89 protein-coding genes and 1 tRNA gene (2 of these 90 cut by a window edge) are annotated in these 115343 nt (G+C 40.7%); 31 read left to right on the top strand and 59 right to left on the bottom strand.

Going from position 1 to position 115343, the window contains the following annotated elements; genetic code table 11:
- The 25 genes from sufD to BP74_RS11135 all read right to left on the bottom strand — a co-directional run.
- Nucleotides 1-699, bottom strand: partial view of a Fe-S cluster assembly protein SufD gene (gene sufD, locus BP74_RS11015; protein ID WP_496374021.1) — the 5' portion only. 597 nt of this gene lie to the left of the window's left edge; 699 of the gene's 1296 nt are visible here — the first part of the coding sequence; it begins with the start codon at nucleotides 697-699; its stop codon lies beyond the left edge, outside the window.
- A gap of 8 nt (nucleotides 700-707) precedes the next feature.
- On the bottom strand, nucleotides 708-1475 hold the full coding sequence (gene sufC / locus BP74_RS11020) for a Fe-S cluster assembly ATPase SufC (RefSeq protein WP_496374023.1): 768 nt from the start codon (nucleotides 1473-1475) through the stop codon (nucleotides 708-710).
- 27 nt (nucleotides 1476-1502) lie between these two features.
- On the bottom strand, nucleotides 1503-2957 hold the full coding sequence (gene sufB, locus BP74_RS11025; protein WP_496374025.1) for a Fe-S cluster assembly protein SufB: 1455 nt from the start codon (nucleotides 2955-2957) through the stop codon (nucleotides 1503-1505).
- A 769-nt stretch (nucleotides 2958-3726) separates the two neighbouring features.
- Nucleotides 3727-4329 (bottom strand): hypothetical protein, encoded by a 603-nt coding sequence (locus BP74_RS11030; RefSeq protein ID WP_496374027.1) that lies wholly within the window; start codon nucleotides 4327-4329, stop codon nucleotides 3727-3729.
- A gap of 537 nt (nucleotides 4330-4866) precedes the next feature.
- The gene (locus tag BP74_RS11035) at nucleotides 4867-5592 is read right to left on the bottom strand and encodes an ion transporter (RefSeq protein ID WP_496374029.1); all 726 of its coding nucleotides are present in this window, start codon (nucleotides 5590-5592) and stop codon (nucleotides 4867-4869) included.
- 44 nt (nucleotides 5593-5636) lie between these two features.
- Nucleotides 5637-6095: a Crp/Fnr family transcriptional regulator gene (locus BP74_RS11040; protein ID WP_496374031.1), complete on the bottom strand. Its 459-nt coding sequence runs from the start codon at nucleotides 6093-6095 to the stop codon at nucleotides 5637-5639.
- A 20-nt stretch (nucleotides 6096-6115) separates the two neighbouring features.
- On the bottom strand, nucleotides 6116-8854 hold the full coding sequence (locus BP74_RS11045; RefSeq protein ID WP_496374033.1) for a HEAT repeat domain-containing protein: 2739 nt from the start codon (nucleotides 8852-8854) through the stop codon (nucleotides 6116-6118).
- 2 nt (nucleotides 8855-8856) lie between these two features.
- Nucleotides 8857-9462: an HD domain-containing protein gene (locus BP74_RS11050; RefSeq protein WP_496374035.1), complete on the bottom strand. Its 606-nt coding sequence runs from the start codon at nucleotides 9460-9462 to the stop codon at nucleotides 8857-8859.
- 162 nt (nucleotides 9463-9624) lie between these two features.
- On the bottom strand, nucleotides 9625-11643 hold the full coding sequence (locus BP74_RS11055; protein ID WP_496374037.1) for an adenylate/guanylate cyclase domain-containing protein: 2019 nt from the start codon (nucleotides 11641-11643) through the stop codon (nucleotides 9625-9627).
- 53 nt (nucleotides 11644-11696) lie between these two features.
- Nucleotides 11697-17582 (bottom strand): MBG domain-containing protein, encoded by a 5886-nt coding sequence (locus BP74_RS11060; RefSeq protein ID WP_496374039.1) that lies wholly within the window; start codon nucleotides 17580-17582, stop codon nucleotides 11697-11699.
- Nucleotides 17583-17932: 350 nt separating this feature from the next.
- Complete coding sequence (locus tag BP74_RS11065) at nucleotides 17933-18913, bottom strand: phosphatase PAP2 family protein (RefSeq protein WP_496374041.1); 981 nt, start codon at nucleotides 18911-18913, stop codon at nucleotides 17933-17935.
- A gap of 84 nt (nucleotides 18914-18997) precedes the next feature.
- Nucleotides 18998-19714, bottom strand: coding sequence for a CDP-alcohol phosphatidyltransferase family protein (locus tag BP74_RS11070; RefSeq protein ID WP_496374043.1), 717 nt, complete (start codon nucleotides 19712-19714; stop codon nucleotides 18998-19000).
- Between the two features lie 79 nt (nucleotides 19715-19793).
- Nucleotides 19794-20165, bottom strand: a complete 372-nt coding sequence (locus BP74_RS11075; RefSeq protein WP_496374045.1) for a GtrA family protein — start codon at nucleotides 20163-20165, stop codon at nucleotides 19794-19796.
- 5 nt (nucleotides 20166-20170) lie between these two features.
- Nucleotides 20171-20620: a phosphatidylglycerophosphatase A family protein gene (locus BP74_RS11080; protein WP_496374047.1), complete on the bottom strand. Its 450-nt coding sequence runs from the start codon at nucleotides 20618-20620 to the stop codon at nucleotides 20171-20173.
- Nucleotides 20617-21945: an inositol-3-phosphate synthase gene (locus tag BP74_RS11085; RefSeq protein WP_496374048.1), complete on the bottom strand. Its 1329-nt coding sequence runs from the start codon at nucleotides 21943-21945 to the stop codon at nucleotides 20617-20619. The genes BP74_RS11080 and BP74_RS11085 overlap by 4 nt, the downstream gene beginning before the upstream one ends.
- A gap of 212 nt (nucleotides 21946-22157) precedes the next feature.
- Entirely contained in the window at nucleotides 22158-22661 is a 504-nt protein-coding gene (locus BP74_RS11090; protein WP_496374050.1) for a hypothetical protein, read from the bottom strand.
- 46 nt (nucleotides 22662-22707) lie between these two features.
- Nucleotides 22708-24621, bottom strand: coding sequence for a serine/threonine-protein kinase (locus BP74_RS11095; RefSeq protein WP_496374052.1), 1914 nt, complete (start codon nucleotides 24619-24621; stop codon nucleotides 22708-22710).
- A 2-nt stretch (nucleotides 24622-24623) separates the two neighbouring features.
- The gene (locus BP74_RS11100; protein WP_496374053.1) at nucleotides 24624-25421 is read right to left on the bottom strand and encodes an FHA domain-containing protein; all 798 of its coding nucleotides are present in this window, start codon (nucleotides 25419-25421) and stop codon (nucleotides 24624-24626) included.
- An 81-nt stretch (nucleotides 25422-25502) separates the two neighbouring features.
- Entirely contained in the window at nucleotides 25503-29561 is a 4059-nt protein-coding gene (locus tag BP74_RS11105; protein ID WP_496374055.1) for an FtsW/RodA/SpoVE family cell cycle protein, read from the bottom strand.
- A 1-nt stretch (nucleotide 29562) separates the two neighbouring features.
- Complete coding sequence (locus BP74_RS11110) at nucleotides 29563-31005, bottom strand: PP2C family protein-serine/threonine phosphatase (protein ID WP_496374057.1); 1443 nt, start codon at nucleotides 31003-31005, stop codon at nucleotides 29563-29565.
- 99 nt (nucleotides 31006-31104) lie between these two features.
- Entirely contained in the window at nucleotides 31105-32046 is a 942-nt protein-coding gene (locus tag BP74_RS11115) for a hypothetical protein (RefSeq protein ID WP_496374059.1), read from the bottom strand.
- A 273-nt stretch (nucleotides 32047-32319) separates the two neighbouring features.
- Entirely contained in the window at nucleotides 32320-32532 is a 213-nt protein-coding gene (locus BP74_RS11120) for a hypothetical protein (protein WP_496374061.1), read from the bottom strand.
- 147 nt (nucleotides 32533-32679) lie between these two features.
- Complete coding sequence (locus BP74_RS11125) at nucleotides 32680-37257, bottom strand: chemotaxis protein CheB (protein ID WP_496374063.1); 4578 nt, start codon at nucleotides 37255-37257, stop codon at nucleotides 32680-32682.
- Between the two features lie 51 nt (nucleotides 37258-37308).
- Nucleotides 37309-38823 carry a GAF domain-containing protein gene (locus tag BP74_RS11130; RefSeq protein WP_496374065.1) on the bottom strand — a complete coding sequence of 505 codons (1515 nt, stop codon included), beginning with the start codon at nucleotides 38821-38823 and terminating at the stop codon, nucleotides 37309-37311.
- Nucleotides 38823-39398, bottom strand: coding sequence for a biliverdin-producing heme oxygenase (locus BP74_RS11135; RefSeq protein ID WP_496374067.1), 576 nt, complete (start codon nucleotides 39396-39398; stop codon nucleotides 38823-38825). The genes BP74_RS11130 and BP74_RS11135 overlap by 1 nt, the downstream gene beginning before the upstream one ends.
- Nucleotides 39399-39481: 83 nt before the next feature.
- On the opposite strand from BP74_RS11135, the gene BP74_RS11140 reads away from it, so the two are divergent.
- Nucleotides 39482-41113 (top strand): acyl-CoA carboxylase subunit beta, encoded by a 1632-nt coding sequence (locus tag BP74_RS11140; RefSeq protein WP_496374069.1) that lies wholly within the window; start codon nucleotides 39482-39484, stop codon nucleotides 41111-41113.
- Between the two features lie 90 nt (nucleotides 41114-41203).
- Nucleotides 41204-41680, top strand: coding sequence for a ribonuclease HI (rnhA, locus tag BP74_RS11145; RefSeq protein WP_496374071.1), 477 nt, complete (start codon nucleotides 41204-41206; stop codon nucleotides 41678-41680).
- Nucleotides 41681-41711: 31 nt separating this feature from the next.
- Here rnhA and BP74_RS11150 read toward each other — a convergent pair whose 3' ends face one another.
- Nucleotides 41712-42308, bottom strand: coding sequence for a DUF6580 family putative transport protein (locus BP74_RS11150; protein ID WP_496374073.1), 597 nt, complete (start codon nucleotides 42306-42308; stop codon nucleotides 41712-41714).
- 51 nt (nucleotides 42309-42359) lie between these two features.
- On the bottom strand, nucleotides 42360-43562 hold the full coding sequence (gene manA, locus BP74_RS11155) for a mannose-6-phosphate isomerase, class I (protein WP_496374075.1): 1203 nt from the start codon (nucleotides 43560-43562) through the stop codon (nucleotides 42360-42362).
- A gap of 28 nt (nucleotides 43563-43590) precedes the next feature.
- Between manA and BP74_RS11160 the strand changes: the two genes are divergently transcribed.
- From BP74_RS11160 to BP74_RS11185, 6 genes are all read left to right on the top strand, one after another.
- Nucleotides 43591-43947, top strand: a complete 357-nt coding sequence (locus BP74_RS11160; protein WP_496374077.1) for a YraN family protein — start codon at nucleotides 43591-43593, stop codon at nucleotides 43945-43947.
- Nucleotides 43948-44053: 106 nt separating this feature from the next.
- A complete protein-coding gene (locus tag BP74_RS11165; RefSeq protein WP_496374079.1) occupies nucleotides 44054-44698 on the top strand; it encodes a hypothetical protein in 645 nt (214 codons plus the stop codon).
- 40 nt (nucleotides 44699-44738) lie between these two features.
- The gene (xerD, locus tag BP74_RS11170; RefSeq protein WP_496374081.1) at nucleotides 44739-45638 is read left to right on the top strand and encodes a site-specific tyrosine recombinase XerD; all 900 of its coding nucleotides are present in this window, start codon (nucleotides 44739-44741) and stop codon (nucleotides 45636-45638) included.
- Between the two features lie 78 nt (nucleotides 45639-45716).
- Nucleotides 45717-46304: an RNA polymerase sigma factor gene (locus tag BP74_RS11175; RefSeq protein WP_496374083.1), complete on the top strand. Its 588-nt coding sequence runs from the start codon at nucleotides 45717-45719 to the stop codon at nucleotides 46302-46304.
- Complete coding sequence (locus BP74_RS11180; RefSeq protein WP_496374085.1) at nucleotides 46301-47419, top strand: energy transducer TonB; 1119 nt, start codon at nucleotides 46301-46303, stop codon at nucleotides 47417-47419. Before BP74_RS11175 ends, BP74_RS11180 begins: the two co-directional genes overlap by 4 nt.
- A 61-nt stretch (nucleotides 47420-47480) precedes the next feature.
- Nucleotides 47481-48317, top strand: coding sequence for a DUF2911 domain-containing protein (locus tag BP74_RS11185; RefSeq protein WP_496374087.1), 837 nt, complete (start codon nucleotides 47481-47483; stop codon nucleotides 48315-48317).
- Nucleotides 48318-48416: 99 nt separating this feature from the next.
- On the opposite strand, the gene BP74_RS11190 is transcribed toward BP74_RS11185, so the two are convergent.
- Nucleotides 48417-49079 carry a Tim44 domain-containing protein gene (locus BP74_RS11190; protein WP_496374089.1) on the bottom strand — a complete coding sequence of 221 codons (663 nt, stop codon included), beginning with the start codon at nucleotides 49077-49079 and terminating at the stop codon, nucleotides 48417-48419.
- Between the two features lie 176 nt (nucleotides 49080-49255).
- Complete coding sequence (locus tag BP74_RS11195) at nucleotides 49256-49990, bottom strand: hypothetical protein (protein ID WP_496374091.1); 735 nt, start codon at nucleotides 49988-49990, stop codon at nucleotides 49256-49258.
- 298 nt (nucleotides 49991-50288) lie between these two features.
- Here BP74_RS11195 and BP74_RS11200 point away from each other — a divergent pair, with 298 nt between their 5' ends.
- The gene (locus BP74_RS11200) at nucleotides 50289-50492 is read left to right on the top strand and encodes a hypothetical protein (RefSeq protein ID WP_496374093.1); all 204 of its coding nucleotides are present in this window, start codon (nucleotides 50289-50291) and stop codon (nucleotides 50490-50492) included.
- Nucleotides 50493-50554: 62 nt separating this feature from the next.
- Here the strand turns inward: BP74_RS11200 and BP74_RS11205 are convergent, their stop codons facing one another.
- The 6 genes from BP74_RS11205 to BP74_RS11230 all read right to left on the bottom strand — a co-directional run bounded on the left by BP74_RS11205 (nucleotide 50555) and on the right by BP74_RS11230 (nucleotide 60615).
- Nucleotides 50555-52303, bottom strand: a complete 1749-nt coding sequence (locus tag BP74_RS11205; protein ID WP_496374095.1) for a sodium:solute symporter family protein — start codon at nucleotides 52301-52303, stop codon at nucleotides 50555-50557.
- Nucleotides 52300-52422: a hypothetical protein gene (locus BP74_RS11210; protein ID WP_496374097.1), complete on the bottom strand. Its 123-nt coding sequence runs from the start codon at nucleotides 52420-52422 to the stop codon at nucleotides 52300-52302. Before BP74_RS11210 ends, BP74_RS11205 begins: the two co-directional genes overlap by 4 nt.
- A gap of 63 nt (nucleotides 52423-52485) precedes the next feature.
- Nucleotides 52486-52647, bottom strand: a complete 162-nt coding sequence (locus tag BP74_RS11215) for a hypothetical protein (RefSeq protein ID WP_496374099.1) — start codon at nucleotides 52645-52647, stop codon at nucleotides 52486-52488.
- The gene (locus tag BP74_RS11220; RefSeq protein ID WP_496374101.1) at nucleotides 52647-55139 is read right to left on the bottom strand and encodes a PIG-L family deacetylase; all 2493 of its coding nucleotides are present in this window, start codon (nucleotides 55137-55139) and stop codon (nucleotides 52647-52649) included. The genes BP74_RS11215 and BP74_RS11220 overlap by 1 nt, the downstream gene beginning before the upstream one ends.
- A gap of 78 nt (nucleotides 55140-55217) precedes the next feature.
- Nucleotides 55218-57719 carry a M14 family metallopeptidase gene (locus BP74_RS11225; RefSeq protein WP_496374103.1) on the bottom strand — a complete coding sequence of 834 codons (2502 nt, stop codon included), beginning with the start codon at nucleotides 57717-57719 and terminating at the stop codon, nucleotides 55218-55220.
- Nucleotides 57720-57807: 88 nt separating this feature from the next.
- The gene (locus BP74_RS11230) at nucleotides 57808-60615 is read right to left on the bottom strand and encodes a TonB-dependent receptor (protein ID WP_496374105.1); all 2808 of its coding nucleotides are present in this window, start codon (nucleotides 60613-60615) and stop codon (nucleotides 57808-57810) included.
- A 177-nt stretch (nucleotides 60616-60792) separates the two neighbouring features.
- Between BP74_RS11230 and ggt the strand changes: the two genes are divergently transcribed.
- Both ggt and BP74_RS11240 read left to right on the top strand, forming a co-directional pair.
- Nucleotides 60793-62508: a gamma-glutamyltransferase gene (ggt, locus tag BP74_RS11235; RefSeq protein WP_496374107.1), complete on the top strand. Its 1716-nt coding sequence runs from the start codon at nucleotides 60793-60795 to the stop codon at nucleotides 62506-62508.
- Between the two features lie 23 nt (nucleotides 62509-62531).
- Complete coding sequence (locus BP74_RS11240; RefSeq protein ID WP_496374109.1) at nucleotides 62532-63035, top strand: DUF1572 family protein; 504 nt, start codon at nucleotides 62532-62534, stop codon at nucleotides 63033-63035.
- 18 nt (nucleotides 63036-63053) lie between these two features.
- Here the strand turns inward: BP74_RS11240 and BP74_RS11245 are convergent, their stop codons facing one another.
- The 4 genes from BP74_RS11245 to BP74_RS11260 form a co-directional block, all read right to left on the bottom strand.
- Nucleotides 63054-63542: a hypothetical protein gene (locus BP74_RS11245; RefSeq protein ID WP_496374111.1), complete on the bottom strand. Its 489-nt coding sequence runs from the start codon at nucleotides 63540-63542 to the stop codon at nucleotides 63054-63056.
- Between the two features lie 123 nt (nucleotides 63543-63665).
- Nucleotides 63666-64346, bottom strand: coding sequence for a ribose-5-phosphate isomerase RpiA (gene rpiA / locus BP74_RS11250; RefSeq protein WP_496374113.1), 681 nt, complete (start codon nucleotides 64344-64346; stop codon nucleotides 63666-63668).
- A gap of 40 nt (nucleotides 64347-64386) precedes the next feature.
- A complete protein-coding gene (locus tag BP74_RS11255) occupies nucleotides 64387-65001 on the bottom strand; it encodes an HAD family hydrolase (protein ID WP_496374115.1) in 615 nt (204 codons plus the stop codon).
- Between the two features lie 78 nt (nucleotides 65002-65079).
- The gene (locus BP74_RS11260; RefSeq protein WP_496374117.1) at nucleotides 65080-65811 is read right to left on the bottom strand and encodes a LexA family transcriptional regulator; all 732 of its coding nucleotides are present in this window, start codon (nucleotides 65809-65811) and stop codon (nucleotides 65080-65082) included.
- Nucleotides 65812-65916: 105 nt separating this feature from the next.
- Between BP74_RS11260 and BP74_RS11265 the strand changes: the two genes are divergently transcribed.
- From BP74_RS11265 to BP74_RS11315, 11 genes are all read left to right on the top strand, one after another.
- Nucleotides 65917-66219 (top strand): hypothetical protein, encoded by a 303-nt coding sequence (locus tag BP74_RS11265; RefSeq protein ID WP_496374119.1) that lies wholly within the window; start codon nucleotides 65917-65919, stop codon nucleotides 66217-66219.
- A 36-nt stretch (nucleotides 66220-66255) separates the two neighbouring features.
- The gene (locus BP74_RS11270; protein WP_496374120.1) at nucleotides 66256-67116 is read left to right on the top strand and encodes an AAA family ATPase; all 861 of its coding nucleotides are present in this window, start codon (nucleotides 66256-66258) and stop codon (nucleotides 67114-67116) included.
- On the top strand, nucleotides 67091-67576 hold the full coding sequence (locus BP74_RS11275) for a hypothetical protein (RefSeq protein WP_496374122.1): 486 nt from the start codon (nucleotides 67091-67093) through the stop codon (nucleotides 67574-67576). The genes BP74_RS11270 and BP74_RS11275 overlap by 26 nt, the downstream gene beginning before the upstream one ends.
- Nucleotides 67577-67606: 30 nt before the next feature.
- On the top strand, nucleotides 67607-67888 hold the full coding sequence (locus BP74_RS11280) for a hypothetical protein (protein WP_496374124.1): 282 nt from the start codon (nucleotides 67607-67609) through the stop codon (nucleotides 67886-67888).
- A 53-nt stretch (nucleotides 67889-67941) separates the two neighbouring features.
- Nucleotides 67942-68577 carry a hypothetical protein gene (locus tag BP74_RS11285; RefSeq protein WP_496374126.1) on the top strand — a complete coding sequence of 212 codons (636 nt, stop codon included), beginning with the start codon at nucleotides 67942-67944 and terminating at the stop codon, nucleotides 68575-68577.
- Between the two features lie 88 nt (nucleotides 68578-68665).
- Nucleotides 68666-68739: transfer RNA gene (locus tag BP74_RS11290), tRNA-Asp, on the top strand.
- Between the two features lie 254 nt (nucleotides 68740-68993).
- Nucleotides 68994-70241, top strand: coding sequence for a site-specific integrase (locus tag BP74_RS11295; protein ID WP_496374128.1), 1248 nt, complete (start codon nucleotides 68994-68996; stop codon nucleotides 70239-70241).
- 241 nt (nucleotides 70242-70482) lie between these two features.
- Complete coding sequence (locus BP74_RS11300) at nucleotides 70483-71664, top strand: hypothetical protein (protein ID WP_496374130.1); 1182 nt, start codon at nucleotides 70483-70485, stop codon at nucleotides 71662-71664.
- Nucleotides 71665-71798: 134 nt separating this feature from the next.
- Entirely contained in the window at nucleotides 71799-72110 is a 312-nt protein-coding gene (locus BP74_RS11305) for a helix-turn-helix domain-containing protein (RefSeq protein ID WP_496374132.1), read from the top strand.
- Nucleotides 72111-72166: 56 nt separating this feature from the next.
- Nucleotides 72167-73318: a hypothetical protein gene (locus BP74_RS11310; RefSeq protein WP_496374134.1), complete on the top strand. Its 1152-nt coding sequence runs from the start codon at nucleotides 72167-72169 to the stop codon at nucleotides 73316-73318.
- Between the two features lie 63 nt (nucleotides 73319-73381).
- Complete coding sequence (locus tag BP74_RS11315) at nucleotides 73382-73702, top strand: ArsR/SmtB family transcription factor (protein WP_496374136.1); 321 nt, start codon at nucleotides 73382-73384, stop codon at nucleotides 73700-73702.
- 174 nt (nucleotides 73703-73876) lie between these two features.
- Here BP74_RS11315 and BP74_RS11320 read toward each other — a convergent pair whose 3' ends face one another.
- The 12 genes from BP74_RS11320 to BP74_RS11375 form a co-directional block, all read right to left on the bottom strand.
- Nucleotides 73877-75064 carry a glycoside hydrolase family 76 protein gene (locus BP74_RS11320; protein WP_496374138.1) on the bottom strand — a complete coding sequence of 396 codons (1188 nt, stop codon included), beginning with the start codon at nucleotides 75062-75064 and terminating at the stop codon, nucleotides 73877-73879.
- Between the two features lie 48 nt (nucleotides 75065-75112).
- Nucleotides 75113-76333 (bottom strand): glycoside hydrolase family 76 protein, encoded by a 1221-nt coding sequence (locus tag BP74_RS11325; RefSeq protein ID WP_496374140.1) that lies wholly within the window; start codon nucleotides 76331-76333, stop codon nucleotides 75113-75115.
- The gene (locus BP74_RS11330; protein WP_496374142.1) at nucleotides 76333-77502 is read right to left on the bottom strand and encodes a SusE domain-containing protein; all 1170 of its coding nucleotides are present in this window, start codon (nucleotides 77500-77502) and stop codon (nucleotides 76333-76335) included. Before BP74_RS11330 ends, BP74_RS11325 begins: the two co-directional genes overlap by 1 nt.
- A 30-nt stretch (nucleotides 77503-77532) precedes the next feature.
- Complete coding sequence (locus BP74_RS11335) at nucleotides 77533-79125, bottom strand: RagB/SusD family nutrient uptake outer membrane protein (protein WP_496374143.1); 1593 nt, start codon at nucleotides 79123-79125, stop codon at nucleotides 77533-77535.
- A gap of 20 nt (nucleotides 79126-79145) precedes the next feature.
- Nucleotides 79146-82223: a SusC/RagA family TonB-linked outer membrane protein gene (locus BP74_RS11340; protein WP_496374145.1), complete on the bottom strand. Its 3078-nt coding sequence runs from the start codon at nucleotides 82221-82223 to the stop codon at nucleotides 79146-79148.
- Nucleotides 82224-82249: 26 nt separating this feature from the next.
- Entirely contained in the window at nucleotides 82250-84574 is a 2325-nt protein-coding gene (locus BP74_RS11345; protein ID WP_496374147.1) for a GH92 family glycosyl hydrolase, read from the bottom strand.
- A 26-nt stretch (nucleotides 84575-84600) separates the two neighbouring features.
- Nucleotides 84601-86001, bottom strand: a complete 1401-nt coding sequence (locus BP74_RS11350; RefSeq protein ID WP_496374149.1) for a sugar porter family MFS transporter — start codon at nucleotides 85999-86001, stop codon at nucleotides 84601-84603.
- Between the two features lie 34 nt (nucleotides 86002-86035).
- Nucleotides 86036-88723, bottom strand: a complete 2688-nt coding sequence (locus tag BP74_RS11355) for an ROK family protein (RefSeq protein ID WP_496374151.1) — start codon at nucleotides 88721-88723, stop codon at nucleotides 86036-86038.
- 30 nt (nucleotides 88724-88753) lie between these two features.
- On the bottom strand, nucleotides 88754-89488 hold the full coding sequence (locus BP74_RS11360; RefSeq protein WP_496374153.1) for a GntR family transcriptional regulator: 735 nt from the start codon (nucleotides 89486-89488) through the stop codon (nucleotides 88754-88756).
- A gap of 675 nt (nucleotides 89489-90163) precedes the next feature.
- Nucleotides 90164-93379: an ELWxxDGT repeat protein gene (locus tag BP74_RS11365; protein WP_496374155.1), complete on the bottom strand. Its 3216-nt coding sequence runs from the start codon at nucleotides 93377-93379 to the stop codon at nucleotides 90164-90166.
- 699 nt (nucleotides 93380-94078) lie between these two features.
- On the bottom strand, nucleotides 94079-94624 hold the full coding sequence (locus tag BP74_RS11370) for a hypothetical protein (RefSeq protein ID WP_496374157.1): 546 nt from the start codon (nucleotides 94622-94624) through the stop codon (nucleotides 94079-94081).
- 509 nt (nucleotides 94625-95133) lie between these two features.
- The gene (locus tag BP74_RS11375; protein ID WP_496374159.1) at nucleotides 95134-95301 is read right to left on the bottom strand and encodes a DUF3943 domain-containing protein; all 168 of its coding nucleotides are present in this window, start codon (nucleotides 95299-95301) and stop codon (nucleotides 95134-95136) included.
- Between the two features lie 194 nt (nucleotides 95302-95495).
- Between BP74_RS11375 and BP74_RS11380 the strand changes: the two genes are divergently transcribed.
- The 4 genes from BP74_RS11380 (at nucleotide 95496) to nhaA (ending at nucleotide 98021) form a co-directional block, all read left to right on the top strand.
- Entirely contained in the window at nucleotides 95496-95801 is a 306-nt protein-coding gene (locus BP74_RS11380) for an ArsR/SmtB family transcription factor (RefSeq protein ID WP_496374161.1), read from the top strand.
- A 95-nt stretch (nucleotides 95802-95896) separates the two neighbouring features.
- On the top strand, nucleotides 95897-96229 hold the full coding sequence (locus tag BP74_RS11385; RefSeq protein ID WP_496374163.1) for a four-helix bundle copper-binding protein: 333 nt from the start codon (nucleotides 95897-95899) through the stop codon (nucleotides 96227-96229).
- A gap of 53 nt (nucleotides 96230-96282) precedes the next feature.
- Nucleotides 96283-96762: a DUF305 domain-containing protein gene (locus BP74_RS11390; RefSeq protein WP_496374165.1), complete on the top strand. Its 480-nt coding sequence runs from the start codon at nucleotides 96283-96285 to the stop codon at nucleotides 96760-96762.
- Between the two features lie 89 nt (nucleotides 96763-96851).
- Nucleotides 96852-98021 carry a Na+/H+ antiporter NhaA gene (gene nhaA, locus BP74_RS11395; protein ID WP_496374167.1) on the top strand — a complete coding sequence of 390 codons (1170 nt, stop codon included), beginning with the start codon at nucleotides 96852-96854 and terminating at the stop codon, nucleotides 98019-98021.
- Nucleotides 98022-98108: 87 nt separating this feature from the next.
- On the opposite strand, the gene BP74_RS11400 is transcribed toward nhaA, so the two are convergent.
- Both BP74_RS11400 and BP74_RS11405 read right to left on the bottom strand, forming a co-directional pair.
- Nucleotides 98109-100340, bottom strand: a complete 2232-nt coding sequence (locus tag BP74_RS11400; RefSeq protein ID WP_496374169.1) for a bifunctional alpha,alpha-trehalose-phosphate synthase (UDP-forming)/trehalose-phosphatase — start codon at nucleotides 100338-100340, stop codon at nucleotides 98109-98111.
- A 196-nt stretch (nucleotides 100341-100536) separates the two neighbouring features.
- Nucleotides 100537-101832, bottom strand: a complete 1296-nt coding sequence (locus BP74_RS11405; RefSeq protein WP_496374171.1) for a TIGR00341 family protein — start codon at nucleotides 101830-101832, stop codon at nucleotides 100537-100539.
- A gap of 146 nt (nucleotides 101833-101978) precedes the next feature.
- Here BP74_RS11405 and BP74_RS11410 point away from each other — a divergent pair, with 146 nt between their 5' ends.
- Together BP74_RS11410 and BP74_RS11415 are read left to right on the top strand one after the other, a co-directional pair.
- On the top strand, nucleotides 101979-103139 hold the full coding sequence (locus tag BP74_RS11410; RefSeq protein ID WP_496374173.1) for a mechanosensitive ion channel family protein: 1161 nt from the start codon (nucleotides 101979-101981) through the stop codon (nucleotides 103137-103139).
- A gap of 29 nt (nucleotides 103140-103168) precedes the next feature.
- Nucleotides 103169-104542 (top strand): chloride channel protein, encoded by a 1374-nt coding sequence (locus tag BP74_RS11415; RefSeq protein WP_496374175.1) that lies wholly within the window; start codon nucleotides 103169-103171, stop codon nucleotides 104540-104542.
- A gap of 48 nt (nucleotides 104543-104590) precedes the next feature.
- Here the strand turns inward: BP74_RS11415 and BP74_RS11420 are convergent, their stop codons facing one another.
- Entirely contained in the window at nucleotides 104591-104884 is a 294-nt protein-coding gene (locus tag BP74_RS11420; protein WP_496374177.1) for a hypothetical protein, read from the bottom strand.
- Nucleotides 104885-105189: 305 nt separating this feature from the next.
- Here BP74_RS11420 and BP74_RS11425 point away from each other — a divergent pair, with 305 nt between their 5' ends.
- From BP74_RS11425 to BP74_RS11435, 3 genes are all read left to right on the top strand, one after another.
- The gene (locus BP74_RS11425; RefSeq protein WP_496374179.1) at nucleotides 105190-105744 is read left to right on the top strand and encodes a hypothetical protein; all 555 of its coding nucleotides are present in this window, start codon (nucleotides 105190-105192) and stop codon (nucleotides 105742-105744) included.
- Between the two features lie 87 nt (nucleotides 105745-105831).
- Complete coding sequence (locus BP74_RS11430) at nucleotides 105832-107169, top strand: vanadium-dependent haloperoxidase (protein WP_496374181.1); 1338 nt, start codon at nucleotides 105832-105834, stop codon at nucleotides 107167-107169.
- A 184-nt stretch (nucleotides 107170-107353) separates the two neighbouring features.
- On the top strand, nucleotides 107354-107995 hold the full coding sequence (locus BP74_RS11435) for a hypothetical protein (protein ID WP_496374183.1): 642 nt from the start codon (nucleotides 107354-107356) through the stop codon (nucleotides 107993-107995).
- A 376-nt stretch (nucleotides 107996-108371) separates the two neighbouring features.
- On the opposite strand, the gene BP74_RS11440 is transcribed toward BP74_RS11435, so the two are convergent.
- From BP74_RS11440 to BP74_RS11460, 5 genes are all read right to left on the bottom strand, one after another.
- The gene (locus tag BP74_RS11440) at nucleotides 108372-109043 is read right to left on the bottom strand and encodes a HupE/UreJ family protein (protein WP_496374185.1); all 672 of its coding nucleotides are present in this window, start codon (nucleotides 109041-109043) and stop codon (nucleotides 108372-108374) included.
- A gap of 146 nt (nucleotides 109044-109189) precedes the next feature.
- Entirely contained in the window at nucleotides 109190-110530 is a 1341-nt protein-coding gene (locus tag BP74_RS11445) for a tetratricopeptide repeat protein (RefSeq protein ID WP_496374187.1), read from the bottom strand.
- A gap of 114 nt (nucleotides 110531-110644) precedes the next feature.
- Nucleotides 110645-112705 carry a DUF4331 family protein gene (locus BP74_RS11450; protein WP_496374189.1) on the bottom strand — a complete coding sequence of 687 codons (2061 nt, stop codon included), beginning with the start codon at nucleotides 112703-112705 and terminating at the stop codon, nucleotides 110645-110647.
- Between the two features lie 21 nt (nucleotides 112706-112726).
- A complete protein-coding gene (locus BP74_RS11455) occupies nucleotides 112727-114508 on the bottom strand; it encodes a DUF4331 domain-containing protein (protein ID WP_496374191.1) in 1782 nt (593 codons plus the stop codon).
- Nucleotides 114509-114717: 209 nt separating this feature from the next.
- Nucleotides 114718-115343: the 3' portion of a carboxylesterase family protein gene (locus BP74_RS11460; protein WP_496374193.1), read on the bottom strand. The gene runs 193 nt beyond the window's last position; 626 of the gene's 819 nt are visible here — the last part of the coding sequence; its start codon lies beyond the right edge, outside the window — the gene reads right to left on this strand; its stop codon occupies nucleotides 114718-114720.

The following is a 115343-nucleotide window of genomic DNA, read 5'->3' on the forward strand; positions in this document are numbered from 1 at the left end:
GGCATCGTTTTGAATTTTATAATGCTCCAGCATCGCATCCTGCTCTACCACTATCTCCATGACACCATTGGTAAAGCTTTCACCGGTTCCCAATGTAGAAAACGTTTCTACTATCTGTGCCGTTGCATTTTGAGAGAGGTAAACAAGACTACGTGGTTGAGAGAATATATTGGCAGTCCTGGCATCTGTAATATTATACAGGTAGATTGGGTGTTCAAGTGTTTTCCCTTTATTCACATAAATAAAAACACCTCCATGAACAAAAGCTGTATTCAGCGCATTGATCCCGTCTTTCAGGTAATCGCTGCTATGCCCAAGGTGATCAGAAACGATCTTGCTAAATTCTCCAAGCGCTGCGATTTCCAGTGGTTGCACTTTCAATGCTTCCGACCGAATGGTAGATAACCCCTCGGAATACAGTCCGTTTACAAATACCAGCTCGTTTGCTTTTTCATATCCGGGCAGGCGCACTTGTTTAAGGTCCTGATCTGAAATAGAAGAAAGCTGAAGAGGAAAAGTATATTGTTTATTGAAAAGATTGCTGATGCGGGTATATTTCCATTCTTCATTTCGACCTAAAGGAATTCCTTTTTCATTGAAAGAATGAAACGCCTTTTGACGAACTGTCTGCAGGTTACCATTACCTGCCAAAGACTGAAGTTTATTATAGTGTTCTGTAAAAAAGTTATTGGTATCCATTCCTTTAATTAATTAAGTTCTTCCAGGGCAGGAAATTCACTTTTAATAAAATCATATCCTCTTTCTTCCAGCTCATAAGCCAGTTCTTTAGGTCCTGATTTTACTATTTGTCCATTATACAACACATGAACAAAGTCTGGAACGATGTAATCCAATAAACGCTGGTAGTGCGTTACCAGGAGTACAGCATTGTCCTTTGACCGCAAAGCATTCACACCATTGGAAACTATGCGGATGGCATCGATATCAAGGCCGGAGTCCGTTTCGTCAAGAATTGCGAGGCGCGGCTCCAGCATGGCCATCTGGAAGATCTCGTTACGCTTCTTTTCTCCACCTGAAAAACCTTCATTCAGCGAGCGGCTTAATAAAGTCTTTTCAATATTCACCAGTGCCATTTTTTCTTTCATCATCTTTAAAAAAGAAACAGCATCCAGTGGTTCCTGGCCACGGTATTTACGTACTTCATTTACTGAAGTTTTGATAAAATTGGTAGTGCTCAATCCTGGTATCTCAATTGGATATTGAAACGCCAGGAACAAACCTTCACCAGCTCTTTTTTCGGGAGCTAATTCCAAAAGGTCCTTACCTAAAAATTCCACTTTACCTTCCGTCACTTCATACTCCGGGCGCCCTGCCAATACAGAAGCCAAAGTGCTTTTGCCGGAACCATTTGGTCCCATTATAGCATGAACTTCTCCCGGTTTAATTTGCAGGTTAATGCCTTTTAATATCTTTTTACCTTCTATACCTGCGTGCAAATTTTCAATGCTTAACATGTCTGTATTTTTAAATATCGATTCTGATTAACCTACACTGCCTTCAAGGCTAATCGCCAATAATTTTTGTGCTTCTACTGCAAACTCCATGGGCAACTGGTTCATAACTTCCTTGGCAAAACCATTTACGATCAGCGCCACTGCTGTTTCGGTATCAATACCACGCTGGTTGCAGTAAAAGATCTGGTCCTCTCCTATTTTGGAAGTTGTGGCTTCGTGCTCCACAACGGATGATTTATTTTTTACTTCTATATAAGGAAAAGTATGTGCTCCGCATTTATCGCCTAATAACAGCGAATCGCATTGGGAAAAATTTCTTGCATTCTCTGCATTTTTACCAACATGCACCAGGCCCCTGTAACTATTGTTACTAACACCTGCTGAAATACCCTTTGACACAATGCGGCTCTTGGTGTTCTTTCCAAGGTGCTGCATCTTGGTACCTGTATCAGCCTGCTGGTGATTGTTGGTTACAGCTATGGAATAGAATTCTCCGGTAGAATTATCTCCTTTCAATATTACACTGGGGTACTTCCACGTAATGGCTGATCCTGTCTCTACCTGTGTCCAGGAGATCTTGGAATTATCTCCTTTGCAAATTCCCCTCTTGGTTACAAAATTGTAAATGCCACCATTGCCTTCCTTATCACCAGGGTACCAGTTCTGTACAGTGGAATATTTGATCTCTGCATTTTCCATAGCAACGAGTTCTACCACAGCAGCATGCAGTTGATTCTCATCGCGCATGGGTGCCGTGCAGCCTTCCAGGTAACTAACATAACTGCCTGCTTCTGCTACTATAAGAGTTCTTTCAAACTGGCCAGTGTTTTCAGCATTGATCCTGAAATAAGTGGATAATTCCATGGGGCAACGAACGCCTTTTGGAATATAACAAAAAGACCCATCACTGAAAACCGCGGAGTTCAGGGCCGAGAAATAATTGTCTGTAATAGGAACTACAGTGCTTAAATATTTTTTAACCAGTTCAGGATGTTCCTGGATGGCTTCGCTCATGGAACAGAAGATGATGCCCAACTCACCCAACTGCTCTTTGAATGAAGTGCCAATAGATACACTATCTATAACAGCATCTACCGCTACACCACTTAAACGCTTTTGCTCATCTAAAGAAATACCCAGTTTTTCAAAGGTTCTTCTCAATTCAGGATCTATCTCATCGAGACTCTTTGGATTGATCTTTTGCTTAGGGGCTGAATAATAAATGATATCCTGGTAATCAATGGGTGGGTATTTAATATTTGCCCAGGAAGGCTCCTTCATTTTTAGCCACTGGCTGAAGGCTTTTAAGCGCCAGTCAAGCATCCATTGAGGTTCGTTCTTTTTGGCCGAAATAAAGCGCACGATGTCCTCACTCAGGCCTTTAGGAGCTTCATCAGCCTCAAGATCACTTACAAATCCATATTTATATTCAGAGAGAACGGTCTTCTCCAGGATAGAAAGCTCATCATTCATATCTTTCATGTATTCTGATCCGTTTATTTAAAAAGCAAAGTTAGGACTATTTGTACTAAAAAGTATAAACAAGTCGGCGAGATTAAAGATTATTGAGGAATTTTTAAATAAGGGAGATAAGACCAGAAAGCCAGGGAATATTGCAAATTTTCATAAAGCGATCTAAGCAGGCGCAATTTAGGTCAGGATGCTTATGAATTGGATGATAATCGTCATCCTTAACTAAAATTTTTTTTCCAAATAATCTATCCCTGCATTAAATATCTTACAAGAAGGCTAATAATGGTAATAAAAAACCAACCCAGGAAAAACCAGGAGAAAAACCATTTAGGTGAAATAGCCCAACAATCATTCTTGAGTTCCTGGCGTTCTAAGAGCTCCTGCTCTTCTGTCTCAGTTTCATTCAAAATGCGGTAATATTTCATAACAAGCCAATTCTTGCCTCAAGGTACCACCAGTGTTTATTTTTCTAAAGTCACTCATGTATTTTAACAAGGTGATAGGAGTATTTCTGGATTTTGCAGGTTGAGTAGGACAAAAGGAAGGGTTGAAAAGTTAACAAGTTAAAAGGTTGACGAGAGAAAGGGTTAACAGGTTAACAAGTTGAAAGTTGATAAGGAGGAATCTACAACCCTGAACATTTTGTTTTGAATGTAAAGACTGCAATTAATAACACTCTGCAACTCATGCCAATTGTTTGACCTAAAGAAATAACTGCCAATAATAGTTCCGTTCAGACCTAACGAACCAGAAACAAAAAACCAGAAACCAGAAACGCTTAAGCAGCATGCTTAAGCAAAAACAGTGGTACCTGGTAATCAGCTGGAAAGTCTCCCTGAAACCTGATGGTCCAGTCATAATCATCCATGTACAATTGTAAGTACTCGGTGTCTTCTGCACTCAGGGGTGCTTTCACTGTTATCTCCAGCTTGTTCTTCATCTTCTTTTCCTTCTCCCGCTTTGGCTCCTTCAGCCTTCCTGCCAGTTCCTGTTCAAAGGAAGAGAGAAGAAAGGTAAACTGCTCATTGGTTAAGGAAGTACGCTTTTGCTCAGTAAGGAAGGTATGCAGGGCTGTGAATACCCCTGGTTTATCCATTCCCTGCTTTAAACAAACAATGGCTATGGTCCTTACCTGTTTAAACAACTGCCTGTACCTTCTTTTAACCGGTACAAAGCGGTAGAGGATCGAAGACATGATATTGCCCATACCAAACCTCTCAGCGCTTCTGCGGCTTCCTTCAAAGGCAGGATCCTTCCAGAAGCGCTTACTGCTTACGCCCGGAAGCATCCTTACCAAAAATCCCCATTCCACATCCTTATAAAAGTTGATGTCACCATCCACGGTGCCTGTTGCTGTAACGTATCCTACTTGCCTAGCCATAACTGGTATTAGATTTTATAGCTGCAAGTTTTTGAAAATCCCTCTCAGTTCAAAACCCCTATGTCCGTTTTGGCCGTTTTTGACCGATTTGACCGGTAATGACCGCTTTTGACCGTATTGGCCGGTTTTGTCCGTTTACCTCTCTAACCAATTGATCCTTACTTCTTTTCCCCTCTTTGAACATTGAACATTGAGCATTGCTAATTGATCATTATTCCCCCTTCAACCCAAGAAAAGACCGCTATAAACCATGCTTCTTCGACCTAACCCCACTTCACCATTCGAAATTCCTTGTTCATCTGTTCGATATTCCCCTCCTTCTTCCTATCTGCAGTATACCAGCGCCCTACCTGCAGTATAGCTACGGTATAGATACTGCGTGATCACCACGCAGTATCTATACCGTAGGTAGGGAGTAGATAGGGGGCAGCTATACTCCAGGTAGGAAGTAGATATGCTGTTAGTAGGGAAATGACCGTTAGAAGCCCGGGAGGATCTATTGACCTGGTATTATGAAGGTTTCTTTTGAGAAAGAGGTCAACTGAGCGTATTTTTTTCACTGGTATGCATATCCGTATGGTGTTTCCGTTCTTTCTCAAGGTCATCCTCTTCTCTTTTTTCTACAAACCAGGAAGCTACATAGGCAGTAAAGGTTCCGAAAAGGCCCATGCCCACGGTGATCAGGGCAACGGCGATAATGCGTCCTTCAGTGGTTACAGGAAATTTATCGCCATAACCAACGGTGGTAATGGTTACATAGGCCCACCAAAGTGCATCTTCCGCTGTTTTGATATTACTATGGGGCGCATCCTTTTCCACGTTCAATATCCCAATGGCGGAGAAAATGACCATTAATATGGCAATGATGCCAATGGAAGTGAATGCACCTTTTACCTTATTGCTGAAATAATATTTCAACACCATGCGCATAGACCTGAAGGCCCTTAACACTCTTAATAACTGCACTACGCGGAAAAGACGGGCTGCAACAAATACATCAAAGACCGGGATACTGGAGATGAGGTCTATCCATCCCCATTTCATATACTCCATCTTATGTTTAGCCGAAGTGAACCTGACGATGAAGTCTATGAGAAAGAAGACACATATGGCATGATCAATATCCCGAAGCAGCTTGGATGTTTCCGGCGCCAGGTGTGCAAACGTATTGACCAGCAATGCAATGATCACATACACAGACAATACCAATATGAGAATATTGAACGGATGCAGGGCCTGCCTTTGCTGGATGGTGATACGCATGATAAGCAGTTCTTATTGTGACTTAGGAAAAACAAACCAATGCATTACTGCATTTTTTGTTTGTCAAATTTCTCATTCAGGATGCGGAGGCGCTTGCACAACATTCTTAGAAACCCTTTGGCGATCTCCGGCCGGGAATCCAGTAACTCGAAAAAAGGTTCCTGGTCGATCTTAAAAAGATAGCAATCCGTGTGAGCACGCACCGATGCACTCCGGCTTTCAGAATCGATAAGAGACAACTCTCCAAACACTTCCTTTTCCTTTAATATGGCAAGCGTGGTATTGGATTTATAGATTTCCACTTCGCCCTGGTAAATTATATACATGCTGTCTCCAAAGTCACCCTCTTTAAAAATTTCAGCGTCTTCAGCCAGTTCCATATCCTGCATCAGGGGCGCCAGGTCTGCCAGGACATTTTCGGGTGTATCTGAGAAAATGTTGAGGGATTTCAACAGGAGTACTTTTTCAATGAGCAGCAGGCGTTCTGTTTTTGAAATAGACATAGTGCGAATTTTTAATTATCCTATACAGCATACTGAGCCAATTCACTGAGTAAAGGATGTTCGGCTCCAAGGTAACGGCTGATAAGATTATGATTGATAGAATGATGCTGTTTCTTTGAAGTGTAAATGGAACAGGCCTTTGTCCAGTTATTATACTTGAATTCATCCGTTCCTAAAATAGAGCTGAGAATGTTTTCTATTGTAGTAAAGAAGCTGGATGGATACAATTTTCGAAGCGCATAAGTCTTATGGACAATCTCAGTAGTTTCAAAAATGAGGTTGAAATGATAGGCGATGTCTTTTTTTACTGTCATTTCAATAATTTCCATAGCATTGGCTACGGCTTCCTTTTGTTCTGACTTAAAGGCAGAACGAACATCTTTAATTTTCTCACGGTCATAGGAGATGGCAAAAATATAAAGCAGGGTATCTCTTAGTCCTGCCAACTCCAGTTCAAGTGAATGAGAAAGCAAATGGTATTTATGCTGGTAAGGTGACAGCAATTGCTGCATATACAATATCCGGGCACAATTGCTCAGGCAGATACGTGACTGGGTTTCAAAAAATGACAGTTGCTCATCTTGTGCCTTATAATTGGACAGGTATAGGGTTTTGATAATGATGTGAAGAAATCCTGGTAACCTGCTGGTGAGGTCGAGTAATGCTTTATGTGAACGTTTACCTCCTATCCTGCCTATCAGGCGTATCAGTTTTTCTGTTTGACGGAAGGTACCTTTCCTGTTGATAATAAAATCTTCGAGAACAGGTAGCGCATTTTCACCTGAAACATTCAAACTATTCATGACCATCTTTTCGTTAGAGCTAAACCGGCTCAATACCAACCTCAAAAGATCATCATCTGCCATGAGGCCGGCTGCAAGAAAAGCTTCCTGCCGAACCTTTTCATCCGGGTCATCCATTAACCTGTGTATCTCTTCTTTATAAGCCGCTTCTTTAAGATCCTGCAGGATCACTGCTCCCCTGCGCCTTGCTTCAGGGTCGCCGGAATGCAACAGGCTTAGCAAAAAGTTCCGCGCATCCGATTTATTCTGACGATTACCATAGGTTATAATTCCTACGATAGCTGCCCGCTGAATTGTGCTGTCTTCATTTGCCATATATGGCAGTATTTCTTCTTCCCTGATATTTACCCGGCTGAGGGCTTTTATGATCTCAGCTTTTAAAACAGGGTCAGAAGCAACGAGCAGCATATCACGCAATTTATCATTCAACCTTGAAATATTCTTTGGCTGAATCAGTCTTATTGCTTCCGTCCGGATCCTTTCCGAAGGGTTTTCCATTGCCGCCACTACAATTTCATTATGGAACATATTGGGATGGGAAGCCAAAAGTTTCAACACATTGGCAGCTTCAGATTCAGAACCCTCGCTCAGCTTTTCTTTCATCCAGCTAACTGTTGACGAATCATTTACAGAAAACTCAGTGTTGTAGAAAAAGCGGTTACCAATTGTTTTTAAAAGTGTTTTCAGATATTGCTGGTGTATGCGATAAATACCAATGATCCAGGCAATGCCCAGCGCCAGTAATACATAATTCAAACTTTCCAGGTGCTTACCCGGATCGAATCGAAGTATCACCATCAGCAATATCCCTGTCAGCAATGAGGCAAATGGATCCATGATGCCTTTGGTGATGGTATGAGCCCTAAGCCGCTCGTGTGTGCCTAATGGTTGCATCAGCGTCAGGAATACTGGTGTATTGATAGAACTTCTTAGGATATCGACGAAGATAGCCATGGCACCAAAGAGATAGATAGATAATGAGCGGGGTTGAATGATCCTGTCCGAGATGAGCACAACTGATACCAGCAGGATCAATAAAACAGGCGTAATGAGCAGGGATTGAATTATACCCAGCCTATTGATCAATCGCCCGGTGAAGATCATTTTTATGATTAGAGCAAGTATGCGAACGGTGGCAAAGAAAAATGCAATGAACTGAGCCAAAGCCACATCACTATGCAATGCGCCTTTTACTTTGGCATAAAAGGCAAAATTGACTATGATGAATGTTGCAGAGGCAATAATTGTCATGATAGCAATCCTACGTATAAGAACATTGGCAGAAAAGTTTTTCACCAAATGTGTGATGGGATAAGCAGCCTGTTTTACATCGTGCTTATGCTCATGCTTACTTAACAATCCCAGTCTTTCGATGATAATAAGGCAGGGCAACGAAGCCAGCATACAGAAAAATCCGACCCATAGCAAATTGGCCGTGCCTATATAGCTTACCAGTAAGAGGGCCATAGTGTAACCAACAAACTTGGCCGGAATATCGCCAGCGCTGATAAGGCCAAACAAGCGTTTACTTTGACGCACATCAAATAGCAGGGATGTGATACCCCAGAATTCAAGGTTGTTGAGCAGGTATAACATATTGAACCAGGCGATCATCAGAAAAAGAAACCCGGGAGGCATGGCAGCTAAGGCAAACCGAAAGACCAGAAAGCTTAAAGCCATGAAAATGGTAACCCCCTTAGCCAGGGTGGTAATGGTAAGCCTGGCTTCCAGCTTTGAATAAATAAATCCGGCAACCCATAAAAGAAAGGCAGAGTAAATAAAAACTTTGGGAAACTCTGAAATATCAAACTTATCCAGGAAAAGGGCAAATGCTGACGTGAAGAAAAATGCAATAGCTGCCCCCTGGAAAAATTCCATTAGAAAAAGCACCTTAACCAATTTCCATTCATTAGTCCGCACATTTAAGATGCGTAATAATAAGCTGGTAGGTTTCATAATTATTTATTAGTCGTGAATTCTTCGTTTTTTGCTTTCAGGTTTTCAAGGTGTTTCAATTTCTTTGGATTGCGATTTCTTTGGGAGGATTTGGTAAAATAGTGGTGCGATTCAATAAAGTTTATTTGTACGGACATCCATTCTGCTTCTGAGGAAACTATTCCCTGCTGAAAATATTCATGCATCAGCTTATTGCTCAGGCAATCAAAATCATCCCGTCCTAAATAATCGAGGTCCGCATCGCAAATGATCTGTTCAAGGTGGTTCTTAGGATTTTGAGGAACACGGGTAGCCATAATGATGGAGCAGATGGTATCCAGTTCTTCCTTTGAAAATATATCATTTGCCAGGTCATGCCTTGCCATTTGGCAACTCACTTCCTCATGCCCTTTATAAATAACTAAAAACCCCATATCGTGATACAGGGCTGCGATTTTTAATAAGAGTAAACCTCTGCCGTCGGAGATACCCTCTTCCTTAGCAATGCGTTCAGCATTGGCCAGGACTTCTTCTGTATGGTGTACATTATGATAAGTAAATCCCGGTCCTATTCGGGTGGCCAGTATATGAAGGACTTTATCTTTAATTATTTGAAAATCCGAGGCCATTGGTAACAGGAAGTCTGGTTTATTTAAAAATAACTCTTTTCTAAAAAATTTCCCGGATTGTTTTTTGTCACGCTATAACCTATTTAACAGGGTAATAATGAAGAATCATACCTATGATTTTCACCTCCCGATTATTTATTTGATTACAGGGATACCTGTTACTTATCCATAAAGTGTGTCCAGGTCAAACTTTTCCGGCTCTTTGTCAGAAACGGAAACATTCATTTCTTTTGAAGGTGCTTCAGTGAGGACTTGTGTTGATGATTCTACTAATCCATCTATGAAGTACATATCAACCTCCCCAACATTTTTCGCATATATCTTGCCCCTGTATTTGCAACGGAACCTGTCTTTTACCAATTCGTAGGTGGCAGAAGAAATATTTACCAGGCCGGGTTCTCCATTACTTTCCATACGACTGGCAATATTCACTGTGCTGCCCCAGATATCATAAGCATATTTTTTCTTGCCTACCACGCCCGCAACCAATGGACCCACGTGTATACCCACCCTTATATCCCATGGAGGCAGGCCTTTTTCAAAACGACGAAGGTTATTTTGAAGAACATATTGCTGTATTTCCAATCCTGCGTTTACTATATTATAAGGATGTTCCTCATCAGGAGTAGGAATTCCGCCGGCACACATGTAAGAGTCACCAATGGTCTTGATCTTTTCCAGCTTGTTTTTTTCGATAATATCATCAAATGCCATAAAACAATGATTCAATTCATCAACCAGTTCTCCCGGCGACATCTTATCAGCTATAGTGGTAAAGTTTTTAAAGTCTGTGAAGAGTACAGACACTTTTTCATAATCTCTTGGAGTGGCCTGGCCGCTTTCCTGGAGTTCTTTAGCCACTTCCTGCGGTAATATATTCAGCAGAAGCTGCTCGATCTGCATTTTCTGATGATCCAGTATCTTATTGATCCGAACCTTAACCTTGTAGTTACGGAATATGATAAATGCAATAATGAAAATGAGGATCAAGCCAACCATGAATGCATTTTTGGCGAAGGTTTGCCGCTTCAGCTCCACTTCCTGCAATTGTTTATCCTTCGTTAGCAGGTCAACTTCGCCCTGCTTTTTCTGCAGATCAAAGTCCATTTGGAGCAAGCCTATCTTTTTCCCTGTTTCCTCATTATAAATAGTATCCTTAACGTCTGAATATTTGCTTTGATAGGCAAATGCTTTTCCATAATTGCCCAACATGGAATATGCATTGGCTATTTCTTTATAAAGGTCAACGAGGATGCTATTGGCCTTGATCTCTACCGCAGGTGCCTCTGCTTTATTAAAATAAGTGAGCGCAGTATTGTAATCACCCAGTTTGACGTTGGTATTTCCCAGCCCCCTGTAAGCCTGTACAATATTGAATGTCACATTGAATTTCTGTGCAACGGCAAGGGCCTGTAAATGACTTTTCAATGCAAGGTCATATTTACCCTGCTTTAATCTTAGTTCCCCAATTTCATTATAAACATCTGAGCTACCTTCAGTCTTTCCGTATGCCTTCAATGATTTGGTATAAAATCCCAATGCCTTATCCAATACTCCTTTTTTAGCATACAGTTTTCCAATATTAACATATAGTGACCCCAGCGAATTGGTGTTACCCAACTGCTCACATATTGGCAATGCTTTTTCGTAATAGAAAAGAGCTTTATCAAAACTGGCTTCTTTCAAGCTGTAGATATTGCCAATATTATTCAGCGTCATCATGGTCTTTTCCTTGTTGCCACTATGTTCTGCTATTTTCAGTGACTTCAGGTAATATTCCAGGGCTTTCACATTATCTCCCTGGTTAAAATATATGGCACCAAGATTATTCAGCAGGTTAGCGATACCATCTTCGTCCTTGATGGCTTCATACACACCCAATGATTGCTTCCAGTAATTGAGCGTTTCAACATATTTGCCCTGGAAATAATAGGCAAGACCTATGTTCTTTAAAGCAAGGGCTTCCCCTTTGGGGTACTCCACTTTAGCCGCAAGAGCTTTTGCTTCATTGGCCAGGTTTATGGCACCTGCAGGATCTATATTGAAAAGCTCTTTGCTTTTCTGAATGAGTGTGTTGATCCTTGTTGTATCGCGGGTGAAATCCGCACCTGTGGTTTCCTGTGCACAGGCAAGCCTGGCGCATAAAAAAGCTACAACAATGAATAAACTTTTTAAATGCATAACATTGGTTTGATTAAGGTTAACATGTTTTCATAGATGGATCTGTGAGCCTGTTAAAAAGCTCTTGCCGAAATGACCAGCTTTTTATTGATCACTGTTCCTTTCTCCTGGTATTGAACAATATAAATTCCCGGGGAAAGGTTGACCGTCGACACTTCTTTTTTGATCAATTTACCTGGCTCAGTAAACCCATTGGAAATAGTTTTTACAAGCTCTCCCTGTATAGTATAGATCCTGATCATTGAGTTTCCTGCAACAGCAGGCCTGAAAGCAATGGTAAAGCCGGCTACTGCGGGGTTAGGAAATAGTTCCAGGAATTGTTTCTTATTTTGATCAACCATTGGTGTAGTACCTGGTATTATCCTTAAGGTTGCATTGGAAACAATAGAAGGATCCAGTAACAGGCAGGCTGTAAACTTATCAAAGGAACTGGAACTGCCGGTATAATTATTACCTCCGCCACCACTACCACCATTGACCAGGAAATTCAATAACGGAACCGGTGTTCCGGCCCTGTAAGTTCCATTAATGGAAGTCACCTTACCTGAATCTGCCAGTACAGGATAATCAAACTGGGGTTGATACGCTGCTATACCATAAGTCCATTGGTCAGTAAACGCTTTATCGGAATAAAACATTCCCTTCACTACAGAATTAGCACCATTCTTTTTGGTATAGCCATTAGTTGAATTAATGATCACCCCGGAAATGAATATATCTGATGTACTGCTAAATCCAACGGGTACCCTTGTGATCCAGATCTTTTTTACTATATCATATGTGGTATAAGGAACCGATGCATGCCTGTCTGCAATGATCTTGCCCCTTGGCATAGAAAGATTATTAACCGGGGTTGAGGAAGTAATGTTGTTGAAAGTAACAGAGCCACCGGTGAATAAAAGAAAATCTCCATCAGCTGATAATTGTCCACTAACCTTTGTAGTTAGGTTCAGCCATAAGGATGTTGGCACTTTTGTAGTACTGCCAAAATTGGTGAATGAATTATGCGTCAATAAGCATGGATTAGGATTAACTGTAAGCGTTCCATTTACATAAGTGATGGCATAGTTAGATAAATTGGTGCTTCCGTATCCTACTGCCGTAACTGGCGTAATTGGATAAGAACTTCCTGTTGCCCCCGCAGAACTTCCATCTGAAGAAAGACGGACATACTGTATGGAATCACCAAACATCAAACGACCGGAGGTTATGCTGAAGGCCGTACTATCCAATGCTATTTCCACTCCATATAATTTGGAAGTATCTTTTGCTTTAATAGTAAGCGGCGCTGGCAGGATATTAAGATTTCCCAGTTGATAATGAACCTCAAGGTTGTCATTCAACAATGCTCCTGGAACGATTGTTTGAATGCCTGCAGTAATGCCTGTGATAAGGTTGATGGATTTAAAATTACTTGGGCCCGTATCTCCGAGGTCTGTTGAATCAATGATCACAGGTAATTTATTAGAGTCAGACAAACTGTTTACAATAGCCACCGGAACGCCACCAACTATAGCCACCGGAACGCCACCAACTATAGCCACAGGAACCCCACTTACAATAGCCACGGGTACCCCTCCCACCATAGCAACAGGAACCCCATTGATCAATTGATAGGCGTCGAGTAATCCCCGCAGGTTAGCTGAAGGAATGGAATTGATCATGGAAGTGACAGTAGTATCCGGATTGATATTATATTTCAATACAGACTCCTGTGTGAGGTCCACCACTTTTGTAACCTGGGTTTGAGGTACGCCTCCCGGTGGTGCATATTGATTGGTTATGGTCCTGGCATTATGAATGGCAGCCGAATCGGCCATGAAACTTTCGTTGGAAACGACACTATCCTGCAGGCCGCTGACCATGGCTACCGGAACACCTCCTACTATAGCTACAGGTACGCCATTGACCACAGAGCTAACCATAGCTACAGGCACACCACCAACAATAGCAACAGGCACTCCTCCCACTATAGCTACCGGAACACCATTAGCAAGTGTATTGCTTACAACTACCGGTTTACCATTAATTACCTGGATAGATTGGTAGTTTACTATGGCTACCGGAACACCTCCAACAATCGCAACAGGCACTCCACCAACAATTGCAACCGGAACGCCACCCACCATGGCAACTGGAACGCCGTTTACCATATAATTTTTAACTTCTACAAGTTCTCCGTTAACAACTGTGACAGGCCTGTCATTAGCAAAAGCAATGACATCATTGGCTAACTGGCTTTGGTGAGAAAGCTGGATATAATTCTGTGTGGATGAAGGATTGGCCAGTGTAATAGAAGGATCGACCTGGTAAATAAAATGAATATTTCCTACTGCCTGTCCATATACCAATGTTGTATCCCTTGGCGTAACTGTTACCGGCAATTTTTGAATGGTAAGCACACCAGGTAATGAATCATAATTATACTTTTCCAGGAGTGCTGCATCTGTGGCATTTGATGGATCAAATTTTCTGGATGCCATTATTCTATACAAGCCTATATTGTCACCCACCTGTGCATTGGTAGAAAAACTTAGATTGGTGAGACCCAGGTCCTGCAATGTCAGGTTGGTATGTTGAAGAGAATCATTGTCAACAAGAATGGTAGCCGTAAAGGAAGGAAATATTGCACCGTATTTTTTTGATTTATTATCCGCCTTAATGGTTATGTTCTTTTTAATGACACCCGTAATGGATATACTATTGGAAAGTCCGCCATCCAAACCAGAAGGTGTTTTAGGTACAGTGTAAGAACTCAATAATTCAACACCGTTAAATACAGGCAAGGTGGCCACTGCCGTATTGTTATTAAGGATAGTCGTAGCCAGTGTATCTGAGCCCAGAAGTATTCTGGTGCCTGAACTGAGGTAATTGCCTAATACTGTCACTTGCATGGGTTGAGCACCCGGCACAAGGTTGGGATCTGTGAACTGTAGGCCTGTGAGCACCGGTGTAGGATTTGCAAGTGTTCGTGCGGCACTGTCAACCTGCACGAATCCATATCCTGTTCTGTAATCAAAACCAGGTACATCCATCGGGATGGTAGTGTTTGTCAATAGAGTTTTCACTGAAGCAGGACTGATAACCTGGTTATAAAATTTTTGTCTTGCCTGTATTAATAAGGCTGCCGCTGCGGCTACATGGGGGGCAGCTGCAGAAGTACCAAAGAAATTGGGCAATCCATCAGCTTCATAATCAATACTTCCAAATGCTACGGTGGTATTTACCCCATTTGGTCCAACCAGGTCTGGCTTAGGTGATGGAGTACCAAGGTAGGTTGTTCCTCCAATAGAAGAAAAGTTGGAGCGCGTGGGTGTTGCCACACCAAAAGCTGGAGTATTGCCATAAAATGCAGCGCCTACGGTAATGATCTCGGGGGTATTGCCATGGCCTACAATGGTAGAAGATCCTTGTATAAATTCATTGATCTTTAATTCGCCCCTGAAAACAACATATTTAAACCTTACATTACTGGTAGTGGCTGAAGCATCCAATGAGGAATTAACGATCAGCAGATCAATGATCGAATTTTGAGTAACGGTTAAGGTAAGAACTTCAATTGGATCGCCTCCTACATTATACCTGTTGAATCCAATTACATTTCCTAACTGGTCAACCGAATAAGCATCGAGGTCAGAAACAGTTCCTGTATTTCCCCCGAGCGAATACATATTCTCATCCCACTGTAAGACGATGGTATAGGTCTGTGGATGATCTGGCGAACCTTTAACAGAGTCTCTTTGAAAAACATCACCTCCTCCAAAATTATGAGCACGCCCTGCTAAACCAAAAGGAGCACTTCCCGGGGCAGGGTTAAAAATACCTTCGTAGGATTTATCCGCAAAATTACCAGCCGCGCTTACACAGGTAACACCGCTTGTAGTGGCTGCCTGGTAGGCCCTGGAAACCACACCGGCTTTGAAAAAAGGTTCTGTAATGAAGGTAATATCATCAACGATCACTTTACAATTAGCCAGGGTCAATGCTGCAATACCATCAGCAAAATCACCGGGGCTGATAAAGCCAGTCCTGTAAGCCAGCGGAGATTTGGGCGCTACATCATGTACTATTTGCAACATGGCGCGGCCTTCATCAGATTTTGGACCATATGGATAGTCCTGCAAAACCTGCACTGGTGTGGGATTTAAAGGATTGCCTGCTCCAGGCAGGTCCCTGTTGTTCACATCATTCGTGGCCGGGTCTCCGGGTAATGTATTGTAACTATCCGAAAGGACGCCGATCTTCACACCTTCACCAGAAAGGTTAAATCCATTACGTACAAAATTGGTGCGCATGGCACTATCACCTGCAGTCTGTGCAATACCTACGTTCCCCACTGGCGGGAATACAGGCATGCAAAAATTAATGAGGCTGCGCATGGGTTCTAAGTCAAACTTGTTCAAATTGGCTATAGGGAAGAAACCAGTAATTTTTAATGAATCCGGACCATTATTTAAAAAGCCCGTCATGCCATAACCTGCTGTTAGAAGCAAGGATTGAACTGTGGCCCTGTTGCCCTGGTAGACAACAACGTCTATTAATACTTTATCATTTACAATGAGAAACATGGCTTTCCCACTATCCAGGACGTTGCCATAATTAAGGTATAAAGAAGTTAGTTCCGCACCAATTTTAGAGTAATCTTTACCGGTAGATGGTGGCGGATAATACGGCAGTACGCAGCGTACACCCGTGACTTCGGCTGTATCATAGGCAGGAAAAATACAATTGGCACTGTATACGGACAGTATATATAAACCAACCGTTCCTACAGTAATGGAGGCTGAAGTACCAAGAATAGTTCCATCCGGTTTGCTCCAGCTATATTGAGGATTGGAATTGCTGCTTGAACCCGTTAAAACAGTTGTAGGATTCAGGCAATCAATTTGTTTATCCGGGCCTGCATTGGCATTGGGGTTGCAATCATTCAACCTAATAAAACTAATGCCTACGCCTGTCTGCATAGACACTGTACGGCCACTCCATAAGGCACCAATGATCTTGCTTTCACTGGAACCGGATCCCACATTGATGGATCCATTAGGAGCATACACAGTACCATACCAGGTTGACCGCTTGCTACCTGATGCCCCATTGCTGATTGTCCAGGCAGTGACACCATCCGGTGCTGTAGCCCCGGTTCCCATTACCTGCATATACACACGGGAAGCATCTCCGCCATTAGGAAAGCTGACTGTCAATTTATACAGGTCAACGTCCCCGGCCACGTATATACGCATAACTGCGTTCGGGTCATTTTTAAAATCCAGTATAAAGCTGTTGAAATTGCCATAGTTTTTTATCGATCTGAAATAGTAATTGCCGGCACCTGAAAAAGTAAGCGTTTTACTGCCCGGCAACACCATGTCTCTATATACATCCGGCGTTATGGTTCTTGTGTTGGATATGTCTGTGTTGCCGGTAGAAAAATTGGTTACCCTGGGCAACACTGGTAGGTTGGGAAACTGAAGGTTAGTGGCAATAGCCCCGCCAGATGGAAGGCTCCCGGTATAAGTTCCGGAATAATTAACTATACCCTTGATAAACCCACCTCCTAAAAGCACACTCCCTTTAATATTCAGATTGCCCGTGATAGCTGCATTGGATCCTGATTGAAAAATATAGCCCGGAGCTCCACTGGTGTTTTGAGCGGATATATTCCCGGTTATGGTATTACTGTTAGATAAATCAACCCGGCCTCCACTATATATATTGGCAGCAATAGTGGTATTACCAATTGTACGGAATAAACTATTGCTCCCTAAAGACCCTCCTGCTACAGATGTGGAAGTATTCAACTCAACTGAATTGCTCCCATACAACACGAAATCTTTTATGTTCAATTGCTGACCATTAACATGGGTACACAATAAAACAAATAAAGCCAATACTAATACATTACAGCCTTTCGAAAAAGCAGCACCATGAAAGTGTCTCATAAAAACTTATTAAACAGTTATTTCAGCAGCTTTCAACAGACCTTTGGATAGGCTTCATATTAACGGAGGCAAGCAGTAGTTTCAACGAGGTAGAAGGAATGAGACAGGATGTTTTCCTGTACTATCTTACAATAAAATAAATAGCTGATTTATAAGGGTTGGATAGATAGGATGTGTGGGGAAGCGGATAGTTTGTGTTTCAAATAACCTAATAAATATAAGTTTTAAGTGCCTAATTACCAAGACAATAATTATTGCATCATTTTGGTAAACATTTATACTGTTAATAATATTTATTATTCAACAAAATAAATGCTGCTGTTTTGCCAGGGATACTAACAGAATATTGCTCACCTGATGGCGATGATCATATTGTCCAACATCTTTCGACCCATGGGTGTATGGATGTACCATTGGAATAAAACAATTCCAAATATGGCACATAGAATACCGGCAAGAACATCGAGGATATAATGATGACCTGTATAAATAGCGGAAAACCATATACCCAGCATGATGAGCCCGAAAAGAAGATTAAACCATTTCATATTTCCTTTGATGCCATAATATAAAACGATGAGCATATAAGAAGCATGTAGGGAAGGCATGGCCGCAAATACATTGGAGCTTTTGCTATAAATACCCGCGAAAATATTAGACCCGAAATAGGAGTCAAACCTGCCCAGGCCTGCGGTGTTGCCCGGGGTTGAGGCAATGAAATGAAAACCTTTCTGGGCCACATACCAGGGTGGGGCCGCAGGGTATATGTAATAACCGATAAAACCGATCATATTTACCAGGAAAAATGTCAGTGAAAATTGAAAGAATAAGCTCTTGTTCCTGAAATAAAGAACCCCGGCAAAAATGAGTGGCACAGGTACCCAGCACAGGTAGAAGATCCCACATAGGACATCTACAAAGGTATTGTGATGCCTTGCAAAGAATTCATTGGGAGTTAAAAGCAGTCCGTTAGTGTTGATGCCAAAAATGTGCTTTTCGTGGTTATATAAGGATTGAATGTGAACGGCATTGAAATGGAAATTTGGGAATGCCTTCATATAATCAAAAATGATCCAGTATATGATAAATATAGAAAAGCCAAGGATGAATTTCCTCGTGGTTTTGCTGGCGAAATAAAAAGAATTGAATAGCAAAATCAAAACCATCTGCTCTGTTTTAAACCCAAGCAGTATATAGGATAAGGCCAAATAAATGGAAGAGGCCAGTAAAGAAAACCGGATGCTTTTAGGAGATAATAATTGAGACTCAGAAGGGCCGAGTTGAAACTCCGAAATTATTTCTTCCTGCACTTCACTACCCGATGGATACATTTGATTGCGTTCGTTTAATCAGGCAAATTTAAAACTATCCGCGGTAAGAAATAGTTAGGAAATAGCAAATGCAGTTTAAGCTACCTATAGGGTATAGTCTTTTTTATCCAGTGCCCTTTTGGCATCCATCAGGCGTTTGTAAGCCGTAATATTAGTGAGCACCGCAAGTATGGTAATAGGAATGGTGAAAATGGACATCGTCTCAAATACATGGTAACGAATGCCTTTTACATACAATTTATAATCACCGCCAATATACTGTGCCAGCAAGCCACAGGCAAGAGCAGATGTACCAATCAAAACAATTCTTTCAGGTCTTTGCATCAGCCCTCCTTTGCAGTCAATGCCTAATCCTTCAGCCCTGGCCCTGGTATAACTTACCATCATCGATCCGATAAGACCGATAAATGCAAATAAAGAAGAAATGAAATAATGATGTGATATCAGGTAATAGCATATTCCAAGGAACATGAATAGTTCGCTGTACCGGTCAAGAACAGAGTCCAGCAAAGCCCCGAAGGAAGAACCCATTTTACCAAGACGTGCCACCTGCCCATCGAGCATATCGAAAAGCCCTGCAAAAAGAATTAAAGCGCCTGCCCAGCCCACATAGGAAAGATCGCCACGATTGGTTTTTTCCGCTCCCAGGACAAAAATGGCAGCGACGCCAACATTTAATATAAATCCAATGACGCTAACAGTATTAGGCGTAAAACCAAGTTTGATAAGCAACCTGACAAAGGGATCAATGATCCTGTAAATTCCGAACTGCAGCCTGATTCTTAAAGGCTTTGTTTCCATAGAAATGGTTTTGAGGGTTCAACTATATAAAAAATGGCAAGCAGTAAACTACTTTCTTTTCTCATAAGTTGCAATACGCTTATCTGAATACAAATTTTTTTTGAAGAGGATAATTATAGGAAATAGCCATCAACAAAGAAACTGTTGCTTTTGAAATAATATAGTTGACGTGAGTATAATGCGTCAGCAGGAATACACCAAGGGTGGTGAGAATCAAATAACCTGTCCAGACCATAGTGTACCTGAACAACTGGACCTGGCGTGCTTTTTCCTTATTGCGAAAAACCCAGTTCCTTCCCAATGAAAAATTAGTAACACCTCCTATCATGGTACCAATGGCACTGGCCCATACATACCATATCCCAAATACTTCTACGGCTATGATGGTGCACCAGTAGTCAACGATCGAGGCAATTAAAGAAGCTAATTGAGCTTTAGCGAATGTTATCATTATAATTAAAAACCCATTTTAACCACTATATGAAGTAAGATATTGCTATAAATACCTGCCAGAACATCATCAGCCATTACTCCCCAACCTCCCGGCCATGCTTCCGCCTTTCTTATGTACAATGGTTTTACTATGTCAAAAAAACGAAAAAGAACAAAGGCAAGAGCAATATATTTCAGTTCAGCAGGAATTAAAAAAACACTGATCCACATGCCCAGCAATTCATCGATCACTACCCTGTTACTGTCTTTACCCCACTCAGTTTCTACCCTGGTCGCTGACCATATACCCAGCAAGGTCAGTGCAAGGATCACGATGACATCAAATATGGCATTTACTCCACGCACCTGGATACAGTACCAGGCTACGCAACCTATAAAAGCTGCTACAGTTCCGGCACCTTTTCTAATGTAGCCAATACCCAGGCACGTGGAGATCAATTTAGCCGTTATCATGACAACACTTCAACCAGGTCCTGGTAATAATCCAGTCCCAAATGGGTAATGAGGTCTTCACCCATCATATGGCGTAATGTGTTTTGTAATTTGATCAGTTGTTTGAAAATATCGTGTTCAGGACGCAATCCCGGAGCTGTCTGTGGCGATTTGAAATAAAAGGATAACCATTCCTGGATGCCTGACATTCCAGCTCTTTTGGAAAGGTCTGCAAACAAGGCCAGGTCCAGAACTATTGGAGCCGCCAGGATAGAGTCCCTGCACAAAAAGTTGATCTTGATCTGCATTGGGTATCCTAACCAACCAAAAATGTCAATATTATCCCAGCTTTCTTTATTATCACCATGAGGAGGATAATAATTGATCCTTACTTTATGATACAGCTCTCCGTAAAGCTCAGGATTGATATCGGGCTGAAGAATATCCTCCAGCACTGAAAGCTTGGAAACCTCTTTGGTTTTAAAATTATCAGGATGATCCAAAACATAACCATCGCGGTTACCTAAAATATTTGAGGAGAACCAGCCTTTTATTCCCAGGGCTCTTGCGTGAAGTCCCGGAGCCAGGATGGTCTTCATTAGGGTTTGACCCGTTTTGAAATCCTTACCACCAATTGGCGTATTGGTTTCTTTTGCCAGTTCCATCAATGCCGGGATGTCAACAGTCAGGTTCGGAGCTCCATTCATAAATGGAACACCCAATTTTAATGCTGCGTAGGCATAGATCATGGAAGGAGAAATGGCCGGGTTATTGGCTTTTAATCCTTCTTCGAAGCTTTCAATCGTTTCATGAACTGCAGAAACTTCTATATATTTTTCTGTGGAGCCACACCATACCATTACGAGCCTGGCACAGTCATTAGCTTCCTTAAAATTTTCAATGTCATCCATGGCCATTTTGGCAAGGTCCCATTTGGTGGCAGCCTCTTTAACGTGCTGACCATCAAGGTTAGATACGTAGGTCTTGTCAAAAACAGCTTTCATTGGTTTGATAGCTTCCAACTCGGCTTTCACGGCATGAAGCAACATTGGCTCCAGCACTTTGGCATGACTGGCAGCTTCAAAAACATTGTCACTGTAAACATCCCATCCGCCAAAAACGATATTGTTCAGATCAGTTAAAGGCACAAAGTCCTTGATCTTTGGAAAACGGTTCTCTGTTCGTTTACCTAAACGAATATTTCCCATTTGAGTTAAAGAGCCAACTGGTTGTGCCAGTCCTTTTTTAACAGCTTCCACCCCCGCTATTACAGTAGTGGCTACCGCACCTAAACCAGGGATCAAAACCCCAAGTTTCCCATCAGCTTTTTCGATTGTATTATGCATGTGGCTTGTTTTGATATGAAATAAAAGTCAAAATTATGCTATCGGATAAAACCCACAAAAATAGCCCCGGTAATGCATCAGAAGTATTGAAAATCAACTAAAGGCCTGTTTTTATCGTTGAATTGGCAGATCCTGTCTTTACCTGATAAATGGCTATAAAATAGGGGTAAGAACGCGCGGCAAGGTAAATATTTTAATCCGTTTCAGGCTCGTCAATTTTTAGAGTCCGTGGGTTTATCCTTTCCCCCAAATAGCTTATCCAGGAACTTTCGCAGGCCTGATTTGGATTTTTGCTCCTCCACAGGAGCTTTGTCAATGGCTGTATCACGTCTTACCACTGGTTTCGGGGGCAGGCTGTTAATGGAATCTGCGTGAAATTTTTCTTTGAGATCAGATGGGGAAGAATATAGGTTGGCGCTGTACACCAGTCGGTCCTCTGCATTATTTTTCCATACTGGTGAGGGCGGATTTTCAATGACAGCTTTTTCACCCAGGGAAAGTTTTTGCTCTTCGCTGAAGTCTTTGGTTAGCTTCCATGCTTTAGCTCCTTCATCATAAAACATGTATTTGCCTGTACCAACCTGGTAATATACATTGGCTTTTGGGTAGAAATAAACGGTTTTAACCTTATTGGATTCATTGTCTTTCCCGTTGATGGTCCTATAAATAATATAGCCGAGCAGGCAGATGACCAGGAAAGCAATAATTGTTTTCATTAATACCTTGTATTCAAAGAGTGTTCCAATAACCAACCCCGGCAATTTATTGTTGCACCTGGGCTTCCGTGCTGTCCTTTTTGCGGATATTCAACTCATCTAAAAGCCTTTTGGCAGTTGTATCGCCTGAAAACATAGCCTCTGTCAACAGTTTTGTTCCTTTAAATACATTCCTTTCATACTGGCAATTGTCATAATCATTGATTTTCAGGATTTCATCGCTGTCAGCAAATAAATACAAAAAACCAAGTGTCCTTTTAGCGGGTACATAGTTCTTATCACTGGCCTTTTGAATCCAGTTCCACCCTTCCTTACAGTCAATAGCATCGTTTTTTCGTTGCAACGCAAGATTGCCCCATTGATACATGGCTTCCGGGACTTCCTGCTGCGCCAGGTAATCGTAAATGTATAATGCTTCTTTCACTTCATTATTTGCCAGGAAATTACGGGCATCCTGCAACTGGGAATTGATATCCTCCTGTTTTAAACGGACGGCCTGTTGGGCAGAGTCCTGGCGGTGCCAGTCATCCAGTGTTACAAGGTCAGTTTTCTGAACCCAGCCTTTAGAGGTTTGTCCTTTATTATTGGTAAACTCTGTATATATAAAGCCATTTTTTTCGTCAAGGGCTGTGATTACGTCATTGGAGGGTATCAGATAGGCTCCCCGCCGGGAAGAAGGATCAGGCTCATTGTGAAAGTAAGCTCTTGCAACCTGTACCTTATATTGTCCAATAACAGTCCGGGGCTTAACTGGTTGCGATGCAGTGGCTGTTGTATCCTGCACTTGTGCATTGTTTTCAACCGGCTCAGATCTTATAAAAGTGTAAGCTACAAACGCAAGCACCAATGCCAGCAATAAGAACAACAACCATTTACCAGTATTATTTTTTTTATGTTGGGGATAGCTGGTAACCTGGGAATATTGGGGCTGTGTTTTGGTTTGTTCAAATTTGAGCAATGACCTTTGCAGTTCCTCATTTTCCTTTCGAAGCTTTGCAGTTTCTTTCTCCAATGTTTTTAATGCCTCTGTAGCAACCTGGTTATACATTGCCGGTGAAGTGCTGTGGTACACTACGAAATTGTGGAGTTCCGTACCATTAACAAACCTGTTAGCTGGCTTTTTTTCGAGGCATTTATCAATCATTCGAATGAGCCACTCCGGCACCTGCATTTCTCTTTCCTTTTTATCATCAGGCCAGGAAGCAGGCATATGTTGCCTGCGCAATGCCAGCATATCGGGAACAGGGCTTTCCATATGGGCTACCATTACCCTGTTGCGGGAGGTCTCGCCCCTGTCTCTTAATGGAAAAGGAACTATACCCGCTACCAATTCATAAAGAATAATACCAAAACTGTAGATATCAGTCTGGAACAACATTTTACCGTCGTTTTGCTCAGGAGCCATAAATTCTATGGCACCTGCCTGCCTGAGGCTTGTTCTTCTTTGTTCATCAGACATCATGGCCATTCCAAAGTCAAGGAGAATATAATTTCCTGAATGGATATTGAACTTTACATTATTGCTTTTAACATCACCGTGTTTTACATCTGCCTTATGACAGTGAGACAAGGCATTGGATAAGTGTTCCGAAACTTTAATGATCTCTTTGATAGTAAATACGGGATCGTGAGGAGATTTCAGCAGTTCCTCCAGGTCAGGACCTTCAATGAACTCCATTTCAATAAAAGGAAAATTACCCGTGTCTGTGATACCCGAACTTATGATCTTAACAACGTTGGGATTAGGGTCCTGGTTAACTTTCTTTAGTTTGTTGACTTCGTTTTGAAAATCTGTAAAGTGCTTGTCATCTAAAGTTTCACTATAAATTGGAGTAGGCAATAGTTTTACTGCAGATATGATCTCCCCTACTCTTCGAGCCTTGTAAACCGAGCCTTGTCCACCCGTTTTCAAAGCACCCATATTTTCCAGGCCTTCTGTAATTGTAAATACCCTTGCCATTTCTATAATTCGTTTTCATCTGCTGAATAGCTAAATTCCAGTAAAGCCGATTGACCCAGGAGGATCTGGTCACCCTCTTTCAATTCATAACCAACCCTGGTAGAATATAATTTAACCGGTTCACCTTCGTTATTGGACCGCACTTTGACTTTATTTCTTGGAGGCACCCCTCCTTCATCTGCAAATAATAAAAAATGCCCGGTCTCCTGGTCAAATTCTATATGTGCATGCTGCCGGCTAATATAACGATTACTATCGCTCTCACTTTTCTCCGGGAAAGCTATCGTGTTTTCACGGTAAAAACCATCTGCTGTTTGCACCTTCTTTTCCCGGCCAATAAAGATCTTGCCATTGCCGGAACTAATGTTGTATATTTTCTTTTCAGCCTCCCCCAATCTTATTTTTATAAATGCTGATGCGGTTTTAGGCAATGCATTTTTGCGCGTTACTACAAATAAAGAAGCATCAAGCCCGGGTACCTGCTTTGATTCAGGCGGAGCGCTATCAGAAAAATTAATATGTAGTTCCCAGTTGTCGGGAAGGTCAATGGCATAATCATCTGCGATTTTCTGAACTTCTTCATTTTTGAACCTTCCAGGATCATCCATGTAAACGGCTGCTTCATACATCTGCTTTTCTTCTTCAGGGCAGGTGATAAAAACCTGTATGCCTTTAATGTTGGAGCCTTCACCTCCTTCCGCTTTTTTCAACTGTTCTTTTATAAAACGCAGCAAAGTTTCTCTTACTGTTTTTACATCCTTATTGCCGTTTTCGGTATTCTTTTTAAAAAAATCAAACATGGAGTTTATTTAGATTTTCCAACTGGTTTAATAAAATGATGTGTGACATGTTTATTCACTTCGAATATTATATTCAGAAGGTCACTTCATTCCTTCAATATATCCAGCCTGTAGCAACTTAGGTATAATATGCTTTCCAGCCAACTTTACCGCCTCGCTTGATCCCTTTGCCTTTTCAATGCGTGTGCAAACAACAATATGACCCGGGCCCTTTGCTTTTGGAACAAAAAATACATACCACCCGTCATTTATGCGTTCACCCTTCCAGATTCGCTCAGGTGTACCGGTTTTTCCTGCCACTACCAAATGAAGGTCCTTGACTTTATTGGCACTTTGCTCCAGCATATAACTTTTTAATGTGGCTGCATATTGTGAATCATTGGCTATAGCTATTCCAGGTTTGGTTTGGATAACTGAATCACTGATTTTCAAAACAAACCGGTGAGGGACCAGGACGCCATGGTTGGAAACTGAGGCTGCAAGCCGCGCAATAGATGCAGGGGTAGCAATCAGTTCTCCCTGTCCCCATGCCATACCTGATACACCTCTTCCCCTTGTTTTTCGAATATCATTTTTATCATAGCTATTTAAACTGGAGAATTCGGTTCTTCTCCAGAATTTGCGCCAGCTTTCTTCCTGTTTTTCATTAACGGGATTTCTTTCATAATAATAACCACCTACACCGTGAAGGAACATGCCGGTTTGCATATAAATAGTAGCCATCTCCTCCTGCAATCGTTCTTCATTGGCCAATTTGATAAAGTAGGAATTATTTGATCTTACCAGGGCCCTTTCCAGGGTAATGTTTCCCGCCTCATCAGGTTCGGCGCTTTTTATACGAATCAGGTCCTGTGGTTTTATCAATATTGTTTTCCTGGCTGCGGCCATTCCCAGTTTATTAAATGCAGCCAGGGAGGTGGCAATTTTAGCTGTGGACCCTGGTTGCGTGGCATAAGTAAACCCAAGATCAGTATTCGTGTTCCAGGAGAGTAGCTTATTCTGTTCAGCAAGTGAAAGATTTAACTGGTCCCAGTTATTTACCGGGGGTAATGGGTACATGGCCGATGCCAGCACATCACCTGTTGAATCATCCAGAATTACTGCAGATATCCTGTTGTCCTGTAAAGAATCATCTTTGGCAATTGATTGCTGTATGCTCGTTTGCAGCGCAGCATCCATAGATAACTGCACATCACGGTTTCTTTTTTTAAACGCTTCAACCTGTTCACTATTGATACCTGCCAATAGCAACGGCGCAAGCACAGTATAGTCTTTCCGGGATACCGTCATTTCAGTAATACGACGCGGCAAAAAACGGTTCTCCCTGAAACGGGAAGCTGAAACCGTAAATGCTTTGACCGGAGTTTCAAATCCTCTCAGTTCTGCATCAAGCGCATATTCCGCAAAAAAACCATTGTTGCCGCCATTGAAGACATTGGTGTTGGCATCACCCACCCAAAAGAACATTTGCTCGGCAAAAGGATAATACCTGTCAGAACGTTTATGTGATATGGATTGAAGATTTCGGGGATCCAGTCCATCCTTCACCAGGGAATCTTTTTGTGCAGCTATCATCTCAGGCTTACTTGTTGCCAGCAGCGTACCGCGTCGGTCAAATAAAGATCCTGCCTGTAATTTATTGATAAGAATGGCTATGCGGGGGTTATAACTGAACATGCGGGCACCACTCCTGTCGGCAACAAGGGCTGGCTGCACTACCCACTGCTTATTATTGAACAGGTACCTGGAGACATTTACAGTTAAAAGCAGTAGTCCAATACATGCAGCTACCAGGGCAGGGAGTAAATTTTTATCCTGTTGTTTAGAAATATAATTCATCTGTACCGCAGAGCCCCTGATCATGGATGCGGATAAAAGAAATCCTGCGGCTATCATATTGCACATGAGAGAAGTGCCACCATAACTTACAAAAGGAAGGGAAACTCCTGAAAGTGGAAGAGCTCCGATGGACCCCCCTGCTATCAGGAGAAATTGTATAAAACTGCCAATGCCGATGCCTGCGCATACATAAAAAAGGAATGGCCTGCCAGTTTGCCTTCCGATTATAATGGAACGATGCAGGTAAATCAGAAACAGTATAAAAACAGAAATGATACCGGCCCAACCAAAATCTTCCCCTATGGAAGGAAGTATCATATCGGTATGTGCTTCAGGTATGGTCTTGGCAAAGCCTTCACCCACGCCCTGGCCTTGAATGCCCCCGCTTGACATGGCCCAGATACCATTGGCTATCTGGTCACCGCCGAAGACCTCATTATCCCATTTATTCAGCCATATAGCTTTGCGGTCTGTTAATCGTTGAACAGGTCCCGGAAAAATATTATGAAGAAGCGGCACCTGGTCAATCAACATGAAACCAGACACCACTACCAGGGCCATTATAGCTGACTCACTTAGTTGCTTCCTTACAAAAAGCATAACCAGTAACATGATGAGAATGGTAACTCCTGTAGATATCCAGATGTTCTTTAATACCCAATTGGCGAGCACATATAAAACAACTGAAGCTACCATAAAGGCAAAATCACCCCTTGAAAAAGAGAACAGGATGATAAAGGTGAAGCAAACAACTATTGCAGGGCCAAGATCACCCAACATCAGGAATAAAAGGATTGAAGCTATGATGGCACCCAATGCCATCCAGAAAAACGACCATCGTTTATTCATGGTGACATATTCGGCAAGGAACCTTTCGTTGGCAGCAAAAAAGCCAGCAAGGAAAATAATAATGAGAAATTTTACGATTTCGCTTGGCTGGAACCCAAAAAGATTGACCTTAACTCCGCTTCCTTCCGGACCGGTGCCAAGTATGATCGTTAACAATAACAAAAGCATGGCTAACCCTGCCCATTGGATTCCCTTAGAACCCCTGTTGTCTTTAAAGGCGAACATCCTGTACAATCCCGAATCTGTGGTAAACCTCCGCAGGTCAAATAACAGCAAAACCAGAATACCGGTAAATCCTCCCAACAGGTACCACAATGTACTCCTGGCAAGGAAACGATCCCTTAAAGGATCCTGCAGGCTTAATAAGGTCAATAAGGATAAGCCGGTGAGTAACATTACCACCGGAAGTATGTATTGGTCAGTACCCGTAAATTTTAAACTAACAATACTATGTAGCAGGAAAAATCCAATAAAAAATACAATGATAATGATCCAATACCATTTAGCCACCTGATCGGGTGTACGAACTATCAGTGAACCCTCTTTTTTAAGATCTGTAAAATCTTTAGTTGATAATAATTTGATGGTATGCGGTGACTGAAGAAAAGTAAAAGAAACATCTTCATTCAGTTCCTGCACTCCTTTTGAAGGACCAAACTGAAAGCCTGGCTGCAAGGGCAAAAATTCATAGGATTTCCCTTCCGGTAACCCGGTGAACGAAAACTTTCCTTCCGCATCAGTCCGCGTATAAGCTACTAAAGAGATCAATTGACTCCTGTTAAAAGAATCAGTTGCGTACACTTTTTGAACAGCAGCTGTTTTTTGAATGCGCTGCCCGGTGGCATCGGTAATTTCTGCACTATATATACTATCCTGCGGTATCACCATGGAAAGCCTGACCAGGACGCCGCTAACTTTTAATGCATTGGCGTTGCGGATGGTTCCTGAAATAGTGTGCGTGCCCAGGCCAATATTTATAGTGGACGCAAGTGAGGGAGGTTTTGTTCTTTCCTGGTCAAACCGTAAAGAATCATCACCGGTGAACCCCAGGAGTTTTCTTGAAACCTCTACTCTTTTTTTAAATGATTCACCACCTGAACTATAGGCCTCGTCGGCATTGACATTATACTTTGACTTATTGAGTTCACCAATATTATCAATTATATTGTCTTCGGGGTTTAGCCTTTGACTAACAACGGAACTGATTAATTGAATATCCCTGGGATCTTCAAAATAAAAACCTTTCTCCAGCATTTGCTTTAAATGCTGCCCGGGGCTTCCATCATTCAAATTCACAATAGTCCCTTGCGCTACCCGTGCAGGGATATCTGAAAAATCTCTTTTTAATACTGTAAATAAGGAATTAAAAAGAAGCAGTAAAATGATTGTAATGCCAATTAAGCCTATCCGTTCCTTTACCCTTGAAGTATTTTGCTTCAGACCGTTTGTCATTCTATTGTATAGAGTTTTGAGCTGCAGTATCTTTCGATTGAGTCGTATTCCGGAAAACTGATTTCAGATCGCCTGTACCAAAAAATTTGTACGCAACATTTATGGAGCAATTTTTAAACTTTACTCCTTTAAGTTGAAGGCTTTCTTTTCCAGCCATAGATATACCAATATCAAAACCATCAATGGTAAGACTATCAATTACAAGTGACCGGCATTCGGGAGAAACCATTATCGCAACACGATTGGAGGAATTGCTGTCTTTTACCATTATTGCATTTTTCCCTTTCAGGTAGAGGGAAGGCCTGTTCACCCACAAGGTGTCAGTTAAGTAAAGTATATGATTGCTGTTGCCCGTCTGCAGGTCAACAGTATCGCCAGGAGAGGCATTGATAAAGGTCTGCAGCCTGATTTCCTGTACATTCTTTTCCTTTTTTACAACTTCACCGGGAGTACCTGAAAAATGGTTCTTGCTCCACCACATCCAGATAAAACCACTAAGAAATAACAGGCACAGGAGGGATAATAACCAGATAATACTACTGTTATTATTTTGCTTGGGCAACCTTGATATCACTCTTTGTTGAGTGGATGGTGCCACAGCCTCAATTTTTTCTTCTGTAGTATTCCTTGATATTACCGGTTCAATTTTTTTCTTCTTTACCAGAACCGGTTTAGAAGCAGGTTGCTTTAATGGCTTTTTGTTATTTTGAACGAGAACCACGGTAATATTATCCTTGCCACCCGCTTCATTGGCCGCCTCTATTAATTCCCCTGCTTTTTGTTCCAGCGTACTTTTCTTTTCGAGTACCTGGGAGATACGTGCAGAACTGATCATATCTGAAAGGCCGTCACTGCATATCAGTAAAGAATCCCCTGGAAGAAATGGCGACTCCCCGGTTTCAATATAGTCATCAGCTAAAATAGATTGTGTATCGAAGCCAAGGGCTTTATTGATCTCATTTCTTTTGGGGTGTTTCATTGCCTCCTCTTCGGACAAGCGCCCACTATCTTCCAGGTATCCTACAAAAGACTGGTCCCTGGTCACTTTTATCAATGAATGGTCACGGTATAGATACAGCCTGGTATCACCAACGTGTGCATAATAAAATTTATTATTTTTTATATCAACCAGTGCAAGGGTGACCACACATGCCATGCTGGGGTTCTTCCCGGTTTCGAGCTTTTCTTTATAGATCCTGTCATTGGAAGAAACAATAGCTTCTTTCATTTTCATTACAGGATCAGCAGGAAGAGCAATAAAAGAATTTAAAAACTCTTCTCTTGTTATGGAAGCAGCTACCTCCCCGCCTTCGTATCCTCCTACCCCGTCAATGACCGATGCAAGCACCCATTGTTTATTGAATATGGCCTGGGCTATGAAAGCATCCTCATTATTATCTCTTATCCTTCCTGTATCAGTAAGTCCAAAGAAGTAATCAGCCATTCCTTTGATGTGATTTTTTAATATCTATAAAATGAGAGATGAGCATGAGAATGCATATCAGCAGAACAACGAGAGAAAGCACAGATGTTAACATATGCTTCAGGATTTAAAAATATTAATACCCACTATGCCATTCAGAACCAATTTTGAATTAAATGGAAGTTCAGTCCACGTAGGGTTGTTCTCAAAACTTTTTGCCACCTGCTTTTCATTTACAATGGTCTTTTCTCCAAATGAGGCCACGTAAAGTTTTCCTTCACTCTTGTTATACCGTATTCGCAGATGAGGAGAGTTCACCCATTCTGAAGGAATGCGGAAAACATCCTGGCTTGCAGTAGTTACCTCCTTACCGGAAATGATTACTTCTTCATCCTTCATAATGTATTCGATCTTACGACCTGAAAACTCCTTTTCAGGGATGATCGCTTCAAATCTTGCAATAAATGAAGGCTTGGTAACAGAACCCTCGTGGTACACCAGGTTTTCCTGGTAAGGCACTTCATAATACCCTTCACTATAAAAAGTAAATCCATTAAGTATTTCAGGACTGATATCAGCTGTTTGTGCTATCCCTGTTTGCCTTGGAATAAATGTTATCCTCAGGTTCTCTTCCTTTTGCATATTACCGGGTAGTAATTTTCCAATAAAACTTTTATCGCCTCTTTCGTAATCAGGATGAGAAACGAACCGGAATACCCATTTGGAACTGGATGGCTCCACGGTTTTACCCTGTGCCCGGTAGGACTTCAGGGCTTCATAAAACTGTTTCACTGATTCATGAACGATCAGGCCGAATATGCCCTTTTTATTATCAGTAAAATCCCTGTAATCTTCTGTATTGAAACAAATTATGTACTCATGGTAAAATACAACCCTGTTGGCAAAAGATAAATGTCCTATCGATTCCCTGAATTTGTCAATGATATATTTATAGACATCATTAGGTGTAATACTATCCCTGGATGCTATGGCTATATCCTCTTTTTTGAGGAACCACTCATGCATTCCAATACGTTGCCAGAAAGAAGGTTTTGTTTTCATATCAAAAACGATGTTACAGTAAATTTAGGCCAATTGAAACCGCAAATTGGTAAAAGCAATAAACAAAATAAGTCCCAAAGTATTGTGTAGACCCGTTAAGGAGGGCTTTTAATTTGGGATTATTTTATCAAAAGCTTAAAAACAAACCGTAGTTCATGGAGAACTGGAAAATTGGCTAGCGCTATAAAATAAAACCTGGGTAGAGTGTTTACAATAGGTAAACTTAAAATCAGCATGTCAAAATAACCTTGTCCTTATGGAAAGTGATCGCTTCTAGTAATTATCGAAATCCGGTTTTATATCGTCAAGCCGGTGGTCATTCCTGCCAATAGAACCTAATCCTGAAGCATGGGCATTCTTTACTTCAGTTTTGTTTTCCTTCTGGTCCCCCTCCTTTTCAGGATGAGCATTTGATATGCTAACCGGAGGAGTATCATTTCCCCTTTCTATATTTTCCAACGGGGCATCAACATCTTTTTTAGCCATGATGAAAATATTTTATTACCATTCATAAAGTTAAGGCCAAATCAGTCAATTATGGAAGGACCCGTTTTAGCAGGATAAGAACCAGATTATACCCATTTACATTATCGGCCAGGATCATACCTTCAAGAAATGGCAGAATTACCACAATTAATTATAATCCCTGGCAGAACCAATACCTGCTCTTGCAGTTTCATCATGCTGTTCAGGTGAGTGCCTTAATGGAATTACTATGATGAAGGAAGTTCCTTCACCCTCCTTACTTTTTGCAGTGATAATTCCGTTATGCCTTTCAATGATCTTTTTAGTTATGGCAAGTCCTATCCCGGTGCCATCATATTTTTCCCAGGCATGAAGACGTTGAAAAATTACAAATATCTTCTCTGCAAACTGGTTATTGAAACCAATGCCGTTATCCTGTATAGTTATCCGGCAATATTCACCGTTGGCATCAAAAGAATCCACAAAGGAAAATTCACTAACCCTGTCTGCATTTACTGTTATATGTGGAGGAATGCCAGGCCTGTTAAATTTCAGTGCATTGCTGATGATATTTTGAAATACCTGTCGCATCTGGCCGCTGATTATTTCTGCTTCAGGCATATTGCCAACCTCAATCGTTGCATTTTTTTCTGAAATAGAAAGTTCCAGGTCACTTAACACTTCCACCACCAGGTTATTGAGCCCTGTCAATTCAAAACTACTTTCACCTGAAAGCCTGGTAAATGCTAACAGATCATTGATCAATTTCGTCATTCGTGAAGAAGCCTTGATGATACGGTTCATATAATCCATGGCCTCACCTGCAGAATTGGCCAGGTAACGATCTCTTACCAGGTTACTGAACATATGGATCTTGCGCAATGGCTCTTTAAGATCGTGCGAGGCAACCGAAGCAAACTGAAGCAACTCGCTATTGCTGGCTTCCAGTTCCATGTTTATCTTCTGCAATTCTTCAGTCCTTTCAATAACCCGCTGTTCCAAAATATCATTCATCAGTTTCTGATCGTTGATATTGGTGCAGGTGCCAAACCATTTTACCACAACTCCCTGGTCATTTTTCAACGGCACTGCACGGGCAAGGAACCAATTAAAAGTTCCATCGTAGCGTTTTAACCTGTATTCAACCTCATAAGAGGTTCCTGTTTGAAGACTATGCTCCCACAAACCCAGGGCACGATCAAAATCATCAGGATGCAATACCACCGGCCATCCTTTTTCCATGGTATCCTCCTGTGTCAAACCCGTGTAATCATACCAACCCTTATTAAAAAAGTCATAATGCCCATCAGGTTGTGTTGACCAAACCATTTGGGGCATAAAGTCTGTAACAAATTGAAACTCCTGGATCAGGTACTGCAATTCATTATTGGTATCCTTCAGTTTTTGCTCCGCAGCTTCTGCCTCGGTAATATCCACCATAGAACCAACCATCCTGTAAGGCGTTCCTTCACTATTCAAGAGGACAGTACCCTTATCCTGGATAACAGCATAAGTTCCATCCTTCTTTTCAAACCGAAAGCGTTCAGACCAGTTTTTAGTGCCATTATTGATAGCTGAATAAATACTATTGGTTACCCTTTCCCTGTCATCAGGATGAATATGGCTGATCCAGAAAGTACTTGTCAATTTGTGTTCGTGTTTCTCAAAACCAAAACGGCTATAGAAGCTTTCACTCCACCATATCCTGTTGTTCACCAGGTCCCAATCCCAGATAGCATCATTGGTAACATTAGCGATCAACCTGAAGCGCTCTTCACTCTTGGTCAATTCAAATGTCCTCTCTTTCACTTTATCTTCCAGGGCAATATTCAGATTACGGTAGTTCTCCTTGGTTTTCATCAGTTCGAAATAATTATTTCTGAACTTCTCCTCTGCTTTCTTTTTATCGTTAATATTGGTAAGACTGATAACAATGCCATCCATCATTTGGGTTACTATCATGTCAAACCAATCAGTGCTACCACCAATGGATAATGGAATCTCTGTTTGTAAAGGAACTCCCGTATTCACCACAGCAACTAATTTTTCAAACAGTTCTTCTTTAACCAATTGCGGGAAATTGGCCTTAACTGATTTTCCCAAATAATCAGGCTCCGACTGGTTTAGTAATTCATCAGTAGCATAGTTGGCAGCTATCCAGTTGAAATCTACTATTTCATCTTTTTTATTGCGTTCAGCCTTCAATGCCATGATAGAGCTGATAGAAGAATTGAACACTGCCTTGACAATGTTATTCAATTCCTTCACATTACTGATATCAATAAAAGTGATAACAACGCCATCTACCCTTTTATCCTGCCTGATGTAAGGCAGGATCTTCATCAGGTTGGTATTACCATTACTTAATACAACTTCTTTCTGGATAATTACCTGGTCCTTTAACACCTTCTGAATATCATCAATGAAATTCTTATTATCACGGATGTTGGTGGAAATATGTTCTATTGGCCTGCCTATGTCTGATTCGATCAGGTTGATCATTCTGACAGCTACAGGATTGAATTTTCGTATGCGGAGATTACTGTCTACAAATACCTGGGCAATTTCGGTGCTCCTGAAATAGTTGTTCAGATCGTCATTTAATTCAATCAACTCCCTGATGCGAAGCTGGTGTTCGGTGTTCAATGTATGCAACTCTTCATTCAGGGATTGCAATTCTTCATTACTTGATTGCAGTTCTTCGTTGGCGGATAATAATTCCTCGTTACTCGATTGCAATTCTTCATTGGCCGTCTCCAGGCTTTCTATAGCCATCTGGAGATGTGATCTTGTCTCCTTTAATTCATCTTCGAGTTCAGCGATATAATTGAGTGACTCAGTATGGTTGTTCGAAGTGAATTCGGGAAGGGGCTTTACAGCCTGGGGTTCATGATTTTCGCCAAGGACGATCATGGTATGACCATCTTTATTGGCAGGCCGCACGAAAATATTGATGTTGCTGTCCCGGTTTTGGACCCTTATATTATTTAAGCTTACAGTGATCTTTTCCCTTAATGCTTTTCGAATAGCAGCATTCAGGGCAACAGCCAATTCGCCACTGACCATTCTCAGGATATTCAGAGAAATGATCTTATCCGGAAGTGACAAATATTTTTTAAAATCTCCAATGGCTTCCCTGATCTCAAAATTTTTATCGATGTAGACAGCCGCAAAACCATATTCTCCCACCAATACATTTCTGAAATCATCTGCCAGTTCCTTCTCAAGGGTCACTTCTTTTTTGGGCGCAATAGGTTTTGACTCCCTGGAAGTTCTAAACATTTGGGCAGAGGGTAATCTTTCTGGATTGTATTTGATGTCATTGGTTATTTTCCTGAATATTTTCCACTTCCCGTTCACTTCTTCAAAACCATCTTTCACTGTTGCGGGAGTTTCACTTGGACCCAGGAACAAATAGCCTCCTGCATTTAAAGAAAATTGCAGGGTGGACAATACCTTTCGCTGCAGAATATTGTTCATATAAATGAGCATGTTCCTGCAGGTAACCATATCATTTTTAATAAACGGGGGGTCTTTCAGCACGTTATGACGTGCAAAGACGATCTGCTTGCGTAATCGTGGTTGAACCACTACATGACTTCCATCCTTGATAAAATAACGGGTCACCAATGCCGGTGCTATTTCTGCCACACTTGAATTAGGATAGGTTGCTTTCGATGCGAATTCAATGGCATCAATATCAAGGTCACTGGCAAATATTTTTACTTCAAGGGATTTTCCCATGCTTTGCAAAAGATCATCAATCAGGATTGCCAGTGAATAAGCTTCCTCACCTGTACTGCAGGCAGTGACCCATATCTTTAATATTTCATTATCATTTTTTGAATTGATAATATCCGGTAACACTTCCGAGCGCAATATTTGGAATGCAGCACCATCCCTGAAAAATTTGGTTACACCTATCAAAAATTCTTTTCCCAGCGAGCGGCACTCCTCTGGAGAGATACGTAGGAACTCCAGGTAATCAGTGAACTTTTTATAACCCATCAACCCCATTCGCCTGGTGATCCTTCGTAATATGGTTGGTGTTTTATAATTATTAAAATCATAACTGCAGTGCTTTTCAATAAGCTTTAAAACTTCAGGCAGTAATGTTTCATCAGGCTTATCCTCAGATACTATATGAATTGGCCTTTCGTTGATATAATTAAATATCTCCTCAGGCATTAACTCGGGCGCCAGGATAAGATCTGCAAAGCCGGTAGCTATTGCTGTATTGGGCATGCCATCAAACTTGGCGGATAAGGGATCCTGAACCAACACCATGCCTCCAGCCTGTTTGATACTCTGTATTCCTTTTGATCCATCCGAACCTGTACCCGAAAGAATGATCGCTATGGCTTTTTCTGCCTGGTCTTCGGCTAAGGAATGTAGAAATGTGTCAATAGCCGTATTGGGAACCTTATCAAAATTCTTTGCGCCCAATTGCAGGTGTCCTTCTTTAATGGTAAGCAACTTGTTATTGGGAATTACATACACACAATTACTTTCCGCTTTTGCGCCATGAGTCGCCTCATACACCTGCATATTGGTATGCTTGGATATCAGTTCTACCAATAAACTTTTATAATCCGGGGAAAGGTGTTGAATGATAATAAATGACAGGTTGCCATTAGATGGCATGTTATCAAAAAATTCGTGGATGGCTTCCAATCCACCTGCCGATGCACCAATAGCAACAATAAAATGCCCCTGGTCGGCTATGTTTTTCTTCGAACGGCTCATTATATAGAGTCTATTACCAATGTTTTGCCAAAAAATATAACGGTATGAACTTTACATTTTGTTTAAAGCATAGTCCATTACAAAATTTCTAAATGTTTCAGCTGTTTCCAGTTCCTGCTCCTGCCATGGAAGTGCTTTCTTATCAACGTTTTGTTGCCATATTTTAAAAGAAGCCCGCGGATGGTATTGCTTTCCTCCGGGTTCGAAATTTATGGCTTCATTAGGATTTCCACCCCAGTTCACCTTTCTTTTTTCTTCCGGCCTGAATGCAAGAATATAATTACCTCTATCAGCCTGTATAGGCAATGCCAATAATCCGCTTGCTTTATCAGAATAGGATAATGCCGGCTCAAATTCAGATGACAAACCTTGTTGATGATAGGTCTTATTCAAATTCCTGGATTGCAACCAATAGATCAAATCATTGACCTCCTCTTCTGAAGGCACCCGGCCATAAGAGATCCTGCTTCTGTTCAAATTAATGATTACCCCTTCGGCACCCAACAGGCTTAAAACTGCCTTCTCATTTTTTTTCAAAGCTTTAAATATATCAGCCTCTTTATATACATCTTCCACTAACTGAAGTTGCTTTGTCTGCATTCGCGATCTGAACTCAAATACATTCCGGGCACTTAGTGATTGAAGCTTAGCGGAAAGAACATTTGATACCAATTCAAATAAAGAGCAAAGCTCAAAGGAGAGGTACAATGGATGGCGGTGATGACAAGCTATTAATCCCCAAAGCTTCCCATTTTCCATGATGCGTGTAGACATGGATGCCTTGATCTTCATATTGGCAAGGTATTCCAGATGAACACCCGCAACGCTTCGCAGGTTGGAATCTGAAAGATCAGTGAATCCATTCACTTTGGGATTAATGACAGGGTAAAGCTTTACAGGTGTGTAATCAATATTGGGAATTAGCCGGTATGGCATCTTCAGGTATAATGCCCTCGCCTGCTGTGGCACATCAGAAGCAGGAAATTTAAGTCCGAGGTAGCTATCCATTCCGGGCTCCATGACCTCAGCTATAACATCCCCATTCCATTCTTCATCAAAGCTGTACGCCATAATTTTATCAAATCCGGATACACGCTTTAGTTCCCTGATAGCAATAAGACAAGATTCATTTATACTTTCCGCCTTTTCAATGGCAGCCATGATAAACTTTAATTCCTGGTATATAGGAATAAAAGAAGTTGCTTTCTGCAATGATCGTACCTCACGGTCAACTTCAAGAATAAAATAAGACTCGTGAAATTTTATAACCGCTAATCTCTCACCGGAATGAAATGAGAAGACAAAAGGAATGCCTTCACCACCGGAATAATTGAATCTATGTTTTACATCCAGTAGATCGGTTTCAGTAATATAGGTTTCTAGCGAAGTGTTGATAACATCCTTAGCTGGTTTTCCCAACAGTGCCTCTACGTTATCACTTACCTGTAGTATGGTGAATTCCTTACTATCAATTACTAATAAATAGCCGTGAGGTTGTATCAGGTTTGTTTGATGCAGTGGAACCTTTCCACAAAATTCCGCATCATTCTTATTAAAAGAGGTCATTACGAATTAGTTGTAATCCAGTTTTGAAATAAAATAAATGTTTCATTAGCAGCATCAATCACTGCCTTTATATCCTGTTGTTCATTAAGGGCATCCAGGAAGGTTTTCCATTTGCTCCCGGTTTGCTCCTGGTAGCCGTTAAAAAAATGCAACTGTTCTTCCTGCAATGATATAAAAGGGTTTTTTTGAAGCCATTTACTAATGATACGACCACCCAGGGTTGAGCCTTCCATTACATACAGGCAGCCAAAAGCCTGGGCTTTATTTGATATTTCAGGGAGGTTGGAACAGGTTGACAAGTCAGTAACTGGTTGTCCTAAAGAATGAAGATCCTCAAGTACCAGTAAGGCAAGATTTCTTTCATTTATATCTGCCAGGTCAGTGGCCGTTACAAAATGGGAAATTTTGTTCTGCAAGGGGAAATAAAAACCAAAAAAGATCTTTAACAACGATGCGTAATCATCTACGGACCGGATATCCTGGATAAGCGGATTCATCGTTTTTTCTACGTCAATATGACGCGCTGCCGTCTCTTTTTTAAGCATAACTGCAGCAGGCTCAAGGGTTAAGGGCATTCGTAAAAATAGGGAAGAATTTTTAATTGAAACTTCGCGAAAATAGAATATTACCTCATTCTTCAACTACTATCTTTGTTTCCATGAGCACTAACGATATGCCCACTGCTACCAACTCTATGGAGAACCTTCTGGAAAAAAGAAATCACCGTTTAACCCGGATTTACGAAGGCGGCGGTTTAAAAGCCTTTGCCAAACAAAAAGAAAAAGGAAAACTGACCGCACGTGAACGAATAGAATACCTGACAGATAAAGGTTCGCCCTTTGTTGAGATCGGTGCATTTGCCGGCTATGAAATGTATGAGGAACAAGGTGGGTGCCCTGCAGCAGGAACAGTGGCAGGCGTAGGTTATGTCAGCGGCAAACAATGTATTGTTGTGGCTAATGACCAGACCGTAAAAGCAGGTGCCTGGTTCCCAATAACGGGGAAAAAAAATCTCCGCATGCAGGAAATAGCCTTGCAGAATAACCTTCCTATAATTTACCTCGTTGACAGTGCTGGTGTATTTCTACCCATGCAGGATGAAATATTTCCTGACAAGGAGCATTTTGGCCGGGTGTTTTATAACAACGCACAAATGAGTGCCAGGGGCATTATACAGATAGCAGCCGTTATGGGTGCCTGTGTGGCCGGTGGTGCATACCTGCCTATTATGAGCGATGAAGTGCTGATGGTAAATGGCGCAGGATCCATCTTCCTGGCTGGACCTTACCTGGTAAAAGCTGCCATAGGTGAAGAGGTGGATATTGAAACGCTGGGTGGTGCAGTAACCCATACAGAAATATCAGGAATTGCAGATTACAAATTTGATACAGAACAGGAATGCCTTGACCAGGTTAAAAGGATCATCGATAAAATAGGCGAAGGCAGCAAGGCAGGATTTGATCGTGCTAAGCCCAAAAAACCGAAAAAAGATGCCGGGGATATTTATTCATTATTTCCAGCAGACAATACAAAGCCATATGACATGGTGGAGATCATTGAAAGAATCGTTGATGAATCCATTTTTGACCAGTACAAAGAAGATTATGGCAAAACGATTCTTTGTGGTTATGCCCGTATCGATGGTTGGGCAGTTGGCATAGTCGCCAATCAAAGAAAGATCGTAAAGACAAAGAAGGGAGAAATGCAAATGGGCGGAGTTATCTATAATGACAGTGCGGATAAAGCTGCCCGTTTCATTATGAATTGCAACCAGAAAAAGATTCCCCTGGTCTTTTTACAGGATGTTACCGGGTTCATGGTAGGCAGCCGGAGTGAACACGCTGGCATTATAAAAGATGGTGCTAAACTGGTAAATGCAGTTGCCAATTCAGTGGTACCTAAGATCACTATTATCATGGGAAATTCTTACGGAGCAGGCAATTATGCCATGTGTGGCAAGGCTTATGACCCAAGATTTATTTATGCATGGCCCACAGCCAGGATCGCAGTAATGGGCGGAGAACAAGCTGCTAAAACTTTATTACAGATACAGGTTGCTTCCCTGAAAGCAAAAGGTGAAACTATCACACCCGAAAAAGAAAACGCCCTGTTGGATGAGATCAAAAACAGGTATGAAAAACAAACCAGCCCTTATTATGCAGCAGCAAGGCTTTGGGTAGACGATATAATTGACCCAGTTCAAACCAGGGCCGTGATCTCTGAAGGCATCAGTGCCGCTAATCACCAGCCACACATGAATGAATTTAAAACCGGTGTTTTCCAGGTGTAGTTGTATGAGTAGGATACTTATTAAAATTTGAATTGTAAACAATCTATAGCGGGATGCATGACGCCATGTTGATTCCCTTTATTTTCTATTATGCAGGATATTATAATGTACACGGACGGATCTTCAAGAGGCAATCCCGGTCCGGGCGGTTATGGGACTATTTTGATGGCAGGACAAAAATCAAAAGAACTATCACATGGTTTTCGCAAAACTACCAACAACCGCATGGAATTAATGGCTGTTATCGCCGGATTGGAAGCCATGAAGAAAACCGGATTGAATATTACTATTTACTCGGATAGTCAGTATGTAGTGAAGGCGGTAAAGGAAGGATGGTTGAATAAATGGCTGGCTACCAATTTTGCCAAGGGTAAAAAGAACAAGGATCTCTGGGTAAAGTTTTACAATTTATCTACCAAACAGCACCTCAAATTTGTTTGGGTAAAAGGCCATGCTGATAATCCATATAATAACCGGTGTGATGAACTGGCCACATCTGCTGCCGACGGGAAGAACCTGGATATAGATGAAGGCTATGAAATGGACCCGGAAAGACTGATATTATAAATAAAAAACCCCGCATTTGCGGGGTATATTTTTAAGCTAATTGATGCTTAGGTGTCAATACAGTTCGATGGATAAGGTAGTAAGTACCAAATAAAACGCCACAGAAGAAAAGGTCGCCAATGAACAGGTTTCCGTAAAAACCTTTTACCAGGCCATAATCCCTGAAGAAAGCCAGGCCATCATAATAACACATCATGAGGCCATCGAAAGTCTTGGGCCTGCCCAATCCACCACCTCCCAACCAAACCATAAAGTTGGAAGCCAGGAAAAATAATACAGATCCTGCCAGAGAAAAACCAGCTACTCTTAACACAGTGATCTTCTTAAGCAGAAACCCGAAAACGGTAACTCCGCCAATAAGGAAGTAGTTCACCCACTGGCCGGTATAAAAACCCTGTATATCAGTTAAACCATTTATAAAGAGAACCTGGTATAATGCATCTGAAATAAACATGGACAATAACGGCAGGATAAAGGCCCACCTTTTATCCTTGATCATAGCGCCTGCAAATAAAGCCATAGCCATTTGAGGTGCAAAGCCAAAAGGACGGCCAGGCCAGGCACGGTATAGGGAAGCAGAAAGGATCAATAAGCCGAAAGCTATCCACACAGATTTATTCAATTTCATTTTTTATCATTTAGAGAGGAACAAAAATAAAGGAAGAATTGGTACAGGCTATTAGTTTTTTGCCTGTACTGGAACAATGCACCGAAATGCTTCACCATTACCGGATTCTATGGTAATATTTACACCAGCACCCAGAAAAACAGCTTCCCCCCTTATTAATTCAAATGTTGCGTCCTTGCCTGTTACCGTTGCCCTGCCTGATAATAAGAACCATACTTCAGGTGACCGGGAAGAAATGTTCTCTTTTTGACCTTCAAATTGGTAGGCATGTAATTCAAATTCTTCTGCAGGACTCTGATAGGTCATAGTAAAACCAGGTCCGGCAGGTAATACCGCAGGAACAGTAGCTTTGAAATCAACATGCTTGAGCAATTCCTTTACATCAATATGTTTATCTGTCAGCCCGGCTCTTAAAACATTATCTGAATTGGCCATAACTTCCACATTCTGGCCTTCAAGATAAGCATGTGGCATACCCTGGGGTTGGAATATCCCCTCCCCTTTTTTTAAAAGGACCAGGTTGAAAAAATAAATGGAAAATATGCCGCGATCATAATGATTATCCTTGCAAAAGGTAGCAACAGCCCTGGCCGCCCAAAAGTCTTCTGATGTCTTTTCCAATTCCCCGTTTGCATACTTTATTATTAAGGGTTGAAGCAGAGGGCCTAATACGGCATCCACCTTTTCCTGGTCCATGGTCATGACTTCTTCATACAATGCCCTGTAATTGCCCTCACCGAATAGGTTTAAGAGAAAACTGAATTCGGATTTTTCGCCGAGGATCTTTTTTAAACGGGTTTCATTTTTAAACCCATGGAGCAACCAGAAATCACCCAGTGCCACCATCAATTCCGGCTTATGGTTCTCATCTTTATAATTACGATGAGGGGCATTTACAGGAATACCTTTTGCATTTTCCAGGGCGAATTCCTTTATGGCAGATTCCTTTCCAGGATGTACCTGGATGGAAAGCATTTGCCTTACATCAAGGATCTTAAATAAAAAGGGAAGAGAAGAAAAATGTTTATTTACAGCCGGGCCTAATAACACTTCTTGCTGTTCATTGATCAATGCTGAAAGGGAAAGCTTAGTGTCTTCTATGACAGAAGGATGATTAGGATGGGCACCCAGCCAGTATTCGGCGAAAGGCTTTTTTGCTACATTGTCAATCCCCAGTAATGAAGGGATATAATCGTATCCACCCCATGAATAATGCTGCACTACTCCCCTGATCTTATATAAACTATGAATCAATTTAAAATATTTTTATTTTGATAAAGATATGGCACAGCATATTGAGTTAGGCAAACAGGGAGAACAATTGGCGGTAAACTGGCTGGTTGATAAGGGATACGTCATCCTTCACCGCAACTGGCGTTATGGTAAATATGAATTGGATATCATTGCCACTAAAGATGGATTACTTCACATTGTGGAAGTCAAGGTTCGTTCTTCCACGCAATTTGGATTTCCCGAAGAAAACGTCTCAAAGAAAAAATTCAATTCGATTAAATCGGGTGCCGAGGAATTTCTTTTTCAACACCCTGACTACCATAACATACAGTTTGATATTCTATCTATAAACATTGTGAATGATACAGAGAACGAATATTTCTTTATAGAAGATGTGTTTTTATAGGTTACACCATGGGTAGGTTAGATTGAAAAACTTTTAGGTTTCCTGTTAATTTTAAAAATAGGGCCAAAGGACCTGAACTGGCTTACATTTGTTTCAATACTTTTTTATGAAATTAATTCTGCTTATCTGCGCCCCGGTATTTTTTATAGCTTGTAACAATTCAGGTAAAACAGCTAAAACCTTTTGCGATACTACCTGTAAAACTGACTCATTTAATTACAAAGGTGCTGACCGCTTTGAATCAAGGGTTGATATCAACTTAAAGAATTGCAAACCTGATTCCATCACCTGGACACATGGGGGCATGGCCATCACAAGGCAACTACCCTTTACGGACCTGACAAACCAGGATGTACGCTTAAACCCAGCAGCTATTAGTTGCATCATCAAAGACACCAGCTATGCCTGGCTGACATTCAATGATTGCATCACCGGTCGTGGATTCCTTGTCAAGCTTCCATTTAATAAGGCTAATAATATCAGTAAGTTCACAGGTGCACTCAATAGTTTTGATCCTAAATTTTCATTAGAGCCAGATCTAAGAGCTTATACAGACAGGGGATCGATCTATGTGACTGATATCAACTCCGGCAACCAGGAAGTGATGACATTTAAAGAGACCTACGATATTGATTTTAATGCCCTGCACCAAGTAGTGGATTCTATTAACGTCACCCATAAAAGGATCTATGTGAAACTGCTGAAAAATGGCAAAGAAGTGCCTATTGAAAAAGCCATTGATTTGAAGTAATGAATAAGACATTGTATTTAACGAGATAAATCACCGCTCCTTGTGGGAACCATATAAAAAAGGATTCAAAGCTTATTTGCAGTTAGAACGCTCACTGGCAGGTAATTCTATCGAAGCCTATCTTTCAGATATAGAAAAACTAACAGCGTTTTTACTGCTTCAAAATATCAAAAAGAATCCAGCGGAAATAGACCTGGGCGATCTGCAGCAATTTATCAAGTGGATTGCAGAATTAGGTATGACCCAAAGTTCGCAGGCAAGGATTATCTCCGGGTTACGGACTTTTTATAAATATTGTCTGCTGGAGGATATCTGCACCAAAGACCCAACGGCTTTACTGGAAGCGCCCAAATTAAAACGCACGCTTCCTGATGTTTTGAGCTTTGGAGAAATTGAAAGCATCATTGCCAGTATTGACCTCAGCCTGCCGGAAGGTACCCGTAATAAAGCCATTATTGAGACCATGTATAGTTGTGGGCTAAGGGTGAGCGAAGTAGTAAACCTGAAACTTTCCCAACTCTACCTGGATGTTGGATTTATAAGAGTCATAGGCAAAGGAGATAAGGAAAGGCTGGTGCCTATCGGAAGCAGCGCCACAAAATACATTACAATTTACCTGGACACGCGTAAACATGTTGCAATTCAAAGAGGGGAAGAAGACATTTTGTTTTTGAACCGCCGTGGCAAACGGCTGACAAGAGTAATGATCTTCCTGATCATTAAAGACCTGGTAAAAAAAGCAGGCATTCATAAGAACATCTCACCGCATACTTTCCGCCATTCCTTTGCCACGCATTTAGTGGAAGGAGGAGCCGATCTGAGGGCCGTGCAGGAAATGCTGGGACATGAAAGCATTACCACAACGGAGATCTATACACACCTGGACAGGGAGTTCCTGAGAAAAACCCTGCAGCAGTTTCATCCTGGTTTTAAGAATTAAGCATCAAATCCCATCGTACCCAAACACATTTAACTTTAGCACACCATAGCAAACATAAATTCTTCTTATTTTAGGTTATTGGCATCCGAAAAGAACATATTATCCGGCAAAACAGACAATGAACTGGTAGTGGATTATACCACTACGCTTGATACCCGTTTTGCAGGCGAGCTTTATAGCCGATATGCGGATCTCATTTATGGAGTTTGCCTGAAATACCTCAAACAACCTGAAAATGCCCAGGACAGCGCTGTAGCCATTTTTGAAGAACTGGTGGCCAAAATACCCAAACACAGTATTGACAACTTCAAGGGGTGGCTGTACACCTTAACAAAGAACCATTGCCTGATGCGCATACGTTCTGGCAAAAAGCAGCTTACTGTTAATATTGATGCTGAACTTATGCATTCGGAAGACCCCGTGCATCTGAATGGCGTAATGGAACGGGAAGAGAACCTGGCGCAACTGGAATATTGCATGGGGGAGTTGTCAACCGAACAACGCCAGGTAATAGCCTTGTTTTATATGGAAGGGAAATGTTACAATGAAATAAGTGTTGATACAGGAATAGAATGGAATAAAGTACGCAGCAATATTCAAAATGGGCGAAGAAACCTGAAATTGTGTATTGAAAAACAAAAAGCTAAATCATTGATAAAGGAATGAATGATTCTCCAGGACATAAGAGCTATTCTGCTACAGATATCGAGCGATATCATAATGGCCTGATGACCGCCAGGGAAAGACATGCACTGGAAAAGGCAGCCCTGGAAGATCCTTTCCTTGCAGATGCATTGGAAGGATATGCATTCACCACCACTCCGCAAAAGGATCTTGAAGAAATAAAAAGCAGGATCTATCAAAAAACCCAGGCAAAAAAAACAGTCCCTTTCATCATTAGATACAGCTGGATCAAAATAGCTGCCCTATTCCTTTTAGTTGCTGGTGGTGGATGGCTGATCATCAACTCCGTCAATAATAAAAAAGAGCTTTCACTGGCTGTTCCTGCTATAACAAAACCGAAACCATCTAACCAATCTACACCTCTACCTGATTCCACAAATTCAAAAGAAATTACTGCTTCATCCCCGGCAGAAGTAAGTGCACAGGCATCAAAAACTATTGCACCTGCAAGAACAAAGGCCAATAAATTTAAAACGAGAGAACCAAACAATATCTCTGATAAGCCGGAATCGAATTCCTTAGCAGGTCAATCAAACCCAATTACCATTGCACCAGCCACAGAATTGAATGAAGGAGCACCGGTGGCTGCCATATCTGCAAAAAGAAGAGAAAGTTTTAATGCTTCTTCGGTGGCAAGGTCAAGAAGCTTTAATGCTGGAGACTCGAACCCAGGTTATGTAAATATCCCGGTTAAAGATTCCGGTCATTCACCTGGAGACACCATCAGGAACGTGAATGTGGTACTGCAGCCGGATAAAGCCAATAATGACATTGAGATCGTTGAGCTCAAGTCGAAGCACCCGGTAATAGCAAGACCTTCGCCTCGTTTTGAAACACTAGAACCAGCCGAAGGATGGTCCCAGTTCAATGATTACATTGCTGATAACATTAAAGAGCCAGAAACATACAAGGAAAAACACGTAACAGGCGATGTTGAATTAGCTTTTGATATCAACCAGGATGGCGTACCAGTCAATATCACTGTTGTTAGACCTCTCTCCCCCTCTTATGACAAAAAAGCCATTCAACTGTTGAAGCAGGGACCCACCTGGAAAAATACAAAAGATAAAAAAGGTAAGATCACCTTCCATTTCTGATAGTCTAATTGCATCCGGGCTTTAATCCCCTTTTATATACATTTGTATAAAACCACTAATCATGCTTACGAAACTTTTTTTGAGTGCAGGTATCACATTACTTTCCCTTGGTATGAATGCACAATCCCTTAAAACCCCTCAACCCAGTTCTACCCAAACGATAAAACAGGACCTGGGGATCGGATCTGTTGAATTATCATACTCACGTCCCGGTATGAAAGGCCGTAAGATTTTTGGAGACCTTGTTCCTTTTGGAAAAGTATGGCGTACGGGTGCCAACAGTGCCACAACATTGCAATTCAGTGATAGTGTAACAATCGGCGGCACAAGGATCGCTCCCGGAAAATATGGCTTGCTGAGCATTCCTGACAAAGACCAGTGGACTATCATCATCAGCCAGCAAACGGATGTCACCAGCCCTGCAGCCTACCAGCAAGACAAGGACCTGGCACGTTTGACAGTGAAACCTGTAAACAATGCTTATTCGATTGAAACATTTACCATGCAGTTTGCGAATATTAAATCCAATAGTGCTGACCTGCAGATCATGTGGGATAATACAACGGTCAATGTACCTATAAGCACGGATGTGGAAAGTAAGGTAATGGCCCAGATCGACAACCTGATGAATAAGGATAACAAGCCTTATTTCCAGGCAGCTATGTATTATATGGAAACTGGCAAGGACCTGAACCAGGCACTTTCATGGTTTGATAAAGCCATAGAGCAAAACCCTTCAGCTTTTTGGGTGTACCATCAAAAAGCAAATGCCCTGGCGAAACTTGGCAAAAAAGAAGAAGCCAAAACCACAGCATTAAAATCTATGAATCTTGCCAAGGAAGCTAAAAATGATGATTATGTTGAACTGAACAAAAAGTTGATCAGTAACTTAAAATAAGAGATCTTCTACCAATCTAATAAAGGCCCCGGTACAGTTAAACATGTGCCGGGGCTTTTCTTTGGGGCTTTTCGTCTACTCTTCTAATGTTGGTAACAATCAATCAACTATTTCTTTTGCTTTCAGGATTTTGCCCAATGAAACATCGTTTTCAATCCTATCCAAAAGCCACTTCTCCTCCCGGCGAAGGAAATAATAAAGGTCAACAAAGCCTGTTTTCCCTTTCGTTTTGTTGGTATATATTTTTCCGGTTTTGTCCGAGATCGTATAATCCACCAGTTTGCCTTTGATATATATAGTGAACCTGTCGTTATCCTTGCCAGCATGGTCTTCTACTCCGATGATTTCCGTTCGTTTTATTTCGACATCTTCTATGATGTTTTGTTCGTGCTTCACCTTTTGCCAGTCCAGTTTTTTCTGGTAATCCTTATAAAGCCGCTCAGTAACAATATCTTTTACTAATTCCATATTTCGTTCCATCCAGGCATTTTGCATCTTAATAAACACATCTTGTGCAAAGTCGATCATTTGGTCATAGTTCCAAATTGTATCCTGTGAATTCAGTTGAGATATCAGTTGCCTGGCTCGTTTGTTTTTGCGGTAAACAAAAAAGCTAATTAAAGCAAGATTGATAAGTGCTAATAATACTCCCAGGCCACGCCCGTATATGCCGCCGTTCCCGCCTCCTCCTCCACCGGCTCTGGCAAATGCCGATAGTGCGCTTAAAAATATAAAGGAAAAAGAAAGGGATTTACGGATCATATAATTCGTAATGGTTAATACATTTCTGCTAATCCATAAATTTATGTCGTAAGATCAAATTTTCTAAATCATCAATCGATAATTTCCAATCCTTACCAAGGGATTTCTCTCATTTTTTTTGTGTGGAAGGAAGTGAGAACCCGGAATTACGTTTATTTATAAATTGCTTAATTTACTTACCGCCTCAAACTACCCTTCTTGTCTTTTTCTTTTGCTTTCTCGTATTCTTCCAGGCATTTACCAAGCGGTTTTCCCTTGTTATGAATACAATCACAAAACTCTTCACAGGCCTTTGGATTGCTATTGCCAGGACAACCATTCAGGCATTCATCCGGGGCATTCCCCGGCCTGATGTCATACATGATATTGTTTACAAATACTACAGCTGCAAGAGTTGCAACTACACTTCCAAAAAACAAAAAGGGGAATTTGTTATGTAATGACTTTTCTTTTGTCACGCTGGAATCTGTTTTAACCTTTTTTGATGGTAAAATAGATTCCAAACGATCATAGTCCCAACACAGTAAAAACAAATTAGCCAACAACAAAAAAGTTGCTGCTCGGGTGCCTTCAAACCGCACAGAATAGGTGAGCATGCAAATATTCAGAATAATAGGGAAACTAAAAATATCGCCAATAATTGCAGTCTTTGGAATGAGTAAAAGGAAAGCAACTATTATTTGTCCAACTCCGATAAATGTATAATAATAACCTGTATTAAGTAGGGCATCAAAATATTGTCCCAATGGATGATTATGGGATAACCCGGCTGCAAAGCGTTCTCCTGAAATTTTTACATATCCTGAAATCAGCCATGCAACAGCCAAAGATAAACGGCAAAAAACAGCGAAGTAGCGATACCATTTATTTTCCCTGGCTTCATAATAATATCGCTCAAGTTTATTTGACAAGCTGATTGTGTTTGTTTTAGATTGCCTGTTTAATTGTTATTTACATGCTATGCGTTTGTGAAAGCGTGGAATTAATTAATTCAGCTTCACTGTTGCTATTTTTAATTATGTTTTGTTGCTGAAAGATAGTATTTCAGCCATGTACTTACAAACGCCCTGCAATGTTGAATTTTAGAATCCTGGAAATTATTTAACCTCCTGTGGTATTAGCCAATTTCAACTCCTCCCTTAATTAAAAAACTCAGGTTTAGGTTAACCTTTCTCTTCCTCTTGTTTAGGCTCAATCCAGGCCCGAGTAATGAGCTTGATATCCCGAGGATATCCAAACGATATCCCGACGATAAGCCAACGCTATAAGAGTCGGGATATCGTTGGCTTATCTATGGCTTATGTATGGGAGAATACCGGGAGATCTGTTAGTTTTCCCTGTTTTTATTATATAGCTGTCGTATTGAGACCATTTTATGGCATTGATGAATCTTTCGATTTCCAGGGAAAATAAAATGACAACTTCCCTTCAAAGGAGAAATGATTTTATGATACAAAAAGAGTTGAAGAGAATTTTTAATCTTCCAAACTGCTTAAGCTTGGTTGAAGAGCGCTAACAGCTTTTAATTTTTGAGGAAATACCAGTTCGGCTATTGCCGCTACTAAAACAACTCCAATGGCACCGATCACATTCATCCACAGGAAACTAATATCTGGCAACCAGTTCATAAAGCTTATCTGCTCATTAAAGAAAAGGACCACTACAAAACATTCTACAATTACCGCTGCAATAAAAACGGCTGTTCCATTGATCTTTTTAAAATAAAAAGCTACCAGGAATATACCGAGAATAACCCCATAAAACAGGGAACCAAGGACATTCACTGCTTCTATCAGGCTTTGTCCAAGAGCACTGGAAGATTGCGCGATCAGGATGGAAAATACACCCCAGGCCAGTGTGTACCATTTGGAGATCCTGTACTCGTCAACCGGTTTACCCCGGCCCACGATCTGCTGGTGAAAATCGCAAACGGTACTGGCAGCCAGTGAATTTAAAGCAGCAGCAATAGAGCCCCAGGCAGCCAGGAATATAACGGCTATGAGCAAGCCTTTTAACCCGGCAGGAAGATGGTGCTTGACAAAGGAAAGAAATACATAGTTGGTATCATTGGTATCCTTCCCGGTTGCTTTACCTGACATCTTTTTAAATGCCTCTCTATATCCTTCTGAAGCTTTATTTAACTGGCGAATTCCTTCTGTATTGGTTTGAGTGCCGTTAGTATAAGCAAGCAAAGCTTTTGATTTAAGTGCATTGACAGAATCAAACCCCATTTGCAGGTTATGTAAACTATCCTTATAGGAAGTTTGCTGCACTTCATTTACCAGCGAATCATTAAAGGATAAGGGTGCATTATTGAACTGGTAAAATGCAAATACCAATACCCCAATCAGTAATATGGAGAATTGCATAGGGATCTTAATCAGGCCATTCATTAATAATCCCAACCTGCTTTCCGTATTGTTTTGTGCCGTCAGGTACCTGCCCACCTGTGACTGGTCGGTGCCGAAATAGGATAGTGCAAGGAAAAAGCCACCAATAATACCACTCCAGATATTATAACGGTCATTCCAGTTAAAACCGTTTTCATTTCTCCCTGAAGTTATCACATTGAGCTTCCCCAGTTTGCCACTGACTTCCAGTGCTTCAGAAAAACCCATATTACCCGGCAAAAGCTTCACCACCATATAACCGGCCAATGCCATGGCAATAAAGATGATGACCAGCTGTATCTTTTGAGTATAGGCAACTGCCCTTGCACCTCCTGCCACCGTGTAAATGATCAACAAGCCACCCATGATGATATTGGTCCAGTAAATATCCCAACCAAATAAGGAAGACAGGATGATAGAAGGTGCATATATGCTGATGCCTGTAGATAATCCTCTCTGTAATAAAAATAGAAACGAGGTCAGTGTCCTGGTTTTGCCATCAAAACGCTTTTCCAGGAACTCGTAGGCTGTGAAAACTCTTAGCCCATTGAACATCGGTACGAACGTGATGCAAATGACCACCATGGCCAGGGGAAGTCCAAAATAGTACTGAACGAAGCGCATGCCGTCAGCAAAGGCCTGGCCGGGGCCCGATAAAAATGTAATGGCACTTGCCTGCGTGCCCATGATGCTTAACAGTACCAGGTACCAGGGCATACTCCTGTTGGATAAAAAATATCCATCGAGGTTTCGGGTTGTACGGCTTTTGTATAATCCGTACACCACGATCCCTGTCAGTACCAGGATGATGATGATCCAGTCAAGCTTCGTCATGAATACTTATTCGTCAATATGGTAAACAAAACAATAAGAAGGATCAAAAAGCCGATAACGACCATATACCAGGCCGTCCAGCTATGAAATACAGGAACCTTTTCCTTTTGACCTTTCATGTTGTCTATTTTAATTGTAATCGTGATACCTGAATACTCTCCTAACAGATGCCAGCGACTTTCTTACCGTCTTTTCAGCATACTGGAACCTAAAAATCCAAGCGCTAATCCTATGATCAACCCAAGTTGCACTCTCCTGATAAATATCCCTATGGCCAGGCCCAACAGGATCACAAAGAAAAACGCAATGGTACCTCTCGTCTGGTCGGGTTTCTTCTCTGGCATCAAAATTCCTTTTTACGGTTCAGTGCAATGATATTGGCCAATAACCTGTATGCACCCGGAACTCCTGCAGGCAATTCCCTGAAAAATACCAAACCGGTATATGTAAAATAACCTTTCCCATATTTACTTATCATGAGGCTGCCATCATCAGGGGCTTCGCCAGGATCATTCATACGCAATATAGATTGAAAAGTACTGTCCTTGCTTGCACCGTGATAGATGCTTCGTTCCTGCACCCAGTCCTTAAAATCACTGGAAGTTATCTCGTTAGGAAAATGTAACACAGGATGATTGGGATCGATAAAACTCACTGCAGCATTTTCATCGGTTATACGATTACGCGTGATAGTGAGGTCATATGGGGCAATTTTAGCCCTTACTGGTCCAATATTATTACTTGTATTGTATTGTACAATGAGATTGCCTCCATTCTGAACATACTTCATCAGCTTTTCATAATGGTTATTCATCCACTCATTGGTATTATAAGCCCTGATGCCCGTTATGATGGCATCATACTGGTCCAAATGATTTCTTGATAATTCCTTGTCTCCCAGCAAGGTCACGTCGTATCCCATTTGCTCCAAACCTTCAGGCACCTTGTCTCCTGCCCCAACTATATAACCTATCTTTTTCCCCGAAGTCTTGAGGTCTATGTTTAACAGCTTTACGCCATCTGAATAAAAATACCTGATGGTAGGAATATGATCATAATTGATGCTGGTCATTGCCAGGTAAGCATATTTATCCTGGCCATTTTCTGTAAAGTCCGCAAAAGGCTGTACATAATCTGTTTCCTTATTCAATTTTTCATTGGAAAGCATGAAAGAATATTCCCTGGTATTATTCTTACTAAAACTAACAGGACCCTGTTTTTGGGAAATATCGAAATTGGCTGAACGTATTCTTGGCACCATGCTGCTGGCAACAATGTTTTTGTTGGCAGCAGCCACAAGGGTGATCTCCTTTGATTGCAATTTACCTTTCTGGAATAATACAACATCAGGAGAAGAGTACACGGTCATGGGTGGAATAACAAATACAGGCTCATACAATTCGCCTTTTACAGGATCTGTATGTTTGTATTGAACTGGCTTTTCGAATGAAAGTGTATCCTTTCCAAACAGGAGATTAAAATGCGCAACATAAGCAGGTGTGATATCAGCCTGGCCAATCAATAACTGGTCATTTACCTGGAAGATCCCTTCTTCCATTTTTTCTTTTAACCAATATGGCTGACTTAAAGATTTTGAAGGACTTACCAAAAGAGACCTTGTTATAGACAGGTTTTGGTTGGGTAATAATGGAGATCTGACAATACTATCAATATTCTCAATGGAAAAGCCGGCAACTGATACCTGGACGCCACTCCTGTTATTCATTACCAGGTTGACCTTCAGCGAATCACCCTGCACGGCATTCTGAACATCTGTAGTGGCTTCTATAAACAGGCCGCTTGCCTGTTCCACCAGTTTATCTATTTCTGTAAGCTTCCGGTTCCTCCAGTAACTTCCAGGCATAGTTTGTAAAGCCTTGCGTATTTCTAAAAGTGCGGGTACTGATTTTTGTGGTGCTACAAAATCGAAATCAGTTGACAATTTGCTGACCAGTTTTTCTATGGCACCACCTCCGGGCACTCTTTGCCAGTTGGTAATTACTTCATCCATCAGGTTTGTAGAAGGTTCGCTGCCACCTGTGGTTATAAAAAATTCAAATGCCTCACCCCTGCTGGCCGGCACACCAAAGCCCTGGCTTTTATGCTGGCTGCGGCCCTGTGCCGCTATCTCGCCATAACTTTTGCCTAACACTGCATTATAGCCTCCTACATCAAAATGAAACTGGCTGGCATTGGTAGTGTTGGTACTCCCAAAATTGAATGTATTCCACAAAATGCGTTTCGCCTGCCAGGGTTGAACATATTTCAGTTGCTCCGGGAAACGTTTGGGATCTGCCGCAGCCGTAAAAGCTTCATTGGCCAGTATAGCTGAAGCAGTATGGTGACCATGGCCACCTTCACCGGTAGTAGGAAACCTGGTTATGATTACATCCGGTTGAAATTTCCGGATGACCCATACCACATCAGATAGAATTTTTTCCCTATTCCATTTAGTGAAGGTTTCTGCAGGCGTTTTGGAGTAACCAAAATCATAAGCCCTGGTAAAGAATTGTTCGGCACCATCAATTTTCCTGGCAGAAAGCAATTCCTGTGTGCGGACAAGGCCCAATGATATTCCCTGTTCATCGCCTATCAGGTTCTGCCCGCCATCGCCACGGGTGAGGGACAAATAGCCAGTCCTGTACAACCTGTCCTTAGACAGGTAGGCCAGCAGCCGGGTGTTCTCATCATCCGGGTGAGCAGCTATATACAGCACGCTGCCCAATACATTCAGTTTTTTTATTCCAAGGTATATATCAGCAGATGTATAGGTAGTTTGAGCAAAGGAAGAAAATATGGAGTAGATACAAATTATGGCCAGGAGTGTTTTCTTCATGCAGTTCCAATTAAAATAAAGCGTGAAATAAATAAAAAGAAGCCGATTAGTATTACCCCCGGTAATATTTATAAAATTTTATTGCCCTACAAGAAATACGGCATTGGAAAATAACAGTTTACCATTCTCCCAAAAGCTTCTGAATAATACATCATCTGCAAGATAGGTTACCGTACCCTGCCCAATATCCTGTACACCGAATAATAAACCATCCTGCAGTCGTGTTTGCAATTTAGCACCTACAAAACCAGCTACTTGTTTTTCCTTTTTGATAACGCCTACATTCCAGCCGCTTTCCTTGATAAACTCGTATATAGCGTCATCATTTTTAAGCGTATAATAATATTCGGGGAAACCAAAAGCAAGAGGATGGGTATTATCCAGGTCAACGCGAAATATGGAACCGGGTGTGGTGTTGGGAATAAAGTCCCGTTCCCTGTCCTGGTATTTTTTCAATGAAGCATATATATCCTTTGTGTCAGCCTCTTCTTCCTTCTTTTGTTTGATGGACCAATCCAGCCGTGCCATTTGAGCCACAGCTGATTCCAATGCAATTACATGCCCTCCCCCTTGTATCCATGTTTTCAGCATATCCGTCTGCGGCTTGTCGGACATAAAGCGGTAATTGCCATCGGGCAGGATCAAAACATCGTAGTTGCTCCAGTTGATACGGCTGACATCATTGGCATTGATCAAAGTAATAGGATAATGAAGTTGCTGATCAAAGAAATGCCAAACTTCCCCTATACTTAAAGAACTAACGCCATCGCCGGTGAGCATGGCCACCCTCCGTTTAGCCAAAGGACGTATATAAGGACTGCCTAGGTCATAACCCTTGTCAACAAAACCAGATGATACAGGAGTAAGCTGGATCTTAAACTGCGTGGCAATATGTTGTATGGAGTCCCAGAGTTTTGGAAAGAACTGGTTGCTGGTTTTTAATACCAGCACTGTACCTCTCTGGAATTCCTTGTTGCCAATAGAAAATGCCTGTTCACTGAAGCGAAGCTTCACACCCCTTTGCATTAGGTTGGTTACCAACTTTACACTTTGCACACTATTCCATGGAATGGCATATCCATAGCTTTCATTACCTGCATTATTGATCACGGTAGTATCCAACTTCCCTCCGGGCGTCACTAATTGCTTTGTGGCAAATGATTTTACTCCATACACATAGGGCAAGGCCCACGCCGTAATATCATAAGTGACACTATCGGAAAGGCGGGTGGCAGGTTCAAATAATACTTTCACCAATGTGCCTTTTGGCTGGGCAGAAGGGACAACAATATCTGAACCGGTAAGCGTAAATGAACCCTCTTTGCCGGTATCATAATTATATCCTTTATATGCACCAGGCTTACCGGTTGTATATTCAATTTTATTCTTATCAAGCAATTCCGTAAGGGCATTGATGCGTCCTGCATCCTGTGCAGAATACTTTATCACATAGGCTTTATAATCCCCTATACCCTTCATGGAATTTTTATAGTAATCCTGGAATTGGCTGATTAGTTTAGAAGCGTTTTGAGAGGCTACTTCAACCGTACTCAGACCTGTTGTATAATGGTGCGTTACCCTGTCAAGTAATGTCAGGGTATCTCCATTACTATTTACAACCATTAAAGCACCGGCAGCCTGGCCCCCCTGTTCATAGGTCATACCTATGGCCCCGTTATACAACGGGTAGGTATCTCCGTAAGAAGGATACAAGAGGTCGAACCTTTCTTTGGTGAAATATAACCATCCTTTTTCATCAAAATAACGTGCATGATTCAGGCCAATGGTTTTTTGAAAATCTCTTTGCCATGGCGTGATCACCTCATGAAATGGTTCTGCTGCAGGGGCAAAATAATAGGGAGCATCAATACCCTGCTCATGAAAATCCACATGCACCTGTGGCAGCCATGCATTATATAGTTGTAAACGTTGCTGCGTTTCGAGTTGCGTCTGCCACACCCAGTCCCTGTTCAGGTCAAAATAATAATGATTACTTCTCCCTCCCGGCCATGGTTCGCGGTGCTCTCTTGCATCCAATGAGGCATTGGCTTGTGCTCCGGCTACGGAATTAAACCAGTTTACGTAACGGTCGCGCCCGTCCGGGTTTAAGCAGGGATCCAGAATCACCAGTGTATTTTGCAACCATTGTTTTGTTTTGGCATTGGAAGGATCAACAAGAGCGAAAAGCGTTAGCAAAGAAGCTTCAGAAGAGGAAGTTTCATTTCCATGTACATTGTAACTTAACCATACAACCGCTGGTGTGTTATTTACAGATCCACCTTCTGCCATTTTTGCTAATGCCTGGTTGTTATGACGGATGGATTCCAGGTTGGCGATAGTAGTAGCATTGGAAACATACGCTACCAGCAGTTCTCTTCCTTCATATGTACGTCCGTAGCTTTGGAGTTTTACCATGGAAGGAACCTTTGCAGCGACATATTTATAATACTCTACCAACCGCCAGTGCGGTGTGAACCTGGTGCCTATCTTATATCCAAGGAATTCTTCCGGGGATTGCAGTTGTGCGAAGGATACAGCACAAAAGATTACAGCAGCCAGTAAAGCACCCAACTTTTTCATAGCAGGAAATAACAACCAAAAAATGAATTCAACAAAAAAGGTTCGGGAATACGATCCCCGAACCCTTTTATATGAAGACATTAAAAAACTATAATGACAATTCCACTCTTCCAAAAATATAGCGGCCATTATAACCGAACTGGGTGGCCCTCCTGGAATAAATGAACTGGTTGGATGTCCTTGTGGCAGGGTCCAAAGTTTCATCCGGGTAAACATCAAGGAGGTTATTAGCACCAACTGACAAACGAAGGTTTTCTGTCAATTTGTAACCTATTGATGCATCCGTGATCACTTTGGAACCATATACCTGTTGTGCAGCAACAACATTAGTAGCTTCTGTCACTTCACCAAACCACACATTGCGCACAAAGAAATTGAATTTGCTGATGCCGTAAGTTAGGGTAAGACCTACCTTTTGACGGGGTACAGAGCGCTCCAGGAACAACCGGTTTGATTCACTGAAATAAATGCTTTCTTTTCCTTTTAACAGGTCTGATGCCTTGATAGCTCCCACTTGTTTGGTTTCCGTGATATTGCCTGAAAGGTCAGCACGGAAATTACCACCTCCCAATTTTAGTCCATAGGAAACCACCAGGTCAACGCCCTTTGTTTCCGTATTGATGGCATTGGCAAAGAACTGGGCCCTGTTGGCATTGGCCAACGCGAGCAGCCGATATATTTCCTGGTCGGTAGGTGAAGCTGTTGAAGAATTACTGCCCTGGAACAAATCAGTATATACAATCCGGTCATTGATACGGATATAATATCCATCAAGTGTAATTTTAAAATCACCCACATTCCCCGTAAAGCCTGCGCTGACATTTTTGGATTTCTCCGGACGCAGTTTGGGTATACCCAGTAGTTCTGCCGGCCGGCTGTCATTAGGAAAAGTTCCCACCTCATAAGGAATGCCTGCAACAAATAATGTAGATGTTGTTGATAAATAACGCTGGTGCAGTGAAGGTGCCCGGAAGCCTGTGCTCACGGAAGCCCTTATGGCAAAATTCTCTCCTACTTTATAGCGCATGGCCAGTTTGCCGTTCACTGTGGATCCAAAATCATTGTAATTCTCTAATCTACCCGCAACATCCACCAGGAAGGCAGGCGAGAAATTAAATTCTATATCACCATAAGCAGCTATGGCACTTCTTGTAGCGTTCACCGCATTTTCCGGGCGGAAGCCCGGGAATGATTGGGCACCCCCACCTCGGGCTGAACTATCGGCACCACCAAAACGTGTACTGACAGGGCCTTTAGGATCAGGCACCAGTATAGGTTTGCCATTGGCATCAACACCAACCTGCCGGGCATTGCCATAATTGGTATAGGAGGCTTCTTCACCAGCCAGTAACTGGTACCTTTCAAAGCGATGCTCAGCACCAAAGCCTATATTGATCCCGCTTAACTCCTCAAACCTTTTAGAAAAATCAAGGTTGGTAGTATTCTGTGTGAAAATGGGTCCACCGGAATTAAACCTTGTTGGCGAAGTTTTTTCCATGGAAGCATTGATGGTATTTACCACCCTGAATATAAACTGGTTCTGCCCAAACGTATTGCTGAAATCAACATCCCATCCTCTCAATTTACTCCTGATGCCCAGGGACAAGGATTTATCATATATATCTGAATGAATCTCTGGTAAAAAACCCAGCGGGTATATTTCTATGACATTATTGGCAATAGAAGGTAGCCGGCGGTTAGCCGCTGCCTGGCCATTCCTGTATCCAATACCTCCAAAGACATAGAATTCGGTACCATTGTCATCCATTGGAAAAGCACCATTCAACATGAACTGGCCACTTCTTAAAAGGGACTGTCCAACTCTCTGTTTAAAGTCTCCTCTTGTTAATTTGTTAGCCGACAAAAATGAATCCGTAGCATCTACTGTTTGCACCACTCCGGAAGAATTTCTTCCGTTATATCTTGAATAAATCACGCCTGTGCGGTCACCCGCCCTGTTGGTATAATTGCGATAGTCGTATGAACCGGAAAAATTCATGAAACCACCTTTCTGGCCCATGGGTATGCCGAAGTTGATGGCTGTTTGCACGGTCTCTCCATCCGTTACTGATTTACCCTGGAATTTGGTAACATTTTCACCACCAGTGAGGGATGCTGTGACTTTATTAACGCTGCTTTTTAAAATAATATTAATGACACCGGCAATGGCATCACTGCCATATTGTGCTGCAGCACCATCCCTGAGGATCTCAACACGATCAATCGAGGAAACGGGGATCGAATTCAGATCGGTTCCTACAGAGCCACGGCCAAAAGTGCCATTCAGATTAACCAGCGCTGTATTGTATCTTCTTTTTCCATTGATCAGAACCAATACCTGGTCAGGTCCCAATCCGCGGAGCGAGGCAGGGTCAATATGGTCCGTTCCATCAGCAACAGTTTGTGTTCCTGAATTAAAGGAAGGGGCAGCATAGGTAAGTATCTGATTGATATAAACCTGGGGTGCATCACCGGCCAGTTTTTTAATATCGATCACATCAACCGGTGCAGGTGTTTCCAATTGTGTCCTGGGTAAAGAACGGGAGCCCAGGACAACCACTGCCTGCTCCTGCCCTCTTTCCTCCAGCACAAAATCCACCATGACGGTAGACTCACTGGTCACTGTAACTGTTTTCTTTGCCGTGGAGAATCCTACATAACTGGCATTGACAACGTGCGTGCCGGTTGGCACCAACAGGCTAAAATTACCATCATTGGTGGTGCTTGTTCCTCTTGAGCGTCCCTGGATAGTAACTGATGCGCCACTAAGGGGGTTGCCACTGGCATCTTTTACTGTACCTTTTATTGTCCCGGTTTGGGCGATGGCCCCGATGGCAGTAACCAGGAATAAAAGAAATAATGAACCGTACTTTTTAAGTGATAGTTGATTACTCATAGCAGAATGTTTATTTTAATAAGTAAATCCAGTATAGCAGTGCAATACGTAGTGCCTGGAGAGAGACGAGTTCTTACTCTAATTTAAGATTTTAAGTAGTTATGAGCAAAAAGGATTGGTAATAATGACAGGCAGATTACCGGGCCTTCCTTAACTTAACAGCTTTAAATTCCTGGAATGAATAAACTATCTCCCTTCCTGTTCCTGATATTACTCTCTTGCAGCAGCACCAAAAAGATCATAGATACAAACAATGTCGACCCATGGCATTATACGATCACTAAAAAAATGGTGGTTCAGAAAGGCGCAGTGGTTTCGGCTCATCCACTGGCCAGCGAAGTAGGCGTTGCCATTTTAAAAAAAGGGGGCAATGCTGTTGACGCTGCCATAGCTACCCAACTGGCATTAGCTGTTGTATATCCGGGTGCCGGCAATATTGGAGGAGGTGGCTTTATGGTAGCAAGGCTTGCCAATGGCGAAACACTGGCCCTGGATTACAGGGAAATGGCTCCTTCTTCAGCGCACCGCGATATGTACCTTGATGCCAATGGCAATGTGGTGACAGGAAAAAGCATCAATGGACATTTATCCAGCGGCGTACCTGGTACCATTGCAGGCTTGTTTGCCAGTATGAAATACGCAAAGCTTTCCTTCAGGGAATTGATTCAGCCGGCAATTGACCTGGCCGAAAAAGGCTTTGCCATTTCTGAAAGAGAAGCCAGTTCCCTAAATAGCATTCAGCACGATCTGCAACTATACAACACGCAACCATCCGCATTTCTCAAAACCCCGGGATGGAAAGCCGGAGACACACTGGTACAAAATGAGCTTGCCGCTACGCTTAAGCTAATCAGGGATAAAGGTGAAGCTGGTTTTTACCAGGGAAGGACAGCGGAACTGATAGTGGAAGAAATGAAACGAGGCGGAGGTATCATTACATTAGATGACCTTAAAAACTATAAGGTAAAGTGGCGTACCCCTCACACATTCGATTACCGGGGTTATACCATTGTGTCGATGCCTATGCCTAGCAGCGGGGGTATTTTATTACACCAGATGCTCAAAATGCTGGAAGACAAGCCGGTTGCCTCTTACGGTTTTCTTTCTCCCCAGGCAGTGCAATTAATGACGGAAGTGGAGCGCCGTGCCTATGCAGACAGGGCTGAATATATGGGAGATGCGGATTTTTATAAAGTCCCGGAAGCGCAGCTCACAAATGAAGTCTATCTGAAAAAAAGAATGAGCGATTATCAGCCAGGCATAGCCGGAAACAGCACACAAATAAAGCCGGGGGTATTACAGATAAAGGAAAGCGAACAAACGACACACCTGTCAGTATTGGATGCTGAAGGCAATGCCGTTTCAGTTACAACTACTTTAAATAATTCCTATGGCAGTAAAACAGTGATTGGCGGTGCAGGTTTTTTTATCAATGATGAAATGGACGACTTTAGTGTAAAACCAGGCGTTCCTAACTTATATGGCGCCGTGGGAGGCGAAGCCAATGCCATTGCGCCCGGCAAGAGAATGTTGAGTTCTATGACCCCTACGCTTGTGTTGAAAGATGGGAAGCCTTTCGTGGTGGTAGGCACACCGGGGGGCACTACAATTCCTACATCGGTGTTTCAAACCATTGTCAATATCATTGATTTTGGCATGAGCGCGGAAGATGCTGTAAACAAACCGAAGTTTCACCACCAGTGGCTGCCTGATCAAATAGATGTCGAAAGGTCTTTTCCGGAAGCAACAAGAACTGCACTTCAAAAAATGGGCTATACAATCAAAGAACGCGGCTCCATTGGCCGTACTGAAGTGATCAAAAAAACACCGGGAGGCATGGAAGCTGTTGCAGACAACCGCGGAGATGATGGGGCTGCAGGCTACGCACCATGATTATTAAAAGGTAATATCATCTTATGGAAATAGGAACTGCATTCCTTGAAAGTGCCATCAAACGTTTTAGGGAATACAAAACGCTTGGCGATAAAACATTCGCTCAATTAGCAGGAAAGGATTTGCATTTTCAACCCAACGAAGCGTCTAACAGCATTGCCATCATTATACAGCACATGCATGGAAATATGATAAGCCGCTGGACTAACTTCCTGAATGAAGATGGAGAAAAAGACTGGCGACAAAGAGATGAAGAATTTGAAGTAAATGATCTATCCCCGGAGCAACTGATACAAAAATGGGAAGAAGGCTGGAATCTTTTATTTCGAACACTGGGTTCCTTAACCGCTGAAGATTTACTAAAACAAATTACTATTCGTCAGCAGCCATTAGTAGTAGTTGATGCCATCAATCGGCAACTGGCACATTATAGTACGCATGTCGGGCAGATCGTTTACCTTGGAAAATGGATCAGGGGGAATCAATGGACATCATTATCCATTCCTAAAAAATCTCCGGCACATTAAAAATAATTCAGACTATCACTACTGTTTTGTAGCAACACTAGTTTTATATTGAAGTGTAATATTATAGTCTCCTGCCTCTACCAGCTTAAAAGGCGATCTTGCTTCAGCTGGAAGTTTATCCCAAAGGTCTGCTGATTTCCCTTTAAAGGAAATGTCCAGCAGGGCAGCCGATTGCTTGTATTGCATGTTCACGGCTTTGACGCCTTTTATTTTTTTCAGATCATCTTTCAATATGGCCAGGTTATTATCGTCATACTCTATATTGGAAATATAGATGGAAATCGTATCTCTTTTATTTCCAAAAAGTGAATTGAACGAGGTTTTAAGATCATTCATTGCCATCTTTATTGAATCGGTCCTACCAGCTAACGATTGATTGACGGAAGGACCTGTAGGCTGGGCCGTTTTAGAACCTGAAGAAGTATTGGCCCTTGTTGTTTGGTTTTGTGCTGCTGCGGAAAAGGAAACGAAAAGAAAAAAAGTAAAATACAGGCAATAAGATTTCATAACCAGTTATTTAGCAGTGATGAAATATCCTGTACGGAAGAAGGGGGTACATCTGACCTGTATAAAGTTAAATTCTTTTCCAATAAACTAAGGAGGACGCTGTTCAACTGAACAGTTACAGATCTATGATGAGTTTCGTTTTAACTCCCTTACTGTTCCATTTTCATTTGCGCTAATTACCAAATCTACCCAGCTATTTGAAAACAAGCCACATTCCACTACTCCCGGAATAGCATGCATATCTTCCTCCATAGCTTTAGGATCTTTAATGGACTGAAACTGGCAGTCAATGATCCAGTTACCATTATCTGTTTTATAAAAATTATCTTCGGACTGACGAACAGTTGCTTTACAACCCAGCGCTTCCAGATGAGGAATGGCAAGATTATAGCCAAAGGGCACCATTTCAACAGCAATGGGAAAACGGCCAAGTGTAGCGGACAATTTGGAATCATCAATAATTACGATAAATAAACTGCTATTAAATGCCAGGATCTTTTCCCTGGTCAACGCACCACCTCCACCTTTCACCAGGTTAAATTGATCATCCACTTCATCGGCTCCATCAATATAAATATCAATAGTTTTTATTTCGGTCATGCCTGCCTGTGGAATTCCACATGCTGCAGCTTGACTTGCAGAAGACAGCGAACTGGATACAGTCCTGATGCGCAGACCATTCTTTACCATCTCTCCTATTTTTTCAATAGCATAGAAAGCCGTGGTACCTGTTCCCAGGCCAACGATCATATCTTCCCTGATGTATTCAACAGCCTTTAATGCTGCCAGTTGTTTGGGATTCATCGCAACAGCTTAATGTAGTAAAACGCATGACGAGGTAGAACTATGGATACTGCTCCAGGATAGTTTTCATTTGTTCAAATCCCGTATGCTGAAATGATGGAATATTCGCTCGACGTGCCGCTTCCACCAGGTAATTACGGTCATCGAAATACAGGCATTCCTGCGTGCTCACCTGGGCTATGCCCAATGCCAGTTTGAAAATACCAGGATCAGGTTTTCTCATAGCCACCTCACAGGAAGAAACAAAGGCATCAAAACAACGATGAAGTCCAAACTTCTTGATGCGGTAATCGTTCAATTCACGTCCTTCATTATTGATGGAAATAACCTTGACCTCTTCCTTTTTGCTTTGCTTCCAGTTGATCAACCATTCCAAAGTTTGGGGCAGTTGCTGTGATTCAGAGAACATAAAGGATTTAAAATCTTCCCTTGTAAAATCGCGCGGCTTATAAAATAAGGTTGTGTCCAGGTATTCATCAAGGGTGAGCTTACCTATTTCGTAAATATTGAAGATGAATTCGTGTAGCGCGTTCATTTCCTCATAATCAAAACCAAAGATCCCTGCGGCTTTTTGCCTTGACGCGTGTCCCCAGCCATTCGTCAATAAAACGCCTCCTATGTCCAGGAACAATACCTTCAGTACAGGTGGTTGCATACGCTTTTATTATAAATATACTGGAAGGCCTGCATAAATGAACACAGAAACTAAAGGCAAAAGGAAAACAAAGCCGGGCTAGGCAATGATCTTAAAATCTTTGGGTTGAGGTGCTTTGGAGCGGATATGCCGGCGTAATTGCCAGACTTGTTTCACTTCCTCCAGCAATAGAGGCACCTGCGGGTATTGCTCCTCGTTATCAGAGATCAACACCCATTCTTTGGGCGATCTTTTAAATACCCGCTTAACAAGAAGTTTATCTGCGGTATGGATGATATATATACAGAAATTCTTTACATCACTCCAGTCTTCAGGGTGCACCATAGTTGCCAGGATAACATCCCTTGCGCTTAGTGTAGGCTCCATGCTATCTCCATCAACTTCAAAGTATCGCCAGATGGCTCCAAGTGAATTAACCCCCGGTGGCAAGGAATATTTTTCGAGGCTATCCATATAATCTACTTGTTCATATGCTTTCACATACCCTGCCTGGGCCTTAATGCCTACCATTGGAACTAAAATAGAAGCTGGATCATTTTTATGATCTCTCCTGGAATCTAAATATTTGTGATTGCCCTGGGAATAAAAAAGTGAAGAGATCCCCAGTATATTCACATCTTGTGAATTTTTTATTAAAGGATTATCCTGCAAAAAGCGCTGAATCTTCTTCCAGGTAGGTTTTTTCATTTCTATTTTACCATTTTCAATTTTACTCACTAATTCACGGCTCATCTTTGCCTTACGGGCAAAATCAGTCTGGCTAAGTCCATATAATTGCCTGATTTCCATTAAGTTATAATTGTTTTCCATAATGTTAAGCTATTGTGAATATTTATGTGAATATTGTGTGGATAATAGGTGAATACGTACCTTTAATATTCACAAATTTAGTTCAAATAATCACAATTCCAAATTATGAGGAAGACTAAAAAAGAATTCACTTTCCGCTTCCCTCTTAAACATAAAGTGGTTCGTGATCTGAAGATTGTCACGGAACATGTGGGTGACCTGGAAGTTGAGGGTATTGGTTATTTTAACCCTAATGCCTCCATGCTTGACATTTTTGACCGTTATGGCGTAGACATAGATTTTGTGAAATGGCATGGTACGGATATTAAACCAGTACTGGAAGTAACGGGCGCCATGGACGAGATCACCGAAGCGGCCATCAGGTATTTTGCTCAAACTTTTGAGAATCGGTTGAAGAAAGCAGCTTAACTGTTACACATTTTATTAATTGAAACAAGAATAAGGATGCAATTAAGAAAAGCAACAAGAAAAAAAGCAAAGATCCGCCTGGGACTTTCAGCAATTTCAGGCGGAGGAAAAACATATAGTGCCATACTCATAGCAAAAGGCCTTTGCGGCGACCTATCCAGGGTGGCTATCATTGATACGGAAAATGGAAGCGCCGACCTATATGCACACCTGGGCGAATACAATGTATTAAGTCTCACAGCTCCCTTTTCCCCAGAACGATATATTGAGGCCATACGATCATGTGAAAAAGCAGGCATGGAGGTTATCATCATTGATTCTATCTCGCAGGAATGGGATGGCAAGGGCGGTTGCCTGGAAATAGTGGAGAGCCTTGGTGGAAAATACCAGGATTGGGCAAAAGTGACACCTCGCCACCAGGCGTTCCTGGAAGCTATTCTTCATAGCCCTTCGCATATCATAACTACCGTGCGTCGCAAACAGGACTATGAAATGATTAAGGACGGCAATAAGTTAAAGATCGAAAAAGCAGGACTTCGTGAGATCACGAGGGAGGGCTTTGAATATGAGCTGACCTTAAACCTTGAAATGGATGCGCAGCACAATGCCTCAGCTTCAAAGGACCGTACTAACCTGTTCATGGGCAAACCAGCATTTGTTCCTTCAGAAGAAACAGGAAAACTGATAGCCAACTGGTGCGAACAGGGTGAAGAAGATTTTACTGTATTAAGACCGGGCAGCGAATGGTACAACAGGGTGGATACCTGCAGTACGCACCGTGACCTGGTTGACCTGTACCAAAGGAATAAACCAGAAGTAGATGCCAATCCATTATTGCAACAATTAATCGCTAACCGTAGAAACCAGATCAATGGAAAAACACTTAACGCAGCATAACTCTTATTCTCTGCCATCTATACGGGAGGGACTTACTAAAACAGAGATTGCGGAGCTGGCAAGCCAATCTGTAGCAGCTCTGATGGAAGAAGGGAATGTATTCCAGGTGGCTGAAGCTTTAGCATCTATGGAAGAATTTGCAAAAGCTGTCCGTAAGAATGAAGGCTATATAGAATTCCTGAGGGAAGAATTATCAAAAAATAATGGCAGGCTTTCCACTCCTTCGGGTGCCAGGATCGAGATCTGCGAGGCAGGGATAAGCTATGATTATTCACACAATGCCGAATGGAATGAGATCAATGAACAGCTAAATTATTGGCAGGCAAGAAAAAAACAGCTGGAAGAAAAACTTCGGAAAATATCTCCTGGGAAAATAATGGTTGACCCGGAAACCGGTGAAGTATTGGAAGGAGCCAATAAAACCTCACGGTCAACTTATCGAATCACCCTGGCCAGGTAAGCAAAATTTGCTGGCCGCAAATTGATCGCTATGACAAAATCTATTTTAAAAGAATGCGTTGAAATCATCAAGGACCTGGTTGATCATGATTACCTGTATTTCAACAATGCCGTGGAAGTAAAGATCACGCCGCATAGCTATCCATTCAGTGCCTGGGCTGTCTCAGTTAGCCCTGCTGATGAACTGTATGTAATGGACAGTGATGAGCAATGGCATAAAGCTGAACTGAATGATACCAATGCCGCATTGGTCATTGGAAGTCTTTACCAGCGCTTAAAGCTGATGCGTGTGAGCTATGCCAAAGCAAGCTAACGATGCAGGAATTATCATCCCTTTTTTAAAATATTCTTATCAGAAAGGATCACATGAATCATACATCAAAAGCAGTTCCCCTGGAAAAAGAGGTTGGGAAGGGTTTGCCAAGGGCTACTCAAAAGACAAAAAAGCAATTTGTGCATTCTTTGGAATATGAGCTCATTGTCGGCCTGGCATTGCAGCAATTTGTAAAAGATGGAAATGCTGATTATCATATGCTGCTTTCCATTCCCTTAACAGAAAGAATTCCGGGCTTTATGCACGAATACGGTCTAAAAAGGATACACCAGCTCATAAAACTATTGGTTAAGGAGTTTTATTCGACTGTTCCACTTAATAAAACCAGCAAACTTTCAGAAACAAAGTTTGCTGTCTGTGCTTGCGAGATCATGCTGGCTGCCATGGAAGACCAGTTAAGCATCGAGGACCTGGTCATTTTCTTTGAGCTAGCCAGGAATGGGAAATATGGAAGTTACAAGGGCTTGCAGGCCCATTTGATAGTCCAACAAAAACTGGAGGATTACAGGCAGGAGCGCTTCGAAGCTTATGTATCGCTAAAAAAGCAAATGCACCAGCAACACAAGAACCTGGGACCTGCAGAAAGAGGATATGGAGAACCTATTGCCCTGCAACAACTCATTAATGAGCAGGAATGGTCCTTATTTCCTTTAAAAAAGATCAGTTAGGGATGCAGGTAAAGGAATTTTTAAAAAGATTTTACTTTGTTTTGGGTGGAATTATTTTCTCTCCTATTTTTGCACCCCCAACGAATAAGGATCGGTAGTTCAGTTGGTTAGAATGCCGCCCTGTCACGGCGGAGGTCGCGGGTTCGAGTCCCGTCCGGTCCGCAAAAAGTTAAACAACAAAGTTCAAAGCCGCTTGAAATGCATGATTTTCAGCGGCTTTTTTCTTTCCCCATGTAAAAGGTGAATCAATTTTGACCAATCTGTTGGAGACCTATTCGGTTACCAACCTTTTCCAGATCTTTGAGGTAACCGAATGCACAATTTTTCAGATGCATTCCTCCTTCTCTATCACTACGAACAAATAAAAGAAGCTAAGGTGCCTTTTAACAAATTTTCAAAATTTAAAAGGTCACCACATGTCCTTACATTCATCCTTCAGTATCCTCTTTTGGATCAAAAAAAATAAACTGAAAAATGGCAAAGCTCCGCTTTATGCAAGAATCACTATTCATGGCCAGCGGGCTGAACTAGCTATCCACCGGGATATTTCGCCTTTAAATTGGAACCCTAAATCACAAATGGTTACCCTTAAAAATGGTGAAGGGAAAGAAATCAATAACTACCTGGCATTGATTAAGGCAAAGCTTTTGAGCTGTCAAAGCAAATTAGAAGCTCGCAACGCCACAATATCTGCAGAAACACTAAAATTGGAATACCAGGGAATAGTGGAGAGACCTAGGATGTTGATGGAAATTATTCAGCAACACAATAATGATATTAAAACCTTATTGGGAAAGGATTATTCCAAAGCTACCTGGGTAAAGTATGAGACAACTAGGAAACATGTTTTGAATTTCTTGCATTGGAAATACAAGATTAAAGACCTGGATATTAAGAAACTCAATTTCGAGTTTATCAATGACTTTGAATTTTACCTCAAGGCAGAAAAAAATATTGATATAAATACTAATGCCAAGTATATCAAAAACCTGAAGAAAATAGTTAGAGAGTGCGTGGCTAAAAACTGGCTTGATAAAGATCCGTTTATGGCTTTCAAAGTCAAGGCTAAAAAAACAGAAAGAGAATTTTTAACCGAACAGGAACTACAAGCAATCCAGGAAAAGCAATTAGCATTTAAAAGATTAGAATATGTAAGAGATATTTTTGTGTTTAGCTGTTATACAGGCCTTGCTTACATCGATATTTTCAATCTTTCAAAGGAAAACATTGCAATAGGTATCGATGGTGAAAAATGGATCTTCACGCACCGTCAAAAAACTGAGACTGCATCAAGAATACCATTATTACCTCCAGCCATGGCAATACTTAATAAATATGCCTACCATACCGAGTGCCAGGCAAAAAACAAATTACTTCCCGTACCCTCCAATCAAAAAATGAATGCATACCTGAAAGAGATAGCAACAGTGTGTTCAATAACCAAAGAGCTGACCTTTCATATGGCCAGGCACACCTTTGCAACCACTGTTACACTAACTAATGGAGTTCCTATTGAATCCATAAGTAAAATGTTGGGTCATACTAAACTCCAAACCACGCAGATCTATGCCAAGATTCTTGATAAAAAAGTGAGCGGAGATATGCAAATGTTACGCAGCAAGCTGAATACAAATATTAAAGAAGCTTCAATAAAAACAGGCTAATAAACAACTATATGATTAAAATCATCTATCAGTATTTTACTGTATATATATTTGCGCTCCCAAATTAACACCGATGAAAATATCAATCTATAATCCGTTCCCCTTCTCCTCTTTTAAGATTCCCCTTAATTCCACCACCCTTTCCTAATTAACCAAATACCGATTTGCTTTTTATATGAACAGCTGCCATGCAGGTGCAGTAATCCTATGCCCCTATAGTGCAGGTTAAATTTTCAGTATTGTGAAACATGCATTGGAACGTCTCGATCATTTGATCGCGATAGAAATAAACCCTCAAAAAAATAATAACCTTAACATAACTGGTAATCACATTGAGAACTGGTCTCTAAATGTAAAATCGGAAATAGAAAATATTGCAAGGTACCTTTTGCGGCGATCCGTAAAACTCAAAAAGGAAAAGGAAATTGAACTACTGGTCCAACAGTATCAGGGCACCATCATTCAATTTTTAGATAAAGTATTTATTTTTAAAAGCGCGTATACTTCACCTCCCTATCAAATTCTTTTTGATTCCATTCTCCAGCAACTGGATGAACTATTGACCCATATAGAACAGCGCTATTACAGGTTTTTTAATCAGGAAGAAAAAGTCCCGGATTGTTACCTTAATTTAATTCAACAGGATATGTCCAGGGAATTAAAACAAGTCCATAAATTCCTTTTGGAATCAATAGATCAAAAACTGGCGGAAATAATTCTCAAACCAATAAAAACCTTCATTAAAACAAAAAATGGAAGCATTTCTTATAAGCAAATGATCTACATGAAAAACCTGGTAAAAGAAATCATTCAATTACCTAATCAGGAATCAATTTCGAAAGATACTATCATTCAGTCTTTGATTTATTGGAACTTCAATAGTACTTCATTAATAAACTTTGCAATCGAAAGAATCCGTCATGAATTGAATACTACTCAACATGAAAAAGTCGAACGGCTTACCGATCAATTAAAAAAAATTAATCTGCTGGTAATGAAACCAGGAGCAGCCTTATATCAACACAAACCATCAGTAAAAGAAAGAATCCAGAGCTGGCTCTTGGAAGAAATTAATTTCATACAAGTCCAGCAATCCTTATTTATTCGTCCTGCGCCATTGGAAAAAGATTCAGAAGATCTAAAAATTAATACATCACTATCTGTACAGCAATTGGCCTTATGGATTAGGGCCGCAAAAGATACAGGGATGATAATTAATAAAAATCATACTGCTCTTTTAAAAACCATGGCACGCATTTTCACAACTCCTCATTCTGAAAGTATTTCTGCTGAAAGCCTGCGGATAAAATCCTATGCTAATGAAAAAAGTGCTCAAAATGCACTAAAAGATTTATTGATGAAGATGTACAAACAGGTTCATAATTATATTTTGATAGCTGTTTTGATCCAAATTATATACTAATTCACAACTCAGATTGAACAATTTTAAAAAATATTAGGTAGTCCTATAGCGGGTTTCACTGGGGTACTGTTACCCCTGTTACTGGTTTCATATGAGCTAAAACCTTCTTTTTGTGCCATAATTAATCACCACATATGGCACAGGAATCAAATCAAAAGAACTACCTGCTTCGCGATCAGTTATTAACCCGTGAGGATCTCTTGACATTCAAACAGGAATTACTGCAGGACCTCAAACACATCCTCCAGCCAGGCACGACACATAATGGTAAACAATGGCTCAAATCCCACGAAGTCATTGCCATGCTTGGAATATCAAGGGGTACACTCCAGAACCTTCGTACAAGTGGCAAACTTAACTCCACGCGTATTGGCGGGCTGCTATTTTATGACTTTGACGATATCAGGATCCTGATGGGTAGCCAAAGCCCTAAGGCCGGAAGATGATCACCATAGTAGGCTGATCTCGCAACTTCCTATTTCAACACTCATACAATCAAACCATGAACTATATCAGGCACCTCAATGCCTTCTTTTCCTTTGTTCGTAGTGATAACAGGCTCACAAGTTCTCATGTGAGCCTTTACTTAGCCCTCTTCCAGTACTGGAATTTTAATCGATTTCAAAACCCCTTTCCCATATACAGGGAAAACATTATGCAGATATGTAAAATTGGCTCTAAGAACACTTATCACAAATGCCTGAAAGATCTTCATGCGAACCATTACATAATTTACCAGGCCGGGATAACAAGACATCAACCGGTTAAGATCACAATCATCAGGTTGTATAAAAAACAGGAACTCAGTTATGACCAATTAGATCTATTTAAAGAGTCAAATAATGAGTTGTCAAACAAGGATATCCACAGTTCAAATGTCCCAATTTTAAGCCCACAACTACCCTCTTATGTCCCGGATTTGGGACACGCTTTAGTCCCGGAATTGACCGGTATTAGTCCCAATTTTGATACTGGTACTGTCCCAAATATGGGACACCTTATAAAACATAAACAAATAAACAGTGTGTGTAAAACACACACATCGGTTTTTGAAAAAAATAAAAAAATACAGGATGTTATAAACAATCCACCCTTTAGGGACCAGGAAGAAAACGTAGCCCCCCGGGTCGCTAATTCGATACAAACGCCAAACCTTCCAGAAGTCGAAGAATTCTTCAGGTCCAACAAATACTCATTGAAAGAAGCCCGCATGTTTTTCTATTACAACAAAGGAAAAGCCTGGAAACTCCCCGGCAACCTGCCTATTGCAGATTGGCAGTCCCTTGCCCATAAATGGATCTTAAATTCTGGGGATCTTGCCCAGGTATCAACAAGTGCTGAATCGATCCAGGAGAAAATCCAGAACCTCTATGAAAGATTTGTAAAAGGTGAACAAATTGCAAAAGAGATCCTTCCTGAGTATTCCGATCATTTGCTACTGCAAATTACTGATTCAATCAAAAGCGAAGCAATTCAGCGCCGCATCAACCAATTAGCCGGCAGCAACGAAAATGCGGATAATAAGCTTTTACAGGCTTATTTAAGTGAAGACGACACAAACCCTCATCTCATCCACGATCTGCCAAATTTGACAGTTCTATGCAAACGATTGGCCGTTTTAAAAACCTTTCAACAATGGAAAGCAGGTGGATGATTTCCTTTTTCCATTTTTCTCCAAATAATATTCATTCATTAATTAATTAAACTCAAACCTCAAATGAAAACTCCATTATTAATCGAAGAAGACAACCTGAAAAAAGCCGCATTGAGATTAAGAGCTATTAATAACAATCTGAGAAAAAATATCCTTCACCTTATTCATAACAATGGCTCCCTTGTCGTCCATGATATTCATACTAATCTGAATATTGAACAACCAGTAGCTTCCCAACATTTGGCCATTTTAAGAAATGCAAATTTGGTTATTACAAAAAGAGAAGGAAGATTTATTTACTATTCAGTGAATTATTTAGAGCTTGATTATATGCACAAAATAGCACATCAATTTTTAGCTATGAGTGATGAAAACTATAACTAGGGAAAAAATATTAGTTTACAAAAAGCATAGGTCTCTGATGACCAAATGTTTTAAATAGTTAAGACACCTCATATTTATTACAACATTATTTATAAAAACAAAGGCAGCCATGGGGCTGCCTTTTTACTGCTTAATGGAACAATTGCTAAGGACTAAACTGCTATCTAAAAATCTTTACCTTAATAGTGCTATTCGAGCATAAAATTCTACCATACATGCTTCGTCCAACAACCATTTGGGCGATGTCATTTCTGCACTGGATAGTTTATTCCAGGCATTATTGATCAATCCAAAATTATCTTTTGATTGTTTCCAGGCATAGTCAACATTTTCAATGATAACATTGATATACTTTGGGTTTCTATCAACATTATACAATGATTCATAGCCCCTGAATAAAACCAATACAAACCAGGGGAGATCCAGAACTGTAATGCGACCCTCTTTGCTTTTCTTTCCAAAAAATGTTAGTGAAGATGAAGCAATTTGTCTGGCTTCCGATAAATAATCTTTTTGTTTGGTAAACTGGTACAGCATTACAGATGCTTCAAGCATGGAACCCGAATTATATGTATAGTAAACTCTGTTTAGACTATTGTCTGCTGTCTTTCGGTCATTACAATATAATCCAATAGAGTCCCTGAGATTAGCATGCATCCAGTCATAAAATCGCTTACCCCAGGTCAAGTACTGTTCATCTTTAGTTGCCTTGTATAATTTCAGAGCCAGCAGTGTGGCCATTCCATTACTGCAGGCAGGTTTTTGATCACCATGTCCTTCCAGCCATGTAACACCCCCTCCTAAAACATCTGACCATCCACTTAATATAAAAGTAAAAGCATCCTTAGCTCTTGACAGATATGCCGGGTCATGGTTCAATTCATATGCCTGCAGGTAATCAATTCCTACAAGACCGTTATCATCATAGTACCGGTCTACTTTTTCCAAAAATGCCGGGTATGCCTGGTATGCTGCAGGACTTCTTGTTGTATCTCTATAACGCTCAATCCCCTTTATAAGTGTATCCAGGAAAGGCTTATATTTTTGATTCTTCCCAGGCAATTCCATCAATTTGATGACGGAAGTAAACATCCCGCTAAATGGCCATAAATAACTAACTGGTTTTGATGCTACCTGACCTTCTTGCATATAGGTCAGTGTATCTTGGTGTTGTTGCGGATAGTATTCCGAAAACAAATCATAGGAAGGTACCCGGTAATAATTCCAGACCTTATGAAAAAATGTCTCTGCACGTGTACCATAGGCATTGTTATACATTTTCGTCTGATATTGCGCCATTACTCCATTTGTAGCAATAACACATAAGACTACAATAACAAATCTTACCATTTTCAACTTCATGCGGTTCACCAGATTTATTTTACTATGCGTGAATTAGCCATTAAGAAATTATTCACCTTTATAAATGGCAATTCGTGAATACACTTCCACCATAACAGCCTGGTTGAGAATCCAGTAATATCTGCCTAATCGGTCTCCTGCCCAGTCCTCATAGAAAAAACCTTCCTTGGTTCTGGCATGATCCCATGCATAATCAGCATTTTTTATAAAGGTGTTGATGTATTCACTGGCAAATGTTTTGTCTATTGCACTTAGATCAAGATAACCTCTGAATAAAATAGCATTAAACCATGGATCATGTTCAGGGTAAAAACGACCAAGATCCCTAACTGGCCTGGTGAAATAATCATAGGAAGCTTTTGCCATAGATTTAGCATCCGACAAATATGATCCATCTTGTGTCACCTCATATAGCAAACAGGCTGCAGTGATCATCTCGCCAACATTATATGACCATTTGGTTGGGTTAACCTTATGATTACTTAATGAAATATCATTCCAGAACATTTTATCTGTAGGATCCTGCATTTTTGTCTTGTTCCAGCTATATAATCGTTTGGCAAAATCAAGATATTCTTGCTTTGGTCGTTTTTTATATACTTCCAGTGCTAGTGTGGCGGCAAATGCTGTGGCGTTGGTTGCCTTAACAGCATTGGGACTATTTATGTCATTCATTCGGTATTGTTCCACCCAGAACAACCCACCACCTTCATCAGTAGATTCACCGGACATGTCAAATAATAAACATGCTTCTGCCCTATCCAGGTAAAATACATCTTGCGATACTTCGTAAGCTTCAATAAGATTTAATCCTACTGTACCATTATCATCATAGAACCGGTCGGCAGGGCCATCTGCTGTTACAGCACTTTGGTAGGCAACAGGCAATCTGGAATTATCCCAATATGCTTCCAAACCTGTTTTGAATGGTTCAAGGTCCAGGTTAGCTCCGGTTTTCTTTAATAAAACTGCCCCTGTAAACACACCAGTATATGGCCAGAAATATGATTGTTTAGGATCACCACCCTGCACAGGATAACTTTCTGAAAAAAGATTTTGACTAGATTGGCTAAAATATTTTTTCACTACATCATTATAAACCTGTGCAGCCCTTACTTTATAAGATACCTTAGTGGTATTGGTTGAATCAGGGTTTACGATCACGGGCTTGTCTACTCTCTGTTTTAAACAGGATGTCAAACCAATGCCCATGATGAAAATGAATGCAACCCCACTGAAGCTCTTGGTTATTGCGCTATAATGTAACATTATTTAATTTTTACTTCATGAATATAAAAGTCACCATCAGCATTGAGGATCAGGCGAACGTCGCAGTTCCTGCCATCAACAGCTGATGCAAACTTGTAGGTATAGCTCCAGTCAATATAAGGCGCATTGGCGGGTTGTTGCATTACTTTAAAATAAGTCAATGGTGTATTAGGATCATCTGGACGGTTTTGATTTTCAGTATTGATACTGCCATAAAATTCCTGCCCAGCAGTACCATCTGCACTTTTTGTATCAAACTGGAATTTATACCGCTCTTCCGGCCATCCTGGATTTAAGAAATGAATCGGCGTATTCAGCGCCTCCCAAATTCCATTTCCTTTGTAATCAAGTGTAGCAATTAAGTAGACGTTATTATTGGCCCATCCTGCCGGCATATACAGACTCACTTTAGTGATCTCTGTTACTTCATTTGCCGCATTATTAAAATCTAGCCTGATCCTGTAGATCTTTTCATCAGCCTGTGTGTTTTCTCCACCTTCTTTAATGGCTGTACCCTGTATTGAATATGTTAGCGGTGTACCTGAGGTCTTATCAACAAAATGGTACGTACCTGGCTTCAATCTGGTAAAGATTTCAAAAACACCATTGGCAACAGCACGCATCTTTATTGCACTTGACAAATTGGCACCACCTTCGGTAGCCGAACCTGTTATATACACATCGGCAGGTATTTCTGAAAAGCCTGCAGGTCTTTCCACTATGAGCTCACGCACTTGTTCTGCCTTTAACGAATTCATTCCTTTAAAGGAGTATACTGTCCACTGCAGCTTGCCTGTATTTAAAGATTCAATGCCTGCAAGCTTGGCAATTTTATTCAGATCTTTATGAGATAAAGAAAGCGTGGTTTGAACACCATTGCCATCAGACACCTTTTTAAATATAGGATTTTGAAAATTTCCTCCCTCCTTATCAAATACAACTTCATATTGCACAAGTGTTCCATCTTCCGCCTTGGCATTTTCCCATTCGAATAAAACAGCAGCAGAAGTTGCAGGCTGAAGTTTTAATGTTTTATTATTATCTGGCGCATATAGATTTTTAACGGCACCAATATTTGTGTTGAGTTCAATATCTTTTTTACAGGAAGACAAGGCACAGATACCCAGGATGAGCATCAGGTTCAAGGTTCCAATTACATATTTTTTCATTAGTAGAAATTTTAAAATTTGATTGAAGAATTATTCCCAGCCGGGATTATTAGGTCTTAAATTTTTATTCAGGTCAATGTCGTTTTGAGGAACAGGCCACAGGTAGTGTTTGTTTTTATCAAAAACACGGTTATCTACTTTCAGGTATTCACCATTCACTTTAAATCCATGCAGTGTACCATTAAGTACATTTTCTGCAATTTTCCACCTGCGGATATCAAAAATCCGTAAACCTTCCATAGCTAGTTCAGTACGACGCTCCCTTCGGATAACTGCGCGCATTTGTTCCTGGGAAAGAGAAGGAAAGTCCAGGGCTTGTCGGTCAGTGAAACCAGCTCTTTGCCTTAACTGACCTATGGTTTTACCCCATACATCTGCGGTCATTTGCCCTAATTCCATCTTTGCTTCTGCATACATCAATAAAATATCTGCATAGCGGATAAGCATCAGATTGAGGCCTGAATTATTACCACCATCAGCAGTTTTATCATAATACTTTCTTACATAATAACCTGTAGGGGTGGCATCAGCATTATCTACACTATTATTTCCGGTACCAGGGGCAGTTCTTACTATAAAAGAAGAACCATCTCTTCTCACCCAATTGGCACCATCGTAAACAATAGTGTTATAAAACCTTGGATCCCGGTTCTCATATGGCTCATCCTCATTATACCCTGAAGCTGCATCTTTGATGTTTTTCCCATTTAACATCACATAATCATCAACTAATTCCTGTGAAGGGGCAATGCCACAAATCAATTGTCCTTCAGTGCGGGGTATAAAAAACCGTTGCTGGTTTTGAGTTCGCTTCCCCGGGATATATACCATCTCCAGTATTGACTCTTTGCTGTATTCATTTTCAGGAGCAAATACACTGGCATAATCTTTCAATAAACCATAGCTGCCATTAGATCCATTCATTAATTGCTCGCAGGTGTTGACAACATCAGTCCACTTGCTATCATATAGGTATGCCCTTGCCTTTAATGCTATGGCAGCCCCTTTTGTGATACGGCCCTTGTCTTCTGCACTATATTCAACATTGGTGGGCAGGTGAGCAGCACAATCAAGTTCACTAAGCACAAAATTCATCACGGTTGCTCTGGCTGTCCTGCCAATGGCAAAACTTTCTTCAAAGTTGATCTCGTTAGTAATGAGTGGCACATCACCATACCATGTATAGAGGTTGAAATAATGATAAGCCCTGATAAAACGGGCTTCCGCAATGATGCGGTTTTTAACTACCTCAGTCAGGCCCGGCACTTTATCAATGTTTGCCAATAAATTATTGCATCCGCGGATGCCTCCATAATGAAAGCCCCATTCTCCGGCGACGCGGTCTGTGCGTCCATCGTAAGCACCTTCTGCAATATTGCGAACGCGTCCGCCATTTACTGCACTGATACAAAAAGCATTATCACTAAGATCTTCATTAAAGAAAAAATATTCGTCGGAATACATTTGGGCATAAACCGTATTTAAGGTATTCCATGCGGCATCCGGACGTTTCCAGAAATCCAGGTCAGTTTCCTGGTAAGATGGAGCCAGGTCCAGCTTTCTACAGGCTCCTAAAATCACCATTAAACTAAACACTAGAACTATATGTCGTTTGAATTGCATAATTCAACATTTAAGCTTGATTAAAAATTTACATCCACTCCTACAGCAATTACTTTCAATGTGGGATATACTCTACCGCTATTGCTGTTCGAATTGCTGATTTGTAGTGAGCTGTTTAATTCTGTTATTTCAGGATCAAAACCATTATTCATTTTCGTTAGAGTGAAAAGATTTTGACCGGTTATATAAAACCTGCATTTTTCTATTCCGATAGGTTGCAAAAGACGTCCTGGTAAAGAGTACCCCAGCTGCAAATTTTTTAACCTCGCATAGGCGGCATTCAGTAACCAAAAATCTGAGCCTGCATTATTGTTTGTAGACGCTGCACCAGTGGTAAGTCTGGGATAGGTTGCATCTGGATTAGTAGGTGTCCATCTGTCAAGATGTTGTTTATAAACATCATCCCAGTTATTATGGAAGGCTTCTACCCCTTCCCCTCTTAGGTATAGTGTTCTTTTACCCACTCCCTGAACAAGCACATAGGCATCAAAACCTTTCCAGTTAAGACCATAATTAAATCCAAATGTGTACCGCGGAAAAGGATTGCCCATGATATACCTGTCGTTGTTATCAATCTTTCCATCTTGGTTGCGATCCACATATTTAATGTCACCTGGGTGTACTTCGTTGACAAAAGTTGGCTTCGGATTGTCTTTGATATCGGCTAAACTCTGGTAAAAACCATTAGATTGCAATCCATAATAGGAACTGATGGGGAAGCCTTCCTTTGTAATAAAGGTCCTGTCAGCCTCGGTCATGAAAACCTTTCCTTTAATATCCACAACTTCATTCAGGTTATCACTTAAGTTGAAAGAAACAGTATGTTTAAAGTCTCCATGCCCAAACCTATAGCTTGCCTGCAATTCCCATCCCCGGTTCTTCACTTTCCCAGCATTTTGTGTAGGAGGCCAGGCTCCGAACAATGAAGGAGCTGGCAGGTCTAGTAAGATATCATCTGTAACCTTATTGAAATAATCATAGGTTAAGGAAAGTCGGTTGTTAAATAAACTTACATCTGCACCAATATTTGTCATGGTAGATGTTTCCCATTTGATATCAGGATTACCCATTCCTAAGAATGAAGCTGCTTGTCCTGCATTTCCAAATCCATACACATTAGGATATGTGCTCCAGGTATTCAGGTAACGGTACAATCCAATCTCCTGGTTTCCCAGCTGACCCCATGAAGCCCTGAGTTTCAGAGTTCCAATCTTTTCCTTTATAGAATGCATAAAGCTTTCATCTGTGAGCTTCCAGCCCGCAGATACTGATGGAAAGAATGCCCTTCTGTTTTCTTCAGCAAACCTTGAGGATGCATCAACTCTGAAATTGAACTCTACAAGGTATCGGTCACGAAATGCATAATTAGCTCGGCCGAAAACTGAGTTCAGGGCCCATCTGTCTGTGTGCAGGTTATAAGACCCACCTTCATCTATTTTGGTACCGGTAATTGGTTCCCCGGTTATATTGTCAACATCAGTTTTATGCAATTGAGTATAACTTGAAAGTCCCCCTTCTGATGAATACCCTATCAATGCTTTGACACTATGAGCTCCAAAACCATTCTCATAATTCAGCATTGCTTGTAGGTTATCTGAACGGCTATTGCTATTGGCATCAGTAACCGAATTTTGATTATCGGAGCCTATATAAGGTTTATAATCAATGATCTTTCTGAATTCATTCGTCCGGTTTTGAGAATAGTTGCCACCATATATTGCCTTTAGTGACAAATGGCTGTTAAATGAATATTCTCCATTCAGGTTCAGTAAAAAATTATCATTCAGATAATTACGTTCCCCACCCTTCTCTAACCAGGCCAAAGGATTATTAGAAGCTGTTGGTGCAATTGTATAATTTCCTGAGGTATCTGTGATCGGGTAAATGCGTGGAATACGCAAAGCAGTTGAAATGATCCATTCAGACCAGAAAGCATGCTCTTTCATGTTTTGGCGGGTAAATGCCAGGCTGGTACCGATTTTAAAATGGTTTCCTATCTGGGTATTTAAATTTGATCTTAGGTTATATCGTTTTACTCCGTAATCAGGACCATTATACAAACTGCTTTGATTAAGGATTCCACCAGAAAATAAATAATTGGTAGCTCCTGAACTTCCGCTAATGCTTAGATTATGGTTCTGTTGAGGAACGCTGGATTGTAACACCTTATTTAACCACCAGTCATAAGATCCCCGGGTATATGCCTGTTGAATATCTTCTGGCGTAAATTGGGGGTCATTTCCTGAATTAACTAAGGCTTCGTTTTTAAGCTGCATGTATTCATATCCTTCAACAGGTTTGACCAACATGGTTGGCTTTTGAATGCCATAAATTCCATTATATACAACAACGGGTTTAGACCCTTTCTTTCCCTTTTTTGTAGTTACCAATATCACTCCGTTAGCCGAACGTGAGCCGTAAAGTGCTGCGGAAGCTGCATCTTTTAAAACACTGATACTTTCAATATCATTTGGATTTAGAATATCAAGCGAGGATGGAATACCATCAACAACAATCAAAGGGCTTGAGCTACCCAGGGTACCTACACCCCTGATATTAATGTTGATAGAGGCACCAGGCTCTGAAGTATTTTGCTGTATGATCAATCCCGGAGCCGCTCCCTGCAAAGCCTGTGTAACCGAAGTAACTGGTCTTCCCTCCAGCTCTTTTGCTCCTACTACACTTACAGCACCCGTTAGGCTTGTCTTTTTCTGTGTACCATAGGCAACAACAACAATATCACTCATAGCCGCAGATTCCATAGAAAGGATTACCTGAAAATAGTTTTGACCATGTAAGGCAACACGATTTTTTTGATAACCTACTAATGAAAATTCGAGAAATTCCGCAGCAACTCCCTTTGGTACATTCAATGTAAAACTTCCATTGTCAATTGTTTGAGAACCTATCCTGCTCCCTCCAAGGTATACACTTACCCCTGAGAGAGGCTTACCCAGGCTGTCAGAAACGACACCCTTTATAGTCTGCTGGGCATTAGCATTAAAAGAAGAAAACAAAATTAGCAGCAGTGGAATAAATCCCAGGATTTTTAACCTGGCTATTACTGCTTTAGGCAGAAGCATTTTCATTTTTTTCATAAACAAGCGATTAGAGGTATAGAACTTTATTTGAGCGTTGTGTTAGGTTTATTTCCAAGCTGATACTTCAATGTGCCACCACGAATAATTTGATTGAAAGCCAAAGATGGCTTTGAAAGCTTTTTACCATTAAAGGAGGCAGTCTGAATGTATATATTGTCAGGTCTGTTATTAGTACTCACGATGGTGAATTTCCCTCCTGGATAATATTTCTTATTCAGCTGAATGGTGATCTTATCAAACAATGGAGAAGAAAGTTGCATCTGAGGCTTAGCCGCTGCACCACCTTGTACATCAAAAAGTCCTATTCCAGCAAGTACATACCAGGCACCAAGTTGACCCTGGTCTTCATCTTGTCCGTATCCATATCCATGAATACCCTCTGTTCCGTAAAATTCATTACAAATAGCCCTTACCCATTTCTGGGTAAGCCATGGTTTGCCGGAATAATTAAAGAGCCAGCTAATATGCAGGCAAGGTTGGTTGCCATGATTATACAATCCTTCCAGACCGGCAAACGCATCAATATTTTTACCACCACCAAAAACTGCTTTTTGGGAAAGAGTAAAGATGCTGTCCAGGCGGGTATTGAATTCATCCCTCCCAACTTTTGCAATTAACCCATTGGGATCATGTGGAACATAAAAAGTATACTGCCATGCATTTCCTTCCTGGAAGCCACGCCATGGTTCAGATGGCCTGAAGTTGCCGATAAACGAACCATCCGCATACCTAGGATGCATCAATTTTGTTGAGCTGTCAAATATTTTCTCCCACCCCTTGGATAAGGACAGTAGTTTTTTATAATCATCTTTTTTTCCTAATTCTTTTGCCCACTGTGCCACTGCAAATGAACTAAAGGAATATTCAAGCGTATGAGATCCTGAGAAGCACCATTCATTGTTTTTTGGATCGATGTGATTGACATACCCATATTTCACAAATCTTTCAACATCATCTTTACCTGCACCTTCCGGGCGGTTGATCCATTCTAATTCATTTTTTCGGGCTGCTTCATAGGCCGTTTTGATATCAAAATCCCGGATACCATACTGATAAGCACCGGCCATGATAAGGCCAACAAAATTGGTACCTACACCAGAAACATATTTGCTATTGGCAATACCATCCCCTAACCAACCCGCATCCTTGTATACTAGCAATTGGCTTTTAATATAATCTGAATAATATTCAGGATATGCAAGCGCCCACAATGGAGTAAGGTTCCAGAAACCTCCCCATATAGCATCAGTGTTATAATGATTATGTATAGGAATACCCTTTTTATTTAAAGGGATTTGCCCAATGCTTCCATCATTTTTAGGATAGGCTCCATTTACATCGCTGGCTAGTCCCCTTCCTAATAATGCATGGTATAATCCAGTATAAAACTTCACACGATCTTCCTTGACACCACCTTCTATTTTAATTCTTCCGAGGTAATTATTCCATGTAGTTTCTGCTTGTTTTTGAGCCATATCAAAGTTCAGCTCCCCCGCCTCTTTTTCTAAATTCTTCCTGGCATTTTCTATGGAAGTATAAGACAGGCCAGCCTTTATAGTAATGGATTCAGATCCATTAATGGTAAAATCCAGGTATAATCCAGCGCCTTCGCCTTCCACATTCATTTTTCCCGGTTCAATTGTCTGTCCCTTAAAAACACCCACTCCATTGGGCTTATGATCAACTACGGCAGAAAAATACATGGACACATTGGCTCCCTTCTGATATTTCTGTACATACTCCGGCAGCGTAATCACATAACCTTCGATCCTGCCGTCTTTGGTCATATAAACCTGGGCATCCTTAACTTTTCCACTTTCTCCCTGGCGGTTACCTATATCAAAAATGACATGTGCCTGGCTTCCTGCAGGAAATGTATAACGGTGAAAAGCAACCCTGCTTGTAGAAGTTAGTTCCGCCTTTACTCCATAATCTTTTAAGATAACTGAGTAATAACCCGGCTTTGCAATTTCATTCTTCCTGTCAAAAGCAGACCTGTATCCTTTTTGACTTCCATCAATTGATCCTGGAATTGTTTGAAGTTTTCCTGTGGTAGGCATGAACACAATACCCCCAACCTGAAACTCATGAAAATTTGGAAACCCTTCTATCGATGAATCCCTGTAATCATAACCTACAGCTTCCCATCCTTGTTTGTTTCCATAATGCCCATTAGTAGAAGGAGCAGGTTTGGCCATGGCAAATGGAACAGCTCCGGGTGTAAAATGAAACCATCGACAATGGGCAGTTCCAATGTACGGATTTACTTCATTTACTGGTAATGCTTGTTTTTGAGCAAACAAAAAAACAGGCATTAAAATGGAGAAAATAAGAAGTTTAAATTTCATGATAGCTTGCAATTAAGTGGTGAATATTACCGCGCATTTTTTTTCCAGTAGGTTTGAATCTCCTCGAGTGTCTTTCCTTTTGTTTCAGGAATTACTTTCCATGTAAGCCAGAGCGCAGGTGCACAGAGCAAAGCAAACGTCCAGAAAGTTGCGGCAGGACCCCAGTTATCACTTTTCAACATCAATGGGGTTAGTTGTCCCACAAGAAAGTTTGCAAACCACAAAGACAATGTTGCCATCGACATGGCTACTCCACGCGATGCATTAGGAAATATTTCTCCAATCAAAATGAAACAAACAGGGCCAAAGGAAAAGGCAAAACAGGCAATAAAAATTAAAATGAATAGCAGGATCCACGGACCTGAAAGAACCTGCAACTGGAATAGAATACCAAGTACAATCAATGACAAAACAGCTCCGCCAACACCCCAGAACAGTAAAGGACGACGTCCATATTTATCTACCGTTAATATCGCAACGAATGTAAACAGAACATTTACCAGGCCCACTACTACTTGCCCGCCCAAAGCATCGCCCAATGAAAATCCTGCCTTGTCCAAAATAACAGGACCATAATAGATTACAGCATTAATGCCAGAAACCTGCGTTAAAAAAGGAAGCAGGAGACCGATCAACAATGGGGTGCGATAAGCTTTGGTAAATAACTGGCGGAAATTCCCATTCTCCTTCATATTTGCATGTACGGCTGCTATTTCTTCCTGGGCTGTTTCTTCCGAATTAATTTTCTTCAGGTAATAAAGGGCTTCTTTTTGCCTTCCTTTTAACAGTAACCACCTTGGAGATTCCGGAACAAAGAATAAGCTTATTAAAAAAATAAGAGCAGGTACAAGACCCATGCCTATCATCGAACGCCAAACATCCTGTTTGATAACAAAATGTAACCACCCTGTATACACGTTACTATCTCTTGAAATCCCAAGTAAATAGGAATTGGAAAAATAAGCAGCTACTATTCCAAGAGTGATAGCCAATTGGTATAATGCAACAAGCCTGCCTCGGTATTGCGGGGGTGAAAACTCTGAGATATACAAAGGACAGATCATCGAAGCTACTCCTATTCCTATACCTCCTATCAATCTGAATAGTATGAGTGCCGTAGCATTAAAAGCAAACATGCACCCGATTGAAGAAACAAAAAACAAAATAGCTGATAAGATCATCACCTTCTTACGGCCAAATTCATCACTCAGGTAGCCCGCTATCAATACACCAATAATACAGCCTAGCAACGCACAACTGACAAACCATCCTTCCATGCTGGTACTGAAATGAAACTGATTGACTACAAATGAAAGCACACCTGATATAACAGCTGTGTCAAAACCAAAAAGAAAACCTCCAATAGCAGCAATAAAACCTACCAGGAATAGGTATTGCTTTTGAATTGGTTTCTGAAGTACAGGCATATGCAAGTATTAAATCGTTAATGAAGTGAACTAATTATTTTACGAATGCTTTGATGACTTTTATCTCTGTTGAGCCTTGGTTAATTAATTGATACGCCCCTGCCGCTGCCGGAATCACAAATGTTTCTGCGTAATGAAAAACTTGAATTGCACCATTTTTTGTTTTCACTAAAACACTACTTCCTTCAACCAGCATTAAAACATGACACTGATTATTAGTTTCTACATCGATATCATGTAAAAATTCAATGCGGTGAACATCATAAAAATGATCGGTATGGGTTGGCAGATGAACGATCCTGCAACCCTTTCCTTCTTTGAGAATCTGAGGCTTTGAGATCAATTCTTCACGAACGCTGCTACCTTTCCTGGAGAAATTCAGATTCTTGAAAGCGTGGTTAATATTGATAGGCCTTGGTTCTCCGTTAAGATCTAGTCGCAACCAGTCATACATCTTAAATGTAAAAATGTAGGGGGTGGCACTAATTTCTAACACCAGGTTATTACTGCCGGAACTATGTATGGTACCATTGGGTATAAGAAAAAAATCATGCTTTTTAGATGGAAATTTCTGTACATAATTTTCTATCGCTACCACTTCATTCTCTTCATAACTATGTTCCAAAGCTGTTTTAAACGCAGCCGGATCTATGCTTTCATGGAAGCCTAGGTAAACCTGTGAGTCTTCTTTACAATCCAGTATATAATAGGTTTCGTCTTGAGTAATGTTTTCACCAAATTCCCTTTGTATATAATCTAAGGATGGATGGCACTGTATGGACAGGTTTCCACCATCAAACGTATCAAGAAAATCAAAACGTATGGGAAACTCTGTACCAAAACGTGAAGCATCCTTTCCCAGGATAGCCTTGTGATCAAATTCCATCAACCAGTCAAAAGCAACTTCAAGCAAGTTGTCATCACTTTCAAAAACCAATCCGTTCTCAGGAACAATCAATTCAAATGACCATGCATAATTGACCTCCTCTTTATTTAGTGCCGGTATATGCTGTTTAAGCCATTGACCACCCCAGGCACCTGCTTCAAACCAAGGTCGCACACGAATGGTGTTATGGGTGATGGTTTGTAAGCCTTGATCAAGCGAAGTTTTAAAAAACCAGGTAATATCATCTTTCCATTGCCCATCGGCAATAACAGAAATTTTATTTTTAATGTTGATGCGATGGTTGTTTAAGACAACCCAGTCCACAAAATAAAAACGCTTATACATTTCAGCCGGTGCAAAGCTTTCTATGGCGCCCAAATTGGTGATTGACCTGGCACGCATACGGTATTGGATCTCATTTTTCGGTAGATCAATGTAAAGTACCGGTGCATTCCAGTTGCTTAAAGCAGCTCCTGTTCCTATAATGATTTGTACACCTTCTGATTCCTTAGGCGTTAAACCGCGCAATTGATCAATAGAAAAAAAATCTTCTAATTTCAAAGAAGTCTTTGTCCCCCACACAGATCCCTCCTCTCCCATAAATGGGCTAACTAATGCTTCAATTTCATCGGCAGGCTTCAACAGTTTATCTGTCCGGTGCCAGGTACATTTGATTTGGTGCTTATTAAAGTAGGCAGCACATTGTTCCTGGATAATGCTAAAATCAACCCCGGCATAACCATCAATAATCACAGATTTCTGCGAACTTATCCATTCCGCAAGGGTTTCATATCCTTTAAATATTTTCCCTTGCCCTAAAGCAGTAAAAGGATAAATATCATAACACTCTTTACCTCTACCTTTTTCTTTTGTAGTCACTGGTAATAAGGCCTGTGAGCTCTTTCTCCATGCCTGCTCATTTTGATTAGCACGGCTTTTCTCTTGTACCAGGGCTGCGGCACCTGTGATAGCTGACAATTCTGTCCCTTCTGTTATCTGTATGATAATTGAAATATTTTGATGTTGAAAAATAGCTTCTAGTTCAGGTAGGAAATAGTCAGCAGCTTTACTGAGGCTTCCTCCCAAAATCAGGCATTGTGCTTTGAAATCGCTGACCCATGGCAAAAGGCATATGCCAAGGTTTCGGCCAAACTCATTAAAAATATTGATAGCATGCTTGTCCTGCTGCAGTGCAAATTGATAAATCTCTTTAGCTTCCCTGGTCTCACGTCCTGTTATCCTGTTAAACTCATTCACTAGCCATGAAGCAGATATATAATCTTCAGCTACACCTTCTTTAAAAGGCACATTATATAAATAGCCATCCGGAGGAACACCTTCCCCATCTTTTTGGATCTTATTATTTTGAAGAAAAGTCGCTCCAAGACCAGTGCCCAGGGTTATAGCAATAACCTTATCGCAATGGGCAGCCCTTCCAAGCTGGCTTTCACCCAGCCCAAAACAAACTGCATCATTTTCGAAATGAATAGGCAAATCATCACCACAACTTAACCTGGATGTCAATAAATCACGGATATTAATCCCATACAATTCTTCATATTTATTTAATCCCCTGATCCATGAAATCCCCTCACTATAATCAAAAGGTCCTGGAATAGATATGCCAATCCCTTTTACATTTGAAGCGACAGCTTTAGATAATGAATATTCGAAGGCTTTGATCCACTGATCCACGATCACTCCACTATCACCTTGTGAATGCACAGCCTCTTTATAATAAGATTCTTCCACAACTTCGCCTCCGTTAACCCTGACAAGGGCAGTAGAAACATGAGAACCTCCAATATCAACGCCAAGTACTAATTCTTTGTCCATATGTATGAACATATTATGGTATAAAAAAAATTAAATCTCTTTTTTGATGTCAATTGAATAGGTAAACTTATCCGAACGGTAGTAACCTATATTATATTCTATGGGCCGATTTCCGGGATCATAAACAAAACGCTCTCTGAAAAGTATCGGAGCATGGGAATCCACTTTCAATTTCTTTCCAATACGGCTTCCTGCAAGATGTGCGCTTATATGCTCACTGGACCGTACTACAACAATTCCGAATTTCTCTTCCAGCAATTTGTAGAGAGGCCGGTTAAAGTTTTCTTCAAGATTGAACTCGATCCGCGGATGAAAATAACTTTCGAAGTAAACCACAGGTTCGCCCTTTAACCCGCGTAACCTGGAAAGTTTCAGGACTTTACGGTGCGGTTTGATGTTGAAGAATTGAGCTATTTTCTGGTCAGCTTCTACACTTACAATATTAACTTCCAGGTTATCAACATCTAAACCTCTTTCATGCATTTCCTGGGTAAAACTGTACCATTGATTGAGACCCGTTGAAAACGTTTTATCAGCCACTTTGGTGCCTACACCTTTCTTTCGTAACAGCAAACCTTCATATTCCAGCTTATTGGTTGCCTGTCTGATTGTATTTCTTGAAACCCCTAGCCTGTTGGCCAGTTCTACTTCCTTTGGCAGAAAGGCTCCGCTCTTGTATTCAGGCAATTCGATAAGTTTTCTTAATAGCTCCTCAACCTGGATGTGCAAGGGAAGTTTACTCTTATGGTCAATTTGCAAGCTCATGTAAGTATGTTCAAACATACTAACAAACATTTAATAAACAAACAATTTTTTTTAGGGCTTTACAAAAAACCCCAAATCAGTGGAAACCAATTCGGGGCTAAAACAACTTCCATTAAGAAAATGCAATTCCATTAACGGAAGTAATAAAGTTACATTGTTATAGTATGCTGGCACCTAAGTGTAATCCCTGATCTATTATTATTCAGGATAAATCACAACATTAACTTGATTTACAATTTACCACTCAGGATTGCTCTGTTCAAAGAATATTGATCATTGCTTTTGTCACCTCGCCGGAAGTCAAATCTTTGAATTCAAGATTCCCTCGTCCCCCTTGTCCGCCATAGCTTTAGCGAAGGCGAATCGTCCCTATTGTCCCTCTAGTCCCTCATTCTTCCACCTAATTCCTGCCCACACAAAAAACATATCTCCCCCCTAACAAACCAGAAAGCTTCAGCATAGGCGGATTGTTCATCTGTTCTGCGGTTCCTTTCCTCCCCAACCGGCTACCGACTACCGACTCCTGACTCCCTCGTCCGCCGTAGCTGAAGCGAAGGCGGGTCGTCCCAAGCGTCCCACTCGTCCCTCCCTATTCCCTTTAAAAGTTGCGTACTCAAAAGGCAAAAAAATGCAGCACATCGCTGTACTGCATTTACATATATCATTTTGCTAAACCTATTCTTTTACCAAAGGCAATTGCTTATTGAATGTCGTCCCTCTGATACTGATAGTATAAATTCCGGAGGCAAGACCCTGCACCTGCACAGGGATAGTAGAACTTCCTGCCGATAGCGTCATCGAATGCAAATTCACCACTTGCCCTCCCTGGTTGATAACCTTTATAGAAAGAGTTTCTTGCTTTTGAAGCGATACCATCAAACTTGCATTATTCTTAGTAGGGTTAGGATAAATCAAAACAACAGGTTCTTTGCTATGTAAGTTCAATGCCAAAATCTTTGAATAGGTAAACCTACCGTCTGCATCAACCATCCGTAACCGGTAATAAATAACTGGATTGGCTAAACGTACAATGTTAGGATCTGTGAATGCATAACTGTGCATCCCTGGTATATTGGTGGATTTAACCATCCCAATGTTACTGAAGTTCCGTCCATCTATACCTCGTTCCACCTCAAAATGTGAAGTGTTTTCTTCATTACTCGTATTCCAGTAAAGAACACCATCAGTATTCAGGATCTTGCCATTAAATTCCAGCAACCGCAAAGGAAGCAAAGCTGCAGTATTGGCCACCCAAAGCTCCCACCCATTATTGTCATTCTGCATGGAAGCAAATAGGTTCGTTCCGGCTGTAGCAAAAAGTTGCGCACTGCTGCTACCTACACCGCTATATACATCCTGAAGCAACTTCGTTCCTGTAGCACTTCCATCACTGATCCAGGGTTCGCTGCCATTAGTGCCATTGTCGGCCACAAATAATAATTTGTTTCCAGCTGCAAAAAAAGTTAAAGGTCTGGAACCAGTAGAACCCGGATTGATATCTTTCACCAGGATTGTTCCAGCACCTGTCCCGTCACTTTTCCAAAGTTCAGTACCATTGGTCCCATCCGATGCAGAAAAATATAATGTCCCGCCAACATTTGTCAGGTTACTGGGGCTGGAGCTGGCTGCACCAGTATTAATATCTTTCACCAGTACAGTTCCCGCGGATGTACCATCACTTTTCCAAAGCTCTGTACCGTTTATTCCATCAGTTGCTGAAAAAAACAAAGTGCCCCCCACATTGGCAAGATTAGACACGTTGGCGTTGGCTGCACCTGCATTAATATCCTTAACCATTATTGTACCTGCTGTTGTTCCATCGCTTGTCCACAACTCGGTTCCATTACTGCCGTCAGAAGCGGTAAAATATAAAGTGCTGCCTATAGTTATAAAATTAGTTGGGTTTCCATCACCGGCACCAGTCCGAATATCTTTTACCATAACAGTGCCGGATGCTGATCCATCGCTTTTCCATAGTTCTAAACCATTGGCTGTAGTATAAGCAGCAAAAAACAGGGTACCTGCCACGTCAATTAATGAATTAGGAAATGATCCACCTGCCCCGGCATTGATATCTTTTACCAAAACAGTACCTGCTGTTGTACCATCACTTTTCCATAACTCGGTATTATTGGTTGGGTCTGTTCCCTGGAAAAATAACGTGCCGCCTACATTAATGATATTGAAGGGATTTCCATTGGTAGTTCCGGGATAAATATCTTTCACCAGCACAGTACCGGCAGCTGTACCATCAGATTTCCAGAGTTCTTCCCCGTTGAGGCCATCGGAGGCTGAAAAAAAAAGGGTACCTCCCAAATTGCATAAATAACGCGGACTGGAGGGATTTGCACCTGCATAAATATCTTTTACCAGCACTGTGCCGGCAGCTGTGCCATCACTTTTCCAAAGTTCATTACCATTTGCCGCGTCTGAAGCCTGGAAAAATAAAGTTCCCGCTACATCCAGGAAATTGGAAGGATAAGAACCTGCAGTGCCTGAATTGATATCTTTTAGCATGGCTGTTCCGGCTGTTGTACCATCACTTTTCCATAATTCTGATCCATTGCTTCCATCATCTGCCAGGAAAAACAAACTGCCTCCTACATTAGTCAAAAACTTAGGACTACTGCTGCCCACCCCACTTTTGATATCTTTCACTAGTATAGTTCCAGCTGTTGTACCATCACTTTTCCATAATTCATTGCCATTGGTCGCATCAGTTGCTTGAAAATATAAAGTCCCGGCTATATTGGTCAAATAGTTAAGATTGGAACCGGAAGCCCCGGAATTTACATCTTTTACCAGCACCGTGCCTGCTGCTGTACCATCCGTCTTCCAAAGTTCCGCTCCATTGGTCGCATCGAAAGCAGAGAAAAACATTGTGCTTCCCGCAGGAGTCAAAAAAGAAGGAATCGAATTGCCTGCACCTGCGTTAATATCTTTCACTATAACAGTACCTGCAGTTGTTCCATCACTTTTCCAAAGTTCACTGCCATTGGTTCCATTGTTTGCCTGGAAAAATAAAGTACCCGAAAAATTTGTCAGGTTACTCGGGCTTGAATTGGCTGCGCCAGAATTAATATCTTTTACCAGCACAGTACCTGATGACGTGCCATCAGTTTTCCAAAGCTCAATGCCGTTTGTTCCATTGTTTGCCTGGAAATACAGGCTGCTGCCTATCACTGTGAATGAACCAGGACTGGAATTAGAAACACCTGCATTAATATCTTTCACCAGCACAGTTCCGGCAGCCGTTCCATCAGTCTTCCATAACTCCGCACCATTAGTGGCATCAACGGCCTGGAAAAACAGGGTGCCTGCCAGGTCAATAAAGGAGCCCGGGCTCGAATTAGAAGCTCCCGCATTAATATCTTTCACCAATATAGTTCCAGTTGCAGTCCCATCGCTCTTCCATAGCTCTACACCGTTAGATGCATCAGAAGCCTGGAAAAACAATGTCCCTCCAAGGTTAAATAAGTTGGCAGGGTTAGAACTATTGGAGCCGGCATAAATATCTTTCACCATCACAGTACCTGCAGTGGTGCCATCTGTTTTCCAAAGCTCTGTACCGTTTATTCCATCATATGCTATAAAAAATAAAGTACCCCCCACATTCGTCAAATAAGCAGGGCTAGAACTTGCTGACCCGGGATTAATATCCTTTACCATCACGGTGCCCAACGTGGTACCATCAGTCTTCCAAACCTCAGTGCCTCCGGTAACGGTAGTAGCCGTAAAATAGAGGTTGGTGCCTATGACAACAAAATTGCTGGGGTTACTACCCGCCGTGTTGACAGCAGTGTTAATGTCTTTGATTAAATTAAATTGTTGGCTCGCTGCAGGATGAATGCTAAGGCCAATGGCAATGGCCAGCAGGTACAGAATTCTCATAATCAGTAATGGTATATATAGGCATTTTATACCGCCGCTGAGAGGACTAAAATGTATGGTCTTGAGTGGCTTGGCTTACCTAAGAGCCAAATATATATCAATTCATATATTTAAAGAAATGCCCTTGAAACCTATAATGACTGCGATTATCAGTTGTCTTCCCCTGTCCCTTTTGTCCCTATCGTCCCTTTCACTACATCTTAAAAAAGTTTCCCAAAAAATGTCACTCCCACCTGATTCCTTCAAAATTCAATATTCCCCCTCGCCCGCCATAGCTTCAGCGAAGGCGGGTTGTAGGCCATAGCTTTAGCGAAGACGGATTGTCCCTCTTGTCCCTCTTTCTTTTCCCTAATTCCAGCCCCATCTCTCCAAGCTACTTCCTTCGAAATTCGATATTCCTTGTTCATCTGTTCTGCGGTTCCTGTTCTCCCGACTCCAGACTACCGACTCCCGACTCATGACCCCCTCGCCCGCCGAAGCCTTGGCGAAGGCGGGTTGTCCGCCATAGCTTCAGCGAAGGCGGATTGTCCCAATGGTCACACTCGTCCCCTATCCCTAATGTGCAGCATTACAAACCTACAACAACAGAATATTTGGAAAACCCATGACTGTCACCATAATATTTTTACAACAACCATCTATCTCTTTACATAGGATACAATGGCGGCGGGATGTAGCCTGATAATTACAATAATTCCACTAACTTTTTTTAAGGTGCTTGACTTTAATTGTCCAGTATGTCAGCGTATCGCCAGAATCAGGTATGTATTGATGAGCAGTCATAGCAGGAATAATAATAAAGTCTCCAGGAGAAACCTTCTGTACAGTTGCATTCTTAATGCTATCGCAAAACCAATTTCGTGATGGTTCTACACCTTCTGATCTGATCATTTTTCCCACTTGATGTCCAATTCTAAGAATGCCATTTCCCGAGCGGATTATTGCTACATCATCAAATTGTTCATGGATTTCAACATAACCTGTCTTTGGCCTGACAGTTAACAAATAAAGCGAGCTGTCCTGACTTTGTCCTAAAGCGGTTCCAATTGAATCTTTCTTTATGAGCATATTTACGATAGAGTCTAGCTTAACTGTGCGGTAAGAAGTTATAGAATCGCCATTGAATTTTTTAAGTTCGGAATTAATATCAAATAAAGAATCAGCATTTTTATTTGAGTCAATTTTCGTTTTACAGGAAAAGAGGGTCACAATAAATAGGATAATAGTTAGTTTAATTCTATTCATATCATCGAAAGTTTTATTTAGCTATTACCGGCAACGTGGAACAAATTTCTGAAGCCAAAGATTCATGTCCCTTTAGCTGTAGTTTCCCTTCAGTTGTGTCGTCCATTAAAGTTATTGTGTTTAGTTGTTGTTCTACAGCCTTGGTTTTAGAAATATTCTGTTGGCCGAAGTGCAATTCCCCTTATCCATGTATCTGTTAAATGGAGGCTTCCCTATAATACATCTGTTAAGCTTCTCCAAATACCAGTATCTACTCATTGTCCCCATCGTCCCAAATGTCCCTCTCTTCATCCTAAGTAATGTTTCTCAAACAAAAGCCTCTCCAATCGAAACTAATTAAAAACCACAAACTAAAAACTACAAACTCCCCTCGTCCGCCGAAGCTTCAGCGATGACGGATTAACTTCCTTCTCTAGACTCTCCTCAATGGTATTTATCTGTTCGCTGTTTGCTCTGTAAATAAAGTTGCAAAAAAAGTTTTTGTTCCTTACGTGTCAAATGCATTCAATTCAAATACCGTTCGACCGAGCTACATCATAATAAAGATTACCGGCATAGGGATGACCATAGAAATTAACCCCAAATTCATCCTGGTCCCATTCTGCCTTGCTTTGGAAATTACGCTTCCAGTCTTTGGGACCATTACTTATCCAATCAGCCAACGAAAATGCGGACAATAAGCTTTTACAGGCTTATTTAAGTGAAGACGATACAAACCCTCATCTCATCCACGATCTTCCAAATTTGACAGCTCTATGTAAAAAATTGGCGGTCTTGAAAACATTTCAACAGCAGAAAGCAAGCGGATAATTTTTTCCCTTCCATTTTTCTCCCAACAATATTTACTAATTAATTAAACTCAATACTTCAAATGAAAACTCCTTTAATGATCGAAGAAGACAACCTGAAACAAGCCGCATTAAGATTAAGAGCTATTAATAACAAACTGAGAAAAAATATCCTTCGTCATATTCATGATAACGGTTCCCTCGTCGTCCATGATATTCATACTAATTTAAATATCGAACAGCCCGTAGATTCCCAGCACCTTGCCATTTTGAGAAATGCACAATTAGTACTTACAAAAAGAGAAGGAAGATTCATTTATTATTCAGTCAATTATTCACAACTTGATTTTATGCATAAAACCTCAAAAGAACTGATAAAAGAACAGTAAATAACCCCTCCTAAATCGCATTTTAATTGTATTATAATCTAACATCCATCCTGCATGGTTTAGTTTTTGTGCCTTCAAAGCTTTAAACTTCTATCATGGTTGGATACCACACCTACAAGTCCTGCATTGAAGCCTGTTTAAATTGTGCAGCTATTTGTAATCATTGTGCAAGTTCATGTACCAAGGAAAAGGATGTCAAAATGATGGCAAAATGCATTCAGTTAGATATGGAGTGTGCAGCTATCTGTTATACTGCAGCTCAATTGATGAGTCTGGGAAGCGATAAAGCTAAAGCTATTTGTAGCATTTGTGAAGAAATCTGTAATCTGTGTGCAATTGAATGTAGCAATCACCAGACAGAACATTGTCAGGAATGTGTACGCGCTTGTAAGCAATGTGCAGTGGAATGTAGAAAAATGGCGGCATAAAACATAATAAAGCGGGCTTGATGCCTGCTTTTCCTAACAATAAATTGAAAAAGATGAAACCAGAAAACCATATGTCTTCCATGAAAGGCATGAGTTATGGAAAGTTTATAGTAATGATCCTGATTTCGTTTTTAATTATGTATCTGGTAATGTTCTTAAATATGGATAAATTGGGCCATTATCATACAAGTGCTACGCGAATTTATATGGCGCTGTTAATGGTTGCTCCTATGGCAGTGGTGATGATGATAATGATGGGAAATATGTATCCTGATAAGAAAACAAATACAGCAATCGTAATAGGAAGTACTGTTTTCTTTGTAATTATTCTGATCGCTTTACGAACACAAACCCCCATAAGTGATGTTCAGTACATGAAAGCTATGATACCACACCACTCCTCTGCAATCATGGTTAGTAAACACGCCAACATTAAAGACCCGGAAGTAAAAAAATTATCAGAACAGATCATACAGTCCCAGGAAAAAGAAATTGCAGAAATGGAAGCGATGCTTGATCGATTACAAAAATAGAACAGGCTTTAGCCCTTATTTTTGCTAGCCTAATCGTAAGTTAAAAGCCAGCACTTCCTTTTACTTGTCCACCAAAACTACAACTTACAATGACCAGTAAATTTGCCGATTTATTTAAAGCTTTTTTCGATAGTGAAAAAATAGCAGGCTTACTACTTGTCATCTGCACAATTATTTCTTTATTTATCGCAAATTCTTCCTTTGGTGATGCTTACATTCATTTTATACACCAGGATATAGACCTGTCGTTTGCCAGGGTTTCATTGGATTATTCTACAGAACATTGGGTTAACGATGGTTTAATGGCCATATTCTTTCTAATGGTAGGTTTGGAAGTGGAGCGGGAAATTTATGTTGGGGAATTGGCAGATTTTAAAAAAGCCATTTTGCCTTTTGCGGCAGCAATAGGTGGTATATGTGTCCCGGCCTTTATACATTTTTTCCTCAACAGGGGTACAGAAACACAGGCAGGTTTTGCAATTCCAATGGCAACAGATATTGCGTTTGCTTTAGGAATACTGGCACTGGCAGGAAAAAAAGTACCTATATCAGTTAAAGTATTTTTGACAGCACTTGCCATTATTGATGATATAGGAGCAATCCTGGTTATTGCTTTTTTTTATACCAAAACAGTATTATTTACCTATTTGCTGGTTGCCAGTGGTATTTTGCTAGGTTTATTTATATTGAATAGACTAAAGGTTAAAAACCTCATTTTTTATATCATCCCAGGCATTTTCATGTGGTATTGCTTTCTGAAGTCCGGGGTACATGCAACAATTGCAGGGGTTCTGCTTGCCTTTGTCATTCCGTTTCATAATGATGATGAAGAAAATGTATCTTATCATTTACAACATTTTTTACACAAGCCCGTAGCTTTTATAATCTTACCCATATTTGCCCTGGTAAATACCGCCATAGTTTTACCTTCAAATATCTCTGGAAGTCTTTCTTCTTCCAATTCATTAGGTATAATTCTGGGACTTGCGGTTGGCAAACTCATAGGCATTTTTATGGTTCCATTTATTTTAGTAAAAATGGGCGTGGCAAATTTGCAGGAAGGCATAACATGGAAAAACCTTGCTGGGATTGGACTATTAGGAGGTATAGGTTTTACCATGTCAATGTTTATAAGCAATCTGGCATATTCTGACACTGCATTGGTAAGCAACTCAAAATTGAGCATTTTGGTAGCATCTACAATTGGTGCTATATCAGGATTATTGGTTTTTATGACAAATAAAAAAAATGCTTCATAACGCATAATCTGCCGTGTTCATTACCAACACCGCTATTCCATCTTCAACAAAAAATTAATTGTTCAACTTTTACAACCTTTCACACAATTAGTGAACTAATCGTGAAATAGGCAAATGGTTGAATCCTTCTAACAATGAGATCACCATCTGTGGCTTCAGCAGGTTGTATTGTGCATAGGAGGCATTAGGACCTACCTTGACAGTAAAACAATTGGGTCTCCCCACAAGAGTTTTGAACATATCTTCATCTGTTTTATCATCTCCTACCGCAAAAACAAAATCGTAGAGCTTATTAGTTAATATTTTTTTTATAGCCGTTCCCTTATCCGTTCCCCGGTTTCTCACTTCAACTATTTTATTTCCCTGAGTTACCTGCAGTTGCCGGGTATTGACTTGTTCCTTTAATTCGCCAGCTAACTCTTTTGCTTTCAAACTACCTATTTCATTATTGGAATTCCTGTAATGCCAGACAATGGAAAACTCCTTTTCTTCGACAAAACTATTAGGACAACGTCTCACATACATTTCCATAATATTATGCACGTTTTCCTTCCACTCACTATGTGTTTGAACAGCTGTGGTCCATTCCTTATCATTTTTAAGCTTAAATCTGGCTCCATGTTCAGCAATTAAATTAATAGGAAACGTAGCAAAATATTTATCCAGCCATATACTGCTTCTGCCACTAATTATATATACATCAGTGGCTTCTTTTTTACATAACTCTAATAATAATTTTAATAATGATTCACTGGGCTCCGCCTGCTCAGGGGTCGAGGTAAATGGAACAAGAGTCCCGTCATAGTCCAGCAACAGTAACCTGTTATTGGCATTTCTGAATTGGTCGTATAAATTCCGCTTGGAAAATTCATCTAAAAATATTTCCTGGAAACTTTGTTGCTTCAGCTTAATATTTTTTAACCCTATCATAAAGTCCTGGGCCCATGCCTTAACATCATAACTGATTAATCGTTGCTGCATGCTTCTCATCCTTTCACATTGTTCTTGTTCATCCATCTCAAGTCCTTCTTTTATTTTTTCTGCCATTTCCTGTATATCATTTGGATTAATCAATAATGCTGCGTCAAACTCCCGGGCCACGCCTGCCATTTCACTAATGATCAACACACCTTTTTTATCTTTTCTGCTTGCAACAAATTCTTTAGCCACTAAATTCATTCCATCTCGGAGGGGTGTAATTAATGCCAGGTCACATAGCATGTAAAGTGATAACAACTCTTCAAATTCCATTGATTGATAGCGATAAATAATAGGCTGCCAATGAAGATTTCCTGTTCTGCTATTGATGCCACTGATCAGGACATCGATCATTTGCTTTCGCTCCATGTATTTCGGTATATCATCTCTGGAAGGAACGATGTTCATCACAAAAACAACCTTATTTAAATATTCTGGGTTTTGTTGTAGGAAAAGTTCGTATGCCTTCAGACGATTATGCACACCTTTTGTATAATCCAACCTGTCAACCGAAAAAATGATCTTCCACCCTTCCATTTTCTCCCTCAGCAACTTTCTCCTGTCAACTACTTCCGGCCTATCAAAAGACTCATTAAATAATTTAAAATCAATACTGATGGGAAATACATCTACTTTGACCAATCTATCCTGGAAACGAATGATGTTCCTATTATTATCAAAACCAAGAACTTTTTGAACAGTCTCTAAAAAATGTGACGCATAATCTATTGTATGAAAACCAATCAGGTCAGCACCTAACATGCCTTTTATCAAATTTTGTTGCCAATACCTCGGCAATAATCTAAATATCTCAAAGGAAGGAAATGGAATGTGAAGAAAAAAACCAATGGTAATATTCGGCAGTTGCTTTCTCAACATTCCGGCAAGTGGCAATAAATGATAATCATGAATCCAAACAGTATCGGTTTCACGGCAATATTTAAGCAACTCTTCTGCAAACCTTTCATTTACCATCAGGTATTGTTCATACTCATCTTTATCATAGGAAGCATAGGATGGAAAATAATGAAACAATGGCCATAATACTGAGTTAGAAAGTCCATTGTAATACTTATCATATTGTTCTTTATAAACAAAAACTGGAAGGTATGTAAAGGTACCTTTAGATAAATGATAGGCTGCCGCTTCCCAGTCAGGAGGCGTACATCCTGGCACCCCCGTCCAATAAGTCTCAACAAATTGACTATCTGAATGATCCAGGTAGCTACTTATGGCGCTAACCAACCCACCTGAAGATGGCTGAATTTTCAATTCGTCGCATTCATTGCTAATACTTACAGGCAAACGATTGGCTACAATAAATAATCGGTTGTTGTTCATTTGTTACCCACAAGGTATTGCCTGGAACATAGATGCGTATTAAAATAAGATTAGAACAGTATTAAAACATGGAATGGATAAAGTATAAGCTGAACAATGATTTATTCACTATACAATAAACAGGCATAGAGATATTCTAAAATGCATGGGATAATACAAAAATGCATTCATGTTATCATTTTGCACAATTGAAAGGTTAAAGTTTAATCATTACCACGCTATCAGCAGAAAATCGAACCTTCAAAAATTTATACAATTGATCAAACTCTTTACGCTCGACGGGTTGATTGAATTTGTAAAAAAAAGCAGGGATATGCCTAATTGAACCTGAGGTATCTGGTATAGATAGCCATCCATTTGTAGCTGTATCAATAAAATTAAAAGCAATCTTAGTTTCCTGTATTACCTGCTGATAAGACAATGTATCTGCTTGCCGGGCATCTTTTTGACTGTTTAACATTTTTAACTCCATCTGTTGAAACATATTCCGGATAACTCCTGAACTCAACTCATTGACCTCTTCTTTAGTCATATTAACCCTGTGTAGTACCAATTGATATCCCTTGATACCATTCAAAACTAATTGATGAGATATATCATTTTTTAAACTATCAGGGATAGGCAGGCCTGAATGATATACTTTAATTAAGGTTGCTGAATCTTTTTTTTCCAATTCCCATTTTAAAATTTCATTTCCCTGGTTGTAAATATTTTTTAAAACTATATTATTGATCTTCTTTCTAACCGTTTCTTTTTGATACACACCAATCAAAAAATATATACTTGGTATGGTCACTATAATAATTAATGTAAGAAACAATACATTATAAATTCTCTGTTGCCGTGTAGTCCTGTATACTTTCTCGGGAAACTTTAAGTATTTAACTATTAAAAATGTAGCAAGGCTGATAAAAACTGCATTAATGAAAAAAAGATAAAAAGCTCCGGCAAAAAAATGCCATTGTTGGGTAGCAATACCGTATCCAACTGTACAAAGTGGAGGCATGAGTGCCGTTGCAATTGCAACACCAGGCAATGCAATGGAAGGGCCGGATCTTGAGGTGGAAATAATACCGGCAATTCCCCCAAATAATGCAACCATAACATCTAATAAGGTAGGAAAGGTTCTGGCTTCAATTTCTGCTGTGGGCTCCCCAAAAGGAGATATCAGGAAATACAATACAGAAGCAATAAGGCTTAATATAACGGCAATCAAAAGATTTTTCGATGATCGCCATAACAGTTGGTTATCATGTATACCCAATGACAATCCAATACCTAGTATCGGCGACATGAGTGGAGAAATTAACATCGCTCCGATTATAACAGCAGTTGAATTAGTATCTAACCCTATGGATGCCAGAACTGCAGAGCAAAATAAAAGCCATATGTTATAACCTCGGATAGAAACCCCTTCACTAATTCTTTCAATACTGCCCGATTTGTCAGATGTGGACTGAAGATCAAAAATCTTTTGAAATAAATAAACCATTAAATGATTTTAGTAAAAGGACACCAGCAAATTAATTTACAAACCTGTAATAATTCAATGAGAATATTCCCAACTCTCTTAAATTAAACTATATAACATACACAAATAAAATAATTAATTGCTTTATTAAAATCACATTAGAATAATTGAATGGAAAATCAATAGGCAATCATATAATTACCTTTGTAAAACTCCACACTCTTTTTCTATCCACATACTTAGGGGAATTATTAATGAATTCAATCTGGAAAGAACAAATATTTGACAATACCATTAAGGATTGGGCTATAGCGCTTTCCATCATGGTTATCTTGATGGGCCTTTTAAGAATTTTTCAGTTTGTAGTCATTAAGCGCATAAAAAAATATGCCCTTTATACAAAGAACACTTTTGATGACTTTTTTATAGTTCAACTACAGTCATTAGGCATGCCATTATTGTATATGATGGCATTTTACACTGGCCTTAAATATGTTGATCTTCCACAAAAGCCTGCACAGGTCGTCCATATTGGGCTTTTAATTTTTATTCTATTCTTTATACTTAGGATAATAAATTCTTTTTTATTCTATTCTTTCAAAATTGCTATTTCAAGAAAAGAGAAAAATGAGCAAAGAGAAAAACAGGCAAAGGGCATCTTATCAATTATCCAGGTTATAGTTTGGCTTTTAGGTATACTCTTTCTTATAGATAACCTTGGTTATGATATTACAACCCTGGTTGCAGGTTTAGGTATTGGCGGAATAGCTATTGCCCTGGCTGCTCAAACAATTCTTGGAGACCTCTTTAGTTACCTGGTCATATTTTTTGATAAGCCATTTGAAACAGGCGACTTTATCGTAATACAGGATAAAATGGGCACTGTTGAATACATTGGTATTAAAACAACAAGGCTTCGCACGTTAAATGGAGAACAGCTTATTTGCTCTAATACCGATCTCACAAATTCCAGGGTACATAATTATAAAAGAATGCAGGAAAGAAGAATAGTCTTTTCTTTTGGTGTAGTCTATAACACTCCTCCTGCAAAGCTTAAAAATATTCCCTTAATGATAAAAAACATCATCGATGATCTCGATTTGGTCCGCTATGACAGGGCGCATTTCTTATCATTTGGAGACTCAAGTCTTAACTTTGAAGTTGTTTATTATGTAAATTCTCCTGAGTACAATTTATATATGGACAAACAACAGGCAATTAACCTGGATATTATGGAGATGTTTGAAAGGGAACAAATCGAGTTTGCATTTCCAACACAAACAATTTTTGTAAGTAAGGTCTACCACGAAGAAATTCAGGCATCGTAATGGAATTACTTTTAAATACTTGAACAATAATGAAGATCGTTTGGAAAACCAACGTTAAAAACAAGATATTTTACTACTATAACCTTTTCTTTTCAAATGGTCTTAAGGTCAATGTTTTACAAGCAATACCCTTTTACGTTGCATCATTATTGGTAGGGCTGGTAGCAGTGGGTTATACAAAACTTTTTGTCCTGGGTGAGAACATCCTCAATGGTATATTACAATGGCACTATTGGATGATATTTATCATGGCTCCCCTGTGTTTCTTTTCAGCCTGGCTTATCATATACTTATTTGCCCCTGCAACAAGAGGAAGTGGCATTCCTCAGGTGATGGCAGCAATTGAATTGGCCAATGCTAAAAATGATAAAAATGTAAACAAACTATTAAGCTTTCGCATCCTGGTTACTAAAATAGTGTCAAGCCTCCTAATGGTTCTAGGTGGGGGGGCTATTGGAAGAGAAGGCCCAACTATTCAAATCGCAGGTTCAATTTTCCGCCTTGTTAATAAAGCAATCCCTGATTCCTGGCCTAAACTTTCGCGGCAAAGCTATATTCTGACTGGTGCGGCTGCAGGTCTCGCCGCAGCTTTTAATACGCCCTTGGGCGGAATTGTTTTTGCCATGGAAGAACTGGCTCAGATTCATATACGTTTTTTCCGGTCTGCCCTTTTTTCAGCGGTTATTATTGCTGGGTTGACGGCCCAGGGGTTTCTGGGTCCTTACCTGTACCTTGGTTATCCAAATGTCAAAGGTTTGGGAATATCCATCTTTCTGGGGGTAGTGACAACTGCAATAGCATCCGGACTATTGGGTGCTTTTATGGGTAAAGCTATTACCTCTGTAATGAAATGGACCTCCTCATTTTCATGGATCAAAAAAATGTCCTTGGTGATAGGATCCGGATTATTGGTGGCTTTTTTAGCAATATGTATAAATCATGACATCCTTGGCTCTGGCAAAGACCTGATGAATCAGGTATTATTTACAGAACAAAAAACTTCAAGCTTTTCCGGTGTGGCCATGCGTATCCTGGGCCCTATCATTGCATTTAATACAGGGGCTGCTGGCGGGGTCTTTGCGCCTTCACTTGCAGCAGGTGCATCCATTGGTACACTTATTTCCGATCTTGCTCACCTTTCAGATGCTAATGCAAATATTTTGATCTTAAGCGGAATGGTAGGTTTTCTTACGGGTGTAACCCGTACTCCATTTACTTCAGCAATATTGGTTCTGGAGATGACAGATCGCCATAGTGTAATTTTTCACCTGATGCTGGCTGCTATGATTTCAAATTTTGCAGCATTGTTAATTACTAAACATTCATTCTATGAGGAATTGAAAAAGAATTATATAGTGGAATCAACAACTGAACAAATAAGTACTAGTAAATTGAATCTTTAAAATAGCACGTACTAGGAAGACATTTAAAGGATCTTCTTCTATTTTCCTCTAATCTATATCCAGGTCCATATGTTCATTGTGTTTGCTATTTCCCTTGATTTTCTTCGATTTTTTTTCAAGATGCTCCTCTATTTTGCTACCAATGGCTGAAAGTAGTTGGTAATCCGAATGACTCCCCGTCCAATGACGAAAACCTCTTACCAGGATAATTTCTTCTGGCATATTGACCGCTTTACTCCCCTCAAATAATACTAGTCGGGCTATATAAATCCCTGGCTTATCAGGTAAAATATCAAAATAAGCCTTCCCGTTTTTGTAATTTACAATAGCTTGTAATGTCATAAAGCAATTGTATTTTTCGTTCTTGCGCAAAATTGATACTTAATAGCGGTAATACTTCCCAAGACTATATTCTAATGAAATTCTAATTCTTAGGTAAACACTAATATTTCTTAGCTTACTTTTTTAAAATAAACAAGGCAGGATTCAATATTCCACCTGGCTTCACGAAATCATTCTGCTCAATTTCTAAGGATCTACCGTTATTTTATTTTACCTAATCATATCTACTTACTGATTCAATACCTGATTTCCCACAAAAAAATATAAATTGTAAACGAAACGAACTCCATTAGTAATTGAGAAAATTGGCAGCTATACTGTTATTGAATATTTATGCCTTTAACGTTATTGGCTATAAACTGGTATTTTACTTTCAACAGATATACGCTGACAGGGAAATGATTTCAGCTCTGGATAAAGGCAATTACAATGAAGCCGATTTACTCACAATACGGATTCCGCTTTCACTTCCTTACCAAATAGACCGAAGCGATTTTGAAAGAGTAGATGGTGAAATAAATCTCCACGGTAATATCTACAAATATGTAAAGAGGAAAGTAGAGCATGGCGAATTGGTTTTATTATGCCTCCCTGATTATAGTAAAATGGAGATCCAAAACAACCAGGAAGAATTTTTTAAACTGGCAAATGAATTTCATCAAAGTAAAAACTCCGATAAAAAATCAGGCAGAACTTCGGAACCTATAAAAAACCTTTCTAAACATACTATCAGTATCTCTTCAAGCATCAGGCCTTATCATTGTCAAAGTTCAATAAATCATTGCATACGTTTTGTTGCCTATCTACCGTGTCCAAATAGGTATGCAATTGATCATCCCCCACAACCTTTATATAGCTAAGCTTTCTCTGTTTTTTTTAATTTCTTACTTATCAGGCAAAACTATTCTCACTGGATAATCTTGCCTTGCCATCTAATATTTTTATTTATGAAAATTAATATTCTGCTGTGTGCAATTGTCATGCAGTTAATAGCTTGTAATACAAAAAAAGATTATAAAACCATTTTTAACGATCCAAAGCTTTATTCTAATACAGTACATGAATTGAATAAGGTTGTAATGGGCAATAACTTTTCGCCTATTGTTGCTTCCCGCAACTATCTATATGCCAATGTTGCCGCATATGAAGTAATTGCAGCTGGATATCCAAACCAGTATTATTCGCTGGCGGGTCAGCTTCACGGCCTTACAACAGTTCCTCAACCGGTCGCCGGTAAGACTATAAATTATGAATTTTCTGCACTGATGGCATTTTGCACCCTTGGTGAATCAGTGACATTTCCGGAAGGAAGTATGGACGATTATGTCAATAGTTTAAAAAAGCTGGCAAAGGACCATGGTATGCCTTCAGACATTTATGAAAATTCCATCGAATATGCCAATTCGGTCTCAAAAGTTATTATGAGCTGGAGCAAAAAAGACAATTATGCTGAAACCAGGAGTATGGAACGGTATAATGTGCAAGCTGATGATCCCAGTCGTTGGGTCCCCACACCACCAGCTTATGCTTCGGCTGTAGAACCTCACTGGAACAAAATACGTCCATTGGTTATGGATAGCGCAGGGCAGTTTAAAGCACCTCCTCCATTCCCCTTTAATATTACAGATAAAAAAAGTGCCTATTATAAACAGGTCATGCAACTCTTGGATTCTACAAGGCACCTTTCAGACGAACAAAAGCACATCACAGAATTCTGGGATGATAATCCATTTAAATTAAATGTAAGCGGACATGTAATGTATGGCACCAAAAAGTTTTCACCTCCGGGTCATTGGATGAGCATCGTTGGTATTGCTGCAGAAAAAGCAAAAGCTGACTATGCTACGACAGTATTTGCTTATACTAAAACTGCTATTGTTCTATTCGATTCGTTCATCCAATGCTGGAATGAAAAATTCACTTATAATACTGTCAGACCTGAAACAGTTATTAACCGGTCATTCGATACGGATTGGCAGCCTTACTTGCAAACCCCGGCTTTTCCTGAATATACCTGTGGTCATTCAACAGGATCTTCTGCCGCCGCCGAAGCTTTAACAAGTGTATTTGGCGACAACTTTGCCTATACGGATTCTTCAGAATTGGAGTTTGGTATCAAAAACAGAAGCTATAAATCTTTCAATGAAGCGGCCATGGAAAATACCTGGGCTCGTTTCTACGGAGGTCTTCACTTTCACCCAACTTGTTTAAGCAGCAATAAATACGGAAAAGAGGTAGCACAGTTGGTTGATGAACGGTTAAATATGAAAAAGACAGGCAAGTAGATCCTTCTTGTATTATTAATATTCAAAATGACTATACACTATGTTGCCACTTACACAGGAACAAAAAATACATTATTCACTTAGAATAGCCATTGGCATGTGCTTTATTGGTCATGGCATATTCGGTGTTATCACCAAACCTATCTGGTGCAATTACTTTGAGGTATTCGGCATTGGCCATGAATTGGCTTATCAATTGATGCCGGTAGTTGGTGGTATCGATATTATATTGGGCATTACCATGCTTATTTATCCCTTGCGGAGTATTGCAGTATGGCTTATTATTTGGGGTCTTGTAACTGCTTCCTTGAGACCTCTGTCTGGAGAACCCTTTGCTGAGTTAATTGAACGCGCCGGGAATTTTGGGGCGCCCTTGGCTTTTTTAATTGTATATGGCTGGGAATACAAAATCAAAAATTGGTTTACAAAAATTCATCCTGGTCATCATATCTCGGAAATAAATTATCACAAAGTTGCAATGCTCCTAAGATGGGTAGTATTCCTGTTATTACTGGGACATGGTTGGTTAAATTTAATAGAGAAAAAAGGACTGATCGACCAATATGCAGGCCTGGGCTTTTCAAATGCAGCGCTGTCAGCCCATTTCATTGGCATTTTTGAAATTGCATCTGCACTGATAATATTAATCCGTCCAAATCCCCAATTTCTGCTGTTCATTCTATTTTGGAAAATGGCAAGTGAACTATTCTATCCTCATTATGAATTATTTGAATTTATTGAGCGGGGTGGTAGCTATGGTGCCCTGATAGCATTGTATAGTATCCAAAAAACAACGCAGGCTTATAAAGTTTTGCTCGTTAATTAATTTTTTAGCAAACAGTAAAAAAATGTCTTAATTTATAAATCTGTTTATTTTATAAACTCACCAAAAGAATGAAAAATACAAGAGGCTATCCAACTATTGGATAGCCTCTTTCTATTGCAAACAAATGAACACCAATAAAATAGGTACAAAACTAATGCCTGGCTTATATGCAGTATGTAGTATTCTATTTATAGTTTAATAATCATTCGTTGAATATAATCTCCAGTCTGATTATTGATTACCTGGATAACATACGTGCCAGCACCCAACCCCTTCATATCCAGCACACTTAAATAATTTCTTGGCAAGGAAAAGACTAATGCATCTGGATGCTTGATTATTACATAAAACCTTTCTATTTATTGCATCTTTTTTATCAGGTTATTCTTTGAAAGGTCCAAAAGAGGGCTATCGAAGCAATTACCAGTGAAATAGGGTAAACAATAATCTTTTTATACCAAATCTTTCGACCCATGGGGTGAATAATGAGTAGATAAATACAAAGTATAATTAAAATTTGTCCTAATTCAACACCGGCATTAAAAGAGATGATAGAAGTGAAAAATTTATTACGTGGAAGACCTATTTCGTTCAATGCAGCGGCAAATCCGAGTCCATGAATTAGGCCAAATAAAAAAACAATAAGTATGCGCCAAACCTTTAACTCGTTGATTAAAATATTTTCAACCGCTACAAATACTATGGAAAGGGCAATTAATGGTTCTACAATTGGTGGAGGAAGTGTCATTACACCTTTCATACTGAGTGCCAGTGTAATTGAATGGGCAAGGGTAAAAGCAGTTGCTTGCCATAGTATCGTTTTAAGTTTAGTATTTAAAAGACAAAGGGCAACTACAAATAAAATATGATCAATACCCATGGGTACTATATGCGCTATTCCAAGTTTGAGATAAAACCAAACCACGTCCCCGGCTGGAGCCTTTTCCAAAACCAGGTTGACAGTATGAGCAGAAGCCTGGGTTAACATCATTAAGCCCGGAACCAGGACTATAAAATATTTTGAAGCTGATCTTTTGGTAGAGGGCATGAACGAATGTTTGTTGATTTCAATTTTAAGTACAACAAATAATTTATCTGGAGTTGTGTTTAATTTAAAAATATTTACCCCTGTTTTAATGGAAAGATTTTCTTCAATGCATTTTTTTCAATATTCTTTCAAAAAGTTCAAACTTTTTACATACTGGCTAGCGCCTCCATTGCTTCCTTCTTTAACAGAGGGTCCAGGTTGGGATTATTTTGCAAACCTTGTTTTAAAAAGTTTGCAGATTTGACACGATCACCTGCTTTAGCATAAATAATCCCGGCACGAAGCAATAAAACCGGGTTTCTGCAATTGGTACGTAATGCACTTGATAAAAATGGAAGGGCTTTTTGAATATCCCCATTTTTATAGTAAGCCCAGGCCACCGCTTCGTTGACATCAATATTATCTGGCCGTCGGCTATATTCTTTCATTGCATGTTCAACTGCTTTTGCTGGTTCGTTTCTTAATAAATAAACATAAGCCAGTTCTTTATCTGCATGATGATTGACGCTTGCCTGGCCTTCTTTTGAACCCAGGTTTAATTGTTCAATTATGGTATTGACCATGGACGTAGCCTTACCCGGCTGTGAAGTCAAGCTGTATAGCTCGGCAAGCTGCTCTTTTAATGCAATATCATTCAAAGTAGAATCAGCAGATTCATAATACCTGATTGCTTTATTATAATCCTTTGATGCCATAGCTATATGACCTAAACCGGCAATAGCATATCCATATCCCGGACGTTCATTCAATGCAATATCATATTGCATTTCAGCGCTTCTGATCTCACCAGTATTTTCATACAACCGTGCTAACTGAATACGACTCCATTCTGTTCCTTCATCTCCATACCCTCCAGCTTCCACAGCCATCTTCATAGCTTCTATTGCACCTGGGTTATCTCCATGAATTTCACGTAAATAAGAAACCCTGGCATAAGATCGTATGTCGGGCCTGATGGACATCATCTTATCAGAATATTCAACAGCAGCAGGATAATTTCCCATCTCCACATTGCCATCCACCATGATGCCATAAACATAAGCATTGTAGGGATTAATTTTTTGTGCCTGGCTTGCAGTTTCCAGGGCATCGCTGAAATGATGTTGTGAAAGCTGCAGTATGGCCTTAAGGATCAATGCCTGGAAGTTCCGTGGCTCCATAGCAAGGACATCACCAATATATTTTGTAGCGGCACCATCATAATAAGTATAGTTGCCGGTAACCCTTGCTTCCTGGATGTAAAGTGCTGCCAGTGCCAGTGTTGATTTAATATCAGTTGGTGTTTCCCTCACAATGCGTATAAGCTTATCACCATTGGTTTTTGTAGTTGCCCATTCCGGAAGCAATGCGGCGCTACCTTTTCTTTCCTGTAAAGGATAAAAGGCAACTTCATTATTTTTTATTTTTGAACGATACCTGATGACAATAAAAGACGTCATCCCGCCAAAAAATAAAAGCAATAAAATATAGGTAAACTTTTTATGCATAAGAAGATTTTTAAGATTCGATTACCGCGGTTGTATATGGTTTGCTTGAAATGATATTCCTTTTTAAAAAGAATTAGGCCCGTTATAGAATAACGGACCTAATCACCTTAATCATTAATGTTTGATGACACGGATAGATTCTTTAACCTGTCCATTACTGATCGCTTTTACAAAATAGACGCCTTTAGACAACTCGTGAGAATCGAATATGGCACTATAGGTTCCGGTTTCCTGATGCTGGTTGACCAGGGTTTTCACCAGGTTCCCTGCAGCATCATATACCTGTATGATCACGTTTGATGGAGCTTCCAACCGGTAACGAATGGAAGTGCTATTGGTAAATGGGTTAGGCGATGACGCCATGAATACCTCTGGAGTGGCCAGGCGCATCACACTGCTGGGTTCCAGTACTTGCGGCTGTTCATATCCGGTAGGTAGTCCTGCACAATTACAGGTGCCCGGCCATGGCGTTTGCTCATAAGGAAATGAAGCCATCAATGTAGTATCATTTTTTTCAACTCCCGTGGAATAATTCAATACCATTCCCAGTCTTGTTGGTTCTTCATATGGCAAACCAATTGCTGCCAGCACCACACCGCTTACAGCCTGCAATTCAATACGTGTAACATCATCCTCCAGTCTTCTGCCATTGGGAAATCCATCCATATTAGGTATGAATTCCAAATTGGTGTTGGTGTTAAACCTGGCATCAGTTAAACCCAATACCGCTGCAGCCAGTAAACCTTCTGAACTGAAATCGGGGCTATTTCTTGGCGTTGGCGGAACTGCCATATTTAATCGCAGCATGTCACCTCCATTGGGTAAGAAATTGTTGATAAATGGTTTCCCTTCTGCCAGGGGGTTTCCGTTTTTCCCTGTAGCTAACTGGTAAGGCCTGATATTAGGAACTCCAAGCCGGAAGATGGGATAAAGGTCCACAGATCGCGGTTTTTTAGGTCCTGGCAATAATACACTTCCAAATGCTGCTTCATCGAAGGCGGTTCCTGAAACGGCGGAAGAGTGGCGTAAAGAAAAAAGCCCGTTCTTGCCATTTCTGAAATCAAATTTTCCCAGGGAATTCGTTTGAATTCGCAACGGAGACAAAGCAGGTACTGCCGTTCCAAACTGGCTGTCATCCATATAGAGCGCTAACTCGGGATTATAAAGGTTATCATCAAAGACCTCGTTCTTACTGAATTTACCATCATTCAAACTTGCCTCCTGGTAAGGAGTCAAAGAATTCCACAGATCTTTTTCTCCTATTGGATTTACCACTTCGTTAGTAAGTGGCATTCCCAACCTTGAAACCTGCACCCATGCCCCCTGGTAATTTTCAGTTCCATTTGTATTGAGTGTTCTGATCTTTCGCCTGCTGGCGGAAGCCCAAACACCAATTACAAAATTCGGGTCAAGGATCGAGGATGCTTTGTCTGCAGATTTATGGTCTTTTTGCAAGGTAGAGATATCAATCTGCAAGGCAATGGTGGATACATTTTTGCATTTCAATCCGTCTGCTGACTTTCCACCTGCAGTCCGGGGAATATCACCTAGGTCAAATGCGCCTGCCAGGTCCACAAAGAAAGGATCATCTACAGGGCCGCAGAATACTTTCTCTCCCGAACTTGCGGTCATGATGGCCTGGTTCATCAGGCTATTGTAATCAGGCGCATTCAGGCCTACAGGGCTACTTATAGAGCGGGGGCCAATATTGGGGGGCGGAACGATTCCATTGCTTACTATAGTTTGAAAATTTACCCCTCCATCCATACTTCTTTCAACAGTATAGGTTGTTTTAAGATTTTCCTTACCCAATCTTATATCAAAAAAAGTTGACGGATCTTCATTGGTCCTCTGGAAACTGAAACGATACACAATATCATCTCCGGATGAATAAGTGTTATTGCCGGCATTGTTATCAATATGTATCTCGTAGCGCACATTATCACTAAAATGATAGTAATAAGGCCCACCCTGTGGCAACTGGAATGGTATGTAATTGGCCAGGATAGTGATCTTTTCCGGGTTGTCAGGGCTTCTGAAGGCGTATAGGTCTGTATTATCAGCAGTCGGATCACCCAGCAGCAAGGGTGCCTCGCGATGACTGGATGACATCAAAATTGCTGCAATACTAAAAACGCCTGCAAGCAATAATGAACTAATTATCTTTCTTTTCATAATTATTTTCTTAATAGATTATTATTGATTGGTTACCACTGTACCTCTCCATGGAGCCTGTACATAAGGGAATGCGTTCTGGAAAGAAGTATCGTTCTTTTCCACTCCGGTTGAATAATGAAGTGTATTCACTAAACGGTTAGTAACAGGTGATTGGGATGTATTTGCAGGATTGTAATCGTCGTACCATAAGCCTATAGCTGCTAATACCACACCTCCTACTGTTTGCAATTCAATTCTTGTAACATCATCCTCCAATCTTCTTCCATTAGGGAAACCATCCATATTGGGTATAAATTCCAAATTTGTATTGGTGTTAAATCTTGGATCGGTTAATCCAAGAACAGCTGCCTGCACCAATCCCTCAGAACTAAAATCAGGGCTATTTCTTGGAGTAGGCGGAACAGCCATATTCAACCTGATCATATCACCACCATTGGGAAGAAAATTATTAATGAATGGCTTACCAGCAGCTAGTGGGTTGCCTTTCTTACCTGTGGCCAACTGGTAGGGACGAAGGTTGGGCACTCCCGTATGAAATATAGGCCAGATATCAACAGAACGTGGCTTACCGGGACCAGGCAATAACAGTGTTCCTGCAATGGCATCATCCAGAGCGGTGCCCGAAACAGCAGATGTTCCTTTTAGTGGATACAAACCCATCATTGTGTTTCTAAAGTCAAACGTGTGTAAAGAATTGCTCTGAACTCTTAATGCCCTGAAGGCAGGTACAGCACCACCAAACTTGCTGTCATCCATATAGAGGGCCAGTTCAGGATTATAATAGTTATTTCCAAATGTGCTTATATAGGCCAGGTCCTGGTAGGGTGTGAGGTGATTCCACAGATCTTTAACCCCCACATTGCTCAGCACTTCGTTATTCAAGGGCATAGCTACCCGAGATACCTGCACCCAATTACCTTCTTCAACAGCAGTACCTCCATTGGTTGGATTAAATGGCGAACCGCCATTCGGAGTCCTCAAAGTTTTAGTCGCCTGCCTGCTTGCTGAAGCCCATACTCCAATTACAAAATCTCCATCGAGAATGTTGGCTGCCTGGTTCACATTTTTATGATCTTTTTGCAAAGTAGAGATGTCAATCTGCAAAGCAATTGTGTGAACGTTATATCGGGCCAGTCCATCTCTTGAACCTGTTGTTTGACGTGGCAAATCGCCAAGATCAAAAGCGCCAGCTACATCTACAAAAAAGGGATCATCCACAGGTCCTGCAAAAACAGTTTCCCCTGTACTGGCCATTGTAATAGCATTATGCATTAATACATTATAATCACTGTTTAGTCCAACGGGAGATTCAATACTTCTCGGTCCTATGTTATTGGGTGGAACAATTCCATTGGTAACAATAGTTTCAAAAGCCGCACCTCCATTCATACTGCGCTCAAGTGTATAAGTGGTTTTTTGATTTTGCTTACCCAGCCTGATATTAAAAAATGTTGTGGGATCCTCGTTGGTGTTTTGAAATGTAAAACGGTAAATAATGTCATCGCCTGTGGTTGCTATGTTATTATCTATATGAATTTCATAGCGGATATTTGTTCCAAAATTGTAATAATTAGGGCCACCTTGTGGTAATTCAAGTGGTATATAATCTGCGATGATGTTCACCTTTTCAGGCTTGTCCGGGCTGCGGAAAACATAGAGGTCCGTATTGTCCGCCAGTGGATCGTCAGCAATCAATGGCGCCTCCCGGTGGCTGGAAGACATAAGTACGAAGGTGATAATGGCCCCTAATGGTAGCAACAGGTACCAAAGCCTTCCTTTCCTGGTAAAACTTTTCTGCATGGTTTAATTTTTTTAAATGAAAAATTGGCTCTACAGGATAGAAGATTTGATTACTGGATAACCGAAGCTTGCTTACAAAGGGGTGATTAAGGTCTTTACAAAACAGTTAGGAATACAATAAAGGCCTATTGTTGATATACGGTTTTAGATATTATTTGGATTTCTAAAAAAGAAAAAATAAAAAAAGTATAACTACTGCATGAATACAATTAACGGTGATATTGAAGCATCCATTCATAAATATTCATCCCATCGCTTTTGAAGGAAGGATCGAGTGCCCTGGTCCAGGCATCATGCCCTCCGGTAGGCCAAAGAGTTAATTTGGGCATTACTGTTGGGTGAAATGATGCTATAGAGGCAATGAAACCCTTAGCATAAGAAACGTTGATAGTTTGATCATCTTCTGAATGGAATGCCCATACTGGAAGGTTACCCTCGGCTATTCTTTTACACTTATCTGTACTGGCATAATCTGCAGGTACGCCAGACATCGGAATTATAGCAGCTATATTATTTGTATTGGTGGCTCCGAAATTGCTAATAGCTTCACTCCCGCTACTTAATCCAGAAAGATAGATTCTGCTACTGTCCACCCTGTATGTTTGCTTGGCAAATTCAATACAGGCAGCTATGTCTGCATTGCTTGCAAAGGATCTTGTTTGAGGCATGAGAATAATAAAGGAATAATCATTTTCATGAACCTTAAAGACTCCGGGTAAACGCTTTTCGTCCAACAGTTGCGCTGGGCCATCATTCAGAAGCAATGGAAGATCCAGGGATCCATTTCCAAACTGACCAGCACCATGAAGGAATACCAATAATGGATAAGATGAAT

Source organism: Flavisolibacter ginsengiterrae DSM 18136 (assembly GCF_059568575.1).

Excerpts from the sequence above, each read along its gene's own strand:
- sufC (WP_496374023.1), bottom strand. The coding sequence starts at position 1,475 with ATGTTAAGCATTGAAAATTTGCACGCAGGTATAGAAGGTAAAAAGATA.
- sufB (WP_496374025.1), bottom strand. The coding sequence starts at position 2,957 with ATGAAAGATATGAATGATGAGCTTTCTATCCTGGAGAAGACCGTTCTC.
- BP74_RS11030 (WP_496374027.1), bottom strand. The coding sequence starts at position 4,329 with ATGGCTAGGCAAGTAGGATACGTTACAGCAACAGGCACCGTGGATGGT.
- BP74_RS11035 (WP_496374029.1), bottom strand. The coding sequence starts at position 5,592 with ATGCGTATCACCATCCAGCAAAGGCAGGCCCTGCATCCGTTCAATATT.
- BP74_RS11040 (WP_496374031.1), bottom strand. The coding sequence starts at position 6,095 with ATGTCTATTTCAAAAACAGAACGCCTGCTGCTCATTGAAAAAGTACTC.
- BP74_RS11045 (WP_496374033.1), bottom strand. The coding sequence starts at position 8,854 with ATGAAACCTACCAGCTTATTATTACGCATCTTAAATGTGCGGACTAAT.
- BP74_RS11050 (WP_496374035.1), bottom strand. The coding sequence starts at position 9,462 with ATGGCCTCGGATTTTCAAATAATTAAAGATAAAGTCCTTCATATACTG.
- BP74_RS11055 (WP_496374037.1), bottom strand. The coding sequence starts at position 11,643 with ATGCATTTAAAAAGTTTATTCATTGTTGTAGCTTTTTTATGCGCCAGG.
- BP74_RS11060 (WP_496374039.1), bottom strand. The coding sequence starts at position 17,582 with ATGAGACACTTTCATGGTGCTGCTTTTTCGAAAGGCTGTAATGTATTA.
- BP74_RS11065 (WP_496374041.1), bottom strand. The coding sequence starts at position 18,913 with ATGTATCCATCGGGTAGTGAAGTGCAGGAAGAAATAATTTCGGAGTTT.
- BP74_RS11070 (WP_496374043.1), bottom strand. The coding sequence starts at position 19,714 with ATGGAAACAAAGCCTTTAAGAATCAGGCTGCAGTTCGGAATTTACAGG.
- BP74_RS11075 (WP_496374045.1), bottom strand. The coding sequence starts at position 20,165 with ATGATAACATTCGCTAAAGCTCAATTAGCTTCTTTAATTGCCTCGATC.
- BP74_RS11080 (WP_496374047.1), bottom strand. The coding sequence starts at position 20,620 with ATGATAACGGCTAAATTGATCTCCACGTGCCTGGGTATTGGCTACATT.
- BP74_RS11085 (WP_496374048.1), bottom strand. The coding sequence starts at position 21,945 with ATGCATAATACAATCGAAAAAGCTGATGGGAAACTTGGGGTTTTGATC.
- BP74_RS11090 (WP_496374050.1), bottom strand. The coding sequence starts at position 22,661 with ATGAAAACAATTATTGCTTTCCTGGTCATCTGCCTGCTCGGCTATATT.
- BP74_RS11095 (WP_496374052.1), bottom strand. The coding sequence starts at position 24,621 with ATGGCAAGGGTATTTACAATTACAGAAGGCCTGGAAAATATGGGTGCT.
- BP74_RS11100 (WP_496374053.1), bottom strand. The coding sequence starts at position 25,421 with ATGTTTGATTTTTTTAAAAAGAATACCGAAAACGGCAATAAGGATGTA.
- BP74_RS11105 (WP_496374055.1), bottom strand. The coding sequence starts at position 29,561 with ATGACAAACGGTCTGAAGCAAAATACTTCAAGGGTAAAGGAACGGATA.
- BP74_RS11110 (WP_496374057.1), bottom strand. The coding sequence starts at position 31,005 with ATGGCTGATTACTTCTTTGGACTTACTGATACAGGAAGGATAAGAGAT.
- BP74_RS11115 (WP_496374059.1), bottom strand. The coding sequence starts at position 32,046 with ATGAAAACAAAACCTTCTTTCTGGCAACGTATTGGAATGCATGAGTGG.
- BP74_RS11120 (WP_496374061.1), bottom strand. The coding sequence starts at position 32,532 with ATGGCTAAAAAAGATGTTGATGCCCCGTTGGAAAATATAGAAAGGGGA.
- BP74_RS11125 (WP_496374063.1), bottom strand. The coding sequence starts at position 37,257 with ATGAGCCGTTCGAAGAAAAACATAGCCGACCAGGGGCATTTTATTGTT.
- BP74_RS11130 (WP_496374065.1), bottom strand. The coding sequence starts at position 38,823 with ATGACCTCTTTTAATAAGAATGATGCGGAATTTTGTGGAAAGGTTCCA.
- BP74_RS11135 (WP_496374067.1), bottom strand. The coding sequence starts at position 39,398 with ATGCCCTTAACCCTTGAGCCTGCTGCAGTTATGCTTAAAAAAGAGACG.
- BP74_RS11140 (WP_496374069.1), top strand. The coding sequence starts at position 39,482 with ATGAGCACTAACGATATGCCCACTGCTACCAACTCTATGGAGAACCTT.
- rnhA (WP_496374071.1), top strand. The coding sequence starts at position 41,204 with ATGCAGGATATTATAATGTACACGGACGGATCTTCAAGAGGCAATCCC.
- BP74_RS11150 (WP_496374073.1), bottom strand. The coding sequence starts at position 42,308 with ATGAAATTGAATAAATCTGTGTGGATAGCTTTCGGCTTATTGATCCTT.
- BP74_RS11160 (WP_496374077.1), top strand. The coding sequence starts at position 43,591 with ATGGCACAGCATATTGAGTTAGGCAAACAGGGAGAACAATTGGCGGTA.
- BP74_RS11165 (WP_496374079.1), top strand. The coding sequence starts at position 44,054 with ATGAAATTAATTCTGCTTATCTGCGCCCCGGTATTTTTTATAGCTTGT.
- BP74_RS11180 (WP_496374085.1), top strand. The coding sequence starts at position 46,301 with ATGAATGATTCTCCAGGACATAAGAGCTATTCTGCTACAGATATCGAG.
- BP74_RS11185 (WP_496374087.1), top strand. The coding sequence starts at position 47,481 with ATGCTTACGAAACTTTTTTTGAGTGCAGGTATCACATTACTTTCCCTT.
- BP74_RS11190 (WP_496374089.1), bottom strand. The coding sequence starts at position 49,079 with ATGATCCGTAAATCCCTTTCTTTTTCCTTTATATTTTTAAGCGCACTA.
- BP74_RS11200 (WP_496374093.1), top strand. The coding sequence starts at position 50,289 with ATGAGCTTGATATCCCGAGGATATCCAAACGATATCCCGACGATAAGC.
- BP74_RS11205 (WP_496374095.1), bottom strand. The coding sequence starts at position 52,303 with ATGACGAAGCTTGACTGGATCATCATCATCCTGGTACTGACAGGGATC.
- BP74_RS11210 (WP_496374097.1), bottom strand. The coding sequence starts at position 52,422 with ATGAAAGGTCAAAAGGAAAAGGTTCCTGTATTTCATAGCTGGACGGCC.
- BP74_RS11215 (WP_496374099.1), bottom strand. The coding sequence starts at position 52,647 with ATGCCAGAGAAGAAACCCGACCAGACGAGAGGTACCATTGCGTTTTTC.
- BP74_RS11220 (WP_496374101.1), bottom strand. The coding sequence starts at position 55,139 with ATGAAGAAAACACTCCTGGCCATAATTTGTATCTACTCCATATTTTCT.
- BP74_RS11225 (WP_496374103.1), bottom strand. The coding sequence starts at position 57,719 with ATGAAAAAGTTGGGTGCTTTACTGGCTGCTGTAATCTTTTGTGCTGTA.
- BP74_RS11230 (WP_496374105.1), bottom strand. The coding sequence starts at position 60,615 with ATGAGTAATCAACTATCACTTAAAAAGTACGGTTCATTATTTCTTTTA.
- ggt (WP_496374107.1), top strand. The coding sequence starts at position 60,793 with ATGAATAAACTATCTCCCTTCCTGTTCCTGATATTACTCTCTTGCAGC.
- BP74_RS11240 (WP_496374109.1), top strand. The coding sequence starts at position 62,532 with ATGGAAATAGGAACTGCATTCCTTGAAAGTGCCATCAAACGTTTTAGG.
- BP74_RS11245 (WP_496374111.1), bottom strand. The coding sequence starts at position 63,542 with ATGAAATCTTATTGCCTGTATTTTACTTTTTTTCTTTTCGTTTCCTTT.
- rpiA (WP_496374113.1), bottom strand. The coding sequence starts at position 64,346 with ATGAATCCCAAACAACTGGCAGCATTAAAGGCTGTTGAATACATCAGG.
- BP74_RS11255 (WP_496374115.1), bottom strand. The coding sequence starts at position 65,001 with ATGCAACCACCTGTACTGAAGGTATTGTTCCTGGACATAGGAGGCGTT.
- BP74_RS11260 (WP_496374117.1), bottom strand. The coding sequence starts at position 65,811 with ATGGAAAACAATTATAACTTAATGGAAATCAGGCAATTATATGGACTT.
- BP74_RS11265 (WP_496374119.1), top strand. The coding sequence starts at position 65,917 with ATGAGGAAGACTAAAAAAGAATTCACTTTCCGCTTCCCTCTTAAACAT.
- BP74_RS11270 (WP_496374120.1), top strand. The coding sequence starts at position 66,256 with ATGCAATTAAGAAAAGCAACAAGAAAAAAAGCAAAGATCCGCCTGGGA.
- BP74_RS11275 (WP_496374122.1), top strand. The coding sequence starts at position 67,091 with ATGGAAAAACACTTAACGCAGCATAACTCTTATTCTCTGCCATCTATA.
- BP74_RS11280 (WP_496374124.1), top strand. The coding sequence starts at position 67,607 with ATGACAAAATCTATTTTAAAAGAATGCGTTGAAATCATCAAGGACCTG.
- BP74_RS11285 (WP_496374126.1), top strand. The coding sequence starts at position 67,942 with ATGAATCATACATCAAAAGCAGTTCCCCTGGAAAAAGAGGTTGGGAAG.
- BP74_RS11295 (WP_496374128.1), top strand. The coding sequence starts at position 68,994 with ATGTCCTTACATTCATCCTTCAGTATCCTCTTTTGGATCAAAAAAAAT.
- BP74_RS11305 (WP_496374132.1), top strand. The coding sequence starts at position 71,799 with ATGGCACAGGAATCAAATCAAAAGAACTACCTGCTTCGCGATCAGTTA.
- BP74_RS11310 (WP_496374134.1), top strand. The coding sequence starts at position 72,167 with ATGAACTATATCAGGCACCTCAATGCCTTCTTTTCCTTTGTTCGTAGT.
- BP74_RS11315 (WP_496374136.1), top strand. The coding sequence starts at position 73,382 with ATGAAAACTCCATTATTAATCGAAGAAGACAACCTGAAAAAAGCCGCA.
- BP74_RS11320 (WP_496374138.1), bottom strand. The coding sequence starts at position 75,064 with ATGAAGTTGAAAATGGTAAGATTTGTTATTGTAGTCTTATGTGTTATT.
- BP74_RS11325 (WP_496374140.1), bottom strand. The coding sequence starts at position 76,333 with ATGTTACATTATAGCGCAATAACCAAGAGCTTCAGTGGGGTTGCATTC.
- BP74_RS11330 (WP_496374142.1), bottom strand. The coding sequence starts at position 77,502 with ATGAAAAAATATGTAATTGGAACCTTGAACCTGATGCTCATCCTGGGT.
- BP74_RS11335 (WP_496374143.1), bottom strand. The coding sequence starts at position 79,125 with ATGCAATTCAAACGACATATAGTTCTAGTGTTTAGTTTAATGGTGATT.
- BP74_RS11340 (WP_496374145.1), bottom strand. The coding sequence starts at position 82,223 with ATGAAAAAAATGAAAATGCTTCTGCCTAAAGCAGTAATAGCCAGGTTA.
- BP74_RS11345 (WP_496374147.1), bottom strand. The coding sequence starts at position 84,574 with ATGAAATTTAAACTTCTTATTTTCTCCATTTTAATGCCTGTTTTTTTG.
- BP74_RS11350 (WP_496374149.1), bottom strand. The coding sequence starts at position 86,001 with ATGCCTGTACTTCAGAAACCAATTCAAAAGCAATACCTATTCCTGGTA.
- BP74_RS11355 (WP_496374151.1), bottom strand. The coding sequence starts at position 88,723 with ATGGACAAAGAATTAGTACTTGGCGTTGATATTGGAGGTTCTCATGTT.
- BP74_RS11360 (WP_496374153.1), bottom strand. The coding sequence starts at position 89,488 with ATGAGCTTGCAAATTGACCATAAGAGTAAACTTCCCTTGCACATCCAG.
- BP74_RS11365 (WP_496374155.1), bottom strand. The coding sequence starts at position 93,379 with ATGAGAATTCTGTACCTGCTGGCCATTGCCATTGGCCTTAGCATTCAT.
- BP74_RS11370 (WP_496374157.1), bottom strand. The coding sequence starts at position 94,624 with ATGAATAGAATTAAACTAACTATTATCCTATTTATTGTGACCCTCTTT.
- BP74_RS11380 (WP_496374161.1), top strand. The coding sequence starts at position 95,496 with ATGAAAACTCCTTTAATGATCGAAGAAGACAACCTGAAACAAGCCGCA.
- BP74_RS11385 (WP_496374163.1), top strand. The coding sequence starts at position 95,897 with ATGGTTGGATACCACACCTACAAGTCCTGCATTGAAGCCTGTTTAAAT.
- BP74_RS11390 (WP_496374165.1), top strand. The coding sequence starts at position 96,283 with ATGAAACCAGAAAACCATATGTCTTCCATGAAAGGCATGAGTTATGGA.
- nhaA (WP_496374167.1), top strand. The coding sequence starts at position 96,852 with ATGACCAGTAAATTTGCCGATTTATTTAAAGCTTTTTTCGATAGTGAA.
- BP74_RS11400 (WP_496374169.1), bottom strand. The coding sequence starts at position 100,340 with ATGAACAACAACCGATTATTTATTGTAGCCAATCGTTTGCCTGTAAGT.
- BP74_RS11405 (WP_496374171.1), bottom strand. The coding sequence starts at position 101,832 with ATGGTTTATTTATTTCAAAAGATTTTTGATCTTCAGTCCACATCTGAC.
- BP74_RS11415 (WP_496374175.1), top strand. The coding sequence starts at position 103,169 with ATGAAGATCGTTTGGAAAACCAACGTTAAAAACAAGATATTTTACTAC.
- BP74_RS11420 (WP_496374177.1), bottom strand. The coding sequence starts at position 104,884 with ATGACATTACAAGCTATTGTAAATTACAAAAACGGGAAGGCTTATTTT.
- BP74_RS11430 (WP_496374181.1), top strand. The coding sequence starts at position 105,832 with ATGAAAATTAATATTCTGCTGTGTGCAATTGTCATGCAGTTAATAGCT.
- BP74_RS11440 (WP_496374185.1), bottom strand. The coding sequence starts at position 109,043 with ATGCCCTCTACCAAAAGATCAGCTTCAAAATATTTTATAGTCCTGGTT.
- BP74_RS11445 (WP_496374187.1), bottom strand. The coding sequence starts at position 110,530 with ATGCATAAAAAGTTTACCTATATTTTATTGCTTTTATTTTTTGGCGGG.
- BP74_RS11450 (WP_496374189.1), bottom strand. The coding sequence starts at position 112,705 with ATGAAAAGAAAGATAATTAGTTCATTATTGCTTGCAGGCGTTTTTAGT.
- BP74_RS11455 (WP_496374191.1), bottom strand. The coding sequence starts at position 114,508 with ATGCAGAAAAGTTTTACCAGGAAAGGAAGGCTTTGGTACCTGTTGCTA.